The sequence below is a fragment of the Azoarcus sp. L1K30 genome (assembly GCF_018122735.1).
Classification (GTDB): Bacteria; Pseudomonadota; Gammaproteobacteria; order Burkholderiales; family Rhodocyclaceae; genus Parazoarcus.
In genome coordinates, this window is sequence record NZ_JAGRRD010000001.1 from 491,209 (window position 1) to 605,121 (window position 113,913).

General features: G+C 63.1%; 101 protein-coding genes and 1 pseudogene (1 of these 102 only partly in view). 49 read left to right on the plus strand and 53 right to left on the minus strand.

All coding sequences use genetic code 11. The features are described 5' to 3' along the window. Positions 1-199 precede the first annotated feature (199 nt). The gene (locus tag J5J83_RS22885) at positions 200-1,156 is read left to right on the plus strand and encodes a M23 family metallopeptidase (protein WP_249115587.1); all 957 of its coding nucleotides are present in this window, start codon (positions 200-202) and stop codon (positions 1,154-1,156) included. Between the two features lie 12 nt (positions 1,157-1,168). Further along, entirely contained in the window at positions 1,169-1,534 is a 366-nt protein-coding gene (locus J5J83_RS02235) for a hypothetical protein (RefSeq protein ID WP_212344807.1), read from the plus strand. Between the two features lie 52 nt (positions 1,535-1,586). Here the strand turns inward: J5J83_RS02235 and J5J83_RS02240 are convergent, their stop codons facing one another. The 4 genes from J5J83_RS02240 to J5J83_RS02255 are packed head-to-tail and all read right to left on the minus strand — an operon-like array spanning position 1,587 to position 5,870. Beyond that, on the minus strand, positions 1,587-2,342 hold the full coding sequence (locus J5J83_RS02240; RefSeq protein WP_212344809.1) for a phosphatase PAP2 family protein: 756 nt from the start codon (positions 2,340-2,342) through the stop codon (positions 1,587-1,589). Between the two features lie 2 nt (positions 2,343-2,344). Next, positions 2,345-3,886 carry a glycosyltransferase family 39 protein gene (locus J5J83_RS02245; protein WP_212344811.1) on the minus strand — a complete coding sequence of 514 codons (1,542 nt, stop codon included), beginning with the start codon at positions 3,884-3,886 and terminating at the stop codon, positions 2,345-2,347. 2 nt (positions 3,887-3,888) lie between these two features. Next, on the minus strand, positions 3,889-4,935 hold the full coding sequence (locus J5J83_RS02250; protein ID WP_212344813.1) for a glycosyltransferase family 2 protein: 1,047 nt from the start codon (positions 4,933-4,935) through the stop codon (positions 3,889-3,891). Further along, a complete protein-coding gene (locus J5J83_RS02255; RefSeq protein ID WP_212344815.1) occupies positions 4,932-5,870 on the minus strand; it encodes a lysylphosphatidylglycerol synthase domain-containing protein in 939 nt (312 codons plus the stop codon). The genes J5J83_RS02250 and J5J83_RS02255 overlap by 4 nt, the downstream gene beginning before the upstream one ends. Before the next feature lie 301 nt (positions 5,871-6,171). Between J5J83_RS02255 and purL the strand changes: the two genes are divergently transcribed. The 13 genes from purL (at position 6,172) to J5J83_RS02320 (ending at position 23,752) form a co-directional block, all read left to right on the plus strand. Continuing rightward, on the plus strand, positions 6,172-10,107 hold the full coding sequence (purL, locus tag J5J83_RS02260) for a phosphoribosylformylglycinamidine synthase (RefSeq protein ID WP_212344817.1): 3,936 nt from the start codon (positions 6,172-6,174) through the stop codon (positions 10,105-10,107). A gap of 103 nt (positions 10,108-10,210) precedes the next feature. Beyond that, complete coding sequence (locus J5J83_RS02265; RefSeq protein ID WP_249115588.1) at positions 10,211-10,795, plus strand: DUF2946 domain-containing protein; 585 nt, start codon at positions 10,211-10,213, stop codon at positions 10,793-10,795. 76 nt (positions 10,796-10,871) lie between these two features. Next, complete coding sequence (locus tag J5J83_RS02270; protein WP_212344820.1) at positions 10,872-11,492, plus strand: SCO family protein; 621 nt, start codon at positions 10,872-10,874, stop codon at positions 11,490-11,492. A 10-nt stretch (positions 11,493-11,502) separates the two neighbouring features. Next, positions 11,503-11,967: a copper chaperone PCu(A)C gene (locus J5J83_RS02275; RefSeq protein ID WP_212344822.1), complete on the plus strand. Its 465-nt coding sequence runs from the start codon at positions 11,503-11,505 to the stop codon at positions 11,965-11,967. Positions 11,968-12,062: 95 nt separating this feature from the next. Continuing rightward, on the plus strand, positions 12,063-12,455 hold the full coding sequence (locus tag J5J83_RS02280) for a DUF2946 domain-containing protein (protein ID WP_212344823.1): 393 nt from the start codon (positions 12,063-12,065) through the stop codon (positions 12,453-12,455). Positions 12,456-12,618: 163 nt separating this feature from the next. Beyond that, positions 12,619-14,730 carry a TonB-dependent receptor gene (locus tag J5J83_RS02285; RefSeq protein ID WP_349251853.1) on the plus strand — a complete coding sequence of 704 codons (2,112 nt, stop codon included), beginning with the start codon at positions 12,619-12,621 and terminating at the stop codon, positions 14,728-14,730. Between the two features lie 13 nt (positions 14,731-14,743). Beyond that, on the plus strand, positions 14,744-15,625 hold the full coding sequence (locus tag J5J83_RS02290; RefSeq protein ID WP_212344824.1) for a hypothetical protein: 882 nt from the start codon (positions 14,744-14,746) through the stop codon (positions 15,623-15,625). Next, entirely contained in the window at positions 15,618-16,673 is a 1,056-nt protein-coding gene (locus tag J5J83_RS02295; RefSeq protein WP_249115589.1) for a 4Fe-4S binding protein, read from the plus strand. Before J5J83_RS02290 ends, J5J83_RS02295 begins: the two co-directional genes overlap by 8 nt. Then, positions 16,673-17,500: a sulfite exporter TauE/SafE family protein gene (locus J5J83_RS02300; RefSeq protein WP_249115590.1), complete on the plus strand. Its 828-nt coding sequence runs from the start codon at positions 16,673-16,675 to the stop codon at positions 17,498-17,500. Before J5J83_RS02295 ends, J5J83_RS02300 begins: the two co-directional genes overlap by 1 nt. Next, positions 17,422-19,557, plus strand: a complete 2,136-nt coding sequence (locus J5J83_RS02305; protein ID WP_212344825.1) for a TonB-dependent receptor — start codon at positions 17,422-17,424, stop codon at positions 19,555-19,557. The genes J5J83_RS02300 and J5J83_RS02305 overlap by 79 nt, the downstream gene beginning before the upstream one ends. Before the next feature lie 55 nt (positions 19,558-19,612). Beyond that, positions 19,613-21,886, plus strand: coding sequence for a TonB-dependent receptor (locus J5J83_RS02310; RefSeq protein WP_249115591.1), 2,274 nt, complete (start codon positions 19,613-19,615; stop codon positions 21,884-21,886). A 95-nt stretch (positions 21,887-21,981) separates the two neighbouring features. Then, positions 21,982-22,590, plus strand: coding sequence for a Crp/Fnr family transcriptional regulator (locus tag J5J83_RS02315; RefSeq protein WP_212344826.1), 609 nt, complete (start codon positions 21,982-21,984; stop codon positions 22,588-22,590). A 121-nt stretch (positions 22,591-22,711) separates the two neighbouring features. Beyond that, the gene (locus J5J83_RS02320) at positions 22,712-23,752 is read left to right on the plus strand and encodes a DUF481 domain-containing protein (protein ID WP_212344827.1); all 1,041 of its coding nucleotides are present in this window, start codon (positions 22,712-22,714) and stop codon (positions 23,750-23,752) included. Positions 23,753-23,831: 79 nt separating this feature from the next. On the opposite strand, the gene J5J83_RS02325 is transcribed toward J5J83_RS02320, so the two are convergent. From J5J83_RS02325 to J5J83_RS02375, 11 genes are all read right to left on the minus strand, one after another. After that, on the minus strand, positions 23,832-23,948 hold the full coding sequence (locus J5J83_RS02325; protein ID WP_212344830.1) for a 4Fe-4S dicluster domain-containing protein: 117 nt from the start codon (positions 23,946-23,948) through the stop codon (positions 23,832-23,834). Then, complete coding sequence (locus J5J83_RS02330) at positions 23,948-25,333, minus strand: efflux transporter outer membrane subunit (protein WP_212344832.1); 1,386 nt, start codon at positions 25,331-25,333, stop codon at positions 23,948-23,950. Before J5J83_RS02330 ends, J5J83_RS02325 begins: the two co-directional genes overlap by 1 nt. 4 nt (positions 25,334-25,337) lie before the next feature. After that, positions 25,338-27,275 (minus strand): MacB family efflux pump subunit, encoded by a 1,938-nt coding sequence (locus tag J5J83_RS02335; protein ID WP_349251854.1) that lies wholly within the window; start codon positions 27,273-27,275, stop codon positions 25,338-25,340. After that, complete coding sequence (locus J5J83_RS02340; protein WP_249115592.1) at positions 27,272-28,417, minus strand: efflux RND transporter periplasmic adaptor subunit; 1,146 nt, start codon at positions 28,415-28,417, stop codon at positions 27,272-27,274. The genes J5J83_RS02335 and J5J83_RS02340 overlap by 4 nt, the downstream gene beginning before the upstream one ends. 26 nt (positions 28,418-28,443) lie before the next feature. Next, positions 28,444-29,067, minus strand: a complete 624-nt coding sequence (locus J5J83_RS02345) for a hypothetical protein (RefSeq protein ID WP_212344836.1) — start codon at positions 29,065-29,067, stop codon at positions 28,444-28,446. Positions 29,068-29,084: 17 nt separating this feature from the next. Continuing rightward, positions 29,085-29,423 (minus strand): DUF3325 domain-containing protein, encoded by a 339-nt coding sequence (locus J5J83_RS02350; protein WP_212344839.1) that lies wholly within the window; start codon positions 29,421-29,423, stop codon positions 29,085-29,087. 1 nt (position 29,424) lies between these two features. Continuing rightward, a complete protein-coding gene (locus tag J5J83_RS02355; protein ID WP_212344841.1) occupies positions 29,425-31,032 on the minus strand; it encodes a PepSY-associated TM helix domain-containing protein in 1,608 nt (535 codons plus the stop codon). Then, positions 31,029-31,331, minus strand: a complete 303-nt coding sequence (locus J5J83_RS02360) for a DUF3649 domain-containing protein (protein ID WP_212344843.1) — start codon at positions 31,329-31,331, stop codon at positions 31,029-31,031. Before J5J83_RS02360 ends, J5J83_RS02355 begins: the two co-directional genes overlap by 4 nt. A gap of 193 nt (positions 31,332-31,524) precedes the next feature. Beyond that, positions 31,525-34,005, minus strand: a complete 2,481-nt coding sequence (locus J5J83_RS02365) for a TonB-dependent receptor (RefSeq protein ID WP_212344846.1) — start codon at positions 34,003-34,005, stop codon at positions 31,525-31,527. Positions 34,006-34,085: 80 nt separating this feature from the next. After that, positions 34,086-35,072, minus strand: coding sequence for a FecR family protein (locus J5J83_RS02370; RefSeq protein WP_212344849.1), 987 nt, complete (start codon positions 35,070-35,072; stop codon positions 34,086-34,088). Then, positions 35,069-35,581, minus strand: a complete 513-nt coding sequence (locus J5J83_RS02375) for a sigma-70 family RNA polymerase sigma factor (RefSeq protein ID WP_212344852.1) — start codon at positions 35,579-35,581, stop codon at positions 35,069-35,071. The genes J5J83_RS02370 and J5J83_RS02375 overlap by 4 nt, the downstream gene beginning before the upstream one ends. A gap of 391 nt (positions 35,582-35,972) precedes the next feature. On the opposite strand from J5J83_RS02375, the pseudogene J5J83_RS02380 reads away from it, so the two are divergent. Further along, positions 35,973-36,491 (plus strand): annotated as a pseudogene (locus tag J5J83_RS02380) (transposase). A 241-nt stretch (positions 36,492-36,732) separates the two neighbouring features. Here J5J83_RS02380 and J5J83_RS02385 read toward each other — a convergent pair. Then, the gene (locus J5J83_RS02385; RefSeq protein ID WP_212344855.1) at positions 36,733-38,376 is read right to left on the minus strand and encodes an electron transfer flavoprotein-ubiquinone oxidoreductase; all 1,644 of its coding nucleotides are present in this window, start codon (positions 38,374-38,376) and stop codon (positions 36,733-36,735) included. Positions 38,377-38,552: 176 nt separating this feature from the next. On the opposite strand from J5J83_RS02385, the gene J5J83_RS02390 reads away from it, so the two are divergent. The 4 genes from J5J83_RS02390 (at position 38,553) to J5J83_RS02405 (ending at position 42,344) form a co-directional block, all read left to right on the plus strand. Next, the gene (locus J5J83_RS02390) at positions 38,553-38,960 is read left to right on the plus strand and encodes a thioesterase family protein (RefSeq protein ID WP_212344858.1); all 408 of its coding nucleotides are present in this window, start codon (positions 38,553-38,555) and stop codon (positions 38,958-38,960) included. Between the two features lie 39 nt (positions 38,961-38,999). Further along, on the plus strand, positions 39,000-40,976 hold the full coding sequence (locus J5J83_RS02395) for an acetoacetate--CoA ligase (protein ID WP_212344861.1): 1,977 nt from the start codon (positions 39,000-39,002) through the stop codon (positions 40,974-40,976). An 8-nt stretch (positions 40,977-40,984) separates the two neighbouring features. Then, positions 40,985-41,527, plus strand: a complete 543-nt coding sequence (locus J5J83_RS02400) for a hydrolase (protein WP_212344875.1) — start codon at positions 40,985-40,987, stop codon at positions 41,525-41,527. 64 nt (positions 41,528-41,591) lie between these two features. Continuing rightward, positions 41,592-42,344 carry a TIGR04283 family arsenosugar biosynthesis glycosyltransferase gene (locus J5J83_RS02405; RefSeq protein ID WP_212344878.1) on the plus strand — a complete coding sequence of 251 codons (753 nt, stop codon included), beginning with the start codon at positions 41,592-41,594 and terminating at the stop codon, positions 42,342-42,344. A 51-nt stretch (positions 42,345-42,395) separates the two neighbouring features. On the opposite strand, the gene J5J83_RS02410 is transcribed toward J5J83_RS02405, so the two are convergent. Next, positions 42,396-44,051: an NYN domain-containing protein gene (locus tag J5J83_RS02410; protein WP_212344880.1), complete on the minus strand. Its 1,656-nt coding sequence runs from the start codon at positions 44,049-44,051 to the stop codon at positions 42,396-42,398. Between the two features lie 317 nt (positions 44,052-44,368). Then, entirely contained in the window at positions 44,369-47,227 is a 2,859-nt protein-coding gene (locus J5J83_RS02415; RefSeq protein WP_212344882.1) for an adenosylcobalamin-dependent ribonucleoside-diphosphate reductase, read from the minus strand. Positions 47,228-47,491: 264 nt separating this feature from the next. Between J5J83_RS02415 and J5J83_RS02420 the strand changes: the two genes are divergently transcribed. The 5 genes from J5J83_RS02420 to J5J83_RS02440 are packed head-to-tail and all read left to right on the plus strand — an operon-like array spanning position 47,492 to position 52,583. Next, on the plus strand, positions 47,492-49,303 hold the full coding sequence (locus J5J83_RS02420; RefSeq protein ID WP_212352747.1) for an NAD(P)H-dependent oxidoreductase subunit E: 1,812 nt from the start codon (positions 47,492-47,494) through the stop codon (positions 49,301-49,303). A gap of 17 nt (positions 49,304-49,320) precedes the next feature. Beyond that, positions 49,321-50,025 (plus strand): 2Fe-2S iron-sulfur cluster-binding protein, encoded by a 705-nt coding sequence (locus J5J83_RS02425; protein WP_212344883.1) that lies wholly within the window; start codon positions 49,321-49,323, stop codon positions 50,023-50,025. Next, entirely contained in the window at positions 50,022-50,570 is a 549-nt protein-coding gene (locus tag J5J83_RS02430) for an NADP oxidoreductase (RefSeq protein WP_212344884.1), read from the plus strand. The genes J5J83_RS02425 and J5J83_RS02430 overlap by 4 nt, the downstream gene beginning before the upstream one ends. Before the next feature lie 7 nt (positions 50,571-50,577). Next, positions 50,578-52,041, plus strand: a complete 1,464-nt coding sequence (locus J5J83_RS02435; protein ID WP_212344885.1) for a Ni/Fe hydrogenase subunit alpha — start codon at positions 50,578-50,580, stop codon at positions 52,039-52,041. Beyond that, entirely contained in the window at positions 52,038-52,583 is a 546-nt protein-coding gene (locus J5J83_RS02440) for a hydrogenase maturation protease (protein WP_249115593.1), read from the plus strand. Before J5J83_RS02435 ends, J5J83_RS02440 begins: the two co-directional genes overlap by 4 nt. Here J5J83_RS02440 and J5J83_RS02445 read toward each other — a convergent pair. Both J5J83_RS02445 and J5J83_RS02450 read right to left on the minus strand, forming a co-directional pair. Further along, positions 52,482-53,657, minus strand: a complete 1,176-nt coding sequence (locus J5J83_RS02445) for a benzoate/H(+) symporter BenE family transporter (RefSeq protein WP_212344886.1) — start codon at positions 53,655-53,657, stop codon at positions 52,482-52,484. The two genes, J5J83_RS02440 and J5J83_RS02445, sit on opposite strands and share 102 nt — an antisense overlap. 37 nt (positions 53,658-53,694) lie before the next feature. Beyond that, positions 53,695-54,552 (minus strand): HDOD domain-containing protein, encoded by an 858-nt coding sequence (locus tag J5J83_RS02450; RefSeq protein ID WP_212344887.1) that lies wholly within the window; start codon positions 54,550-54,552, stop codon positions 53,695-53,697. 182 nt (positions 54,553-54,734) lie between these two features. Here J5J83_RS02450 and J5J83_RS02455 point away from each other — a divergent pair, with 182 nt between their 5' ends. Next, entirely contained in the window at positions 54,735-55,583 is an 849-nt protein-coding gene (locus J5J83_RS02455; RefSeq protein WP_212344888.1) for an endonuclease/exonuclease/phosphatase family protein, read from the plus strand. A gap of 4 nt (positions 55,584-55,587) precedes the next feature. On the opposite strand, the gene J5J83_RS02460 is transcribed toward J5J83_RS02455, so the two are convergent. The 4 genes from J5J83_RS02460 to J5J83_RS02475 form a co-directional block, all read right to left on the minus strand. After that, positions 55,588-56,382 (minus strand): DUF2189 domain-containing protein, encoded by a 795-nt coding sequence (locus J5J83_RS02460; RefSeq protein ID WP_212344891.1) that lies wholly within the window; start codon positions 56,380-56,382, stop codon positions 55,588-55,590. Positions 56,383-56,489: 107 nt separating this feature from the next. Next, complete coding sequence (locus J5J83_RS02465; RefSeq protein ID WP_212344894.1) at positions 56,490-57,296, minus strand: alpha/beta hydrolase; 807 nt, start codon at positions 57,294-57,296, stop codon at positions 56,490-56,492. Between the two features lie 4 nt (positions 57,297-57,300). Further along, the gene (locus J5J83_RS02470) at positions 57,301-58,605 is read right to left on the minus strand and encodes an O-acetylhomoserine aminocarboxypropyltransferase (protein WP_212344896.1); all 1,305 of its coding nucleotides are present in this window, start codon (positions 58,603-58,605) and stop codon (positions 57,301-57,303) included. 46 nt (positions 58,606-58,651) lie between these two features. Then, positions 58,652-58,867 (minus strand): YdcH family protein, encoded by a 216-nt coding sequence (locus tag J5J83_RS02475; RefSeq protein WP_212344898.1) that lies wholly within the window; start codon positions 58,865-58,867, stop codon positions 58,652-58,654. 298 nt (positions 58,868-59,165) lie between these two features. Between J5J83_RS02475 and greB the strand changes: the two genes are divergently transcribed. The 8 genes from greB (at position 59,166) to J5J83_RS02515 (ending at position 67,682) form a co-directional block, all read left to right on the plus strand. Then, on the plus strand, positions 59,166-59,726 hold the full coding sequence (gene greB, locus J5J83_RS02480; RefSeq protein WP_212344900.1) for a transcription elongation factor GreB: 561 nt from the start codon (positions 59,166-59,168) through the stop codon (positions 59,724-59,726). Positions 59,727-59,814: 88 nt separating this feature from the next. After that, entirely contained in the window at positions 59,815-61,746 is a 1,932-nt protein-coding gene (gene htpG / locus J5J83_RS02485) for a molecular chaperone HtpG (RefSeq protein ID WP_212344902.1), read from the plus strand. Positions 61,747-61,988: 242 nt separating this feature from the next. Continuing rightward, positions 61,989-62,756 carry an ABC transporter ATP-binding protein gene (locus J5J83_RS02490; protein ID WP_212344903.1) on the plus strand — a complete coding sequence of 256 codons (768 nt, stop codon included), beginning with the start codon at positions 61,989-61,991 and terminating at the stop codon, positions 62,754-62,756. Positions 62,757-62,774: 18 nt separating this feature from the next. Beyond that, the gene (locus J5J83_RS02495; protein ID WP_212344904.1) at positions 62,775-63,497 is read left to right on the plus strand and encodes an ABC transporter ATP-binding protein; all 723 of its coding nucleotides are present in this window, start codon (positions 62,775-62,777) and stop codon (positions 63,495-63,497) included. A gap of 35 nt (positions 63,498-63,532) precedes the next feature. Further along, on the plus strand, positions 63,533-64,747 hold the full coding sequence (locus tag J5J83_RS02500) for an ABC transporter substrate-binding protein (RefSeq protein ID WP_212344905.1): 1,215 nt from the start codon (positions 63,533-63,535) through the stop codon (positions 64,745-64,747). A gap of 71 nt (positions 64,748-64,818) precedes the next feature. Next, complete coding sequence (locus J5J83_RS02505) at positions 64,819-65,700, plus strand: branched-chain amino acid ABC transporter permease (protein ID WP_212344906.1); 882 nt, start codon at positions 64,819-64,821, stop codon at positions 65,698-65,700. 22 nt (positions 65,701-65,722) lie between these two features. Next, the gene (locus tag J5J83_RS02510; RefSeq protein WP_212344907.1) at positions 65,723-66,676 is read left to right on the plus strand and encodes a branched-chain amino acid ABC transporter permease; all 954 of its coding nucleotides are present in this window, start codon (positions 65,723-65,725) and stop codon (positions 66,674-66,676) included. 88 nt (positions 66,677-66,764) lie between these two features. After that, positions 66,765-67,682: a fused MFS/spermidine synthase gene (locus tag J5J83_RS02515; RefSeq protein WP_249115594.1), complete on the plus strand. Its 918-nt coding sequence runs from the start codon at positions 66,765-66,767 to the stop codon at positions 67,680-67,682. A gap of 1 nt (position 67,683) precedes the next feature. Here J5J83_RS02515 and J5J83_RS02520 read toward each other — a convergent pair whose 3' ends face one another. Beyond that, complete coding sequence (locus J5J83_RS02520; RefSeq protein ID WP_212344908.1) at positions 67,684-69,114, minus strand: chloride channel protein; 1,431 nt, start codon at positions 69,112-69,114, stop codon at positions 67,684-67,686. A gap of 210 nt (positions 69,115-69,324) precedes the next feature. Here J5J83_RS02520 and J5J83_RS02525 point away from each other — a divergent pair, with 210 nt between their 5' ends. Together J5J83_RS02525 and J5J83_RS02530 are read left to right on the plus strand one after the other, a co-directional pair. Next, positions 69,325-69,837: a MarR family transcriptional regulator gene (locus tag J5J83_RS02525; RefSeq protein ID WP_212344910.1), complete on the plus strand. Its 513-nt coding sequence runs from the start codon at positions 69,325-69,327 to the stop codon at positions 69,835-69,837. 237 nt (positions 69,838-70,074) lie between these two features. Then, the gene (locus J5J83_RS02530) at positions 70,075-70,845 is read left to right on the plus strand and encodes an MBL fold metallo-hydrolase (RefSeq protein ID WP_212344912.1); all 771 of its coding nucleotides are present in this window, start codon (positions 70,075-70,077) and stop codon (positions 70,843-70,845) included. Between the two features lie 47 nt (positions 70,846-70,892). Here J5J83_RS02530 and J5J83_RS02535 read toward each other — a convergent pair whose 3' ends face one another. From J5J83_RS02535 to J5J83_RS02545, 3 genes are read right to left on the minus strand one after another with little or no spacing between them, the layout of a single operon-like run. After that, positions 70,893-72,071 (minus strand): VWA domain-containing protein, encoded by a 1,179-nt coding sequence (locus tag J5J83_RS02535; RefSeq protein ID WP_212344914.1) that lies wholly within the window; start codon positions 72,069-72,071, stop codon positions 70,893-70,895. Positions 72,072-72,076: 5 nt separating this feature from the next. Then, positions 72,077-73,459 carry an HDOD domain-containing protein gene (locus tag J5J83_RS02540; protein ID WP_212344916.1) on the minus strand — a complete coding sequence of 461 codons (1,383 nt, stop codon included), beginning with the start codon at positions 73,457-73,459 and terminating at the stop codon, positions 72,077-72,079. Positions 73,460-73,469: 10 nt separating this feature from the next. Next, a complete protein-coding gene (locus tag J5J83_RS02545; protein ID WP_212344919.1) occupies positions 73,470-74,321 on the minus strand; it encodes a MoxR family ATPase in 852 nt (283 codons plus the stop codon). Between the two features lie 154 nt (positions 74,322-74,475). Here J5J83_RS02545 and J5J83_RS02550 point away from each other — a divergent pair, with 154 nt between their 5' ends. Both J5J83_RS02550 and J5J83_RS02555 read left to right on the plus strand, forming a co-directional pair. Continuing rightward, a complete protein-coding gene (locus J5J83_RS02550; RefSeq protein ID WP_212344920.1) occupies positions 74,476-74,796 on the plus strand; it encodes a cytochrome c in 321 nt (106 codons plus the stop codon). After that, entirely contained in the window at positions 74,793-75,125 is a 333-nt protein-coding gene (locus J5J83_RS02555; protein WP_212344922.1) for a cytochrome c, read from the plus strand. The genes J5J83_RS02550 and J5J83_RS02555 overlap by 4 nt, the downstream gene beginning before the upstream one ends. A 31-nt stretch (positions 75,126-75,156) precedes the next feature. On the opposite strand, the gene J5J83_RS02560 is transcribed toward J5J83_RS02555, so the two are convergent. The 12 genes from J5J83_RS02560 to J5J83_RS02615 all read right to left on the minus strand — a co-directional run bounded on the left by J5J83_RS02560 (position 75,157) and on the right by J5J83_RS02615 (position 85,340). Then, positions 75,157-75,588, minus strand: coding sequence for a DUF1841 family protein (locus J5J83_RS02560; protein WP_212344924.1), 432 nt, complete (start codon positions 75,586-75,588; stop codon positions 75,157-75,159). A 43-nt stretch (positions 75,589-75,631) separates the two neighbouring features. Then, on the minus strand, positions 75,632-76,264 hold the full coding sequence (gene nth, locus J5J83_RS02565; RefSeq protein ID WP_212352753.1) for an endonuclease III: 633 nt from the start codon (positions 76,262-76,264) through the stop codon (positions 75,632-75,634). Between the two features lie 11 nt (positions 76,265-76,275). Further along, on the minus strand, positions 76,276-76,998 hold the full coding sequence (locus J5J83_RS02570; RefSeq protein ID WP_212344926.1) for an electron transport complex subunit E: 723 nt from the start codon (positions 76,996-76,998) through the stop codon (positions 76,276-76,278). Positions 76,999-77,010: 12 nt separating this feature from the next. Continuing rightward, complete coding sequence (rsxG, locus tag J5J83_RS02575; protein WP_212344928.1) at positions 77,011-77,673, minus strand: electron transport complex subunit RsxG; 663 nt, start codon at positions 77,671-77,673, stop codon at positions 77,011-77,013. Beyond that, positions 77,670-78,674, minus strand: a complete 1,005-nt coding sequence (locus J5J83_RS02580; protein ID WP_212344939.1) for an RnfABCDGE type electron transport complex subunit D — start codon at positions 78,672-78,674, stop codon at positions 77,670-77,672. The genes rsxG and J5J83_RS02580 overlap by 4 nt, the downstream gene beginning before the upstream one ends. Before the next feature lie 4 nt (positions 78,675-78,678). After that, a complete protein-coding gene (gene rsxC, locus J5J83_RS02585; RefSeq protein WP_212344941.1) occupies positions 78,679-80,367 on the minus strand; it encodes an electron transport complex subunit RsxC in 1,689 nt (562 codons plus the stop codon). Continuing rightward, positions 80,364-80,915 (minus strand): electron transport complex subunit RsxB, encoded by a 552-nt coding sequence (rsxB, locus tag J5J83_RS02590; RefSeq protein WP_212344943.1) that lies wholly within the window; start codon positions 80,913-80,915, stop codon positions 80,364-80,366. The genes rsxC and rsxB overlap by 4 nt, the downstream gene beginning before the upstream one ends. Positions 80,916-81,020: 105 nt before the next feature. Continuing rightward, positions 81,021-81,605, minus strand: a complete 585-nt coding sequence (gene rsxA, locus J5J83_RS02595; protein WP_212344946.1) for an electron transport complex subunit RsxA — start codon at positions 81,603-81,605, stop codon at positions 81,021-81,023. 102 nt (positions 81,606-81,707) lie between these two features. Beyond that, positions 81,708-82,712 (minus strand): quinone-dependent dihydroorotate dehydrogenase, encoded by a 1,005-nt coding sequence (locus J5J83_RS02600; RefSeq protein WP_212344949.1) that lies wholly within the window; start codon positions 82,710-82,712, stop codon positions 81,708-81,710. A 56-nt stretch (positions 82,713-82,768) separates the two neighbouring features. Next, positions 82,769-83,506: an arginyltransferase gene (locus J5J83_RS02605; protein WP_212344952.1), complete on the minus strand. Its 738-nt coding sequence runs from the start codon at positions 83,504-83,506 to the stop codon at positions 82,769-82,771. Beyond that, positions 83,503-84,237, minus strand: coding sequence for a leucyl/phenylalanyl-tRNA--protein transferase (gene aat, locus J5J83_RS02610; RefSeq protein ID WP_212344955.1), 735 nt, complete (start codon positions 84,235-84,237; stop codon positions 83,503-83,505). Before aat ends, J5J83_RS02605 begins: the two co-directional genes overlap by 4 nt. Further along, on the minus strand, positions 84,234-85,340 hold the full coding sequence (locus J5J83_RS02615; protein WP_212344957.1) for an ABC transporter ATP-binding protein: 1,107 nt from the start codon (positions 85,338-85,340) through the stop codon (positions 84,234-84,236). Before J5J83_RS02615 ends, aat begins: the two co-directional genes overlap by 4 nt. 191 nt (positions 85,341-85,531) lie before the next feature. Here J5J83_RS02615 and J5J83_RS02620 point away from each other — a divergent pair, with 191 nt between their 5' ends. Next, positions 85,532-87,121, plus strand: a complete 1,590-nt coding sequence (locus tag J5J83_RS02620; RefSeq protein WP_249115595.1) for an iron ABC transporter permease — start codon at positions 85,532-85,534, stop codon at positions 87,119-87,121. Positions 87,122-87,292: 171 nt separating this feature from the next. Here J5J83_RS02620 and J5J83_RS02625 read toward each other — a convergent pair whose 3' ends face one another. Further along, entirely contained in the window at positions 87,293-88,315 is a 1,023-nt protein-coding gene (locus J5J83_RS02625) for a Fe(3+) ABC transporter substrate-binding protein (protein WP_212344969.1), read from the minus strand. 118 nt (positions 88,316-88,433) lie between these two features. Between J5J83_RS02625 and J5J83_RS02630 the strand changes: the two genes are divergently transcribed. Next, positions 88,434-88,790 carry a DUF2325 domain-containing protein gene (locus J5J83_RS02630; protein ID WP_212344972.1) on the plus strand — a complete coding sequence of 119 codons (357 nt, stop codon included), beginning with the start codon at positions 88,434-88,436 and terminating at the stop codon, positions 88,788-88,790. 73 nt (positions 88,791-88,863) lie between these two features. Here the strand turns inward: J5J83_RS02630 and J5J83_RS02635 are convergent, their stop codons facing one another. The 7 genes from J5J83_RS02635 to J5J83_RS02665 all read right to left on the minus strand — a co-directional run bounded on the left by J5J83_RS02635 (position 88,864) and on the right by J5J83_RS02665 (position 96,379). Further along, positions 88,864-89,367: a C40 family peptidase gene (locus J5J83_RS02635; RefSeq protein ID WP_249115596.1), complete on the minus strand. Its 504-nt coding sequence runs from the start codon at positions 89,365-89,367 to the stop codon at positions 88,864-88,866. A gap of 141 nt (positions 89,368-89,508) precedes the next feature. Continuing rightward, positions 89,509-90,153, minus strand: a complete 645-nt coding sequence (locus J5J83_RS02640) for a 3'-5' exonuclease (protein ID WP_212344977.1) — start codon at positions 90,151-90,153, stop codon at positions 89,509-89,511. Next, positions 90,150-92,048 carry a DUF294 nucleotidyltransferase-like domain-containing protein gene (locus J5J83_RS02645; protein ID WP_212344980.1) on the minus strand — a complete coding sequence of 633 codons (1,899 nt, stop codon included), beginning with the start codon at positions 92,046-92,048 and terminating at the stop codon, positions 90,150-90,152. Before J5J83_RS02645 ends, J5J83_RS02640 begins: the two co-directional genes overlap by 4 nt. Positions 92,049-92,142: 94 nt before the next feature. Further along, the gene (locus tag J5J83_RS02650; protein WP_212344989.1) at positions 92,143-93,732 is read right to left on the minus strand and encodes a PAS domain-containing methyl-accepting chemotaxis protein; all 1,590 of its coding nucleotides are present in this window, start codon (positions 93,730-93,732) and stop codon (positions 92,143-92,145) included. A 257-nt stretch (positions 93,733-93,989) separates the two neighbouring features. Continuing rightward, positions 93,990-95,417 (minus strand): PhoH family protein, encoded by a 1,428-nt coding sequence (locus J5J83_RS02655; RefSeq protein WP_212344992.1) that lies wholly within the window; start codon positions 95,415-95,417, stop codon positions 93,990-93,992. 22 nt (positions 95,418-95,439) lie between these two features. After that, the gene (locus tag J5J83_RS02660; protein ID WP_212344994.1) at positions 95,440-95,895 is read right to left on the minus strand and encodes a peroxiredoxin; all 456 of its coding nucleotides are present in this window, start codon (positions 95,893-95,895) and stop codon (positions 95,440-95,442) included. A 103-nt stretch (positions 95,896-95,998) separates the two neighbouring features. After that, a complete protein-coding gene (locus J5J83_RS02665; RefSeq protein WP_212344996.1) occupies positions 95,999-96,379 on the minus strand; it encodes an Mth938-like domain-containing protein in 381 nt (126 codons plus the stop codon). A gap of 162 nt (positions 96,380-96,541) precedes the next feature. On the opposite strand from J5J83_RS02665, the gene J5J83_RS02670 reads away from it, so the two are divergent. The 3 genes from J5J83_RS02670 to J5J83_RS02680 all read left to right on the plus strand — a co-directional run bounded on the left by J5J83_RS02670 (position 96,542) and on the right by J5J83_RS02680 (position 99,978). Continuing rightward, positions 96,542-97,840, plus strand: a complete 1,299-nt coding sequence (locus J5J83_RS02670) for a pyridoxal phosphate-dependent aminotransferase (protein WP_249115597.1) — start codon at positions 96,542-96,544, stop codon at positions 97,838-97,840. A 45-nt stretch (positions 97,841-97,885) separates the two neighbouring features. Further along, positions 97,886-99,193, plus strand: a complete 1,308-nt coding sequence (locus J5J83_RS02675) for a homoserine dehydrogenase (RefSeq protein WP_212344998.1) — start codon at positions 97,886-97,888, stop codon at positions 99,191-99,193. Between the two features lie 95 nt (positions 99,194-99,288). Beyond that, positions 99,289-99,978, plus strand: coding sequence for a VIT family protein (locus tag J5J83_RS02680; RefSeq protein ID WP_212345001.1), 690 nt, complete (start codon positions 99,289-99,291; stop codon positions 99,976-99,978). Positions 99,979-100,012: 34 nt separating this feature from the next. Here J5J83_RS02680 and J5J83_RS02685 read toward each other — a convergent pair whose 3' ends face one another. After that, on the minus strand, positions 100,013-100,306 hold the full coding sequence (locus tag J5J83_RS02685; protein WP_212345003.1) for a hypothetical protein: 294 nt from the start codon (positions 100,304-100,306) through the stop codon (positions 100,013-100,015). Positions 100,307-100,628: 322 nt separating this feature from the next. On the opposite strand from J5J83_RS02685, the gene J5J83_RS02690 reads away from it, so the two are divergent. The 3 genes from J5J83_RS02690 (at position 100,629) to J5J83_RS02700 (ending at position 104,029) form a co-directional block, all read left to right on the plus strand. Beyond that, positions 100,629-101,084 (plus strand): hypothetical protein, encoded by a 456-nt coding sequence (locus J5J83_RS02690; RefSeq protein WP_212345005.1) that lies wholly within the window; start codon positions 100,629-100,631, stop codon positions 101,082-101,084. 103 nt (positions 101,085-101,187) lie between these two features. Next, the gene (locus tag J5J83_RS02695) at positions 101,188-103,260 is read left to right on the plus strand and encodes a TonB-dependent receptor (RefSeq protein WP_212345019.1); all 2,073 of its coding nucleotides are present in this window, start codon (positions 101,188-101,190) and stop codon (positions 103,258-103,260) included. A gap of 67 nt (positions 103,261-103,327) precedes the next feature. Continuing rightward, on the plus strand, positions 103,328-104,029 hold the full coding sequence (locus tag J5J83_RS02700; RefSeq protein WP_212345022.1) for a DUF1826 domain-containing protein: 702 nt from the start codon (positions 103,328-103,330) through the stop codon (positions 104,027-104,029). Positions 104,030-104,078: 49 nt separating this feature from the next. Here the strand turns inward: J5J83_RS02700 and J5J83_RS02705 are convergent, their stop codons facing one another. After that, complete coding sequence (locus J5J83_RS02705; RefSeq protein ID WP_212345025.1) at positions 104,079-104,972, minus strand: LysR family transcriptional regulator ArgP; 894 nt, start codon at positions 104,970-104,972, stop codon at positions 104,079-104,081. A gap of 129 nt (positions 104,973-105,101) precedes the next feature. On the opposite strand from J5J83_RS02705, the gene J5J83_RS02710 reads away from it, so the two are divergent. Then, the gene (locus J5J83_RS02710) at positions 105,102-105,716 is read left to right on the plus strand and encodes a LysE/ArgO family amino acid transporter (RefSeq protein WP_212345028.1); all 615 of its coding nucleotides are present in this window, start codon (positions 105,102-105,104) and stop codon (positions 105,714-105,716) included. A 108-nt stretch (positions 105,717-105,824) separates the two neighbouring features. On the opposite strand, the gene J5J83_RS02715 is transcribed toward J5J83_RS02710, so the two are convergent. Then, on the minus strand, positions 105,825-109,004 hold the full coding sequence (locus J5J83_RS02715) for an error-prone DNA polymerase (RefSeq protein WP_212345031.1): 3,180 nt from the start codon (positions 109,002-109,004) through the stop codon (positions 105,825-105,827). A 471-nt stretch (positions 109,005-109,475) separates the two neighbouring features. Here J5J83_RS02715 and J5J83_RS02720 point away from each other — a divergent pair, with 471 nt between their 5' ends. Then, a complete protein-coding gene (locus tag J5J83_RS02720; protein WP_212345034.1) occupies positions 109,476-111,278 on the plus strand; it encodes a M61 family metallopeptidase in 1,803 nt (600 codons plus the stop codon). Between the two features lie 120 nt (positions 111,279-111,398). On the opposite strand, the gene J5J83_RS02725 is transcribed toward J5J83_RS02720, so the two are convergent. Then, the gene (locus J5J83_RS02725) at positions 111,399-111,950 is read right to left on the minus strand and encodes a hypothetical protein (protein ID WP_212345037.1); all 552 of its coding nucleotides are present in this window, start codon (positions 111,948-111,950) and stop codon (positions 111,399-111,401) included. Positions 111,951-112,063: 113 nt separating this feature from the next. Continuing rightward, on the minus strand, positions 112,064-113,335 hold the full coding sequence (locus J5J83_RS02730) for a bifunctional O-acetylhomoserine aminocarboxypropyltransferase/cysteine synthase (RefSeq protein ID WP_212345040.1): 1,272 nt from the start codon (positions 113,333-113,335) through the stop codon (positions 112,064-112,066). A gap of 198 nt (positions 113,336-113,533) precedes the next feature. On the opposite strand from J5J83_RS02730, the gene parA reads away from it, so the two are divergent. Continuing rightward, positions 113,534-113,913: the 5' portion of a ParA family partition ATPase gene (parA, locus tag J5J83_RS02735; protein ID WP_212345043.1), read on the plus strand. 286 nt of this gene lie beyond the right edge of the window; the window shows 380 of its 666 coding nt (coding positions 1-380); its start codon is at positions 113,534-113,536; the stop codon falls past the right edge of the window.

Genomic DNA, 113,913 nt, shown 5'->3' on the forward strand with positions numbered 1-113,913 from the left:
GCTTCGGCCGCCGTCCTGCGTTCACGGCAAAGCATGCCGTGGGGCTTCCTTGTTAGGAGGATGGTGATAGACTCCGTCTGTTTTGTGTTTGACCAAATTGATTGTGTGCGGATGTTTCCACCAAACTGGTCGGCACGGTCTCACTGTCAGGCTGCCTGTTCATTGCTCCGGAACGGTCGGTCGCTTTCGGAGGAAGGGCATGGCGTTGGTCATACTTTCCATGGGTCGGCAGGGTCGGTCCAGGGTGCGTACGCTGAGTTCACGGGCGATGGTCGTCATCGCGTCGAGCGCGTTGCTCGCGGTTGCCGCGGGCGCGTTTGCGCTCGGGGTCGGCGTCGGTCGGGGTGAGGCGCCGGAAGGGCAGGTGTCTCCGCTGAGCGTCGATCATCCGGAAGGACGTTTCCTGGTCGATCGTCTCGGCGAGATTTCCGCAAAACTCGCTCGCCTGGAGGGCGAGGCGCTGAGTCTGGCAAAGCGCGTTGGCGTGCTCAAGGGCGGCGGCGCACGGAATGAAAATGTGCGTACGGCGCCACCGTCGGATGTGCCGCCGGGCAAGAAAGGCGACGGAGCGTCGATGGCTGCGGCGAGCGGGGGACCGATGATTCCGCTGTCTGGCACGCGCATGGATGCCGACCAGGCGATTGCCGTCTTCGATGATCAGGGCGCAGGCTTGACCGATCTCGAGTACGAGCTCGATCGCCTCGGTGCAGTGCTGTTCGAAGTAGAGCAGGTTACGACCGAACTCGACGTGGCGCAGATGGCTTTCCCCAGCCGCAATCCGGTGCCCGGTGCGCGCCGCAGTTCGTCTTTCGGAAAACGCTTCGATCCGATAAATGGGCGTGTGGCCTTCCACTCCGGTCTCGATTTTCAGGCAGGTACGGGTACGCCGATTGTGGCCAGTGCAGGTGGCAAGGTCGTCTTCTCCGGCTATCACCGTGAATATGGCTACATGATCGAGATCGATCATGGCAATGGCCTGACGACGCGCTATGCGCACTGCTCACGGTTGTTCGTCAAGGTCGGCGATGTGGTCACGCCGTTGCAGCGTATTGCGGCGGTCGGTTCGACTGGGCGCTCCACCGGGGCGCACCTGCATTTCGAGGTCTTGCGCAAGGGCGCATTCGTCAATCCTGTCGCCTATCTTGCGCGTCACTGATCCGGGAAGACGGTGAATCGATTTGGCGGTTTCAGACCGCGTTGTCTGGGCGAGGATGCCGCACGCGAACGTCTGGCAGCCCGAAGCCGGATGCGCGTACTGGTGTCTGGCGCGATCGGTGCGGTATTGGCATGCATCGTTGTGCTTGCCGTTGAGCATCTGGCGGGCGATGACGACAGGGCGCGGATCGACACGCTGGAGCAGGAAAACCGGCGGCTTGGAGACGAACTCGGTGTTGGCCGGCTGGCGCTTGAAATGGAGCGCGCCACTCGGGCCGAACTCGAGCGCCAGCTCGCCGAGATGAACGAGGCCCTCAAAAAGCGTCAGTCGGAGCTCGTGTTTCTGAAATCTCAGCTGGCGAAGCATCCGCCGCGTTAGTGCGCTTCATGGTGTGCTCCTTGTCCGGCCGCACTTAGGCCGACGCCGTCGCTCATGTATCGAAGGTGACTTTGAGTTCAGGTGGATGGTCCGGGTGGCCAAGCCAGCCGACCTTCCTGAACGCGAGCCAGACGAGCCAGGCGACAAACCAGGTCGCGTAGAAGCTGAACACCACGTCGCTGAGAAAATGGGCGCCCTGTGCGATGCGACCATAACCGAACAAACCGCCCAGCCCCAGCCCGATCAAGGTCCAGCGCCGTCGCGCAACGGCGCCGCCGAGAAAGCCCAGGCTGACGAAATAGAACCCGGCCGAGGCGTGACCACTGACGAAAGAGCAATTCTTTGCGCACTGGTCAGAGATGACGAGGGCTGGCGAAAACCGCGCGGTGCCGCCGAACTCGGTGATCCTCGCGGGACGCGCGCGGCCCCAGTGATCCTTGAGCACGACGTCGATCATCAGGCCGGGGCCGAGCATCAACACAATGATCAGATAACCGACCTGAATGCGCCGGCGGGCCCCGTGCGCACCACGCTGAAAGGTGTAGGCGAAGAGGGCGATGAACAAGCCGATGATGATCGCCTTGGACATCATCGGGATGCCCCGGTAAAGCGCCATCACGAATGCACTGCGTTCACCGGAGAATTCGCCGTCCGCGTCGAAGAAGGCCGCGCTGACGTGCAGGTCGATTTCCGGCCACAGCAGGAAGACTGCGCCACTGGCGATCATGCTGAGGAGCATGACCAGCGGCAGGCCGACCTCCGGCCTGCGGTACTGCGGCGAATCCTCTTGCAGGCGCGGGGACGCCATGCCTACTCCTTGGCCGTGACTTCGCGTACGACCGCAACACCGCCCTTGCGGAACAGTGTTTCGTAGCCGGTCTCCGGAATCCGGTCGATGCGGGTAATGGCCAGTTCCCCGGGGCCGGGTGCGCCCGAGGGGGTCACTGCTTCACGATAGACGCTGACGCTCGGCGCGTCGAAGCGCCACAGCACCACTGGCTCGTCCCGTTCGCGGACGAAGGCCGCCGCCGCCTTCTGCGGCCCCTGCAGCACGGCACCGGCCCATGGCACCACGACGGTGGTCAGTGCCACGATCTGCAGCGTCGCGCCGATCATCATCTTCATCCAGATCCCCGCCTGGAGCCGCCAGATGACGGCGAGCCAGAGCAGCAGGCAGCCCAGCGTCACGGCGTAATACTGCCAGCCCGCAAGATGCAGGGACTCGGCGAGTTGGGCGCGGTAGTAGGCATTGCCCGCGCTGCTGGCTGACAGCAGGTTGAAGACCAGGGGCAGCACGAAGAGCAGGGCGAGCAGCGCGGTTGGCGGGGCGTAGTGCACCCAGCTGCGACGCAGCTCGTCGCGATGGGCTGCGACGAGCAGAAACAGCGGGGTGGCGCCATAGAGCACGTAGTGCGGCAGTTTGGTGCCCGAAAGCGAGAAGAAGACTACGACGAAGCCAGCCCAGATCCACAGGAAACGACGCACACTGGTGTGCGTGTCGGCACGGATGTTGCGCAGCGATGCGATCAGCGGCGAGGTCCATGGCAGCAGCAGTAGCGGTACCGCGATCACATAGTAGAACAGGCTGCCGGCGTGGCCTTCGAGCGTGCCGGTAAAGCGCTGAACGTTGTGCTTGAGAATGAAACCATCGATGAATTTGTGCCCGTGGATGAGCAATGCAGCGGCATACCAGGGCACCACCAGCACGGCGAGGATCGTCCAGCCGACAGGGTCGAACACCGAGCGAACCCAGCGCCGCCACTCGCCGCGGCTTGCGCAATAGAGCAGCGTGACCGTGCCGGGGACGATCAGGGCGATCGGCCCTTTGGTGAGCACGCCGAGGCCGATCCAAACGTAGCTTCGCAGCAGCGGCGTACGCTGGCCGGATTCGAGATGGCGCCAGGCATCGAACAGCGCCAGCGCGAGCAGCATGTTGAGCAGGGCGTCCGCGGTGGCGGCGCGGCCGATGGCGAAGGGGCCGATCGCGGTGGCCGCCACCGCGAGTGCGGCGAGGGCGGTGTCGGGGCCGAAGCGCTGGCGCGCGAAATGCCAGGTCGCGTAGCTCCACACCGTCGCTGCGAGCGCCGATGGCAGACGGAAGGCCCATTCGCTGGCCCCGAAGATCAGATAGCCGAGCGCCTGCAGCCAGTAGACCAGGATGGGTTTGTCGAAGCGATGTTCGCCGTTGAGGTAGGTCGACAGGAAGTCGCCGCGCTCGAACATCTCGCGTGTGGCCTCGGAGAAGGCGCCTTCATCGACATCGAACAGCGGCGAGCCACCCAGGCGCAGGAAATAGCTGAGCAGGGGCAGCAGCAGGATCAGCGTGACGACGACCCGGTTGCGGGACAGCATCCTCACGCCCCGGCGGGCTGGCGCCAGCCCTCATCGGCCGCAAGTTCGGTCGCCGGGCGGACGATGTAGGGCCGGGAAGTGCCGGATTCGTAGTAGACCCGTGCCAGCAATTCCGCCAGCACGCCGGAGGTGACCATCTGCACGCCGGCAATGACCAGGAAGAAGCCGCCGAAAAGCAGCGGGCGGGTGCCGATTGAGTCGCCGAGGAAGAGTTTCACGCCGACCAGGTAGGCAAGAATCAGGCTGCCGAGCGCACCGAGGGCGATGCCGATGCCGCCGAAGAAGTGCCCGGGCCGGGTACGGAAACGCATGAAGAAGTAAACGAACACGAGATCGAGCACAACCCGGAAGGTGCGCGAAATGCCGTACTTGGACTGTCCGAACATGCGTGCGTGGTGGGTGACCACCTCCTGCGCGATGCGCCGCGGCGTCGTGACCGTGGCCAGCCACGCGGGGATGAAGCGATGCATCTCGCCATACAGGCGCACGCTCTTGATCGCCGAGCCACGGAAGACCTTGAGGCTGCAGCCATAGTCGCGCAGATGAACCCCGGTCATGCGCGCGATCAGCCGGTTGGCGATGCGCGACGGGATCTTGCGCAGCAACAGGCCGTCCTGGCGGTTCTTGCGCCAGCCGGCGACGAGGTCGAGGTCCTCCACCAGCAGGCGATGGACCATGCGCGGGATGTCGATCGGATCGTTCTGCAGGTCGCCGTCCATGGTCACGATGACACTGCCGCGTGCAGCGTCGAGACCGGCCTGCATGGCCGCGGTCTGCTTGAAGTTGCGCATCAGTTCTACCACCCGAACATGCGGACCGAACTGTCTGGCGCAGCGGGCGAGTTCTGCCGGCGTCGCGTCCGAGCTGCCATCGTCGACGAGGACGACTTCCCACGGCCACGGATAGGGGCCGAGGGCGAGGTGAATGCGGTCGAGCAGCGGCTCCACGTTTTCCGCTTCGTTATACATCGGTACCACGACCGACAGCGTATGCTCGGGCAGCCCCTCGGGGATTTGCGGTTCGGCGTGGGGGAGGGGAGATTTGTTCATGAACGGGATGCACTCTCGGAAGATGATCGGGGGTGTGCCGCGTTGGCGGCGGGGCTTGGGCCGGCATTGGGAAACAGCCATGCGATCGCCCCTGCGCCAAGCGCGCAGGCAATGACAAAAAGATGAAGCGCGAGCGCGGCCTGCAGACCGTCGCCGAAGGCAATGCCGGCGGGCAGCAAGGCGGCTGCGGCACCGGCCTCGTAGGTGCCGAAGCCGGCCACGCCCTGAATCGGCAGGATGGCGGCGAGTTCGGCACCGAGGGCGCCGGCAGCGCCCTGAGGCATGCCGGTGGAGAGCAGTGCGGCCAGCAGCCAGGCTTGCGCGGCAAGCTTCACCGACCAATTGGAAACCGTCCATAGCCAGCCGAAGCGCGCATGCCGGGTCGATTCGCCGAAGGCGTCGCGCAGCTTCGCGAGCTTGCCGGCGAGTTTGCCGCGCGCTGCCCAGTCGTGCGGCGTGCGCGCCCAGCGCGGGAGACCCCAGGCGAAAACGGCGAGGCCCAACAGCCCCGCCGCGCGGAGCGGGACGGGCAAGCCGGGCCACACGCCGACGGCAACGGTACCTACGACCAGCGCATCCTGCAGCCGGAACCAGAACAGGGATGCCACCGCACGCGGCAGCGGGGTGCCGAAAGTGCGCTGCAGCAGCACGGGAAAGGCCGCCTCGCCACCTCGAAAAGGAACGATGTTGACCATCGCGTTGTGCATCAGCACGATGCGCAGGCAGGCACCGAAGCGGCCGCGCGCGTCGGCGCGAAACTCATCGAAGACCCGCAGCGCCCGCAGCAGGTAGCTTGCGGCGAAACCTGCCACTGCAACCAGGACGATGCTTGGCGTCAGGCGTGCCAATGCGGCGCCAAGCGTGTGCCACCGCGCGTCGGCGAGAAACCAGCCGAGCAGGCCAAGGCTCAGGAGGATGGCGAGGGCCCGCTTCATGTGCGGTACCACGTGCACAGGGTGACGCACACCGGCGCCGCACGACGGCGCGCGCAGGCGATTGCGGGGCGGATGGCGCGCGTCCGTGCATGAGCTGGATCGTCTGCGAGGCGCACAACGGCAACGGTCATCAGGTTCAGGGGCAATGGCAAAGCGGCATTTTAGCCGATCCCCCGCCCTTGCATCGGTGTCGCTGCGTTTTGAGCGCTTCATGCGCGACGGTCGAGTGGGCGGCTCGGGTATAATTCCGCGCTTCCGATTGCCGTAGTCCGGTGTCCCTCTTTTCCGCGTTTCGACAGACATGACCCAAATCCTCAAGCTCCGTGGCGCAGCCGCGCTCTCCCGGTCCCGCCTGGATCGCCTTTCCCGCAGCGTGGCCGAGGTCCTGCCGAAACTGCAGGGACTGGTCGCCGAGCACTGGTATTTCGTTGAACTGAACGCCGCACTGGATGCCGACGAGACCGTCCGCCTGACCGATCTGCTCGGTGCCACCCCGGAAACGCCGACGGCGCCGGCCGGCACCATGATGCTGGTCGTGCCCCGACTGGGCACGATTTCGCCGTGGTCGTCGAAGGCCACCGACATCGCGCACCAGTGCGGATTCGACAAGGTCGTGCGCATCGAGCGCGGAACCGTCTATACGCTGGCGGGCAAGGGCGTCGATTTCCGTGCCGAGGTGCTGGCGAAGCTGCACGACCGCATGACCGAATCGGTGCTGGCGAAGATGGACGAGGCCGACGCGCTGTTTCACCACTATGCGCCGCAGCCGCTGACCTCGGTGGACATCCTCGGTGGCGGCCGTGCCGCGCTGGTCGAGGCAAATGCTGCGCTGGGCCTGGCGCTGTCGGACGACGAAGTCGATTACCTGGTCGAGAACTTCGCCCGCATCGAACGCAATCCGACCGATGTCGAACTGATGATGTTCGCCCAGGCGAACTCCGAACACTGCCGCCACAAGATCTTCAACGCCGACTGGGTGATCGATGCGCGGCCGATGGAAAAGACCCTGTTCGGCATGATCAAGGACACGCACAAGGCGCATCCGCAAGGCACGGTGGTGGCCTATTCGGACAACGCCTCGGTGATCGAGGGCGCGACCATCGAGCGCCTTTACCCGGATGCGAATGGCCGCTTCACCTATCACAGCGAGGAAACCCACATCCTCGCCAAGGTCGAGACCCACAACCACCCGACCGCGATTTCGCCCTTCCCGGGCGCTGCCACCGGCGCCGGCGGCGAGATCCGCGACGAAGGTGCGACCGGTCGCGGTTCGCGACCCAAGGCGGGGCTGGCCGGCTTCTCGGTCTCGAACCTGAACATCCCCGGCTACACGCAGCCGTGGGAAAAGCCTTACGGCAAGCCCGAGCGGATCGCCTCCGCGCTCGACATCATGATCGAAGGGCCGATCGGTGCCGCAGCCTTCAACAATGAATTCGGCCGTCCCAACCTGACCGGCTATTTCCGCGCCTTCGAACAGGAGGTGCAGGGCGAAGTGCGCGGCTTCCACAAGCCGATCATGATCGCCGGCGGCCTGGGCAGCATCCAGGCACAGCAGGCGCAGAAGCCGACCTTCCCGCAGGGCACGCTGCTGATCCAGCTGGGCGGACCGGGCATGCTCATCGGTCTGGGCGGCGGCGCCGCCTCGTCGATGGCGACCGGCACCAATGCGGCGGATCTCGACTTCGCCTCGGTGCAGCGCGGCAACCCCGAAATCCAGCGCCGCTGTCAGGAGGTGATCGACGCCTGCTGGCAGCAGGGCGAGGCCAATCCGATCATCGCCATTCACGACGTCGGTGCCGGCGGCCTGTCGAACGCGATGCCTGAGCTGGCCGACCACGCCAGCCTCGGCGCCCATTTCGAGCTGCGCGAAGTCCATATCGAAGAGCCGGGCATGAGCCCGCGCGAGATCTGGTCGAACGAATCGCAGGAGCGCTACGTGCTCGCGATCGCGCCGGAAAGCCTCGATCAGTTCCGCGCCTTCTGCGAGCGCGAGCGCTGCCCCTTCGCCGTGCTCGGCACGGCCACCGCAGATGGCCATCTCACCGTGAGCGACCGCCATTTCGGCAACAAGCCGGTCGACATGGAGATGCAGGTCCTGCTCGGCAAGCCGCCGAAGATGACGCGCAACGTGTCGCGCCGCGCCGTCCATCTGCCGCCCTTCGACGTGACCGGCATGGATCTGATGGACGCGGGTCTGCGCGTGCTGCGCAACCCGACGGTGGCGAGCAAGCGCTTTCTGATCACCATCGGCGACCGCTCGGTGGGCGGCCTGACCGCGCGTGACCAGATGGTCGGGCCGTGGCAGGTGCCGGTGGCAGACGTCGCGGTCACCGCGATGAGCTTCCAGGGCTATCGTGGCGAAGCCTTCGCCATGGGCGAGCGCACCACGCTGGCCTGCGTAGACGCGCCGGCCTCGGGCCGCATGGCGGTGGCCGAGGCCATCACCAATATCGCTGCGGCCGAAATTGCCGACCTGGGCGACGTCAAGCTGTCGGCCAACTGGATGGCGGCCGCCGGCCATCGCGGCGAGGATGCCAAGCTGTTCGACACGGTGAAGGCCGTATCGGACTTCTGTATCAAGGCCGGCCTCTCGATTCCGGTGGGCAAGGACTCGCTGTCGATGCGCACCGCGTGGGCCGACAACGGCGAGGACAAGCAGGTGGTGTCGCCGCTGTCGCTGATCGCCACCGCCTTCGCACCGGTGAACGACATCCGTCGTACGCTGACACCGCAACTGCAGCTGCACGAAGGCGTCGACACCGAGCTGATGCTGATCGACCTGGGCAATGGCCAGAATCGCCTCGGCGGCTCGGTGCTGGCGCAGGTGTTCAATTCGGTGGGTGAGCATGCGCCCGATGTCGACCCCGAGCAGCTTGCCGCGTTCTTTGCGGCGATCCAGCGTCTGCGCCGTGAAGGCCTGATCCTGGCCTATCACGACCGTTCCGACGGCGGCCTGTTCGCCGCCGTGTGCGAGATGGCCTTCGCCAGCAAGTGCGGCCTGTCGCTGGTGCTCGACACGGTGTGCTACGACCCTTACATGAACGACGTCGATGGCCTGGAGAAGAAACCCGACAGCCTCAAGGGCCGTTTCGACGACAAGCTGGTGGCCGGCCTGTTTGCCGAGGAACTCGGCGCGGTCATCCAGATCCGACGCGACGAGCGCGCGAAGATCACCGAGATCCTGCGTGAAGCCCGCCTGAGCTATCACTTCATCGGCGAGCCCAACGACAAGGACGAAATCCGTTTCTGGCGCAGTGCCAAGCGCGTGCTGGCCGCGCCCCGTGGCGAGTTGATGCAGGCGTGGTCGGAAACCAGCTACCAGATCGCACGCCTGCGCGACGACGCCGACTGCGTGCAGCAGGAATTCGACGGTCTGGCCGACGCGACCGACCCCGGCCTGTCCGTCTCACTGTCCTTCGACGTCACCGAGGATGTCGCCGCGCCTTTCATCGCCACCGGCGTGCGCCCCAAGGTCGCCGTGCTGCGCGAGCAAGGGGTGAACTCGCAGTTCGAGATGGCGGCGGCGTTCGAGCGTGCCGGCTTCGAGCCGGTCGATGTGCACATGTCCGACCTGCAGTCCGGCCGCAAGCAACTGGTCGACTTCCACGGTCTGGCTGCGTGCGGCGGCTTCTCCTATGGCGATGTGCTCGGCGCCGGTCAGGGCTGGGCCAAGTCCATCCTGTTCAACCCCAAGCTGCGCGCCGAATTCGAGGCCTTCTTCCGCCGCAGTGACAGTTTCGCGCTGGGCGTATGCAACGGTTGCCAGATGATGGCCCACCTTGCCCCGATCATCCCTGGTGCCGAAGCCTGGCCGACCTTCCATCGCAACCGCAGCGAGCAGTTCGAGGCCCGCTTCGTGATGGCCGAAGTCGTCGACAGCCCGTCCATCCTGCTTGCCGGTATGGCTGGCAGCCGCATGCCGATCGTGGTCAGTCATGGCGAGGGCAGGGCGGTGTTCGTTTCCGAGATGGACCGTGCCGCGGCGTTGATGGCGCTGCGCTACGTGGATAACCACGGCCAGCCCACCGAAACCTATCCGTTCAATCCCAATGGCTCGGCACAGGGCGCGACCGGTTTCACCACCGCGGATGGCCGCTTCACCATCATGATGCCGCACCCCGAGCGTACTGCCCGCACGCTGCAGATGTCGTGGGCACCGCAGTGGATGATCGAGCAAAGCCCGGACGCCTCACCCTGGCTGCGCATGTTCCGCAACGCGCGGAAATGGCTGGGTTGATCGGCAGGGCAAGCATGGGTTGATTCAACGCCCGGCATGATTGGGGCGCAACAGCGGGGTGTCCGGGAAACCGGCACCCGTTCGTACGGCACGCTTGGTTTGAATGGCAGAGGTGGTGCTTTCACCTTTGCGTTGTCCGCTTTCCATCGGCGCTGCTGCGGCACCGGCCGTTGCCCGCGGACAGCGCCTGCGCCGACCTTCGATTGCGACAGATGATCCTGATCAAGGACGAGACGGCATATGCGGCTATAATCGCGCTGTTCTGTTACCGGACGTGTCCTGTCTCAATCTGCTGATGCTGCGTCGTAAACGCCCTTTCCGCCTGACAGCCTGGCTTGCGATCTTCGCGATGCTGCTGGGTGCGCTCGCCCCTGCGGTGAGTCAGGCGATGACGGTTCTCGGCGACGGCAACCTGCGTTGGGTGGAGGTGTGCTCGGCGTCCGGCATGACCTGGGTGGCGGTCGACGCCAAGGATGTGCAGCAACAGGACGGCGAGCCTGCGAAGTCGACGGCGTCATGTGCCTATTGCTGCCCCCACGCCGGCTCGGTGGGCTTGCCGCCCGCGCCACTTCTTGATGTGGCGGCAGCGGGCGTGCCTGCGCTCGAGCCGTTGCTGTTCCTTTCTGCGCCGCGGCCGCTTTTTGCCTGGTCCGCTTCCAGCCCGCGGGCGCCCCCTTCTGCTTCCTGATCGCTGCTGACTGCGCGCAGCCGGTGTTTCGTGTGCCGGTTGCCGTTCCGCCAAAACCGATTCAGGGGGCACTTCCATGCCTTTTGCCGTACTGCGTTTGCGCAGCCTCGTGCTTCGCGCGCTGCTTGTCCTGTTCGCCGCACTCTCACTGGGTGCCTGCAACGACGATGAACTGAGGTTCAACAACACCGACATCACCGGTGCGAACTTCGGCCATGATTTCAGCCTGCTCGACCCCGAGGGCAACACGCGCACCCTCGCCGATTTTCGCGGCAAGGTGGTGATGATGTTCTTCGGCTTCACCCAGTGCCCGGATATCTGCCCGACGGCCCTGTCGCGTGCCGTCGAGGTACGCCGTCTGCTCGGCGTCGATGCCGAGCGCCTGCAGGTGATCTTCGTCAGCGTCGATCCCGAGCGTGACCGGCCCGAAGTGCTCAAGGCGTATACCGCAGCCTTCGATCCTGCTTTCCTCGGCCTTCATGCCAGCCTCGAAGACACGCGCAAGGTGGCCGACGCGTTCCGTGTTTTCTATCGCAAGGTGCCGACCGGAGCGTCGTACTCCATGGATCACACCGCCACCAGCTATGTCTTCGATCCGCAGGGCAGCTTGCGCCTTGCGGTGGCCTACCAGAGCCCGGCCGAATCGGTCGCGGCTGACGTTCGTACCCTTCTTCAAAGCGCTTCACCCCTTCCCTAAGGAGTTCACCATGAAAGTAAGACTCGTTGCCTCGCTGTGTGCTGCCTTGATTTCGTCCGCTGCCTTTGCCCAAGTCACGGTCAGCGAGCCGTGGGTGCGTGCCACCGTGCCGCAGCAGAAATCCACAGGCGCGTTCATGCAGATCACCTCGCCGGTCGATGGAAAACTGGTCGAGGCGAAGTCGCCCGCAGCCAAGGTCGTCGAGATCCATGAGATGGTCATGGAAGGCGACATCATGAAGATGCGCGCGGTAAAGGGCGTGGACCTGCCTGCGGGCAAGACGGTCGAGCTCAAGCCCGGCGGTTATCACGTGATGCTGATCGACCTTAACGCCCAGGTGAAGGTGGGCGACACGGTGCCGCTGACCATGGTTGTCGAGGGCAAGGACGGCAAGCGCGAAAATGTCGAGCTCAATGCGCCAGTGCGGCCATTGAACAATGCGGCCGGCGGCATGCAGATGCACAAGATGCACTGATGGCGCCCGACTGACCAAGTACCTTGCGCCTGTTTTGGTACGCACGGGCCTGGTCAGTCGACGTCGATAGCAAGATCGCCTATCCGTCACGCTTCATGAATCGAACCATCCGTCATCAGCTCCTGTTCGCTCGAATCGCAATCTTCGCGATTCTGATGAGCGCACTGATGCCCGTCATCGGGCAGGCACTGATGCGCGCGAACGATGCGTCGCAGTGGACGGAGATCTGTACCGCTGGGGGCGTGGTCCTTGTCGACCTTGGCGCCGACGAAGGGGCGGCTGTGCCGCGGCAGCAGGACGGACAACGCGTTGCCTGCCCATTCTGCCTTCCCCACGCGGTCCATGCCGCGCTGGCGCCCGAGCCGCCTCTTTCGGTCGTCGCCGTCGTGGTGGACCCGCGCACCGATTTCCCACCTCCGCCGCCACTGTCGGCGCGGCGGACGGCCTGGCTGACGGCTTTCTCCCGCGGCCCTCCGAATCGCTCCTGATTTCTCCCGATTGATCCTTCCGTCACGCGTCATGTGAAGGCAAGGGCATGTCCAGCTTATCCGAGCAGCCGCGTTTCGATACGCCTGCCGCGTGGGTGAGGGCGGCCGCTGCCATCGTCCGCATGCGTGATGACACGTCTACCGCGAAACAGGAAACAGGCACGTGAATAGTTATTGCACCTCGAAAATGAGCATCATCGGTCTGGCGCTTGCCATGGCCTTTCCGGCTGCTGCATCGGAGAGCGGTTATGCCGACACGAAGACGCTCGACGAAATCAGCGTCACCGCCACGCGTGAGGCGCGCGCCACGGCCGAGGTGCCGCAGGCGATTGCCGTGATCGGCAAGGAGGCGCTGGCCGAAAAGAAGATGTTCAACATGAAGGAGGCGCTGCAGGAGATTCCCGGCGTCCTAGTTGACAGCAAGAACGGTGGGTTCGACGCACGGCTGATCATCCGCGGTGCGGGTCTGAAGGCGGCTTACGGTATCCGCGAGATCATGGTCCTGCGCGACGGCGTGCCGCTGTCCGACCCCGACAGCTTCACCCGGCTGGACTTCGTGGACACGCAGGACATCGAGAGGATTGAGGTCGCCAAGGGGCCGGGCAATCTGTTCGCCGCCGGCAGCGCCGGTGGCGCGATCCAGGTGTTCTCGAAGTCCGTATTCGATACTTCGGCTAATTCGGCCAAGATCGGATTCGGCTCGGACGGTACGGAGAATTACCACCTGCGCTACGGTGTCGTCGGCGAACGTCACGCGCTGGCGGTGACGGCCACGCACCGCAAGATGGACAACGATTGGCGCAGCTGGAATACCTTCGACACCACCCAGACCTCGCTCAAGCACGGCTGGATGCTGACCGAGCACGATGTGCTCGAGAGCGAACTGTCCTACGCCGAAGCCAACATGCAACTGCCAGGCGCCATGGACGAGGCCTTGTTCAAGCGCTTCGAGCGCACCGGCGAGCAAAAGGACACGTCGGAGGCGTGGAAGAATTCCGGGCGCTATTCCAAGGTGTGGTTCTTCAACTCCCGTCTGGAGATGGAGCGCGGCGATTTCACCTTCAAGCCGCGCTTCTATTACAACACCTGGTATCACTACCACCCGGTGACCGGTGCGATCAATGAAACACGCGACTGGGTCTATAACCTGGGGGCCGACCTCGAACTGAATTGGCGTCACACCGACGGTACGCTGGTCGCCGGGGTCACAGCGCGGAGCGAGGAAGTTCCCGATTCGGCCAAGTATCAATACCGCGACGTTCTCACCACGCCTGCTGGGCGGATCCTCTCCACGCTGTCGGATGCCAAGGGGGCGCTGGCGTCCACCAGTACGAGTTCGAGCATGCTCAATGCGGTGTACGTGCAGGAGTCATGGCGACCGGCACCGCGCTGGATTATCGACGCCGGCTTGCGCTATGACGTGATCCGGATGGAGGACGAAACCAACGAGATCACCCGATACGACTACGCGAGCGGCAAGTATGTGGCCGGTGACGGGCTGACTCGCACCGAGAAGACCTTCCGGCTGCCCGCGCCCAAGCTTGCGGTGAGCTACAAGCTGAGCCAGGAGATCAATCTCTTCGGCATGGTGGCGCAGGCCGGCCAGATTCCGTCCTCGGGCGAGATTTCCAGCAATCCGGCGCTGGATGCGCCGGTGTCGCGCAATGTGGAGTTCGGCGTCAAGGGGCGCAGCCGTGACTGGCAGTTCGATGCCAGTGTGTATTCGACCAAGGTCGAGGACGAAATCGTCCAGATCAACACCGGTGGCACCACCGAGTACGCCAATGCGGGCAAGACCGACAAGAAGGGGCTGGAGCTCTCCGGCAGTGTCAACGTCGGAAATGGCTTTGACATCGGTGGCCACTATGCCTGGTCCGACTTCACCTACGACAGCTTCAGCGAACCGGTTCGCGTCGGCGCCAGCGTGGTCAATCAGGACCGTGCCGGCAATGCCTTGCCATTTGTGCCGCGCCATCAATACGGCGTGTTCGTGGGCTGGAAGTCCGCCGATGGATGGCGGGCGCGCCTGGCCGGGCTGAACTGGGGCGAGTACTGGCTGGACAACGCCAACACCGAGAAGTACCGCGGCTGGGACTGGGTCACCAACCTCTCGGTCGGCTACGAGCGCGACCAGCACTCGGTGATGCTCAATATCGACAACCTGTTCGACAAGCATTACGCCTTCGAAGTGAAAAAGGACACCAGCGGCAAGGTGACCTATACGGCGGCGTCACCACGTCAGCTGATGCTGACCTATCGCTATGCGTTCCGCTAAGGAGACCCGCTCGATGCCGAGGATTCATTGCGCGTTGCTGTGTGCCCTGCTGGCGGGGGCGGCTCAGGCTCACCAGGGCGCCCATGATGTTTCAGGCGCAGTGGCCGAAACCAACGGGCCTTCGTCGCCGCACGGCGATCACGGGGTCGCTGCGGCGTGGAGCGATCATCCGATGTTGCTGCTCGCGGGCGGAGATCGGGGAGAAGTCGCTTTTCGCCTGTCCGGATTCAATGCCGATCATGTGACCGTGTTCGCCCCCGGCGGCGCGCCTGATCGGCTCGAGGTGGATTATCCGGTAGAGAATGGCCAGGTTCGTATCCAACCGGCTGCGCCGATGATGGGCAACTATCATTGGGCGCAGGCGCGCGAAGAACAGGATGGTGCTGTTCGCGTGGCATCCACTGTGCAGTATTTCAGCAATCCCGGCGATGCACCGACCGCGCTCCTGACACGTTTGCGTAGCGAGTTGGAGATCGTTCCCCATCCATTGCCGCGCGAGCACTCGCAGTACCGGGAGAGCGAGAAGTGGGCGTTCCTGGTGCGCTGGAAGGGCGCACCGCTCGCAGCCCACGCGCTGAGGCTCGATACCGAGTACGGCAGCCATTCAACTGCATACACCGATGACCAGGGCATTGCTACGGTGGTGCTCCCGCGTGACTTCGGCGTACCGAAAGCCGCTCCCGGGAAAGCCGTCGCGCATGGTCGGGAGCGTGCGGGCTTCGTTCTCTCGACCTCTCACGTTGAAGAGGGGCGGACCTATCTGACCGCATTCAACTACACCTATGCGCCTGAATCCCAGCGTAGCCGCAGCATTGCCTGGGGCGCCGCCTTCGGTCTGCTTGGCATGGTCGCTGCTGTGCCGCTGCTGCGACGTAAGGAGAATGAAAATGGCTGAGGCAATGAAGTCCCTGTTTCCCACGATGTCCCGCGTACGTCTCTGGGTTCAGATCGTGATGCTGTTCGTCACGGTGTGGGGCGCCAGTGTGGTGGGGCATTACTCGGCGGAGAAGATCTCCGACGCACTGCCTGCGCTGTCATGTGCATATGACACGCAAAACGGCGGTTACTGTGTGCTGGTGCCCCTGCAGCACCAGGTGCACCACCGGGTGGGCACGGCGCTGGTAAAGGCTCAAGAGGTCACGTTGAAAGTGCTGCTGCCATTGGCAATGACCATGCTCACCTTTCTTGCGTTCTTTTTCGTTCTTGGCAAGGCATTCTGCGGATGGGTCTGTCCCTTGGGAACGCTGCAGGAACTCGTTCAGCGTGTCGGTCGCCGCTTTGGCTTGCCGCTGCATGCTGTGGCCGCGGACAAACTGGGCCGGGTGCGCCCGGTGAAGTGGTTGATGCTGCTCGGGCTTGTCCTGTTGTTGCCATTGCTGACCGGGATGGGGGTGACAGCGCACGAGTTTGGCAATCCCTATTGCGACGTGTGTCCGTCACGCCTCGCAACGACCTTGCTGACCGGCAATACCGAAGAGATCGCGCTCAAGACGCAGAGTCCGCTGGCGTTTGCCATCGGTGCGCTTGGCAACACTCTTTTCGGCTTCATCGCGGTGGGTGCGCTTGCGATTCGCCAACCCTTCTGTCGCATCTGTCCAATGCTTGCCCTGAATGCGGTCTTTCGTCATGCGTCGCTGGCGCGCCTGGTCAAACGTCAGCATGACAAGTGCGAGAAGTGCGGAATTTGCACCAAAGCCTGTCCGATGGACATCACCGAGATCCACACCGAGCACGGTCGCAAGGCCTACCACGACGATTGCACATTGTGTGGGCGCTGTGCCGAGTTTTGCCCGGATGACGATGTGATCCAGGTCAAGCTGGGGCCTTTCGCGCTGTTTCGCTCTTCACGCGACTATTACAAGAAGCGCATGACCGGCGAGATGCCAGACGGTACGGTGAAACCAGTCCGCATTGTGCGGAAATCGCCGCAGGGAGGGGCTTGATGACGCCGCCGGTGGCCGACTTTCCGCTCACGATGCTGGGTGGGCCCCAGGGCGAGCTCGGGCTGCTTGGTTCGTTCATGCTCGGACTGTCGATGGGGCTGACCGCGTGCACGGTGACCTGTTTGCCGTTCATGGGTGCCTGGGTGCTTGGGCGGGGCAAGGGGCAGGGTGCGGCGATGGTCGATACCTGGCTCTTCCTTGGGGGACGTGTTCTGGCGTATAGCGTGCTCGGAATGCTGGCGGGCTCTCTGGGAGCAGTCCTGTCACGCTGGCTCGCCAGTGGCATCGGCAACGCATCGATCGGGCTCGCAAGTTGCGTGGCCGGGCTCTGGCTTTTGCTCCCGGCCTTGAGGGCAGTGCCAGGGATTTATTCGACTATCTCGCCGGGTGCCCGCCAGCGCGATGCATGTGGTGTCGCAGGGGGGCGCTCCGATGCGCCTGTCGTCCAGCCACTGCGCTTTGTCCGCGACCCGGTGTCGCGTCCGGTGCCGCCCACCGAGCGCGGCGCATCCGGTTGCTCGGCGGCGCGCAGGGGTGTTGCCCTGCCGCCGTTCTTTCTCGGCGTTTCCCTCAGTCTGACACCCTGCGCGCCGTTGGGCTGGCTGCTGACTGTGTGCGCGCTCTCGGGGAATGCGCTGGCCGGCTTTGGTCATGGTCTTGCATTTGGCATGGGAGCGGCGGTGACCCCCTTACTGCTCTTCTTGCCCCTTTTCGGGCTCCTCGGCAGCCGTTTGCTCGAAGGCCGCTTGTGGCTTTCGCACTGGCTGGGCGGTGGCGCAGGAATGGTGCTGGTCGCGCTTGGCATCAAACGCCTGCTCCTCCTCTGACTTTCTGCGTGAGAGATTTAATGAATTCAAGTGTTCCTTGTATCCGCTTCAAGTTCTTGTTGAGACTCATCGTTGTCGCGCTTGCTTCGGGATCGACGTCTGCGATCGCCCAGCGAACTGAACTCGACGCCCCGCTGCTGGACGAACTTGTCGTCTCCGCGACCCGTACCAGTCAGAGCGTTCGGGAGTTGAGCGCAGCGGTCACGGTGATTGATCGTGAAACGATCGAGAAGTCCGGCGCGGTGACGGCGGATCAGTTGGTGCAGAGCGTGCCCGGTGTATATGCCGCGAGAATGGATGTGTCGGCGCCGAATCGGATCGCGCAGACCTATATGCGGGGCTTGTCAGGCAGCGGGCGTACCTTGGTGCTGATCGACGGGGTGCCGATGAATGTGCTCTACGACGGTCAGGTCGACTGGTCGCAACTGAGTACGCGGGACATCGAGCGCATCGAAGTTGTCCGTGGTGCGGCATCCAGTCTTTACGGCAGCAACGCAATGGGTGGGGTGATCAATATCATCTCGAGATTGCCCGGGGAGGGGGTAAAGGGGCGGGTCTCGTTCGACTCCGGGACCAACCAGACCCAGCGTGTCGCGGCCAGCGTAAGCGGTCGAAGCGGGGCGACGGGCTTCTTCGTGTCTGGCAGTCGCTTGCGCAGCGATGGCTATGACATGTGGACTGAAGCTCAAAAGTCTGCAGCCGGTGCCGCCAAGGACCAGCTCATTGCGATCGGAACCAAGAAGACGAACCTGGTGGCGAAACTCACCCATGAGATCAGCAGCAGCGATTTCATGGAGCTCAGCGTGTCGTCTCTCGATGACCTTTCCACCGATTTTTACGACATCCCCGATTATTTGCCCCAGCGCCGGAAGCAATTGCTGACCTCGGCGCGCTATCAGCATTTCGGCGACAACACGGATTCGTCGATTCTGATCTATCACCGCGATGGAAAGCAGTATGCAGACAGCGCTGCTCCGCCCCTGTACACGAGCATCGCATCGGAAGGTGAGTTCGATGATCGCACGCTCGGGCTCAATGCCCAGTCATCGGTACGACTCGGATCCGGGCATACGCTGACTTTTGGGGTGGATGCGATGGATGGGGAGATTGATGTGCTCTACGACCACTTCGCATCGACCCCTTCGCGGGCGATGCGGATCACCGGGGAGGTACAGCGGATGGGCTTATTCCTTCAGGATGAGCTGCGCCTGAACGAGGATTGGGGGCTCAATCTTGCCGGGCGGGTGGACCACTGGCGTACCTCGGGCAAGCAGACCGACACGCTCGACGGTCAGCCCGAGGGTGTCTACCCCGAAAGAGAGGGAACGGAGTTCTCCCCCAAGGTCGGCGTGCTGTATCGACTGCAGCCGGGTACCAGCGTTCGCGCGAATGTCGGCAAGGCGTTCAAGCTTCCCGAGCTGTGGGAAATGTATAGCTCGAACCGCCGCGGCGCGACGACCTATTGGGGCAATCCGGATCTGTCTCCGGAGCGCTTGAATGCTTACGACATCGGGATTGATCACTACTATTCGCGCCAGGGCTTCGTCAAGGCGACCTTTTATCGCAACGAAGCGGAAGATTTCGTTTACAGCGTGCGGCGCGATGCACTCAATAGCGACAAGATGAATATCGATCGCGTCGTAACCCGTGGCGTCGAACTGGAAGCGCGCTATCAGGTGTCGCCACTGCTCACGATTTCCGCATCGCATACCCGCAATCGCTCGTTCATCGTTGAAAGTCAACGCGACCCTGCACTTGAAGGCAAGCAATTGGTGTATGTGCCGCGCACACAGACGGCCGTCAATCTCAGCTTTTCGCTGCCCCAGCAAACGTCGCTACTCGTGTCTGCCATGCATGTGGGCAAGCGGTACGCGGACGACAGGAACACCACCACCTACCGCAAGTACACCACGTGGGACTTGATGCTCGACCGCCAGTTTACGCCGGCGATCAAGGGGCGTCTCAGTGTGATCAACGTCGCCGATCATCGCTATGACGGCGTCGGGTATCGCGCTCCCGGCCGCCTGGTCACGCTCGGTATCGATGCTGCTTTTTAAAGCATTGAAGTACCCGCCTCGGGACGAAACGCATTCATTCAAGGAGTCATAAAGGATGTACAGCTTGAAACCACATCGCCTGGCCTTTGCCCTGGCCATTGCATTTTCCACGTCGGCCTTCGCTGAAGGCGAAAGCAATGCCCAGCTTGACGATGTCGTGGTGTCAGCGCCGCTCTTCTCACCGCTGCCGCAGACCGGTGGGCGCCTCGGGCAAACGGAAGTCGAGCGCAAGGGCGCGGTGTTGAGTGATACCGCCAGCCTGCTCAAGGGCGTACACGGCTTGTCGCTGCAGGGAGCGGGCGGGGTATCGAGTCTGCCTGTTATTCGCGGGTTGGCCGACGACCGCTTGCGAATCAAGGTCGACGGCATGGATCTGGTCTCCGCGTGTGGCAATCACATGAATCCACCGCTCTCCTACATCGATCCGTCGAGCGTTTCCAGCGTGCAGGTGTTCGTCGGAATTTCGCCGGTGAGCCAGGGGGGCGATAGCATCGGTGGCACCATCCTCGCGGATTCCGCCGCGCCCGAGTTCGCATCCGTGGGCCAGGGACCGTTGGTCAAGGGTGAGTTGGGTGGCTTCTACCGCAGTAACGGCGATGCCGTTGGGGCGAATCTCTCGGCAAGCTTTGCCGGAGAACAGTTGAGTGTTCGCTATGACGGGGCGACGTCAAAGTCGAACAACTATCGGGCTGGCAAGGACTTCAAGGCGGCCGGGCCGGCAGCGGCCGGGCGTGGTTGGCTGGAGGCCGACGAGGTGGGCTCGTCCGCCTACGAAACGTCGAATCAGTCGCTCACGATGGCGCTGCGGCAGGAGAACCATCTGTTTGAATTCAAATACGGGGTGCAGGACATCCCGCAGCAGGGTTTTCCGAACCAGCGCATGGACATGACGGGCAATCACAGCGAACAGTTCAATGTGCGCTATCGGGGCATGTTCGACTGGGGCGTGCTGGAGGCGCGGGCCTACAACGAGCACACCCGCCACCGGATGCAGTTTGGCGATGACAAACTCTACTGGTATGGCCCGAGCAACGTACCGGGTTCGGATGGCATTCCCGGACCGATCCTCCCCGGCATGACCGGACGTGCCGCCGGGATGCCGATGGATACCGAAGGCGATAATACGGGCCTCGTCCTGAAGGCGGACCTGCCGCTGTCGGAGCGTGATCTGCTGCGGATCGGCGGAGAGTTTCAACAGTATCGGCTCGACGACTGGTGGGACGCCTCCGGCAAAGGCATGGCGCCGGACACCTTCTGGAACATCCGCGATGGTGAGCGCGACCGTGTCGCGGTCTTCGCCGAATGGGAGGCCGCGTGGAATCCGCAGTGGATGACGCAGTTCGGGCTTCGCCATGAAACCGTGCGCATGGATGCCGGCCCGGTACAGGGTTACAACCCCACTTTCAGCCCTGTGCCGGAGGCCGCGTTCAACGCCGCTGACCGTAGCAGCACCGATCAGAATCTGGATGTGACCGCGCTGGCCCGATTCACGCCTTCGACATCGCAGACCTACGAGTTCGGGTATGCGCAGAAAACCCGGTCGCCCAACCTGTATGAGCGCTTCGCCTGGTCCACCAACGGCATGGCGATGCGCATGGTCAATCTGGCGGGCGATGGCAACGGCTATGTCGGCAATCTTGCGCTCGATCCTGAACGTGCGCACACGCTTGGCATGACGGCTGACTGGCATGATGCCGACGCGCAGACGTGGGGGCTCAGGGTCTCCCCCTACCTGACCTACATCGAGAACTACATCGATGCCGAGCGCTGTGCCGATGGTGTCGGTGCGTGCACGACGGCGAACCAGACGCTCACGGAGGGCTTCGTCTATCTTCGTTTTGTAAATCAGTCCGCCCGGCTGCATGGCGTGGATGTGGCGGGGTTCGCCAGGCTGGGTGCTTCCGGGGTCCTGGGCACTTTCACCGGAAGAGGTAGTCTGAGCTACGTCAGAGGCAAGAACCCGACGACGGGCGACAACCTCTACAACATGATGCCGCTCAACGGAAAACTCGCCGTCGAGCAGTCATATGGGCAGTGGACCAATACGCTGGAAATGGAACTGGTCGCCAGCAAGGATCAGGTGTCGCGGACCCGGAACGAAGTGGGTACCGGTGGCTACGGTCTGCTTCACCTGCGCAGCAGCTTCGTCGCTGGAGAGGTTCGTGTCGATTTCGGCATCGAGAACGTGTTCGACCGCTTCTATCACCACCCCCTTGGCGGCGCCTACCTTGGTCAGGGCAAGACGATGTCCGGCACCGATGTGCCTTGGGGCGTGCTTGTGCCTGGTACCGGGCGCTCGCTCTATGCGGCGGTCAACGTGAAGTTCTGATTTTTTACCGGGTCCGCATGCCTGGCGCCGGCCGCAAAGTGCGTCGGCCACTGATGCACGGAGACCGGTCCCGGCATGCGACAAGGAGGCAGAAAATGAAGGGAGAAAGCAGCAAGCCGGATAAGGCCGGGCCGGCAAGGACGAAGGCCGGCACGATCGCCCGCGGCCAGACGATCTACAAGGCGGATGCGGAAGGCGGTGCATGGCGGGTGCTGTCAGGTACGGTGCGTCTCGATCAGCCCGGACCTGACGGGCTGCAGTTTGCCGGCATGGCGGTGACAGGCGATGTAATTGGTGCGGAAACGCTACTGTTCGGCCGCTACACGTTCACCGCGCGGGCGCTGTCGGCCTGCGTGCTCGAACCCTGGTGTGCGGACCGGGCCGAACCCAGCGGGCAATTGCTGCTCGGCATGCTTGCGGCGACCGAGGAGCGCATGGCGGAAGTGCTGGCCCTGCGTAGTGGCAAGGCCGGAGAGCGTGTACGCAGGTTGTTCGAGTTCATGACCGGCGGACTGACCCGCGGTGGTCGTGCCGCGAAGCTGGCGCTGCCGCGGCTCAAGGATATCGCCGAGATCACGGATCTTTCAGTGGAGACGGTTTCGCGGACGATCAGTCACCTGGGGGCGGAGGGGACGCTCGAGGTGTCCGGGCGTTACCGTGCGCGTCATGTGACTGCTGAATCGGTTTTTGGCGTACGCAGCTGACTGAGCGGCATACTTGGTAAGCGGGTGTTTTGCTGCATTGCAATGGTGGGGGATTCGTCATAGGCTGTTGCTCGCAGTGCGATTCGATGCTGCGCGATCTCCACGACCCATCCCTTGCCCCATGATTCCGGAAGCTCTGTTTCGTCATGCCCGTCGACTTCTGCCGACCGCGTTGTTCGCGTTTCTTGCGATGTCGGTCCACGCCGACGAGATCGTACTGACCAATGGCGACCGCCTCACCGGCACGGTGATCAGCAAGACGCCGGAAGGGCTCAAGTTCAAGACCCCGTATGCCGGCGTGTTGCGCATCGACTGGCGCATGGTGGAAACGCTGACGACTGACGAGCCGGTGGATGTCATGCTGCGCAGTAACGAGGGCCGGCTCGATACCCGGTTGCAGCGTTCGGAAGAGGCCCGCACCGTGCGCTTGGCCGAGGCGCCGGAAGTTCCGCCGCTCAAGCTCGATCGCATCAGTTACCTGAATCCCACACCGAGCCAGTCGGGTGAGGGCTTTGAATACAAATGGCGTGCGAACGTCGCGGGCAATTCGGTCAGTGGCAATAGTGAGACCACCCAGCTGGCCGTTGAAACCGAGATGAATGCGGTGGGCAAGACCTCCCGTTACTCGCTGAGGATAAAGGCCGAGGAGCGCACCGATCACGGTGTCGAGAGCGCGTCGAACTACCTCGCCAGTGCCGACCGCGACTGGTTCGTGACCAAGAAGAATTTCATCTACGCGCGCACCACGGTGGAGCGCGACCCGTATCGCGACCTGTCCACGCGTGCGTCTGCAGGCTCGGGATATGGTCTGCAGCTGATCGACAACGACCAGACGGGGCTGTCGGTCAAGGGCGGCCTTGAGCTCGTGCGCGAGAACCGGGTCGAGACCGACGACCAGAACTATCCGGCAATCGGCTGGGGCGTGAATTACCGGCACTGGCTGATTGGCCGTTCGGCGGAGTTCTTTCATCAGCAGGACGGTTACATGAACGCCCGTGACAGCCGCGACGTGACGCTGAAGATGCGCACCGGCTTCCGGTTGCCTATCGTCGAGCGCCTGAGCGCACAGGTGCAGGGCGTGCTCGACTGGGAAGGCCTGCCGGCAGAGGGGCGCAAGTCGGCCGACATGAGCCTGCAGTTCGGGGTCGGTTACGAGTGGTGAGCTGCGACGCCTGCCGAAGCGGGCGCCGTTTGCCGCGACCCAGTGACGGAGCGCCCGAGCGCCCCGTCACTGACAGGGCTTACATGCCCTGGCAGATCGGCCCCTCGTCGCCTTGCGGCACCACCCAGTTGATGTTCTGGGTGGGATCCTTGATGTCGCAGGTCTTGCAGTGCACGCAGTTCGGCGCGTTGAGCATCAGGAGCTTGCCTCCCGAGCCGGATGCAGCCAGCCGCCGCCGAGGGCACGGAACAGCGCGACGGCGGCGCGTTGGCAGGCAAGGCGGTCGGCGAGTAGCTGATGGCGTGCGGCGTGCAGCGTGCGCTGGCTGTCGAGCAGATCGATCATCGCCAGGGCGCCGGCACGGTAGCGGGCGTCGGCGCGTTGCCAGGCGATTTCGGCCTGGCGCACGACTTCCGCTTGGGCGGCAAGTTGCGCGGCGCTACCGGCGCTGGTGTTGAGTGCCGTCTGGGTGTCGGCAAAGGCGGCGACGATGGCGGCGTGGTAGGCGTACAGTAGGCCTTCGCGGCGCGCCTGCTCGGCGTCGTGGCGGGCGGCCAGACGGCCGCCGTCGAATATCGGCCGGGCCAGTGCGGCGAACAGACTGTAGGCCGGGTTGGCGAATAGATCGGCGATCTGGCGGCCGCCAGCCAGGCCGCTGGCGCTGAGACTGACGGTCGGCAACAGGGCGGCGCGGGCGGCGGCGACGTCGGCGTCGGCGGCGAGCAGCGCGGCCTCGGCGCGGGCCAGATCGGGACGGCGGCGCAGCAGTTCGCTGGGCAGACCGGCATTGACCGCCGGCAGCGGCAGGCTGGCCAGATCGGCCGGCTGCGGTTCGACGCTGGCGCTGCGGCCGAGCAGGGCGCCCAGCGCCTGGCAGCCGTTATCGTATTCGAGGCGCAACGCCACCAGGCTGCGTTGGCGTTCGCCGAGCAGGCCACGCTGACGGGCAACGTCGAGCGTGTCGGCACTACCGGCACGCAGGCGGATTTCTGTCAGCGCCAGGGTGCGCTCGACGAGCAGCCAGTCGGCCTCGGCGATGGCGATCTGTTCGCGCAGTGCCTGTAAGCCCAGCCACAGGTTGGCGACGTTGGCCGCCAGACTCAGGCGAAGCGCCGTGCGGTCGTGGTGGCTGAATTCGACGCCGGCCTGGGCAGCGTCGCGCAGTGCCTGCTGGCGGCCCCATACGTCGATCTCGTAGCTGGCGGCCAGGCTGGCACTGTGGGCAATACGTTCGCCGCTGCTCGCACCGCCGTTACGGACGCCGCTCAGTTCTAAATCAAGCGCTGGCCAGCGGTCGGCGCCAGCGACGCGGGCGACGGCTTCTGCCTGTCGCTCTGCTGCCATGGCGACGGCAATGTCCGGCGCCTGGGCCAGGGCCTCGTCGATCAGTGCGGCCAGTTCGGCATTGCCGAAGGCCTGCCAGTCGAGGCTTTCCGGTGGCGTAACCGCGTCAGCAGGTTGGACGAGGCGCCACTGCATCGGCAGGGTGAAGGCGGCGGCCGGTGCGCCGGGTGGCGCATTCGCGCAGCCGGCGACTAAAGGTAGTAGCAACCAGGGAAGGCGGTAGATGTGCTCGGGCATTGATTCACTCTCCTGCCAGCGCGACCACGGGATCGAGGCGTGCGGCCTGGCGGGCCGGTAACCAGCCGAAGACCAAGCCAGTGGCGATGGCGCAGGTAAAGGCGCCGACGATGGCGGTCAGCGAGAAAACCACCGGAATGTTCCAGAGCAGCAGCGCGAAGCCGATGCCCAGCCCGCTGGCAACGCCGATCAGGCCGCCGGTCAGGGCGATGAGAACGGCTTCGCTGAGGAACTGGCGCTGGATATCGCGCTGGCGGGCGCCGGTGGCCATGCGGATGCCGATTTCCCGCGTCCGTTCGCGCACCGTCATCAGCATCACGTTCATTACGCCGATGCCGCCGACGACCAGCGAGACGGCGGCGATCAGGCTCAACATCATGGTCATCGCGTCGCGTGTCTGCATTTCCGCCTTGATCTTGGCGGCGGCATTGCCGATGGCGAAATCAAGGCGACCGTGGCGTTCGATCAACAAGCTGCCGACGGCGGCCTCGGCCTCGTCGACCACGGCCGGCGAGACGACATCGATGACGGTGTAGTCGGGCTGGGTCTGGGTCCGGTAGACGCGGGCACGGCCGGCACGGTAGGGAATGAAGACCATGTCGTCGTAGTTCTGGCCCCAGCCGTCGGTACCGCGGCCGCTCATGACACCGATCACCTCGAATGGCGCATTGCCGATCAGCAGGTGGCGGCCGAGCGGATTGTCCGCACCGGGGAAAAAGTGTTGGTAGGCCTTGTTGCCGACCACGACGACCGGTGCCAATCCGTTGTTTTCGCGGGGCGTGAAAAAGCGGCCGTGGGCGACCGGCCAGCGAAAGATCTCCGGCATCGTCTCGCCGCCGGCGAAGACATAGATGGTACGTTCGACGTTGCCGTGGCGAACCAGGGTGGGGTCGCCGATCACCGGCATGATGCGATGCACTTCCGGCAGCTTCTGCACGGCAGCCAGATCGTCGTCGGTGATCATGCCCACCGGGCCGCCGGTATCCGGCGCCTTGCTGCCCAGATACATGATCGTCGTGCCCATGCTGCCCATCTGCTCGATGACGCGCTGGCGGGCGCCTTCGCCGATGGCCAGCATGAGGATCACCGAGGCGACGCCGATGACGATGCCGAGCAGGGTCAGGCCGGTGCGCCCGCGATTGACGCGCATCGCCCGCCAGGCGGTACGGATGGCTTCGCCGAGTTCATCGCGCAGGCTGGCGGTGCTTTCCCGGGTGGCATCGAGGACCGGCAGGGGGAGTGCGGTCGGCGGGCTGGTCGGGCCGGAATCGCGGATGATCCGGCCATCGTGGATTTCGACGACGCGCTCGGCCTGGGCTGCCACCTCGCGGTCGTGGGTGATCAGGATCACCGTGTGGCCGGCGCTGGCCAGTTCACGCAGCAGCGTCATGACCTCGGCACCGCTGCGGGAATCCAGGGCGCCGGTCGGCTCGTCGGCCAGGATGATGCGCCCGCCGTTCATCAGCGCCCGGGCGATCGAAACGCGCTGCTGCTGCCCGCCGGACAACTGGTTCGGCCGGTTGTCGAGGTGGCTGCCCAAGCCCAGGCGTTCGAGCAGCGCGGCGGCGCGTGTTCGTCGTTCGGCTTCCGGCAAGCCGGCGTAGAGGGCCGGGACTTCCACATTTTCGCGGGCCGTTTCACTGGCGATCAGGTGATAGCCCTGGAAGACGAAGCCGAAGGCCTCACGGCGCAGCCAGGCCAGCTGGTCGGCGGCGAAGCCGGCGACATCCTGGCCGGCAAAGCGGTAGCAACCGGCGCTCGGGTAATCCAGGCAGCCGATGAGGTTCATCAGCGTGGACTTGCCGGAACCGGAGGTGCCGACGATGGCGACGAACTCGCCGCTGTAGATGGCCAGGTCGATGCCGTGCAACACCTCGACTTCGGGCCGGTCGCCGCCGCCGTAGCGCTTCTTGATGGCGGACAGTTCGATCAGTGGCGTCACCAGCTGAATCTCCGCGGGCCCTTGTCCACGGTCTTCTCGCCAAGGATCAGCCGTTCGCCCTCGTGCAGGCCGCTGCGTACCTCGGCCGCGTGGCGGCTGTGCACACCCAGGACAAGCGGCCGGATTTCGATGTCGCCGTCTTCACGCATCACACGAACGGTGGGCTTTTCCTCGGTCAGCCCATTTACGGCGGAAAGCGGTACGTGGAGAACCTGTTTTGCGCTGGCGGTGATGATGCCGACCTGCGCCGTCATCTGCGGCATCAATGCGCCGTCCGGGTTTTCGACGTCGAACAGCACCGTGTAGCTGACGGCCTTCATGCCCTGCGGCTGACCGCTGCCGGTTTGCGCGCCGCTTGCGGCAATCGTCGTCGGCGGAGCGGGTAGTACCTGGCGGATGCGGCTTTCCCAGCGGCGCGGCCGGCTTTCCCCATGGCCGCCCAAAGTGGTGAAATAAGCGGGCAACTTGGGCTTGACCTGACTGATGTCGGCTTCCGAAACCTCGGTCCACACGGTCATGCCGGTGAGATCGGCGATGCGCAGGATGTTGGGCGTCTGGTAGGTGGCGTTCAGCGTCTGCCCTTCGCGCGCCTCCACCGCGACCACGGTTCCGGCCATCGGCGCGAAGATGCGGGTATAGCCAAGGCGCGCCTCATCGGCCTTGAGTGTCGCCTGGGTCTGGTCGATCTGGGCTTTCAGGTGGTCGATGCGGGCGAAGGCGACGGCCAGGTTGGCTTCGGCGGTTTGTACGTCCTCGCGTTTGGTGGCGTCGGCCAGCGCCAGTTCCCGTTGGCGTTCGTTCCGCTGCCGGGCCAGGCGCTGTTGCGCCTGCTGTTCGGCCAGCTGGGCGCGCAGGCCGGCCAATGCGGCACGACCAGCATCGACGGTGGCACCCTGCACGCTGGGGTCGATTTCCACCAGCAGTTCGCCCTTGGCAACGCGGCTACCGGGCTGGACGTGCAACTTGAGGATCTGCCCCGACACCTGGGCTCCCACATCCACGTAATGGCGCGGTTGCAGCGTGCCGATGGCGCTTACCGTGACTTCGATATCGCCACGGCTGACCGCGGCGATTTCATATTCCACGGGCGAGCGGGTCAGCCACCAGACTAGGCCCGCCAGCAGGGCGATGCCGCCGGCCAATAGCTGAAATCGACGTGGCACTGGCATCAGCGATCCACGCGGAAGGAGAGGGTGGCGGTGTGGCGCACATCTTCATACTTCCTGCCGTCGACGGTAACCGTGCCGTTGACCTTGGCCGATACCTCGAGGACATAGAGTGCGGGGAAGGATGGATCGAAACTGACGGTACCATCCACAGCCGGACGCAACACCTGCAACCAGCCTTCGGAAGTGACCACATTCACCTGGGAGGCGCTGACCGCATTGCCTTTCCAGAACAGGCGAAAGCTGTTGCCGCCCGGTGTCGTCGGGACCAGTTCAAGATCGCTGGATGCCATGGTGTCCTGGCGGCCGAAGCGGGCGTGATAGATGACCAGGGCCTTGTCATTGGCATGACTGGCGGTGAAGCGCAGGTCGCCACCGATTTGGGCTGCCTTGTAGCCGCCGTCGACGGCATTCAGGGCGACGGCCTTGCCGTCTGCCGCTGTGGCTAGGGCGCCTTGAACGGTCAAGGGGGTGTTCTGCGGCTTGGCGAGTTCGCCAAACTGGATACGCTTGCCATCCACGTCGGTATCGATCCAGAAGTACTCGGCGTGGGCGGCGGTCGCGGCGAACAGGGCGAGTACGGGCAGATAGCGGCGGAGCAAGCCGCTTGGGGAATCGTGTTGCATGGGCAATCCTCGTGAAATCAGAGAAAGAAAGGGGGCAGGGCCAGCAGCGGACCGAGGACGACCAGCCAGGCGGCGAAACGCGGGGCGTAGGGCAGCAGGAAGACCAGGCCGAGCGCCGCCGCCGAGAGCAGGCCGAACCAGGCAACCGGACCGATGGCCCAGCCCCAGGCCTGGCTGCACAGCCACAGGGCAAGGGCGAGCAAGGCCCAGCCTGTCAGGCGCAAGATCAGTCGCCGGCCGCTGCCGGGTTTGCCGTGCAGAACCTGGGCGTGATGCCGATCCATGGCCAGGCTCAGGGCCAGGAAAGCGGCGTAGCCGACGAAGAAGACGAGATAGGTGGCGAAATGCTTGTCCATTTCAGGCGCCTTCGATGGCTGTGGCCAGGGACTTTTCCCGGTTCTGCTGATTGGGTTGGCGCTGCCGCAGATGGCGGAGAATGGCCATGAAGATCAGGCCAAAGACCATGGCCGTCAGTTCGACCCCGGCCGTTTCGCTGTCGCCACGAGCCAAGGCCGAAAACAGCCAGTCGCCGGTGGTCAGCAGGTTGATCAGCGGCAAGCCGAGGCACAGGGCTGCGCTGACCGCGAGTTGCTCGATCCAGGCCCGCATGGGCGGCCGCAGCCCGGCGTGGAGCAGGGTGAGCAACCAGAGGATGAAGAACAACTGGATCTCGCGAACGGCACGGTCGGCAATGTCGAGCGGCAGTAGCCGGTTGATCCAGAAGTAAGCAATGCAGGCCAGCGACAAACCGGCGATGGCAGTCACGTTGAGGACTTCGATGAGGCGATAGACGCGTGGCGTCGCGGTGCCGAATTCATCCGCCGACTTCTTGCGCCGCTTGACCATGAACAGGATGGCGCCGGTTGCCAGCATGGCCGTGCCGGCCATGCCGCAAATGAAGTACAGCCATTTCATCGGGTAGCCGCCGAAGCGGACGAAATGCAGTGCGTTCATCGTCCGCTGTATCGCCAGCACGTTGCCCCCGCGTACGGTGTTTGGTTTCTGCACGTCGATCGTCTCGCCGTTGATGGCATCGAACAGTGCGTTGCCGCTGCTGCGACCGACCAGACGGTCGGATTCGGCATCCGGATCGAAGCGCCCGAAGATGCGCACCGAGGCGCTGCGGTCGCCGACGTGCTCGACCACGACAAAACTGGCTTCGCGCTCGATGGCGGCCTCGCCGCGCAGCATCAGTGGCGAAAGTTCGTGCAGCAGTGCGTCGATGTGCTGCATCGGACGCGGTGCCGGGCCTTCGTTCAGGGCGGCGAAGAAACTCTCCTCGTCGCCGTCATGGCGGGCCATGATGCCGGCCGGCATGTACAGCGCCCAGAAGATGATCAGGCCGGTATAGGAAATCATGAACAGGAAGGGCAGCGTCAGCACGCCAAGCGCGTTGTGGCCGTCCAGCCAAGAGCGCTGACCCTTGCGGGGGCGGAAAGTGAAGAAGTCGGTGAAGATCTTCTTGTGTACGACGATGCCGGAAACCAGGGCGACCAGCATCGCCACCGTGGCCGCGCCGACGATCCAGATGCCGGCGGTGCCTGCATGCAGTTCGAAGTGCATATGCACGAAGTGGTGGCCGCCCTCGGTATCGCGCTGGCTTGCGCCGGATTCCCTTCCGTTGGCCGGGTCAAGCAGGCGCTGCTCGAACGGGCTCTCTTCCTGCTCACGCCAGAAAACGCGCAAGGCCGCTTGCGCTTCGTCGGGCAGGCCGATGCCCCAGAATTCGGCGCGCGGCGCCTTGCCGGCCAGGTAATGCTGCGCGACCTTGACTGACTCGGCGCGCTGTTCTGCGGTCAACGGTTTGATGTCGCCGATTTTTCCCTGCTCGCGCATCCAGTGCGAAATCGGATCGTCAAAGACCCCGAGTGTGCCGGTCAGGAAAATGGCGAACAGGATCCAGGTAAACCACAGGCCGCCCCAGGTATGCAGCCAGGACATCGATTGGCGAAAGCGCTGCTTCATGTCGCGCTCCCGGCAAACTGCATCGCGCAGGACAGCAGGCCCATGAGCGCGCCGGGAATGAGCAGGCCGAGCCAGGCGCGGGCAGCGCTGGCCGCGGCAAAGACCCAGATGATCGCGGCGGTGTAGATGGCGAAGCTGAACAAGGTCGCGCCCAGCACCGCCTCGGGCAACTCGGACGGTAGCAAATGGCTGAGAAAGATGGAAAAGACGGAAGCCAGCGCGTAGCCGCCGATGAGCGCAGCGACGATGCGCGAAATCAGGGCAAGGCGGGGGCGTGTTTGGGTCGGGTGGGGGCTCATGGCAAACCTCGGCAATCGGGTGTGTCGGGGTGAGGGCTTGCTCGGCTTAAGCAGCCTTTGGCACCATTTATTCGGTGCTCTCAATGGACATGTCGTTCGAGAGTGGAAAAGAGCTCGCTTTGGTTGCAGAGCGTTACAAAAAGCATTGGCGCGCCTCTCTTGTGACAGTAAGGCGCGCAGCGCGAAACCGGGATCAGAAGCGATAGGTGAGGCTCAGGCGGAAACTGCGCGGTTCGCCGTAGTAGGCCGATGAGGAGCTGGTCTGATAGGTCTTGTCGAACAGGTTGTAGGCGTTGAAGCTCGCGCTCAGTTGCCTGCTGAGTTCGTAGCGGGCCATCAGGTCAATCAGCGAGTAGGCTTCCTGGGTGACACGCGGCGACCCGGCCATCCACGTGAAGTCCGACCAGGTCTGATTCTGCCAGCGCACACCGCCGCCAACGGTCAGTCCGTTGCCAACCCAGGGCATGCGATAGCTCGAGAACAGCTTGAGCGTGTTCTGCGGCACCTCGGTATTGAGCAAACTGCCGCTGGCATCCTGCGACAGGTTGCGGGCGAAGGCCGCCGAGGCTTGCCAGTTGCGGCTGAGCTGCCCCCCGAGTTCAACTTCGAAACCACGGGTCTTGGTGCCGGCCGCGGCACGATAGGCCTGGGAGCCATCCGGTGCCATGACGCCGGGAATGGCAACGGCCAGGTTGTCCTGTTCAATCTGGTAGATCGCGGCAGCCAGATTGAGTTTGCCATCGAACAACTCGACTTTGCTACCGATCTCGTAGGCCGTGCCGAGCAACGGATCGAGGTAATCACCGCTGGCGTTCTTGTTGCTCTGCGGCTTGAAGATATCCGTGTAGCTTGCGTACACCGACCACTGTGAGGACAGATCGAAAACAATGCCGGCGTAAGGAGTGATTTGATTGTTCCACTCACGTTTGACGGTCGAGATAACACCGGTGGCGTAGTTTCGATTGTAGGTTTCGTCTTCCCAACTCGTCGTGCGCGTGCCGATGATCAGCGACAGCGGATCGAACGGCTTGAAGCGCGCCGTCACGTAGGCGCTCTTCGTCTTTTCCGTGTAATTGAAATCTCCCTTCACCGAGTTGTCCGGCCGGCTCGGTGTATGACCATCCCAAGTGTAAATGTCGGGAATGGCGAGGATATGCCAGAGATGGTGGGACTCGGCATCCTGCTTGGTGCGCGACAGGGTGGTGCCGAGTACCAAGTCGTGCTGGCGGTCGAGGAAGGTGAACGGGCCGCTCGCGTAGATATCGAGGCTATGCTGGATCGGTGGCCCTGACCAGCGGCCGGCATACATCACCACCCCGGCGCCAGTCGCCGGGTTCGGACTGCCGCCGGTGGCATAGCCGAGTTGTTCGTCGAACTCGGTTCGGTCATAGGAGTAGGTGCCCTTCACCTTCCAGTCGTTGGCAAATCGATGTTCCAGGGCGGCAAAGGCGGCCAGGTTTTCGCGCTCGGAGTATGCCCATGAGGCAGCGGCTGAGTCCGATCGCTTCCAGTTGGTTCGCGTGCCGTCGCTATTGAACAGCGGCAAGCCGCCCCGTGAGTGACCCGTTGCATAGTGACGCTGCCAGCTCAGCCCTGCGGTTAGCAGCGTATCCGGCGACAAATCCGCTTCGACGATGCCATAGACGACCTTCTTGCTTTCTTCGAGGCGGTCGATGTAGGAATCATTTTCCTGCCAGGCGATGACACCTCGGCCGCGCAGCGTGCCCGCTGCGTTGAGTGACGATGAAACGTCCGCCTCCAGCCGATATTGATCCCAGGAGCCGGTTTCCACCTTGGCATAGCCCTGGAATTCGGCCGTCGGTTTTTTGCGGATCAGGTTGATCGTGGCGCTCGGCGTACCGATGCCGTTCATCAGCCCGGTGGCGCCGCGCACGACTTCGACCCGGTCGTAGAGCACCATGTCGTTGCTCTGGAAAATCTCGGCATAGTTGCTGTGCAGGTGGCTGACGCCATCCACTTGGTAGTTTTCCACGGCGAAGCCGCGCGAATAGATCTGCGAGGAATCGGAACCCTGGTTGCCCGACTGGTTCATGGTCAGGCCGGCGACCTGCTGGATGATTTCGGGCAATTGCGTCAGACCCTGGTCTTCCATGCGCTGGCGGGTGATGACGCTGACCGATTGAGGTGTCTCGCGGATCGACATCGGCAGGCGGGTAGCGGTCTGCATGCTGCCCGTGGTGTAGGAGCCACTGTTTTCGGTGGTCCCGCCCAAGCCGCCGGCGCTTACCGTCACCGGTGCCAGGGTCGCCTCGCCGGCGGCGGCCGTTGGCAGGCGGCGAAGGGTGTAGCCGCCGTTGGTCTGAGGGATGGCTTCCAGGTCGGTACCGCTGAGCAGTCGTTCCAGTGCGGCGTCGGTACTGTAGTGGCCGTTAACGCCGTGGCTCTGGCGACCGCTGGCGAGTTTCGGCGGATAGCTGAGCAGAGCGCCGGAAATCTGCCCGAAACGGGCCAGGGCCTCGTCGAGTGGACCTGCAGGAATGGCGTAGTGCATTGTGGCGTCGTTGCTGGCGTGGCTGTCGGCAGCCAGGACGGTGTGGCCGAGGGTTGCCGTCAGTGCCAGGCAGCCGAGACTGAGCAGGGCGACTTGTACGGCGCGGGCGCAGGTTTTCAGGCTCTTGCCGTGGTTCAAGGCGGGATGGCCGTGGGGGGGCATCGAAGGTTTCTCCTGTAGACGATGGCTGTCATGACGTCTGTCGCACGAGAAACCAAAACGGCTCAGGGCTGCGAATATTTTTAAGCGCTACTCGGCAGGGGCTGGATTGCCGTCCAGTAGCGGGTGCGCTGCACAATCTGCACGGGGAGCGTGTTGACCAGTGCTTCCAATACACGCTCGGTGTTGTCGAGGGGAAAGGAACCAGAAACCTCGAGGCTGGCCACCCGTGGATCGCAAATCAGCCAGCCCGGACGATAGCGATCGAGTTCGGCGGCGAAATCGTCGAGGCGCATGGCATTAACGATCAGCATGCCTTGTTGCCAGGCGGCGTCGGTGCTGACTGTGGCGCTGGGCGCATCACAGGCGCCGGCATCGAAACTGGCACGCTGGCCGGCGTTGATGATCAGCGGATGTGCCGGGTTGCGAAGTGGCCGCAGGGCGACGGCCCCGGCAAAGACGGCGACTTCGCTGCTGCCCGGGTGCTGGCGTACGGTGAACCGGGTGCCGAGGGCCTGGGCACTGCCTTCGGCCGTGCTCACCAGGAACGGGCGTCGTCTATCGTCGGTTGCAGTAGCGATGTGGATACGCCCGCTGCGCAGATGGAGTTGCCGCTGTCGGCTGTCGAAGTTGACGTCGACGACGCTGCCTGTGTCGAGGGTAAGCTGGCTGCCGTCGGCCAGCGTCACCAGGCGCCGTTCGCCCGTGTCGGTCTGGTAATCGGCGATCCAGCTGCCGGTTTGGTATTGCCGATGCAAGGTCAACCCGCCAGCGCCAGCAAAAACCAGCACGGCCAGCGCCTTGATCGCCTGGCGTCGGGCTGGGCCGGGTGGCGTAGTCAGGGAGGCATGGGCAAGGGCGGTAGGCAGGCCGGTGGCTCGCAGACGCTGCTGGCCGCCAGCGATGATCTGCCAGGCATGCTCGTGTTCCGGACTGGCGGCCCGCCAGCGCTGACAGGCCATTCGAACCTCGGCGGCGACCGGCTCGGATTGCAGTTCGACCCACCAGGCCATTGCGGCTTCGGCGACATTGGGGGAGATCGGATACTTGCCGATGGACGCGAGATTCATGGGGCCATGGCAAGGTCGGCGAAGTAGAAGAGTGTGCCGGCCTTGACGATATGGCGTTTGACGGTGGCGACGGAAATGTCCAGTTCGGAGGCGATCTGGGCATGACTCAGTCCGTCAAGTTGGGACAGCAGGAAGGCGCGGCGGACTACAGACGGCAACGTGCCGAGCAGGCGGTCGATCTCGTGCAGGGCTTCCAGCCACAGGGCGCGGGTTTCCTCCGAGGGTGCGGCGAGTTCCGGTTGCCGGGCGAGAGCTTCGAGCCAGGCTTGTTCCAGATAATGGCGCCGGAAATGACTAGCCAGGACCCGCTGGGCGATGGTGGTCAGGAATGCTCGCGGTTTTTCCGGCGTAGCCTGTTCAGCCTGGGTGAGCAGGCGCAGGAAGGTATCGTGCGCCAGGTCGGCGGCCAGGTCGCTGCTGGACAGACGCCGTCGCAGCCAGTCCCGTAACCAGCCGTGGTGCTCGCGATAGAGCGAGGCCAGCGAATCGAGTGATGAGGCAGTGTGCAAGGGGGCCTCCGGCAAACAAAATGCTGGCTGGCCCAGGGGGGGCTTGGCTTGCGTTGTTTTTGAGAATGGTTCTCATTGTTTCGGATTTGCCGGGCGGCGTCAAATGGCTGGGAGGAATGGCTGGAGTTTGCGGTCGATCGCAATATTCCACGAAAAACGGAACCTGCCGGAAGTGCCGTTGCGGATTGCCGATCGCGGTGGTTCAGAAGCTGTATTTCGCAGTTATTAACCCGGCCTTATATAGGCTGTTTTATATATGTTGTGTGCATGAATAAGATCGGTGCACGTGAGCTGGGTCCCGAAGGGCGCGAGACGGTGCGCAAGATGGTGCTGCGCCTGAATACGCAGTCGGGAATGAACGGCGTGGAGTTGGCGACGATCGCCGGCGTCCATGCGCGCGGTGCAGGCTTGGCTGCGCGAGCGCTACCCGGCCATTGCCGCGCAGGCCAAGACCGAAGGCGCGGTCATTTACTGGGCCAACGAAACGGCGGTGAAGGAAGATACGAGATGGATTCGAGGCTTTGCGCCGGCCGGCCGCACGCCTGTGCTCGAGGCACCGGCCCTCTGGGCCAAGCTGTCGATGATCTCGGCCATCACCAACCGGGGCGAGATCGCTTTCCAGATCGTCGAGGACACGATCAACGCCGAACGCTTCATCGAGTGACTGATCGCCAGTGCGGCGAGCAAGGTGTTCCTGATTGTCGATAACCTGCGGGTGCATCACGCCAAGCTCGTCCAGGCCTGGGTCGAGCCGCGTCGCGCGCAGATCGAGCTGTTCTACTTGCCGCCCTATGTTCCCGAATCCAATCCGGACGTATGCTACGTAGTGAGCGTATTTAAGGGCCGGGTCAATAGCAGGGCCCAAGTCCACAATAATCGGGATTGTGGAAAATTTTACTTATCAACGTGATGGGAAATCGGTGACGTTTCCATCGCCAGAACGATCCGGCAATCGGCTGGGGCGTGAAATACCGGCATTGGCTGACCGGCCGTTAGGCGGAGTTCTTTCATCAGCAGGACGGCTACATGAACGCCCGTGACAGCCGCGACGTGACGCTGAAGATGCGCACCGGTTTCCGGCTGCCTATCATCGAGCGCCGTTTGCGGCGACCCAGTGACGGAGCGCCGGAGCGCCCCGTCACTGACAGGGCTTACATGCCCTGGTAGATCGGCCCCTCGCCGCCTTGCGGCACCACCCAGTTGATGTTCTGGGTGGGATCCTTGATGTCGCAGGTCTTGCAGTGCACGCAGTTCTGCGCGTTGATCTGCAGGCGCGGCGCATTGCCATCACCGTCGCGCACGATCTCGTACACGCCGGCCGGGCAGTAGCGCTGCTCGGGGGCGTCGTAGAGCGCCAGATTGACCGAGATCGGTACCGAAGCATCCTTGAGGCGCAGGTGACAGGGCTGCTCTTCCTCATGGTTGGTGTTGGACAGGAAGACCGACGACAGGCGGTCGAAGGTCAGCGTGCCGTCCGGCTTCGGGTAGTCGATCTTCGGGCACTCCGCAGCGGGCTTGAGCGTGACATGGTCGGCACTGTTGTGCAGCGTCCACGGCACCTTGCCGCCGAACAGCTTCTGATCGATGCCGAACAGCAGCGAACCCATCCACAGACCCTTCTTCATGTAAGGCTTGAAGTTGCGTGTCTTGTGCAGTTCGGCATGCAGCCAGGAGTCCTGGAAGGCCGACGGGTAGGCGGTAAGGGCATCGCGCTGACGGTTGCCGGCGAGGGCATCGAGTGCCGCGTCGGCGGCGAGCATGCCGGACTTGATCGCGGCATGACTGCCCTTGATGCGCGCCGCGTTGAGGAAGCCTGCATCGTCGCCGATCAGTGCGCCACCGGGGAAGATCAGGCGGGGCTGGCTCTGCAGTCCGCCTGCCGCGATGGCGCGTGCGCCGTAGGCCAGGCGCTTGCCGCCCTCGAGAAACTTGCGGATGTCGGGATGGGTCTTGTAGCGCTGGAACTCTTCGAACGGCGACAGATGCGGATTGCTGTAGTTGAGCCCGACGACGTAGCCCACCGCTACCAGATTGTCTTCCAGGTGATAGACGAAGCCGCCGCCGTAGGTGTCGGCGGGCAGTGGCCAGCCCGCCGTGTGTACCACCAGCCCAGGGCGGTGATTCTCGACCGGCACTTCCCACAGTTCCTTGATACCGATGCCGTAGGTCTGCGGGTCGACGCCATCTCGAAGTTTGTATCTGGCTTCGAGTTGCTTGCCCAGGTGGCCGCGGCATCCCTCGGCGAACAGCGTGTACTTGGCATGCAGCTCCATGCCCGGTTGGTGGTTGGGGCCGGGCTCGCCCTCGCGGGTGAGGCCCATGTCGCCGGTTGCGACGCCCTTGACCGCACCGTTTTCGTCGAACAGGATCTCGGCACCGGCAAAGCCCGGATAGACCTCGACGCCGAGTGCCTCTGCCTGCTCGCCCATCCACTTGGCGACGTTGCCGAGGCGCACGATGTAGTTGCCGTGATTGACGAAGCAGTCCGGCAGCAGACCGTTGGGGATCGTGCGTCCGCCGGTTTCGTTGAGGAAGATCACGCGGTCTTCGGTCACCGCGGTGTTGAGCGGCGCGCCACGCGCCTTCCAGTCGGGAAAGAGTTCGGTGATCGCACGCGGGTCCATGACCGCGCCGGACAGGATATGGGCGCCGATCTCTGCGCCTTTCTCGATCAGGCATACCGAGATGTCCTGTCCCCTGGCCTCGGCCTGCTGCTTGAGCCGGATCGCCGCCGCCAGCCCGGCCGGGCCGCCACCGACGATCAGGACGTCAAATTCCATGGATTCGCGTTCCATCCCGTTCTCCTTTTACCTTAAGCTTTATTGGTATGCGTTCTCGTCGCCGCACAGTGTAATACGGGCCTGCGGCCTTCAGACCGGCGCGAAGCACTTTTCGAGCCGGGCCATTCTAAAACATACGCCTTCGTATGGTAAATTGCTTTGCACGCGAACTACCGCCCTGGAGAAGATGGATGTCGACCGAACGCAAGCTGATCCTGACCACGCGCATACCCGTCCGCTGGGGCGATATGGATGCCTACGGGCATGTGAACAACACCGTCTATTTCAGGTATTTCGAGCAGGCGCGCGTTGAATGGCTGGAGATGCAGGGCTCACGCGTGAGTCCGGACGAGACGGTCGGACCGGTCATCATCAATGCCAGTTGCACCTTCTACCTGCCGGTCAATTACCCGGCAACCGTGGTGGTGAAGATGTATGGGGGCGAACCGGGGCGGACCAGTCTGATGACCTGGTACGAACTATTCGTCGAAGGCGACGATCGGCTCTTTGCCGATGGCGCGGCGAAAACAGTGTGGATGGACACGCGCAGTGGCAAGTCCTCACCCTTGCCGGATACAATCCGCGAGATGTTTGTTTGATAAAATAAAACTAATTAAACACTAACAAAGGAGACGGAGATGAGTGCAGGACTGGATCAGCCCTTGTGGACGCCATCGGCGGCGCGTGTCGAGGCGGCCAACGTAACCGCCTTCCGGCGCGAAGCCGAGCGCCGCTGGCATGTTTCGCTGCCGGACTACGATGCTTTGTACGACTGGTCGGTAGCGAAGCCGGAGCAGTTCTGGACCAGTGTGTGGGAAGATGGCGGCGTAGTCGGCGAGCGCGGTGAGCGCGTGCTGGTCGACGGTGACCGCATGTCGGGCGCAAGGTGGTTCCCCGATGCGCGCCTGAATTTTGCCCAGAACCTGTTGCGCAGCCGTGAAGGCCATGATGCACTCGTGTTCTGGGGCGAGGATCAGGTCAAGAATCGCCTGTCGCACGGCGAGTTGTACCGGGCCGTTGCGCATTTTGCCGCGGCCTTGCGTGAACAGGGGGTGGAGAAGGGGGATCGGGTTGCCGCATTCATGCCCAACATGCCCGAGACCATCATCGCCATGCTGGCGGCCGCAAGCATCGGCGCGATCTTTACCTCGGCCTCGCCCGACTTCGGCGTGCAGGGCGTGCTCGACCGCTTCGGACAGAGCGCACCGAAGGTCCTGATCGCCTGCGATGGCTACTTTTACGCTGGCAAGACCATCGATTGTCTCGAGAAACTGGGCGATATCGCGCGCCAGCTGCCATCGCTGCGACGCGTGGTGGTGGTGCCCTATGTGCACACCGCGCACGATCTGGGCAACGTGCCCCACGCCCGCATGTATGCCGACTTCGTGGCCGATCATCATCACGTCACCGAGATCGAGTTTGCGCAACTGCCCTTCGATCATCCGCTCTACATCATGTATTCGTCGGGTACGACGGGTGTGCCCAAGTGCATCGTGCACTGCGCCGGTGGTGCGTTGCTGCAGCATCTGAAGGAGCACCGCCTGCACAGTGACGTCAAGCCGAAGGACCGCGTGTTCTATTTCACCACCTGCGGCTGGATGATGTGGAACTGGCTGGTCTCAGGCCTGGCGGCTGGAGCGACGCTGCTGCTGTACGACGGATCGCCGTTTGCCAGCGACAATGCCATCCTGTTCGACTATGCCGACGCCGAGGGCATGACCCATTTCGGCACCTCGGCCAAGTTCATCGATGCCGCTGCCAAGTTCGGTCTGAAGCCGCGCGAGACGCACGGCCTCGACACGGTACGGGCCATGATGAGCACCGGCAGTCCGCTGGTGGCCGAAGGTTTCGAATACGTCTATCGCGAGATCAAGGCCGACCTTCAATTGTCGTCGATCTCGGGTGGCACCGATATCATTTCCTGCTTCGTGCTCGGCTCGCCGGTGCTGCCGGTGTGGCGTGGCGAGATCCAGTGCCGCGGCCTGGGAATGGCGGTGGACGTGTGGGACGACGACGGCCACCCGGTGCGCGGGGAGAAGGGCGAACTGGTGTGCTCCAAGCCTTTCCCGGTGATGCCGCTGGGGTTCTGGGGGGATGACGACGGCAGCAAGTATCACGCCGCCTACTTCGATCGCTTCCCCAACGTGTGGTGCCATGGTGACTTCTGCGAGATCACCGCGCACGGTGGATTGGTGATCTACGGCCGTTCGGACGCCACGCTCAATCCGGGTGGCGTGCGCATCGGCACTGCGGAGATCTACCGTCAGGTGGAGAAACTCGACGAGGTGGTGGAGTCGCTGGTGATCGGTCAGGACTGGCCGCCGCAGAACCCGAGCGATGTGCGCGTGGTGCTGTTCGTGAAGTTGCGTGAAGGCCTGACGCTCGACGAAGCGCTGACCAAGCGCATCAAGCAGACCATCCGCGACAACACCACGCCGCGCCATGTGCCTGCCAAAGTCCTGCAAGTGGCCGACATTCCGCGCACCAAGAGTGGCAAGATCGTGGAACTGGCGGTCCGGCATGTCGTGCATGGCCGTGCGGTGAAGAACCAGGAGGCGCTGGCCAATCCGGAAGTGTTGGCGCTGTTCCGCGACCGGCCCGAACTGATGAGCTAGGAGCTGCCATGCTGATGAATCGCGACAAGTCGGTGCTGTTGATCATCGACGTGCAGACCGGGCTCGCGCCGGCCATTCACAACGCCGACCACCTTGTCGGCCACTGTGTGTGGCTGGCGGAGGTGGCGACACGGCTCAAGGTGCCGACCGTCGTGACCGAGCATTTTCCGCAGAAGCTCGGCTCCACCGTGCCGCGTCTCAAGGCCGCGACGGAAGGCGCGCAATACGTGGGCAAACAGCACTTCTCGGCCGTGGCAGATGGTTGCCTGAAGGGCACGGCAGTTGACGAATGCCGTCAGGTTGTCATTTGCGGCGCTGAGGCTCATGTGTGCGTGCTGCAAACTGCGCTCGAGTTGCGCTGGGCGGGCAAGGAGGTTTTCGTGGTCGCCGAAGCGGTCGGGTCGCGCGATCCGGCCAACCGCGATCTGGCCATTGCACGCATGCGCAGCCACGGCATCGAGATCGTGTCGCGTGAAATGCTCGCGTTCGAGTGGCTCAAGTGCGGGGGCACCGACCTGTTTCGCGAGATCAATCGGGATTTCATTCGTTAAACGGCTGAGGCGGGGCGTGCATGGCATCTGCGCCCACGTGGATGTGCCGGTTCGGAGAGGGGCGATGAGCGAGGAGCGAATCTCGATCATCGTTCCGGTGCTCGACGAGGCCGCTACGCTGACGGCCTGCCTGATGACACTCGAGTCGCTGTGTGATCCCGATGTTGAGATCATTGTCGCTGACGGCGGCAGCGCCGATGCGACGCCGGAGATCGCGCGCGGCCGGGCTCACACGTTCGTGCACGCGCCACGGGGACGTGGCAGCCAGATGAATGCGGGGGCGGCACTCGCCACGGGCGATATCCTTCTGTTTCTGCATGCCGATACCCGACTTCCCAGCGGCGCGCTGGATGTCATCCGGCGCGCAATCAGCGCTGGGGCACAGTGGGGACGCTTCGATGTGCGAATCGAGGGGCGCTCCCGTGCGCTGCGACTGGTCGGCGCGATGATGAACCTGCGTTCGCGTCTGAGCGGCATCGCCACCGGCGATCAGGCCATCTTCGTGCGGCGAACCGTGTTCGACGCCGCTGGCGGCTACCCCGACATCGCCCTGATGGAAGACGTCGCACTGTCTGGCGCATTGCGCGCGTTGGCGCATCCGGCCTGCCTGCGCCCGCCGGTGGCGACCTCGGGGCGGCGTTGGGAAAAGCATGGGGTGCTGCGCACCATCGTGCTCATGTGGCGCCTTCGTGCCGCCTACTGGCTGGGCGCCGATCCCGACGAACTCGCGCGGCGCTACGGCTATCAGCCGCGCAATGGTCCACAGGCTCGGCTTGCCGGGGTGCGCACGGAAGAAAAAAGGCCTCCCGACGCCTGAGCGTGGGGAGGCGCTTCGCTGCGCTGCTCGCCGTCCCGGCGGCTGGCGGCATCAGGCCGAGGTGTCGTCCGTCGTCGCGTCCTTCTTGGGGGCGGTCTTGCGTTTCGCCGCCGTCTTGCGTTCGGGCTTGACCGGCTTTTCGCTGTCGTCTTCCGCGGGTTTGGCGCGAGGTTTCGCCGCCCTTTTCGCTTTGACGGCCTTGGCGGCCTGGGCGGGCGCGGCACTGGCCTCCGTTGTTGCGGGTACGGTGGTCAGCGGTGTTGGCGCAGCAGGAGCGGGCGCAGCAGGAGCGGGTGCAGCAGGAGCGGGTGCAGCAGGAGCGGGTGCAGCAGCGGGCGCTGTTGTGCGTGCGGGGGCTGCCGATTGTGCCGCTCTTGCCGCCGCGGCTGCGGCGATGGCGGCATCTGCAGCCTTCATTTTTTCGCTGGTACGAATTGCCGCAGGACTGACGAGGCTTGGAGCGCGCGGTGTTGGTGCTGCTTCGCCGCCGCCTGGCGCGTTCTCCGCCACCGGCGCTGGGGCAGCTGGCACGGCGTCCTGTGCCGCGCGGGCAGGCGGGGGCTCGGCGGCCGCAGTATGGGTGTTTGCAGGCGGGGCCGTCTTTTCGGCCGGTGTCGCGTTGCCGGCATTCGTACGACGTGGGCCCCGACGTGACGGTCTTTCCTGACGCGCAGGCGCGGCCTCGGGCGCTGCCTGCTCGGCCTGCTTTTCCGGCTGTTTTTCGGTCTGGCTTTCGACAGCGGATTCCGCTGCGGTGTCGAGCTGCGGCGCATGGACCGGTTCGGTCGGGGTGTTGTCACGCCGTCCCCCGCGTCTGGAGCGGTCGCGGCGCGTGGAGTCGGCCTCACGTGGCGGACGTTCGGCCGCCGTTTCGGTGTCTGACGTGGTGCTGCTTCGATAAACGTAGGCGCCCGATTTTTCGTCGCGACCGAATTCCAGCAGACCTCTCGATTGCGCCTCTTCGAGCAGGTTTCCGAAGGCGCGGAAGCCGTAGTAAGACTCGCTGAAGTCTGGCTTGCGGCGCTTGATTGCTTCCTTGAGCATCGACGCCCAGATCTTGCCGCTGTCGCCGCGTTCGGCAAGCAAGGCCTCGAAGGTTTCGACCGCGATATCGATCGCCTGCGTGCGCCGGACTTCAATGTCGTCCTTACGCCCCTTGTCCTCGGTCTGGGGGCGGCGATTGCCGCCGCTGTCCTGACGCGATTCGCGTTTGCGCGCCATGCGTTCGCCCTCGCGCACGAGATCGTCATAGAAGATGAACTCGTCGCAATTGGCGATCAGCAGGTCGGACGTGGATTGCTTGACGCCGACGCCGATCACCTGCTTGGCGTTTTCGCGCAGCTTGGAGACGAGCGGCGAGAAGTCGGAGTCGCCACTGATGATGACGAAGGTATTGACGTGGGCCTTGGTGTAGCACAGGTCCAGTGCATCGACGACAAGGCGGATGTCGGCCGAGTTCTTTCCGGACTGGCGGACATGTGGAATCTCGATGAGCTCGAAGTTGGCTTCGTGCATCGTGGCCTTGAAGCCCTTGTAACGCTCCCAGTCGCAATAGGCCTTCTTGACTACGATGCTGCCCTTGAGCAGCAGGCGCTCAAGCACGCGTTTGATGTCGAATTTGTCGTAGTTGGCGTCGCGTACGCCCAGTGCGACGTTCTCGAAATCACAGAACAGCGCCATGCTGATGTTTTCGGTGGGTGAAGCCATGTATTTCTCCAGATGGGCCCGACCGGCCCCATGTCGTGTGCACACAGCAACATTACGCGGCGGCGGTCGAAGGTCTGTCGTCGCCCTGCGCGATTTTGCTGATTTTCGACATATTAGACCGTCGGGGGCTCATTGGGCCTGCTATTGCCTCAATTGGCTGCGTTTGCCGTCGTGCGGGAAAAGAGAAAAGGCGTGTGCCGGAGTTTCCGGCACACGCCTTCCAGATTCCGAGTCCTCACCTTGCCGGGCTCAGGTCATCACGCCCTTTGCCCAAACGAGTGGATACGGATGATCCGTCGAGGACTCCCCGTTCGGTGTCAGCCGCAGGTGCCTACCGCGCCACAAGCGGTGCAGAAGTCGCAGCCGTCCTTGCGGATCACGGTGTGGTTGCCGCATTCCTTGCACAGCGCGCCCTGCATCAGCTTGGCATCGCTGGTGTCGCGCGGTGCCTCTAGGATGCCCATTTCGCGGGTCGGATAACCCTTCTCGTCGAGCACGCCGAGCATGGCGTAGCGGTGGATCATCAGCTGCGCGATGTAAGCCACGGTGCTGGGGTAGTTCTGCTGGCGCTTGGTGCCGGGCACGAAAGCCATGAAGTCGCCCAGCGGCTCGGGGTAGTCGAGGAGCTTGCGCAGCTTCATGCCGATCCAGGCCGGATCCATCACGCGCATGTCGAGCGACAGAATTCGGGTGAGGCCGTCCAGTGCGCGCGGGTAGTTGCCCGACAGCCACACCGAGTATGGGCGGGTGACGCCGTCGGGCAGCGTGATCTCCTTCAGACCAAGAACGAAGTCCTCGCCGGTGGCCGGGTTGTAGATATCCACCGTCCACGACAGCGTGCCGTCGGTACCGGTCTTGGGCTCCTCGAGGCTGAACAGGGTGTCGAGCACCGGGGTCGCACCCTCGGTGTTGAATGCACCGAGCTGCTCGCAACGGTAATTGACGATCTGCGAGAATGCGGCCACCACGCCCGGCACCAGCTTCTTCTCGCCATGCGGCGGGAACGGCATTTCGAAGGACTTCTCGCCCACGGTGCGCGACAGGGTTTCGAGCTTGAGTTTGAGCCAGCCGCGATCGTTTGCACGCATGTCCATCGACAGGGTCTTGGCGACTGCGCCGAGGCCGCGCGGCTGGTCGGCGCCATTGACCCACACTTCGAAGGGGAAGGTGCCGCCGTTGGTGCCGAACTGACCGACGAAGAGCGCAAAGCCGCCCTGCGGGGTGTTGAGCATGTAGGTCCAGGCGAGGTTGCCATCAGGCATGCCCGGACGACCCGGCCAGCGCAGACTGGCCAGTACCGGCGCCGGCAGGCTCTTGATCGACAGGCGCTTGTTGGCGTCGGAGATCTCGACGTCGTGCGGCTGCTTCTGCTCGGTCGACGGGGTGACGGACAGTACCGAGCCGAGCACGTTGTTCGGACGGTAGGTCGCCAGGCCCTTGAGGCCGGCCTTCCACGCCGTGAGGTAGAGATCCTCGAATTCGGTGTAGGGGTAGTCGGCGGGGACGTTAACCGTCTTCGAGATTGAGGTGTCGACATAGGGGGCGACGACGGCGACCATGTCCTTGTGGGCCTGGGCCGAGATCTCGAGTGCGGTGACGAAGTAGGGCGGCAGCTTGTCGACGTTGCCACCCATGTGCTTGTACAGACGCCACGCGTAGTCCTCGACGGCGTATTCCTTGAACGTGCCGTCGGCCATGCGCTTGCGCCGCGTGTAGGTGTAGGAGAACGGTGGCTCGATACCGTTCGACGCGTTGTCGGCGAAGGCCAGCGAGATGGTGCCGGTGGGCGCGATCGACAGCAGGTGCGAGTTGCGGATGCCGTGCTTGCGGATCTTGTCCTTGACCTCGGCCGGCAGGCGCGAGGCGAAGTTGCCGCCCGACAGGTACATGTCGGCGTTGAACAGCGGGAAGGCGCCGCGCTCGCGCGCCAATTCGGCCGAGGCGAGATAGGCGCGATTGCGCATGTATTCGGAGATCTTGCGCGCCTCCTCGCGTGCTTCCGTGGTGTCGTAGCGCTTCTGCAGCATGATCAGGGCATCGCCCAGACCGGTGAAGCCCAGACCGACGCGGCGCTTGGAGTCGGCTTCGGCACGCTGCTGGTCGAGCGGCCAGTGGGTGGCTTCGAGCACGTTGTCGAGCATGCGGATGGAAACATCCACGACCTTGCCGAAACCGGCATAGTCGAACTCGGCCTTGTCGGTGAACGGGTGCTTGACGAAGGGGGTGAGGTTGATCGAGCCCAGGCAGCAGCAGCCATACGGCGGCAGCGGCTGCTCTGCGCAGGGGTTGGTCGCCTCGATGGTTTCGCAGTAGTACAGGTTGTTATCCTGGTTCATGCGGTCGAGAAAGAGGATGCCCGGCTCGGCGTGATCGTAGGTCGAGCGCATGATCTGGTCCCACAGACTGCGTGCACGCACCTTGCGATACACCCAGTTGCCCTCGTCGAGCTGGTATGCGCCCGCGTCCTTGAGCTCCTGCGTCGGCTCGGCTTTGTGTGCCAGCTCGATGTCGCCGTCGCTTTCAACCGCCTTCATGAAGGCGTCGGTCACGCCGACCGAGATGTTGAAGTTGGTGAGGTCGCCCTTGTCCTTGGCGTGGATGAACTCTTCGATGTCGGGATGATCGCAGCGCAGCACGCCCATCTGGGCGCCGCGGCGGGCGCCGGCGGATTCGACGGTTTCGCACGAGCGGTCGAACACACGCATGTACGACACCGGGCCGGAGGCGTTCGATGCCGTGCCCTTGACCAGCGCGCCCTTGGGACGGATGGAGGAGAAATCGTAGCCCACACCGCCGCCGCGGCGCATGGTTTCGGCAGCTTGCGCAAGGGCGGTGTAGATGCCGGGGCGGCCGTCGACAGATTCGGTGACGGAGTCACCGACCGGTTGCACGAAGCAGTTGATCAGCGTGGCGGCGAGCGTGGTGCCTGCGGCGCTGTTGATGCGACCTGCGGGCACGAAGCCTTTCTCCTGGGCTTCGAGGAACTTCGCCTCCCAGTGGATGCGTTTGTCTTCGGCCTCGATCGCGGCGAGTGCACGGGCAACGCGCTGACGGACCGCATGAACGCTCTGTTCATCGCCCTTGGCATATTTTTCGATCAGGACTTCGCCCGAAATTTCCTGCATCGCAAGTGTGCTGGCATCGGCTTTGACAGTGTTCTGAGTGGTCGCGCTCATGATCTTCTTGGTCTGCCTTGATGTGGATTGGAACAAACCGAAGCATAGCGCCTAAATACGGATTTCGCAAAAAAATAAAAACAAATAAAAACAAATCGTTATAATTTTTGCTTGTGCGTCAAGGGTTAAATTGACACTACATATAGTGGCTCAATTTTCGCTGTTTATTCATTGAAAACCCAGTGTTTTCGGGGCGTTTCGGGCGGTATGGCGCCCCGCGACAGGCCTATAATGGGCCATCGTTTGCAGTGGAGAATGGCGGTCATGATCCCCGAGGACGTTCCCGCGGCACTGGTTCGGCGCATTGTTGGCAGGCATGGTGGAGATGCCACCCGACTGCTGCAGATTCTCATCGATGTGCAGGACGAAACCGGGTGGCTTGCCCCGGGTGTGATCACCGCCGTTGCCAGCGCGTTGTCGATTCCGCGTTCAAGGGTGGAAGGCGTCGCGGGTTTCTATCAATTCCTGCACAAGCAGCCGGTCGGTCGTTTCCACCTGCTGTTCGCCGACAACATTACCGAGCGCATGCAGGGCTCGGTCGAACTCATGGCCTCACTGTGCAGCAAGCTGTGGGTCGAACCCGGCAGGTTGTCGGAAGACGGTCTGGTCAGTGTCGGCACCACTTCATGCATCGGCATGGGCGATCAGGGGCCTTCGCTGCTGGTCAATGGACAGCCGCTGACCCGCCTGTCCCACCAGCGTATCAACCAGGTTGCCGAACTGATTCGACGCGAGGTCCCGCTGCCGGGCTGGCCGGCCGAGCTCTTCCGCGTGGATGACAATATCCATCGCCGCGATGCACTGTTGTCGCTCGACATGGCGCCCGGTGCGGCGCTGCGTGCGGCGGTCGCACTCGGGCGCGATGGCTGGATGGAGCAGATGCGTGCGTCCAATCTGCGCGGGCGCGGCGGTGCCGGCTTCACCACGGCGGTCAAGTGGATGGCGTGTCGCGACGCGCCAGGCGCAGAGAAGGTCGTGGTATGCAATGCGGACGAGGGCGAGCCTGGAACATTCAAGGATCGGGTGCTGCTGACGCGTATGGCCGACATGCTGTTCGAGGGCATGACGCTCGCCGCGTGGGCAGTGGGTGCGCGCCGGGGCTTCCTCTATCTGCGCGGAGAATATCGCTACCTGCTGGCGCCCTTGCTCGAGGCGATCGATCTGCGAAGGGCCGAGAATCTGCTGGGACGCGGCATCCTGGGCGCCCCCGGGTTCGATTTCGATATCGAGATCCATCTCGGGGCTGGCGCCTATGTGTGCGGCGAGGAAACGGCCCTGCTGGAATCGCTCGAGGGCAAACGCGGCACGCCGCGCATCCGGCCGCCGTTTCCCGTGTCGCACGGTTATCTTGGGCGGCCGACGGTGGTCAACAATGTCGAGACTCTGGCCAAGACCTGCCTGATCGCATTGCATGGCGGTGAGGCATTTGCCGCCACCGGTACTGCGCAGTCCGCCGGCACCAAGCTGCTGTCGATCTCGGGCGACTGTGCGCAGCCGGGCATTTATGAGTATCCCTTCGGGGTGCCGATCGAGCGTGTGCTCGAAGACTGCGGTGCCTCGGACATCCAGGCGGTGCAGGTCGGGGGCGCATCCGGGATCACCCTGGCGAGTTATGAGTTCCATCGTCGCATCGCGTTCGAGGATGTGCCCACCGCCGGGGCGTTCATGGTGTTCGATTCCAGCCGTGATCTGTTCGATGTGGCACGCAATTTCGTCGATTTCTTCGCGCATGAGAGTTGCGGTTTCTGCACGCCGTGCAGGGTGGGCACGGCGCTGCTGAAAAAGGCGATGAAGAAGCTTGCCGAGGGGCGGGGCGCGAAGACCGATCTGGCAGACATCGAGTGGATCGACCGCCTGCTCAAGAACGCGAGTCACTGCGGACTGGGGTCGGCCGCGCCGAATCCGGTGGTCGATACGCTGCTGAAGTTCCGTCCGGCATACGAACGGCGCCTGCAATCGCTCGACTTCGAACCCGCGTTCGATCTCGACGCGGCCTTGGCGGCGGCGCGGCGGGCCAGCGGACGTGACGACCCGGCTGCGCACATCGGTGCCGAAGAGGCGGATCAGAAGGGTTGAACATTGAGGACTGTGCGATGAGCAAGCAATTTCTGTTCGACGGTCGTCCGGTTGCGTTCGAGGACGGCCAGACCATCCTGCAGGCAGCGCGCGTGGCGGGACATTACATCCCGCATTTGTGCTGGCATCCGGATTTTCCGCCGCATGGTTCCTGCAAGCTGTGCATCGTGAAGGTGGCGGGACGCCATGTGTCGTCCTGTGCGATGCCGGCCAAGGAGGGGATGGAGGTCGAGAGCAACACGCCGGAGATCAACGGCGAGCGCCGTGCCCTGCTGCAGATGCTGTTCGTCGAGGGCAACCACTTCTGTCCGTCGTGCGAGAAGAGCGGCAACTGCCAGTTGCAGGCGCTCGCCTACGATCTGGAGATGACCGGTGAGCGATTCGCCCATTTCTTTCCAGAGCGACCGGTCGATGCCTCGCACCCCGACGTACTGCTCGACTTCAACCGCTGCATTTTCTGCGAGCTGTGCGTGCGCGCCAGCCGCGACGTCGATGGAAAGAACGTGTTCGCGCTCACCGAGCGCGGCATCAACAAGCATCTGGTGGTCAACGCGGAGTCGGGCAGGCTGGCCGACACCGATCTGGCGGCGGACGACCTGGCGGCCAACATCTGCCCGGTCGGCGTGATCCTGAAGAAGCGCGTGGGCTTCGCCAAGCCGATCGGCGAGCGCACCTACGACGTCAAACCCATCCACCTCGTGGCCATGGAGGATGGAAAATGAGCGCCCCGCGCCCCAAGGTCCGCATTGCGACGACCTCGCTCGCAGGCTGTTTCGGCTGCCACATGTCGTTTCTGGACATTGACGAGCACCTGTTCGATCTGGTCGAACTGGCCGAGTTCGACCGTTCGCCACTGACGGACATCAAGCACTGCGGACCATGCGATATCGGCCTGATCGAAGGGGGGGTATGCAATGCCGAGAATGTGCACGTCCTGCGTGAATTCAGGCGCAACTGCAAGACGCTGATCGCCGTGGGTGCGTGCGCGATCAACGGTGGCCTGCCGGCCCAGCGCAATCATCTCGATCTCGAATCCTGCCTGCGCGAAGTGTACATGTCGCGCGACGGGCTGGGTGCGGGAGGGGTGCCGAACGACCCGGAGCTGCCCTTGCTGCTCGACAAGGTGAGGCCGATTCACGAACTGGTGCGGATCGACTATTTCATTCCCGGTTGCCCGCCCTCGGGCGAGGCAATCTGGAAATTCCTGACCGATCTGATTGCCGGGCGCACGCCGCGGCTGTCGTATCCGATGATGCATTTCGACTGAGGTTGCAATGACTGCCGAACTGGAAACGGCCGAGGGGCGCGAGACGCTGCGCAAGGTGGCGATCGATCCGGTGTCGCGGATAGAGGGGCACGGACGGGTCACGCTGCTGATCGACGATGATGATCAGGTGTGCGAAGCGAGGCTGCACATCGTCGAGTTTCGCGGCTTCGAAGTCTTCATACAGGGGCGGCCCTACTGGGAGGTGCCGGTCATGGTGCAGCGCCTGTGCGGCATCTGCCCGGTCAGCCATCACCTGGCTGCATCGAAGGCGCTCGATCGGGTGGTCGGCGCGGTGCCGCCGAGCCCTGCCGCGATTCAGCTCCGACGGCTGATGCACTATGGTCAGATCCTGCAGTCGCATGCGCTGCACTTCTTTCACCTGTCGTCGCCGGACATGCTGTTCGGTTTCGAGGCCGAGCTCGGCAAGCGCAATATCGTTGGCGTGGCCGAGGCCTATCCGGACGTTGCGCGCCAGGGCGTGCTGTTGCGCAAGTTCGGCCAGGAGGTTATCCGCGCCACGGCCGGCAAACGCATTCACGGCACTGGTGCTGTGCCGGGCGGCATGAACCGCCATCTGTCGCTGGCCGACCGCGATGCACTGCGTGCCGATGCAGACCAGATGGTGGCGTGGAGCCAGGCGGCGGTGGAATTGGTCAAGCGCCTGCACCGCGCCGATCCCGGTCTCTACGATGTGTTCGGCGTGTTCCGCTCCGGCCTTGCCAGCCTGGTGCGGGCTGACGGTGCAATGGATCTCTACGATGGCGTGCTGCGTTTCCGCGACGGTGACGGCGGAATCATCCTCGATCAGGTGCCGGATCAGAACTATCGCCAGGTGCTGCAGGAGGATGTGAAGTCCTGGAGCTACATGAAGTTTCCCTATCTCATGGAGCGCGGGCCCGACTTGGGCTGGTACAAGGTAGGACCACTGGCGCGGGTGCAGAACTGCGATTTCATTCCCTCACCACTGGCGGAGATCGAGCGGCGCGAGTTCATCGATCATGGCAAGGGCGACGTCATCCATGCGCCGCTGGCCTACCACTGGGCCCGGATGATCGAAATGCTGCATGCGGCAGAAGTGATCCGTGACCTGCTCGACGACCCGGCCTGCACTGCGGGTGAGCTGATGGCCCAGGGCACGCGCGGGAAGGAAGGCGTGGGCATCATCGAAGCGCCGCGCGGTACGCTGATCCACCATTATCAGGTGGGTGACGACGACCTGGTGACGATGTGCAACCTCATCGTGTCGACCACCCACAACAACCAGGCCATGAACACCGCGGTGCGGGAGGTCGCCAAGCGTTACCTGTCCGGGCGCAAGCTCACCGAAGGTCTGCTCAATCACATCGAGGTGGCGATCCGCGCCTTTGATCCCTGTCTGTCGTGTGCCACCCACGCACTGGGGCAGATGCCACTGGTGGTCGAACTGGCGGCTGCCAATGGGGAGGTGATCGACCGCGTGGTGCGCGATTGAGCGCCGCCGGTGGATTGGTGGTGTTCGCGATCGGCAATGATGCCCGTGGCGACGACGCGCTCGGCCCGCAACTGGCCGTACGTATCGAACAGGCGTCGCCGCCTGGCCTGAAGCTGTTTGCCGAGTATCAGCTGCAGATCGAGCATGCGCTGGATCTGCGCGGGGCGGCGGCGGTGCTTTTCATCGATGCAGCCGTTGGCCTCGAGCAGGCATTCGAATTCCACCGCACCGTGCCCGACCCCGCTGCACCGCTGCTGAGTCATGCGCTGTCGCCTGGCGCCTTGCTTGCGGTGTTCGAGCGCATCGAGGGCAGGGCGCCGCCCCCGGCCTTCGTCCTTGCGCTGCGGGGAAAGTCCTTCGAGCTGGGCGAGTCCTTGTCTGCGCCGGCTGCAAGTGCGCTGGAGGCGGGCTGGACCTGGCTGTGTTCGCGCCTGTCGGTGTCAGGCCTGCTTGCCGCTGCGACTGGTGCCCCCCCTGAGCACCAGCAGCGCAATCGTGCCGGCCACGATGCCCCAGAAGGCCGACCCCACGCCGAGCAGTGACACGCCCGACGCCGTGACCAGAAAGGTCACCAGCGCCGGTTCGCGCTCGTGCTCGTCGCGCAGTGCCATCGCCATGCCGTTGCCGATGGTGCCGAACAGCGCCAGGCCGGCAATCCCGAGCACCAATTCCCTGGGAAAGGCGGTAAATAGCGCGCCCACGGTTGCGCCGAAAACGCCCAGGATCACATAGACCACGCCCGCCGACAGTGCGGCAACATAGCGTTTGTCAGGGGCGGGATGGGCTTCGCGTCCCATGCAGATCGCGGCGGTGATGGCCGCAAGGTTGAGCGCGAAGGCGCCGAAGGGGGCGAGCACGAGCGTGGCGACACCCGTCCAGCCGATCACCGGGGATACCGGAATGCTGTAACCGGATGCCCGGATCACGGTGACCCCTGGAACGTTCTGCGACGCCATGGTCACGACGAACAGCGGCAGGGCGATGCCGACCAGAGCGCTGAGCGAAAAGCCCGGCATGGTGAATACCGGGCGAGCCAGCGCGAGTTCGAGCGCGTCGACATGCAGCAGTCCCCGCGTCGATGCGATACCGATGCCGACCAGCAGCGCGAGGGGCACGGCGTAGCGGGCAAAGAAACGGCGCCCCGCGAGATAGACGCAGAACATCGGAAACACCAGCGCGAACTGGGATTTCATCGCCACGAATACATCGAGGCCGAAGCGCAGCAGCACACCGGCCAGCATCCCCGCCGCAAGTGAGATCGGGATGCGTCCCATCAGACGTTCGAACACGCCACTGAAGCCGGCCACGGTGATGAGCGCGGCACAGACGAGGAAGGCGCCGATCGCTTCATTCATCGGCACGCCGGCTGCAGCCGTAATCAGCATCGCTGCGCCTGGCGTGCTCCAGGCCGTCAGGACCGGCACCCGGTAACGCAGGGTGAGTGCGATCGAGCTCAGCCCCATGCCGACACCCAGTGCGCCCATCCACGAGCCGATTTCGGCCTGCGAGGCGCCGAGGGCATCTGCTGCCTGAAAGATCAGGACCGCGGAACTGGTGTAGCCGACGAGCACGGCAACGAAGCCGGCGATCACGGCCGAAAGCGAAAAATCACGCATTGTCTGTTGGGGGGTACGCAGGTAGTGGTCGGTGGTGTCAGCGCGGGTGCTTGCGGGGGAAGAAACTCGCAATGCAGGAGGCCAGGTTGAGTTCGGCTTCGTCCCTGGCTGCGATGAAGCCGGCGCTGTCGAGTTCGGCATCGAGCCATACTACGGGTTCGATGCGCGCAGCGGCCACTTCGCTGGACTCGCCGTAACGGTCCGCATGTGAAATGGCGCGGGCGATATGGAGCACGCTGGCGTCGCTCGTGCGTTCGCCGGCGAGTCGCGGCATCAACTGTGCACCGATGACATCGGCAAAACAGCTCGGAAGCTTCCAGCCCTCCATCAGAGCCGCACCAATTTCGGCATGGTTGCAGCCGATCAGCCGGCACTCTGCCGCCGGCAGCGATTCTGCGCCGGCATCCGCGGCAAGCTGTGCCGCCGAAGCCTGTTCCGGAACCACCTGGTACATCACGAGATGGCCGACATCGGCCAGCAGGCCGATCACGAACATGCGCTCAACACCGGGATGCCCGGCCACGCGCGCGAGACTGCGTGCGGCCAAGGCACACATCATGCTGCCATGCCAGAACCGGCTCATGTCCATGTGCTCGGGGCGGATGCCGTCGAATACGGCCTTGACCGACATCGCGAGCACCAGATCATGCACCTGCTGTAGCCCGAGAATGGGTACCGCGCGCTCAACGCTGTCGATCTTGCCGCCAAAGCCGAAGAAGGCACTGTTGACCAGCCGCAGCACACCGGCAGCGAGTGCCGGGTCGGCGGACACCAGGCGCGCAACTTCGATCAGCGATCCGTCGTCCGAGTCGAGTTGCTCGCGGATGCGGTGGTATACCGTCGGCAAGGTGGACAGCGCCTCGACGTGACTGACAATTTCCTGGGCCGAGTACATGGTCTGATTCCGTGATGAACGGCTCCATTATCGACGATCTGGGGGGGCAGGTGAATGGCGCGATCAAAACAGGCGGGTGGGGAGCCCCTTGTGTCTCGATGTCATGTGCGTGGCTTGCGGTGACGGCGATGTCGCGTGCGGCGTAGGATAATGCCATTACTGCCACTGAACAGAGTATTTCGATGCGTATCGTAAGCTGGAACATCCAATGGGGAAGAGGTGCCGATGGCCGTGTTGATCTCGAGCGCACGGCGAGCGTGATCCGCGACATCGGCAATGTTGACGTCATCTGCCTGCAGGAGGTGGCGCAGAATTTTCCGGGCTTGGCGGGTGGGCATGGCGAAGACGGTGTCGGTGTGCTGAGCGCCGCCTTCCCCGGCTACGAGGCAATATTCGGTGCGGCGCTCGATGTGCCCGACGGCAAGGGGGGGCGTGCGCGCTTCGGCAATCTGACGCTGTCGCGCATCGCGGTGGGGCAGGTCTTCCGTCACATGCTGCCATCGCCGCCCGATCCGTCGGTGCCGAACATGCAAAGGATGTGCGTCGAGGTGGTGCTGGCGTCGGGTGGTGGCAGTGTGCGGATCATGAACACCCATCTGGAGTATTACTCCGATCTGCAGCGTGGGGCGCAGATTGAACGCTTGCTTGCGCTTCATCGCGAGTCGGCACTGCGGGCGGGTGTTCGAGTGCCGGACAAGGACGCCAACCCCGGGTTCAGGGCGTGGCCGCGACCGGCATCTGCCGTATTGTGCGGCGATTTCAACTGCGAACCGGGCTCGCCCGGGCACATCGCCCTGCAATCGGATCCAGGGCCGGAGGTGCCGCGGCTGTGTGACGCTTGGCTGGCACTCAACGGCACCCAAGCGCACCCGCCGACGGTGGGGCTGCATGGCGCGGAGTGGCCCGACCACGCCTTCTGCTGCGATTTTGCCTTTGTCAGTGCGGATCTCGTGCCGCGGATCAGTGCTTTGCGTGTTGTCGCGGGCACTGCCGCATCCGACCATCAGCCGCTGGTGCTCGATCTGGCCTGAGACGCTATTTGGCGGGCAGGGGCTCGACCAAGTCGCGGTAGGCATACCAGGTCGCGTGTCCGATGAGCGGCATCAGCACGACCAGTCCAAGGTGAAAGGTCAGAAAGCCGATGACGGTGAGCGAGGCGATCAGCAGCGCCCAGATGAGCATGGCCGCAGGATTCCGAATCAGTGCGGAAATGCTCGCCAGCATGGAGCTGATGGCATCCTGGTTGCGATCGAGCATCAGCGGGATCGACACCACACTGACGGCAAAAGTGAGGGTCGCGAAGATCAGGCCGACGCCGAAGTACACCAGCAGGAACTCGAGGTTCTCGAAGGCCAGCAGCTGGCCGAGAAAGCCTGACAGGTTGGGGAGTTCGTCGGTGTAGAAGAGCGCGAAAACGACCAGCGATGCGCGCGCCCACACCAGGAATACGACGCCGAGCACGACCGCAAACACGCCGATGTTACCGGCGTTGCGCTTCCAGACCGTCAGCGTCGGGGTCAGCGCACACTGCTCGCCGCGTTCATGACGGCGGCTGATTTCGTACAAGCCCATGGCGAAGAAGGGGCCCAGCAGCAGGAAGCCCGAGGTCAGCGCAGAGGTGTACTCGTAGGCATGCTCGAATACGAAGGTGATGAGCAGGCCCATGCCGGCGAAGCAGAATCCATAGAACAGACTGGGTATCGGGCAGGCCTTGAGATCGCCCAGCGCGCGCGTCACCCAGCTGATGGGGGCGGTGAATGGAACATCCCTCACCGTCGGGAAGGGCAGTGCGGCGGCGGCTTCAAGCTCCGAATCGTTCGGCTGCGACATGTCTCTCTCCGTTCGTCCTGATGGTTCGCTTCAGCAAAACGGGGCGGGGCAGATCGGTGCCCAATTCACGGCGCCATGGGCGCCGATCTGCCCGATCGATGTATGTGTTATGTGTTCAGAAATCCCCGGATTGCGTTGTTCAATGCCTGTGGCGCTTCGGCCATCATGGCATGGCCGGCGCCCTGCAACGTCATCATACGCGCACCGCCCGCTACGTTGACCAGTGCATCGAATAGGGGTTTTACCGCACGCGGCGGCGTCATCTGGTCGCGCTGGCCGCTAATCAGCAGTGTGGGGCAGGACACCTGCGCCGCGCACGACAGGCCATCCTGCCAGGCGTCGCATGCCCTGAGGTCGGTCGCGAGCACGCCTGCAGCCTGACGCGCCATCAGGCGCTGATTGATGCCCAGAAGCGAGGTGCCGGGACTGGCGCTGGCGCCAAGCTGAGCCGTTGCGCTGTAGGACCATTGATTGATCATGGCATGGGCACGCCCGGGCGCGCTGCAGGCCGCATCGATCAGGGCAGGGGCAACGGGCATGGGCGCGACGCTGCCGATCAGGATCAGCTTGCGGGTGCGTTCGCGGGCACGGGCGGCGGTGGCAAGGGCAATCAGCGAACCCATGCTGTGACCGGCAAGGACGGCGTGTTCGACACCGCAGGCGTCGAGCATGTCCAGCAGCCAGTCGGCCATGGCGTCGATGCTCTCCAGCGGCGCCCCCGCGGATGCGCCGTGGCCGGGCAGATCGGGGGCGAGCACACCGAAGCCGTGATGCGCCAGATGTCTGGCCTGGTAATGCCATACGCTGTGATCGTGACCCGCGCCGTGGATCAGCACCACGCTCGGCAAACGTGGGTCGAAGTCTCGGCCGCCGGTATAGATGCGGCATGTCTGCTGTCTGATCAGTCGGTCCATTGTTTCAGGCCTTGAGCAACTTGCCGACGGCGTAGAGGCCGCGATCCAGGTCCGCGAGAAGGTCGCCGCAGCTTTCCAGTCCGACCGACAGGCGTACCGTGCCCTCGCCGATTCCGCTGGCGGCGAGGTCAGGCGCCGACATGCGGAAGTGCGTGGTACTGGCAGGGTGAATCACCAATGACTTGGCATCGCCCACGTTTGCCAGATGCGAAAACAGTCGCAGTGCGCCAATGAACGCGCGCCCGGCTTCGCGACCGCCCTTCAGGTCGAAGGCGAGCACCGCACCGCAGCCGTCTGGCAGCAGCCGTTCGGCGAGCGCATGGTCGGGATGGGTCGCAAGGCCCGGATAGGCGATTCTGTCCACCAGCGGGCTGGCGGCGAGGTGGTCGGCGACGCGGCGGGCGTTGTCGACATGCGCGCGCATCCGCAACGGCAGGGTTTCCAGTCCCTGCAGGATCTGAAAAGCATTCATCGGCGACAGACAGGCACCGAAATCGCGCAGTCCTTCGCGCCGCGCGCGCAACAGGAAGGCGGCGACCGGGGACTCCTCGGCAAAGTCCATCCCGTGAAAACCGTCATAGGGCTCGGTCAGGGTTGGATAGAGGCCGGAGGCCTCCCAGTCGAAACGTCCGCCTTCGACGAGCACGCCACCTACCGCGACGCCATGGCCGCCGATGAATTTCGTCGCCGAATGCATGACCAGGTCTGCGCCGAGGTCGAACGGCCGCTGCAGCGCCGGGCTGACCAGGGTCGCGTCGACCAGCAGCGGCAGCTTTGCCGCATGGGCAATGGCGGCGACGGTGGGGATATCGAGCACGTCGAGGCCGGGATTGCCGAGGGATTCACCGAACAGCAGGCGGGTCTCGGGGCGAATCGCACTGCGCCAGGCATCGGGGTCGCGTGGATCGACGAAGGTGGTTTCGATGCCGAACCGCGGCAGGGTATAGGCGAAAAGGTTGTGCGAACCGCCGTACAGCGAGCGTGAAGCCACGATATGTCCGCCGCAACCCATCAGCGTGGTGACGGCGAGGTGCAGCGCGGCCTGCCCGCTGGCGACGGCAATCGCGCCGACGCCTCCCTCGAGTGCGGCGGTGCGCTCTTCGAGTACGGCGTTAGTCGGATTCGAAATGCGCGAATAGACATGGCCGGGCTGCTCGAGATTGAACAGGGCCGCGGCCTGATCGGCATCGGCAAAGACATAGCTGGTGGTGAAGTGGATCGGCGTCGCGCGAGAGCCATGCATGGCATCGGGCGATTGCCCCGCATGCAGAGCGAGCGTCTCCGCGCCGAAAAGTCCGGTATCGGTCATGGGCTGGGGGAGTCAGTTGGCGTGGGGCTGTGCGCGGAAAACCGGCTCAGGCGAGATCATCGGGTTCGATCAGGCGTTCGATGACGGCGATGCGGTCCTTGAGTGCGAGTTTGCGCTTCTTCATGCGTCGGATCAGCAGTTGATCGTCGGTGGGGGCGGCAATCAGCTTGTTGATGGCCTCATCGAGGTCGCGATGCTCGTCGCGCAATTGCAGCAGACGCGATTGCAGGCTGGTTACGTCTTCGAAGTTATCGTCGTTCATTGCGAACCCACAGGGGTGTGCTGGCACCTGTCTTGTGCCATGGTTTGGACCGTCATTGTGTCAATGGTATGCGGCAGGCGCGCCGATGACAATGTCGGCGCAGCCGCTATGGGGCCAGCACAAGCGCAACTGCCGGGGGTAGGGCAATGCCGGACGTTCGCGCCATCGGCGCAGGGCAAGCCATACCGACGGGGCGGTCCCGAACAGTGTCACCGCGTCGGTGTACTTGGCCTCGTGCTGCGGAGCGCGGTGCGATCCATTACCATCAAGGGTTTCCGCCAGTCTTCCGGAGTTTTTGATGAACAAGGCGTTCGTAAAGGAAAGCGATGGCGATGAGGATGAAGATGCGCTTTCGCCCTCGCTTCGCCTGCCGCCGGGCAGCAAGAATTACATGACCCGGCGTGGCAACCTTGCACTGCGCGAGGAACTCGACCAGCTGCTGCGTGTGGAGCGGCCGAAGATGGTCGAAACGGTGGCGTGGGCGGCCGGAAACGGAGATCGCTCGGAGAACGGAGATTACATCTATGGCAAGAAGCGTCTGCGCGAGATCGACCGCCGTATCCGGTTCCTGATCAAGCGTATCGAAAATGCCGAGGTGGTCGATCCTGCGGAGCAGGAGAACGTCGATCAGGTTTTTTTTGGTGCAACCGTCACCATCTGCGATGTCGACGACGCCGATGGCACGGAGCAGACATGGCAGATCGTGGGCGTGGACGAAGCCAATGCTTCGGCGGGAATGATCAGCTGGATCTCGCCGCTGGCGCGTGCGCTGATCAAGGCACGAGCGGGCGATGTGGTGCGTTTCATGAGTCCGGCGGGTGTGCGCGAGATCGAAATCGTCAACGTGCAATACATCTGAGCGAGTTGCGCGCGGGCCAGGGCTTGAAAATCAGGGCAGAGGCCCCAATCTCCGACGCACGACTTTTCATCATCGGAGACGCATCAAGATGTCCAGCGCCCAGACCGCCACCGAAACCCTGAATTTCCAGGCGGAAGTGAAGCAGCTGCTTCACCTCATGATCCACTCCCTGTATTCGAATCGCGAGATCTTTCTGCGCGAACTGATTTCCAACGCCTCGGATGCGTCGGACAAGCTGCGCTTCGAGGCTATCGACCAACCGGCGCTTTTCGAGGGCGACAGCGACCTCAAGATCCGCGTGTCCTTCGATGCCGAGGCCAGGACGATTACCATCAGTGACAACGGTATCGGCATGAGCCGTGAGGAGGTCGTCGCCCACCTCGGTACCATCGCCAAGTCGGGCACCAAGGAATTCTTCGGCAAACTCACCGGCGATCAGAAGAAGGACGCTCACCTGATCGGCCAGTTCGGCGTCGGCTTCTACTCGGCCTTCATCGTCGCGGACAAGGTGACGGTGCTGACGCGTCGTGCCGGCCTGCCGATCAGCGAAGGCGTGCGGTGGGAGTGCAGCATGACCGGCGAAACCGCTGGCGAGTACACCGTGGCCGCGATCGAGAAGGCGGGCCGCGGGACCGAGATCACGCTTCATCTGCGCGATGACCAGGACGATCTGCTGTCGTCGTGGAAGCTCAAGAGCCTGATCCGCAAGTACTCCGATCACATCGTGCAGCCGATCGTGATGAAGAAGGAAGAGTGGAACGAGGAAAAGAAAGCGCAGGTCCTGACCGACGAAGACGAGACCGTCAACCAGGCCAATGCGCTGTGGGCACGCTCGCGCAACGACATCAGCGAAGAGGAATACAAGGCCTTCTACAAGCACGTCGGACACGACTACGACGAGCCGCTGGCGTGGACCCATGCCCGCGTCGAGGGCCGGCAGGAATATACCCAGCTGCTCTACATCCCCTCGCACGCACCTTTCGATCTGTGGGATCGCAATGCGCGCCATGGCGTCAAGTTGTACGTGAAGCGCGTGTTCATCATGGATGACGCCGAAAAACTGATGCCGACCTATCTGCGTTTCGTGCGCGGCGTGGTCGACTCGGCCGATCTGCCGCTCAACGTGTCGCGCGAGATCCTGCAGGAGTCCAAGGACATCGACACCATCCGCGCCGGTTGTACGAAGAAGGTGCTGGGCCTGCTCGAGGATCTCGCCACCAGCGACGAGGCTGGCGACAAGGAAAAATACGCCACTTTCTGGAAAGAGTTCGGCAAGGTGCTCAAGGAAGGCGTGGGCGAGGATTTCGCCAACAAGGACAAGATTGCCGGCCTGCTGCGGTTCGCGTCGACGCATGCCGATACGCCGGACGAGGTGGTGTCGCTCAAGGACTACATCGGTCGCATGAAGGAAGGTCAGGACAAGGTCTACTATGTGACCGCCGAGTCGTTCAATGCCGCGAAGAACAGCCCGCATCTCGAGATCTTCCGCAAGAAGGGCATCGAAGTGCTGTTGCTGTCGGATCGCGTCGACGAATGGGCGCTGGGCAACCTTACCGAGTTCGATGGCAAGCAGCTGCAGTCGGTGGCGAAGGGCGGGCTCGATCTCGGCTCGCTGGAAGACGAAGCCGAGAAGAAGGAAGCCGAGCAGGCGGCCGACGAGTACAAGGAGCTGATCGAGAAGATGAAGGCCAGTCTCGGCGAGCGGGTGAAGGACGTCAAGGTCACGCTGCGTCTGACCGATTCGCCCGCCTGCCTGGTAGCGGACGAGCACGATCTCGGCATGAACCTGACCCGCATCCTGAAGGCGGCGGGTCAGAGCGCACCGATGTCCAAGCCGATCCTCGAGATCAATCCGAAGCATCCGGCTGTGCTGCGGCTGAAATACGAAGACAAGAACTTCGATGACTGGGCCGCGGTGCTGTTCGATCAGGCCTTGCTGGCCGAAGGCGGCGCTCTCGATGATCCGGCGACCTTCGTCAAGCGCATCAACCAGTTGATGCTGGCCATGAGCGGTCATTGAGCGCAAGCCCGCGCGCGCGGGTAATGCGTTGAATCGGAGCCGGGGCTGCCCACACGCGATGTGGGCAGCCCCGGCTTGCTTTTGGGCGGGTTGGTTCCGGCGCGTAATCGCGCCTGGATGCGGGTTAACGATACTTGTTGCTGCCGGTCGATGACGGAAGACTAGGCAGTGAGGATTACAGACGCACACGCAGCTACTGCGCGCAGTTCGACGCGATTTCCGCATCAATGCCGGGATGGAGCATGAGCGAGTTCATTCTCGAAACGAACGGGCTGACCAAGGAATTCAAGGGCTTTGCCGCCGTATCGGATGTCAATCTCAAGGTGCAGCGTGGTCACATCCACGCGCTGATTGGCCCCAACGGTGCAGGCAAGACCACTGTCTTCAACCTTCTGACCAAATTCCTGCCGCCAACCGCGGGGACGATCCGGTTCGATGGCCGCGACGTGACCCACGAGGCGCCTGCCGCCACCGCCCGCCGCGGCTTGGTGCGTTCCTTTCAGATATCGGCGACGTTTCCACATCTCACGGTCATGGAGAACGTCCGTATCGGGCTGCAGCGCAAGTTGGGCACCGAATATCATTTCTGGCGGTCGGAGAAGTCGCTCGACGTCCTCAACGACAAGGCGATGGCGTTGCTCGAAGCGGTCGATCTGGCGTCGTTTGCCGATACGGTGACGGCGGAAATGCCATACGGGCGCAAACGGGCGCTGGAGATCGCCACCACGCTGGCACTGGAGCCCAAGATGATGCTGCTCGACGAGCCGACGCAGGGGATGGGCAACGAGGACATCAGTCGTGTCGTGGACCTGATTCGCAAGGTTTCGGCCAATCGCAGCATCCTGATGGTCGAGCACAACCTGTCGGTGGTTGCCAATCTGTGCGACCGCATCACGGTGCTCACCCGTGGCAGCGTGCTCGCCGAGGGGTCGTATGACGAGGTGTCGAAGGATCCCAGCGTGCTCGAAGCGTATGTCGGCTCCGACGACATGAATGATGCCCACCACTGACATCAGCCAGCCAATTCCATGACCAGCGCCTTCCAGCCCCGACCCGAGATGTTGCGGATCAGCGATCTGCATTCCTTTTACGGCGAGTCCCACATCCTGCATGGTATCGATCTGAAGGTGGCACGCGGCGAATGTGTCACGCTGCTCGGGCGCAATGGGTCCGGCCGATCCACCACGCTTAAATCCGTCCTTGGCCTGGTGGGACGGCGGAGCGGGTCGATCATGGTCAACGGCAAGGAAGTGATCGGCGAGCCGACCCACCGCATGGCGCGTTACGGCATCGGCTATGTTCCGGAAGAACGTGCCATCTTCGCCTCGCTCAGCACGGAAGAGAACCTGATGCTGCCGCCGCAGGTGGCCAGTGGCGGCATGTCGGTGGGCGAAATCTACGAGATGTTTCCCAATCTGCTCGAGCGCAGGGCCAGTCCGGGCAGCAAGCTGTCCGGCGGAGAGCAACAGATGCTGGCAATGGCGCGCGTGTTGCGCACGGGTGCCAAACTCCTGTTGCTGGACGAGATTACCGAAGGTCTTGCGCCCGTCATCGTCAAGAAGCTCGGCGAAGTCATCACCGAGTTGAAGAAGCGCAGTTTCACCATCGTCATGGTGGAGCAGAATTTCCGCTTTGCCGCACCACTCGCCGATCGGCACTACGTGCTCGAGCATGGCGAGGTCATCGCCACCATCCCCGCGGCGGATTTGCCGCAGAAGATGGATTGGCTGCATCAGACGCTCGGGGTTTGACCCGCGCGAACAATAACCGGGACGGAGACATGACAATGCAGATGAAGAAACTGATTACCCTGGCCTGTAGTGCAGCGATCGCAGGCCTCTCGGGCACCGCGAGTGCCCAGATTTCGGGGGATACGGTCAAGATCGGCGTGCTGACCGACTTGTCCGGGACCTATTCCGACCTTGCCGGCTCGGGTGCGGTGCTGGCCACGCAGATGGCGATCGACGACTTCATCGCCGAGGCCAAGCCTTCGTTCAAGGTCGAGATGGTGTCGGCAGATCACCAGAACAAGGCCGACATCGCGTCGAACAAGGCACGCGAGTGGTTTGAGCGCGAGGGTGTCGATGCCGCGACCGAACTGGTGACCACCTCCACCGCCCTGGCCGTGATGAAGATTGCCAAGGAAATGAACAAGATCGCGTTGATGAGTGGGCCGGCGTCGACTCCGATCACCAACGAACAGTGCAACGATGTCAGCGTGCACTACACCTACGATACCTATGCGCTGGCAAATGGCACGGCCAAGGCCGTGACCAAGCAGGGCGGCAAGACGTGGTTCTTCCTCACGGCCGACTATGCCTTCGGTCAGGCGCTCGAGAAGGATTCCTCCGCGGTCGTCGTCGCCAATGGCGGCAAGGTGCTGGGTTCGGTGCGCCATCCCTTCCCGGCATCGGATTTCTCCTCATTCCTCTTGCAGGCGCAGGCCTCGGGGGCTCAGATCATCGGTCTTGCCAATGCTGGTGCGGACACCACCAATGCGATCAAGCAGGCCTCCGAATTCGGGATTACACCGAAGCAGTCGCTTGCCGGCCTGCTGATGTTCATCACCGATGTCCATTCACTCGGGCTCAAGAGCACGCAGGGGATGTACCTGACGACCGGCTTCTACTGGGATCTCAATGATGCCACCCGGGCCTGGTCGAAGCGTTTCTTCGACAAGCAGAAACGAATGCCCTCCATGGTCCAGGCCGGACAGTATTCTTCGGTGCTCCATTACCTGAGAGCGGTGAAGGCGGCCGGCACGGACGATACGGCCAAGGTCATGGCGCAGATGAAGAAGACGCCGATCAACGACTTCTTCGCCAAGAACGGCAAGATCCGCGACGATGGCCGGATGATCCACGACATGTATCTGGTGCAGGTGAAGAAGCCCGAGGAATCCAAGTACCCGTGGGACTACTACCATGTCCGTCAGACGATTCCTGCGGCTGAGGCTTTCCAGCCTTTGTCGGAATCGCGCTGCCCGCTGATCAAGAAGTAGGTCTCTGGCGCTGATCCGTATCTCACGTCGCACCTCGGGGCGCCCGGCGCGCCCCGCTGCGGGAGTTGCAAATGGAAATTTTCGGTGTTCCGAGTGCCTTGCTCGGCAGCCAGTTGCTGGTGGGACTGATCAATGGCTCCTTTTACGCCATCCTCAGTCTGGGCCTGGCAATCATCTTTGGTCTGCTCAACATCATCAACTTCGCCCATGGTGCGCAATACATGATGGGCGCCTTCGTGGCGTGGATCGCGCTGACGAAGTTCGGCGTCAATTACTGGGTGGCCCTGCTGCTGGCGCCAATCGTCATCGGCGCCCTCGGTGTGCTCCTGGAGCGCACGATGCTGTGCAAGTTGTACAAACTCGACCACCTGTATGGCTTGCTGCTGACCTTTGGCCTGGCGCTGATCTTCGAGGGGGTCTTTCGCGACCAGTACGGCATTTCCGGGCAATCCTACCCGGTGCCGGCGCTGCTCGAGGGCGGCGTGAATCTCGGCTTCATGTATTTGCCGATCTATCGCGGCTGGATCGTCGTTGCTGCGCTTACGGTGTGTTTCGGCACCTGGTTCATGATCGAGAAGACCAAGCTCGGGGCCTATCTGCGTGCGGGTACCGAGAACCCCCAGATGGTGCAGGCGCTGGGCATCAATGTGCCCTTGCTGATTACATTCACCTACGGCTACGGCGTCGCGCTGGCTGCATTTGCAGGCGTATTGGCGGCGCCCGTGTACCAGGTGAATCCGCTGATGGGCTCAAACCTGATCATCGTGGTGTTCGCTGTCGTCGTCATCGGCGGGATGGGGTCGATCATGGGGGCGATCGTGACCGGACTCGGACTCGGGCTGATCGAGGGCCTGACACGGGTGTTCTATCCGGAGGGTTCGGCGGTGGTGGTCTTCATCATCATGGTGATCGTCCTGCTGGTCAGACCTGCAGGCCTGTTTGGCAAATCCTGATGTGGAACAGAGGATCAGATACATGAAGACCAATGACTCCATGTTTGACCGCGCCACCCCCTATCTGTTTGCGCTGTTGTTTCTCATCGGTCTGGTGGCGCCGTTTGCCGTCTATCCGACCTTCTTGATGAAGATCCTGTGCTTCGGACTGTTCGCCTGTGCATTCAATCTGCTGCTGGGATTCGCCGGTTTGCTGTCCTTCGGGCATGCGGCGTTTCTCGGCACTGCAGGCTATGTCTGCGGCATGCTGGTGCGCGATGTGGGACTTACGCCGGAGTTCGGCCTGATTGGCGGTACGGTGGCCGCCGGCGTGCTGGGATGGGTGTTCGGTGTCGTCGCGATCCGGCGTACGGGTATCTACTTTGCGATGATCACGCTGGCGCTGGCGCAGATGGTGTATTTCGTCGTGTTGCAGGTGCGCGCCACCGGTGGCGAGGATGGTTTCCAGGGGGTGCCGCGCGGGAATCTCTTCGGCGTGATCGACCTGTCCGACAATATCGCCATGTACTACTTGGTGCTTTTCGTGTTCTGCCTGGGTTTCTTCGTCATCTACCGGACGGTGCATTCGCCATTCGGCCAGATTCTCAAGGCCATCCGCGAGAACGAACCGCGGGCGATCTCACTCGGCTATGACGTGGATAGATTCAAGCTGATGGCCTTCGTGATTTCGGCATCGCTTGCCGGTCTCGCCGGCGCGACCAAGACGCTCGTGTTCCAGCTCGCATCGCTGACCGATGTCCATTGGCACACCTCTGGCGAGGTGGTGTTGATGACACTGCTCGGCGGGCTGGGAACGATCCTGGGGCCGCTGGTCGGGGCGGCGACCGTGGTGTCGCTGCAGTCCGAGCTCGCCGATTCGGTGGGCTCGTGGGTCACGGTGATCATGGGTGGAATCTTCGTCGTGTGCGTGATGCTGTTCCGGCGTGGCATTGTCGGCGAATTGCAGGCGCTCATTCAGCGCGCCGGCATTCGTTAATTCGGGGCGCCGCCTGCCGTCGACGTCGCGGGATCGTTCCGGCTTGCACTAGAATGCAGCCGGTGATGAATCATCTCTGGATGAACTCTTGAGTATCCGTAAGCGCAGGGCAGGCGACGACGGGCGTGACTGTGGTACGCGGATCGACGAGCTGTTCGAGATGCCAAGTCCGTTCCCCGACGAGCCCGGCATTGTCAGGCTGATGGAGCCGGCCTGGCGCAGTGAGGATGAGCTGGCGGCGGCGCTCGTGTCCGGGGCCTACCCGAAACCCTTCGTGTTCGAACACGATGGGTTGCGTTCCATCTATTTCGGCTCGTTCCGCTTTCAGCAAAGCGAAATGCGGATTGCTGCGCCACATGCGCTCGAGCTTGCCTACACTCAGGGCATGATGGCCTTCCTGTTGTTCAACCCGCGCCCACGCTCGGTGAGCCTGCTCGGGCTCGGCGGCGGGTCGCTGGCGAAATTCTGCTATCGGCACCTGCCGGGTGCGACGATTACCGTGCTGGAACTCGATCCGGATGTAATCGCCTTGCGTGAGGCGTTTCTCGTGCCCCCGGACGACGCGCGCTTTCGCATCGTATGCGGCGATGCGATCGAGCATCTCGCTCGTCGCGAGCAGCGCGCCGATGTCCTGATCGTCGATCTGTTCGACGAGCATGGCCTTGCGACTGCCTTGACGACATCCGGCTTCTATCACGATGCACACGCGACGCTGACCGGAAACGGCGTCATGGTGATGAATATTGCAGGCGACAAGGCCATGTATGCGGCGCACGTCGCACGCATCCGGGAGGTCTTCGACGATGGCGTGATCGCCATGTCGGTTCGCGAGGACGGAAATTTCCTGTTGTTCGCGTTCAGGGATTCGTCATTCGCGCCGCGATGGAAATGGATGAAAGCGATCGCGTCCGAGCTGCAGGGGCGAATGGGGCTGGATTTTCCCCGTTTCGCCCAGCTGCTCGAACGCGGTCATCACATGCGGCTGGCGCAGCGAATGTCCGCTTGAGTCAGGATGCGGAGGCTTTCTCGGCAATCGGCTGAGCCGGTTGCTCGTCGGGCACGTGCTTGTGATGGACTTCATGATCGGCGCGCCGCAGCATGGCATGTGCAATGGTGTGGTAGATCGGCAGCGGAGCGACCGATTTCGACACTGCGTTCGCCACCACTGCAGTGGCCATGATCGGCAGCAGCATCTGATGGTTGGCCGTCATTTCCATGACGATCACCAGCGAGGTGATGGGGGCCTGCGTCATCGCAGCCAGGAACGCGACCATGCCCAGGACAAGGATGGCAGCGTGCTGTTCTTCAGCGAAAAATGGCGCCAGGTCCGCGCCCAGCCCCGCACCCACTGCGAGCGCAGGTGCGAAGATCCCGCCGGGTATGCGTGCAACGAACGCCAGCCAGATCACCAGCAGCTTGGCAAGCATGAAGTAAAGCGGCAATTGCTCGACGCCTTCCAGCGCTGCCTTGGATTCGCCATAACCGGTGCCATAGGTCAGGCCACCTGTGGCCAGGCCGATAATGGCTGTCGCGAGCCCGCAGGCTGCGGCGAATGCCACCGGTCTCGAGTCCGAGAATGCGCCCAGACGCCCGGGCAGTTGTCGCGAAGAGGCAATCAGCAGGCGTGAAAAACCGCCGCCCAGCAGTCCGCCAAGAATGCCGCAGACCAGGATCAGCCAGGTGCCGTCGGGCCAGCTGATGGCGGCCGGCGTGCGGCCGAAATAGGTGTAGTTGCCCAGTACCGCGAGCGACATCAGACCGGCGAAAATGACTGCAATCAAGGTCGTGCTGTTGGCGCGGAAGGGATGATGACGGCAGATCTCCTCGATCGCGAACATGATCCCGCCCAATGGCGTGTTGAATGCGGCTGCGATGCCCGCGCCACTTCCGGCGATGATGAGATCGCGGCTGTTGGCGATCTTGCCGAATCGCTTTCCGGCCAGCATGTGCATGGCCGACGCGCCGACCTGCACGGAAGGACCCTCACGACCGATCGATGCACCGGAAAGCAGGCCGCCGAGGGTGAGGAACACTTTGGCAATGGCGATCTTGAACGACAGGAAGCGGCGCCGTAACAGCGGGTCGTCGGTCAGCGAGGCGGCAATGGCCTGCGGAATGCCGCTGCCCTCCGTGCCGGGGAAGAACCGGATCGTCAGCCACGCCATGGCGGCAAACCCGCTCGGTGCGATGAGCAGGCTCAGCCAGGGACTTCGATCCATCAGCGACTGGTGGGTGGCGATCGCGAGTTCGGCGCCGATGGCGAAAGCGATGGCGATGGCGCCGGCGAGCAGTGCGGCACCGACGAGCAGGAGGCGCTTACGCCAGCGCCGGATGGAGAGCCAGGGGAGCGCGTAGCGGCGGCCGCCGCGGGCAATATGTCGAAACGCGCGTTTATGGATGTGCTGTTGGTTTTCCGTTGCGGAGTCGGGGGGCTGCATTTTTCGATTGAATTGATTGCCGCAGGGGCGGCGAGCACGAATTTGAAAGGACGAAGAGCACCTCTTGGTCACGAAAACGCTGTTTTTGGACAAACCCGAGGCCAATATCACGCGCTTTCGACCCAAGATGGTTACGATACGCGAGACCGCTTCTGTCGGCGAATTTTTTGACAATCATTGTTTGAGAAAATATAGTCGGAGCCAATCGTAATGCCCCAAACACAAAATCCTGTGACGAAGCCCGCAGACAAGCACCGACAGGTCAGTCCCTTGTCCGTTCTCCAACGGTTCAGGGTGCTGATCAGAACCGCGCAGCGGCATTCCCAGTGGATCGAGCGCCAGAGTGGTGTGACAGGGGCGCAGTTGTGGGCGCTGCAGGAATTGAGCGAGGCACCGGGGCTGCGCGTAGGAGAACTGGCCAACCGGATGGCGCTTCACCAATCGACCGCGTCGAACATGATCGATCGCCTCGAGACCGGTGGCCTGATCCGCAAGGAACGCACCAGTGCGGACCAGCGTGTGGTGAGGCTGTATCTGAACGACGAGGGGGTAGCGCTGCTGGCGCGGGCGCCGTCCCCGGCGCGTGGCATCCTGCCTGAAGCATTGCGCCTGCTCGACGTCGAGGATCTGACCAGACTGCAGACCGAGCTGGACGGGTTGCTCAAGCAGATCAAGGTACTCGACGATGGCTTTGGCATGCAGCCATTGCCATTTACCGAGTGATGGAAACCCGGACCGGCGGGCATTCCGGTCAACCGTTTCGCACTTGTGCGGACAGCAGCTTGAGGGCGACTCCGACGGGGTCGCCCTTTTTTTCACAACGTCTTCTTGCGTTTGCATGAAGTGCTTTGATCAACATCAAGGCCAATGCGCTTAGGCAAGACGCATGAGCGGGACTGATGTACAGTCGCTGCTTCTGTCCCGCGCGTGCGGGCTGTTTATTTGCGGGGCGTCCGAACGATGGCAGTCGAGTTATACAACGATGGAAAGCATGTGTGCCTGGCCTTCTATGACCTTGTCGATGAAGCGTCCGATCATGCCGTGCAATGCAACCAGTTCCTCATCGTCGATGGCGATCATGGCGCACTGATCGATCCGGGTGGCAACATGACTTACAACGGGTTGCTGATGGGAATGCAACGCTACTTTCCGTCGCGCAACCTGGACTACATTCTTGCCTCGCACGCCGATCCGGACATCATCGCATCGCTCAACAAGTGGATGGTGACGACCAATTGCCGGGTTCTCATTTCGAAGCTGTGGTCGAGGTTCCTGCCGCACTTCACCACCGGCAGGGATTATTCCGACCGGATTATCGGCATTCCCGACGAAGGCATGCTGGTTCCCCTGGGTGCGAGCAAGGTCAAGGCCTTGCCTGCTCACTTCATGCACTCGGAAGGCAATTTCCAGTTTTATGATCCGGTGTCCAGGATTCTGTTCAGCGGCGACATGGGCGCTTCGCTCATCGATCACGACGTGGCGCTCAAGCCCGTGACGAATTTCGACGATCATATTCCGTTCATGATCGGTTTTCACCGCCGCTACATGATCTCGAACAAGATCTGTCGATTCTGGGTCAATATGGTACGGGCCCTCGATGTCGACATGATCGTACCGCAGCACGGTGCACGCTTCGAAGGAAAGGTGATGGTCAATCGCTTTCTGGACTGGATCGAGAACCTGCAGTGTGGTGTCGATCTGATGACCCAGGACAACTACCGTGCGCCTTGAGCGCACGTGCTGGTTTCGGCCGTTCGCGGCGCGCGTCCGGCTTCGGGTCAATGCTTCTTCGAAAGTGACTGCATCGTCCGGCTCAGTCCGTCGAGCGTCATCGGGAACATGCGGCCGCCAACGATCTGATGTATCAGGTCAATCGACTTGCGGTATTCCCACAGGCGTTCAGGTTCCGGATTGAGCCAGGCAGCAGCAGGGTAAGTATCGAGCAGGCGCCGCAGCCATGTGGCGCCGGGTTCGGCGTTCATGTGTTCGATCGATCCGTGCTGGTGGACGATCTCGTACGGACTCATGGTGGCGTCGCCGACGAAGATCAGCTTGTAGTCCGGGCCGAAGCGATGAATGACCTCCATCAGCGGAATGCGTTCGTGATGGCGCCGGGTACTGTCCTTCCATACGGTTTCGTACACACAGTTGTGGAAGTAGAAGTACTCCAGGTGCTTGAATTCGCTCCTGCAGGCCGAAAAGAGTTCTTCGCAGACCTTGACGTGATCGTCCATTGATCCGCCGACATCCAGAAACAGCAACACCTTGACCGCGTTGTGCCGCTCGGGCCGCATCATCAGATCGAGCCAGCCTGCATTGCGTGCCGTTGCCGAGATGGTACCGTCCAGGTCCAGCTCTTCGGCGGCGCCTTCGCGGGCAAAACGACGCAGCCGGCGCAAGGCGACCTTGATGTTGCGCGTGCCGAGTTCGACGCCGTCGTCCAGGTTGCGAAATTCGCGCCGGTCCCACACCTTTACGGCGGTGCGATTGCCGGCGGACTCGCCGCCGACACGAATGCCCTCGGGGTGGGTTCCGTTGTTGCCGAATGGCGAACTGCCGCCGGTGCCGATCCATTTCGATCCACCCTGATGGCGATCCGCCTGTTCCTCGAGGCGCTTGCGGAAGGTGTCCATCAGCGCTTCCCAGCCGAGTTTTTCGAGGCGAGCCTGCTCTTCGGGTGTCAGGTGCTTCTTCATCGCTGCGCGCAACCAGTCCTCGGGCAAGTCGACATCGAGCCCCGGGAGTGAGGAAACGTCGTTGAAATAGGTGCCAAAGGCCTGATCAAAACGATCGTAGAGGCTCTCGTCCTTGATCAGGCAGGTTCGGGACCAGAGGTAGAAGTCGTCGAGCGAGTGGTTGCACAGGCCTGCGCGCAGGCCTTCGAGCAGGCTGAGAAACTCGCGTGTGGACACCGGCAGGCGATGTGCCTTGAGATGCAGGAAGAAGTCGATGAGCATTTGTCTCAGGCCCTCTGCATATCCAGTGCCCAGGCCAAGGCTTCCATTTGGCAGCGTGCGGCATCCTCGGGCGCAATGCCGCACGCCTCGGCCGCGGTCCGCAAAGCGTCCGGATCGCTCCCTTCGCTCGCCTGCGCCAGCTTTAGCCGCGCACCGAGCGCACCCTCGCCACGCAGGATGGCCGCCTCGATGTCCGATGTCACGCCGAGCGTGTTCATTGCACGCGCCATCGGCACCTTGAGAATGACGTCGATGAGTGACAGCAATCCCGTCAGGAAGAGGGTTTCGCGTTCGGCCGCCTGCTGATTCGTGCCGGTGAGTTCCATCATGCGGGCGCGCACGAGGGCAGTCTCGAGCACGGCAGAGGCGCGGCCTTCCTGGGCATCGCTGCTGCACATCAGCAGCATCACCCAGCGATAGAGCCTGTCGCGCCCGAGCAGGATCAGCGCGCGCTCGATCGACGAAACATGCTCGGGCAGGCCGTTTGCAGCGGAGTTGATGTAGCGCAGCAGGCGGACGGTGAGTGCTGCGTCCTGCTTCAGCATGGCGACCACATCGCCGGTGTCGGCCTGACTGCGGAGTTTCCCGGCGAGTACCGCAAGGCGGGTGAAGTTGGGGCCGAGCTGGTGATCCCGCCAGTCTTCGCGGCTGGTGATGAATGGGCCCTGAAAGAGACCGCAACCCATCTTGTAACAGAAGCTGAAATCCTCCAGTCCGGGCAGGTCCCGCGCCAACAGGACGGCCTGGGGCGCCTTGTCGGCAATTTCCGCCGTGAGTGCCAGCGCCTGGTCGGCGCTCAGCCGGGACGCCCGGATGAAGACGACATTCGCCAGCGCAAGCAGATGGGCATATTCAGGCTCGGATCGTGGGTCGGGCAGACCGATGTTGTAGCCCTGCGAACGCAGGCGCCGTATCGTCGCTGCCAGTGCCTCGGGCGACGGGGCGCCGGCGTCCGACAGTCGGACGGGAACGAGCACCATGTTTGCCGGGGGCAATCGCGAAATGCATTCGTGATCGAGAAAGGAGTCCGGCACGTCGATGAAGGCGGCTCTTGGCCCGAGCAAGCTGCCGATGTTGGCATGCACCAGGCTGTTGACCAGCACTTCGGCGTACAGGTGATGAACGCGACGGGAGCTGTTGCGGATGTGGTGGAGCGCGGCGGCCTGCAGTAGAAACTGGTAGCCGGCAATCTTTTGCTGCCGGTTCAGGATAGCTTCGCGGCAGATGTAGGTGGCGCCGATCTCATGCGGCGCACCCTGCGGCTCGGTGCTCGCAGCTTGCGCCTTGCGCAGTGGCGCCTGCCGATTGAGTGTCTCGAATCCGGAGGGCGCCGGCGCCGGCATCGCAGGCTTGCGGCCAAAAAGCCAGTTCAGGAGCTTCTTGAACATGATGACGATCTCAGCGGTTCTGTCTGGCCATATGCACAAGCCGCTCGAAAAGATGAGTGTCCTGCTCGTTCTTCAGCAGCGCACCCGCCAGCGGAGGAATGACTATTGCATTGTCGCGCGACCGCAGTGCCTCGGGCGGGATGTCCTCGGCCACCAGCAACTTCAACCAGTCGATGAGCTCCGATGTCGATGGTTTCTTCTTGAGTCCGGAAATCGCGCGCAGACCGAAGAAGACTTCGAGCGCCTCCGTGAGCAAGGCCTTGCGGATGTCAGGGAAATGCACGTCCACGATCTGCTGCATGGTGTCGCGGTCAGGAAAGCGGATGTAGTGAAAGAAGCAGCGACGCAGAAATGCGTCAGGCAACTCCTTTTCGTTGTTGGAGGTGATGAAGACGATGGGGCGATGGCGGGCGCGAACGGTCTCGCGGGTCTCATAGACGTGAAACTCCATGCGATCGAGTTCGCGCAGGAGATCGTTCGGGAACTCGATGTCGGCCTTGTCAACCTCGTCGATCAGGACGACGGTCGGGGTGTCGGCCTCGAATGCCTGCCAAAGCACGCCCTTGACGATGTAATTGGCGATGTTCTTGACCCGGTCGTCACCCAGTTGCGAATCCCGCAGGCGGGATACCGCGTCGTATTCGTAGAGCCCCTGCTGGGCCTTGGTGGTCGATTTGACGTGCCATTGCAGCAGTGGAAGGCCGAGTGCCGTGGCAACTTCCTCGGCGAGCAAGGTCTTGCCTGTCCCCGGCTCGCCCTTTATCAGCAAGGGGCGTTGCAGGCAGATAGCCGCGTTTACCGCAAGCATGAGGTCTGGTGTCGCCACATAGTGCTTGCTTCCTTCGAAGCGAAGTTGGGGCATGCGGGAATCCTCTGATTAATTTTTGCTGATTATAGGACTAGGGTTCGCGCTGGACGACCGATGACATGAAATTGCTTGCCACCTTGCGTCACGCCGGTGCCCGAGGTGGGGAGCGCATTCGCTTTTCGTCAGGTTCCAACAGAGAGGAGACACCATGCAGGGACGACATCTGCTACTGGCGGCAATGGTTACGGCGGCTGCATTTGCGGCACATGCTGCCGAAGGGAGCGCCGAAGCCGGAAAGGCGAAGAATTCAGCCTGCATTGGCTGTCATGGAATCCCGGGATATCGGACGAGTTTCCCCGACGTCTATTCGGTACCCAAACTCGGCGGTCAGCACCCGGACTACATCGTGCGCGCGCTCGAGGCGTACAAGGCGGGCGAACGAAGTCACCCCAGCATGCAGGGCATTGCCGGCTCACTCTCCGAGCAGGATATGGCCGATCTGGCGGCCTATTACGGAGGTGCGCAATGAGCAGAACGGTCTTGAAAGGCGCGGTTTGCACCTTTGTCCTTGCGCTGCTCGGAAGCGGTATCGCCCATGCCGGCGACCCGATGAAAGGCAAGGAAAAATCCACCGTATGCGCTGCATGCCATGGCGCCGACGGCAACAGTGCGTCGTCCGCATTTCCGCGGATTGCCGGACAGTATGAAGATTACCTGTTTCGCGCGCTGCTCGATTACAAGGCGGGAAAACGCAAGAACCCGATCATGGCCGCTCAGGTCGAGAATCTGGGTAAGGGAGACCTCGCCGATCTGGCGGCCTGGTTCTCCAGCCAGGAAGGTCTCGTGTTCAAACGTTAGCCTAGCGCGCTAAAGTGCGCGGCGTGTGGGCTCAGAGCAATCCCGCGCGCCGCCGCACGCAGTCCAGGTAGGCCATGCCGTCGGGCGCCGTATTGTTACGCTGCGCGTTGAAGATGGTCTCGCCCAGGCATTCGAGTACATCGTGCAATGCGTCATGGCGGTTGCCGCGTTTGGCGCAGGCTGCGTCGAAGGCGCTGCGCAGGCCAGGCGGTTGATCGATCGACAATTGTTCTTCGATGGCGAGATGCAAGGACAGGTGAAGAAACGGGTTCACCTGACCATCTTCCGGGGAAAAGTCGCGATCGACGGCTTCGGGGTCTGTCACCAGGGCATGGTATTCGGGGTGGTTCTCGAGGATGTCGGCCGCAATGGTTTCAAGCGGGGTCAGCAACTCACGGGCGCCGTGCTTGCGCCAAGCGTCGATAAAGAAGCTGCGGACCTGTTCGCGGGAAGGATTGAACATATTGCTCTCGGCGTGATGGAGGGGAGTCGAGCCCAACGACGGTTCAGGCGGTCTTGTCGCGAAAGTTGCACAAGTCGCGCACGCAGCAGGCAACACAGTCCGGCTTGCGCGCGGTGCAGGTGTAGCGACCATGCAGGATCAGCCAGTGATGCGCGTCGAGCAGATAGGTTTTCGGCACGCGTTTCATCAGGGCATGTTCGACTTCGAGCACGTCCTTGCCAGGGGCGAGGCCGGTCCGGTTCGAGACGCGGAAGATGTGGGTATCCACCGCCATGACGGGTTGCCGAAAAACCGTATTGAGCACGACATTGGCGGTCTTGCGGCCCACACCAGGAAGCGCCTCGAGTGCATCGCGATTTGCAGGCACCTCGCCGCCATGGCGTTCGAGCAGCATGCGCGAGAGGGCGACCGTGTTCTTCGCCTTGTTGCGGAACAAGCCTATGGTCTTGATATGCTCGGCTACGCCGTCCTCGCCCAGCGTGATCATAGCTTCGGGTGTGGGGGCGGCTGCGAACAGACGACGGGTGGCGATATTGACACTCTTGTCGGTGGCTTGTGCCGAAAGCACGACCGCGACCAGCAACTGATACGGCGTGTCGTATTCGAGTTCGGTCTGCGGTGCGGGATTGGCTGCGGCAAGACGACGGAAGAACTCGTCGATCGCCTCGCGCTTCATCTTCGTCATGTTCAGCCGGCAGCCGGCGTCGCGTCGGGTTCGGCGTCATGGCCGGACGCGGTATTCGTCGCCGTGGATTGTGGGCGGGCGCGCGCACGTGCCGCGAGACGCGCATTGATGGCGTTGTAAAGGGCAATCAGGCACCCGAGGGCAAAGAATGCGCCCGGTGGCAGAATGGTGATCAGGAAGCCCGGATAGTCGTCACCGAAGACGACCAGCGGCGAGGCCCCGGGAAAAATCATGTCGATGCCTGCGAACAAGGTGCCCGATCCGATCAACTCGCGCAAACCGCCCAGAAGCGCGAGCACCCAGAGCAGGCCGAAACCCATCATCACGCCATCGACGGTGGACGACAGCGCATCGTTCTTGGCGGCGAAGGCCTCGACCCGCGCAAGCACGATGCAATTGGTGACGATCAGCGGAATGAAGATGCCGAGCACGAGATAGAGGCTGTGCAACCAGGCATTGAAAGCGAGATCCACCACGGTGACTAGCGCGGCGATGATCAGGATGAAGACCGGAATACGGATCTCGTAAGGAATGAGGTTGCGCAGGCTCGCAACGGCGAGATTGGCCAGTGCCATCACCAGGATGGTCGCCAGACCGAGGCTGACTGCGTTCACCATGTTGGTGCTGATGGCAAGAATCGGGCACAGGCCGAGCAACTGGGCGAGGCCGGTATTCTGCTTCCACAGTCCGTTGTAGGCGCTTTCGCGCAAGGTCTGCATGTTCATTTCAAGCGCTCCTTACAGCGTACTGCCCGGTGCTGCGACAAAGAGGGCATCGGCGTGCGCCACGCCGAAGGCCGCCGCGCGACCGACTGCGCGCACCAGCGCGCGCGGGCTGACGGTTGCGCCAGTGCGATAGTCGAAGGCACCGCCATCCTTGCGCACGGCCCATTTTTCCTGTTCCAGCGTCGACCAGGTGACGCCTTCGAACTGGCTGATCCAGGGGTGCTTCTTGTTGCGATCCTTCTTCGGATCAATGTAGTCGCCGAGCCCCGGTGTTTCCTTGTGGTTTGTTACCCGCACCCCGATGACCGTTCCATCGGCGCGCAGTGCCAGCACGAAACCGATGCGGCCGGCGTAGCCGTCTCCCGCGGCCGCTTCGATGACCAGTGCCGCCGGCATGCCTTCTTTGCGCGCGCGCCACACGCGCACGCTGCCATCCGGACCCAGTGCAGCTTCGCCATGGATCGAGATCATGTCGGCCAGCAGGTCGTTGTCGTAGCTCGCGGGCGGCAGGACCTCGTTGATGAGGCGCATCTGTTCCTCCTGCACCGAGGCGTCGATGGCAGGGCGGGTGACGTCGTGGGTGTAGGCCATGATCGCGGTGAACGCGAGGGTGAACACCGTCATGATCGCTGCCGTGCGCAGCGAGGTGCGGGCGGCGGAATACTTGGTACTCACGGTTGACGTCCTCCGCGGTGGCCAAACACCGCTGGCTGGGTCTTCATGTCGATCAGCGGCACGCAGATATTCATCAGCAAGACCCCGAAGGCGATCCCTTCGGGATAGGCGCCGAAGGCACGGATCAGGTAGGCAATGAGGCCGACGCCAGCGGCAAAAATGAGTTTGCCGCGCGGTGTGGTGGCACCCGATACCGGATCGGTGACGATGAAAAAGGCGGCCAGCATGGCGCCGCCGCTGGCAAGGTGGAACAGCGGCGATGCGAATTGCTCGGGATGAATAAGCCAGAAGATGCCCGACGTGACACCCAGGCCGACGAGGAAGCCTGTTGGCAAATGCCAGGTGATGGTGCGCGACGCCAGCAGGAACAGGCCGCCCAGCAGATAGCCTGCCGCGATCCATTCCCAGCCGCGGCCACCGACGGCGCCATACGTATTTGACTGCAGCAGCGTGGCGACGCTCCCATTGGCCCGTAATCCGGTTCGCAGCGCATCGAGCGCAGTGGCGCCGGTGACGGCGTCGAGTTCGCGCGCGCCGCCTAGAATGAGATGGAGCTGGGTGGCGAAGTCAACGGTGCCGGCGGCCGGCCATTGCGACATCAGTGCGGGGTAGGCCACGATCATGGTGCAATACGCAGCCATGGCCGGATTGAACGGATTCTGTCCAAGCCCGCCATACAGATGCTTGACGGCGACGATGGCCACGAGTACTGCGAGCACGGTCAGCCACCATGGCACGATGGGCGGAAACGCGAGCGCCACCAGCCATGCCGTGACCACAGCCGAGAGATCGGTGGCAGCGAGCATGACCGGACGCTTGCGCAATGACAGCATGATCACTTCTGCCGCGACGGCGGTGAGCGTGGCGATTGCGATATTGACTAGGATGCCTGCGCCGATCTGCCAGACGTATGCTGCGATTCCGGGCACGAGGGCGAGCAGCACGTTGAACATGACGCGCTGCACGCTGGCCGGCTTGCGGATGTAGGGAGAATGGATCATCGGCTCAGGGGGTGGATTCGGGCGAGCGGTCGGGTGAGGGGGGATTACCGGATGCTGCAGGATCTTCAAGCGATGCCTTGATCCGGCGGGCGTCAATCTCGGCGATTTCAGCTTCGGTGTCCGCGCTGAGCTGGTCCGTGTTGCGTGGCTGCACGGCTTCCTTCTGTGCCTTGGCGCGCGCAAGCGCGGCGGCAATCAGCGCTTTCTTGGGGTCTTCGTCGGCTTTGGCGGCAGTGCTTGGCGCAGGCGTGTCGCCGAGTTTTGCCCGTGTTTCCGCCGCCTTCGCAGCCAGCTTGGCGGCTTTCTCTTCTTTTTCGCGTTCCTGGCGGAAATTGCGGAACTCGAAGCGATCGCGGGCCTGATCCGCAGCGGACTTTTCGCGTTCGCGTGCCCAGATCTCGCTCTTGGCGAAACGGTAATAGTCCACCAGCGGGATGTGCGACGGGCAGACGTAGCTGCAGCAGCCGCATTCGATGCAGTCGAACAGGTTGTATTCCTGTGCCTTGCCGAAATTGTGTGCGCGGCTGAACCAATAGAGCTCGAACGGCTGGAGCTCGGCGGGGCAGGCACGTGCGCATTCGCCGCAGCGGATGCATGGCTGTTCGGGCAGCGGCGGCGGAAACAGGGCAGGGGACGCGGAGATGATGCAATTGGTGCCCTTCACAACCGGTACATCGAGGCGCGGCAGCGCGAAGCCCATCATCGGGCCACCCATCAGGGTGCGGTCGGTATCGGGTTTAGGGCCGCAAAGCGTCAACAGGTGTGAGATCGGCGTGCCGATCAACACTTCGTAGTTGCCCGCGCGGGCGACGTTGCCGGTCAGGGTGACGATGCGGGACAGCAGCGGTTCGCCATGCGCGAGTGCCCGATAGACGGCGTGTGCGGTGCCGACGTTGAAACACTGCACGCCGAATTCTGCTCCCAGCTTGCCGTAGGGGATCTCGATGCCGGTGAGGACCCGGATCAGCTGCTTTTCACCGCCAGCGGGATAAAGTGAAGGCACGGCCACGACAGAAGTCTCGCCGTCGATATTCGAGGCGGCAGCCTGCATCGCTGCGATGGCCTCCGGCTTGTTGTCCTCGATACCGATCACGAGGCGGCGGGCGCCGATGAGATCGCGCAGAATCGATGCGCCTGCGAGGATGTCCCGCGCGCGTTCGCGCATCAGGCGATCATCGCAGGTGATCCAGGGTTCGCATTCGGCGCCGTTCAGGATCAGGGTTTCGATTCCGGTGCCGCGCCCGAGCTTGACGTGGCTGGGAAAGGTGGCGCCACCGAGGCCGACAATGCCGCAATCACGCAACTGCGCTAGCGCCTGTTCGCGCGAGGCGGTGTGGTAGTCGAACACCTGGCGCTCGATCCAGCGATCGGCACCGTCGGGCTCGATGACCACGCAACGGGTATTCAGATCGGAAGGGTGGGCAAGCGGATGCAGGCCGAACTCGATGACCTTGCCTGAAGTCGGCGCATGTACCGCGGTACCGAGTGTGCCCTCGGGTTCGCCGATACGCTGCCCCTTGAGTACAAGGTCGCCGACCTGCACGATGCAACGTGCGGTGGCGCGCGTGCTCTGTCGCAGCGGCACGATCAGGCGCTCGGGCATCGGCGCCATGGCGATCGGCGCATGGGCGGATTCGCTCTTGTGGGCGTCGGGCTTGACCCCGCCACGGAAACTGAAAAGACGCGTGATCATGCAGATTTCCTGAGCTCGAAGACGGGGTATTTCCATTTCCACGTCTGGACCGTTTCAGGGACTTCCACCATCGTGATGCAGTCGACCGGGCACGGCGCCAGGCACAGCTCGCAACCGGTGCAGAGCGGCTCGACCACGGTGTGCATCTGCTTGGCGGCGCCGACGATGGCATCCACTGGACAGGCCTGGATGCACAGCGTGCAGCCGATACAGGTCTGTTCGTCGATGAGCGCGACCGACTTGGGCTTTTCCACGCCGTGCTCTTCGGAGAGCGGCTTGAACTCACGCCCGAGCAGGTCCGCCAGTTTGCGGATGCCTTCTTCGCCACCGGGCGGGCACTGGTTGATGTCGGCCTCGCCCTTGGCAATGGCCTCGGCATACGGCTTGCAGCCCGGATAGCTGCACTGGCCGCACTGAGTCTGCGGCAGGATGGCGTCGATTTTTTCGACCAGGGGATCGCCTTCCACGCGGAAGCGAATGGCGGCATACCCCAGCGCTGCGCCGAGCACCAGGGCGATCCCGGTCATGATGAGGAGGGCTGTAAGCATTCGTGGTTCAGTCGTGCGGATTGCGCAATGATGGACAGCAACAGGCTGTGGAGGTTTGCGCCAGATCAGGGATTGCGGTCGAAGGCCCCGGGCGGCATTGGCGCATCAGTGAAAACGATCCAGGCTGGCAAAGCCCATGAAGGCGAGGCTCATGAACCCGGCCGTGATCATCGCAATGGCCGTCCCCTTGAATGGAAGGGGGACGTCGGCGCCGTCCAGCCGTTCGCGGATGCCAGCGAACAGTACCAGCGCGAGCGTGAATCCGATTGAAGAGCCGAAACCGAACAGCAGCGATTCGAGTAGATCATGACGCAGCCCTACGTTGAGCAGCGGTACGCCAAGAACCGCACAGTTCGTCGTGATCAGCGGCAGGTAGATGCCGAGGACCTGATGCAGCAGTGGACTGGTTTTCTGAATGACGAGTTCGGTCAACTGCACGATCGCAGCAATGACCACGATGAAGGACAAAGTGCGCAGATAGGCAAGATCGAACGGTACCAGCAGGTAATGATCGATCAGATAGCTGGAGCCTGAGCCCAGTGTCAGGACGAAGGTGGTTGCCGCGCCCATGCCGATCGCAGTCTCGAGCTTCTTCGACACGCCCATGAAGGGGCACAGGCCGAGAATGCGGACGAAGACGACGTTGTTGACCAGGACTGCGCCGATGACAACGAAAATATAACTGCTCATGATCCGAGGGCCGGGATTAACCGCGCGATTATCCCCTTCCGCTCCGGGTCGCTCAAGCCCGGTGCGGTTATAGCGATATATATTCGCGCGCTGATTCGTGTGTCAGGCGGTGGCGCGTACGCACTCGCCCACGAGGGTCGGGCCGCGGTAGATCAGTCCGCTGTAGAGCTGGACCAGATCGGCGCCCGCATCGAGCTTCGCCCGTGCGCCGCGCCCGTCGAGTACGCCGCCGGCAGCAATGATCGGCAATTCACCGCCGAGGGCCTGCTTCAGTTGGCGCACCACACCGGTCGACGCTTCGAACACCGGGGCGCCCGATAGTCCGCCCTGCTGCTCGCCGTAGCGAACACCCTGGACCTTGTCGCGTGCGATCGTGGTATTGGTGGCAATGACACCGTCGATCCGGTGGCGGCGCAGGGCGTCGGCAATGTTGATGACTTGCTCGGGCTCGAGGTCGGGGGCGATTTTCAGCGTCAGCGGCACGTAGCGACCGTGGGCGTCGGCCAGACGGGTCTGCGCGGCCTTGAGCTTGCCGAGCAGGTCGTCGAGTTCGGATTCGCCCTGAAGCTGGCGCAGGTTCTTGGTGTTGGGTGAGGAGATGTTGACGGTGACGTAGCTTGCGTACGGATATACCTTGTCCAGGCAGGCGAGGTAGTCGCTGGCTGCATCTTCCATCGGCGTGTCGAAGTTCTTGCCGATATTGATGCCCAGAATGCCCTTGAATCTTGCCGCCTTGACGTTGGCAACCAGCACGTCAACGCCATGATTGTTGAATCCCATGCGGTTGATGATGCCGCGCACTTCGGGCAGGCGGAACATGCGCGGGCGCGGATTACCCGGCTGAGGACGCGGCGTGACGGTGCCGATTTCGATGAAACCGAAGCCCATCAGCGCCAGGCCATCGATGGCTTCGCCATTCTTGTCGAGACCGGCGGCAAGACCGATGCGATTGGGGAAACTCAGGCCCATGACCTCGACCGGCTCCGAGGGCGCGGGCTTTCCCCTGGGAAAGATGCGGCCGGCAAGGCTTAGGGAGGCAAGGGTGAATTCGTGAGCAGTTTCTGCGTCGAGCGAAAACAGGACGGGGCGGGCGATGTTATAGAGCATGGGGCAGGATTGTAGCGATTCGGCGGACCCGGCGCGATGCGGCGATCCACAGTGGATCAGGCGGGCGGGTCGGCTGGCGCGTGCAGTTCGACCCATTCGCCCTTGCGATAGGCTTCGATCTGGCGGAATTGGGCCTTGTAGGCCATCTTGCGGCTCTCTGCGATCCAGTAGCCGAGGTAGAGATAGGGCAAGCGCAGGCGTCGGCAGACCTCGATCTGCCACAGGATGCCAAAGGTGCCGAAGGCGCTGCGCTCGACATCCGGGTCGTAGAACGTGTACACGCTTGACAGGCCGTCGGTCAGGCGGTCAACCACGCTGACCATGCGCAGTTCGCCCTGCTCCCGGAACGCCACGATACGGGTGTCGACATGGCTTTGCAGCAGGAAGTGCGTGTATTGCTCGCGGTTGTCCAGATCCATGCCGCCACCGGCGTGGCGCGAGGCCTGGTAACGTTGATACAGGCGGTAATGCTCCTCGGAGAACTCGAGTCCACATTCGTGTGCTTCGAGTGCGGCGTGGCGCTTCCAGGCGCGGCGCTGGCTGCGGTCGGGCGTGAATCGATTGACCGCGATACGAACCGGTACACAGGCCTGGCAATGGTCGCAGTGCGGGCGGTAGGTGAACAGGCCGCTGCGGCGAAAGCCCCTGCGGACGAGGTCGCTGTAGATCTGCGGATCGATCAGGTGCCCGGGGGTGGCCACCTGCGAGCGTGCGGTGCGATCCGGCAGGTAGGAACAGGCATACGGCGCCGTGGCGTAGAACTGGATCAGTGCGTAAGGATAGTCCTGCTTCATGCTTGCTTGCCTGTCGCCGCGCTGCTGCCCCAGTGGATGTCGTCGATCAACGCCTGTTGCCAACGCCCGGGCTGCGGGCCCGAACGTGTCCATGACTCAAGCCCGGCTGCAAAGTCGCTGCGTGCAATCTCGCGGGCACCCATCGAGAGCAGGTGAGGCGTCGTCATCTGGCAATCTATCACGGCAAAATCCAGCGCTTCAAGGAGTCGTGCCAAGTGAGCGAGCGCGACCTTGGATGCGTCCGTCTCGCGCGAGAACATGGACTCGCCAAAGAACGCTCGCCCCAGGGCCATGCCGTAGAGCCCCCCGACCAGATTGCCTTCGCGCCAGCACTCGACGCTATGGGCAAAACCGAGTTCGTGCATGCGGATGTACGCGTTGCGGATGTCTGTTGTGATCCATGTGCCGCCACCGGGTTCCCTTGGCGCTGCGCATTCCGACACGACTCTGGCAAAGACCGAGTCGACACGCACTTCGAATCGCCCCTGACGCAAGACCTTGCGCAACGAGCGCCTGATGCGGATGTCGCCCGGTACCAGGATCAATCTTGGGTCCGGACTCCACCACAGGATGGGTTCGCCCGCGCTGAACCACGGGAAGATGCCGCGCTCATAGGCAGCGCAAAGCCAGTCCGGTGTCAATTCGCCGCCGGCGGCCAGCAATCCGTTGGGTTCGGCAAGGGCCCGCGTCAAGGGCGGAAACGCGGGTTTGCCGCTGAGCCAGGGAATCATCCCGGCAACTGCACCAGTTGCAGGGCGCCGGCACCGGCCTCTCTGCCCTGGAAGGTGACGACATGGTCGACATCGAGGCGGATGCCGATGCGTTCGCCAAGCGCATGGTTATGGTGGCTGGGCACCAACGACAGTACGCGCGCGCCGCTTGCCAGCTTGAGCGTGTACAGGATGTCCGCGCCCCTGAAGGCCTTGTGCACGACTTCGGCGCGCATCGGGCTGCTATCGTCATGCACGATGTCGTCCGGACGCAGCAGGACATCCACGCTGCAACTTTTTTCACAGGTACTGCAGCCTGTAATGCATTCAATCGGTACCTCGCTGCTCAGCGTACCGATCTCGACCTGCACCTTGCCGTTTTCCAGCACCATGCCGGGCAGGAACACGCCCTGGCCGATGAAGTCGGCGACAAAGCGGTTTCGCGGGCGATGGTAAAGGTTGTATGGCGAGTCCCACTGCTGGATCAGACCCTCATGCATGATGCCGATCTCGTCGGCGACCGCGAACGCCTCGTGCTGGTCGTGGGTGACCAGGATGGCCGTGGTGCCGGTCGCCTTGATGATGTCGCGAACTTCGTAGGACAACCGCTCGCGCAACTCGACGTCGAGATTGGAGAACGGCTCGTCGAGCAACAGCAGATTGGGGGCGGGGGCGAGGGCGCGCGCGAGGGCTACCCGCTGTTGTTGCCCGCCCGATAGCTCATGCGGATATTTGCGTTGCTGGGCGCCAAGGCCAACCAGGTCGAGGAACTCGGCTACGCGGGCCTGCCTGCGCTCGCGCGTGTCTTCGTGCAGGCCGAAAGCGACGTTCTCCGCGATCGTCAGGTGAGGAAAAAGTGCGTAATCCTGAAAAACCATGCCGATGCGACGTCGCTCGGGTGGCAGGTGAACGCCCTTGGCACTGACGACGCGGCTGTCGAGCTGGATCTGTCCGCCCGATACCGGCTCGAATCCGGCGATGCAGCGTAGCACGGTGGTCTTGCCGCAGCCCGACGGGCCGAGCAGGCAGCCGATGCTGCCCTTTTCGAGGCTCAGCGACAGCCCCCTGATGACACGGTTTCCCGTGTATGCCATTTCGATGTCTACAAGTTGCAGGAGGGGCATGGAGGAACGATCCGATGCGGTTTGTGAGATTATTGCATTGCAGCGAGGGAAATGCGATCAATTATAATTCGCGACGATTGGACCCGCAGGGGGTCAAAAAACGATGCCGGAGGAACATGAAAGCTAGTCGGTGGCAAAGGCATCCAGGTCAGTATCTGTCCTTGTTGACGCTCAGCGCGGCGGGAATCGCAATGCTGATTGCCGCACCGGTGCTGTCGGTGTTTTCGAACGTGTTCGTAGGCGGCACTGCAGCGACCTGGTCTCACCTGGCGGACACCGTGCTGGGTGAGTTTCTACGCAATACGGTCATTCTTTGCCTCGGCGTCGGTCTCGGTGTGTCGTCGATCGGCATTACGACCGCGTGGCTGACGACCATGCATGATTTTCCGGGGCGACGCTTCTTCGAGTGGGCCCTGGTCCTGCCGCTGGCCATGCCGGCATATGTCATGGCCTACATGTACACGGACTTCCTGCAGTTCGTCGGTCCTGTTCAGAGTTGGTTGCGCGAGACATTCGGGTGGACGCGCGCCGACTACTGGTTTCCCGATGTCCGTACCGTCGGCGGGGCGGTTGCGATGTTCATGTTCGTACTCTACCCCTATGTCTACATGATCTCGCGTACGGCCTTTATGGAACGCGCGGGCGGCATGCTCGAAGCCGGCCGTTCGCTCGGCCTGGGGCCATGGGGATGCTTCTTCAGGGTGTCGCTGCCGCTTGCCCGCCCGGCGGTGATTGCCGGTACGGCGCTGGCATTGATGGAGACTCTGGCCGATTTCGGCACCGTTGCCTATTTCGGGGTGCAGACCTTCACCACCGGGATCTATCGCGCATGGTTCTCGCTCGGCGATCGGATCGCAGCGGCGCAGCTGTCGGCGGCCTTGCTGGTGTTCGTGGTCGTTGTGCTGGGGCTTGAACGGGCGAGTCGGGGGCGGGCGCGGTTCAATAACACTTCGCGCAGTCTCGGTACGGCCGCGCGTCACCGCCTTTCGCCCGTGGCGGGGGGCGTTGCTGCAATTGCATGCTTCATGCCGCTGTTTCTGGGCTTTCTGCTCCCTGCCGGCTTGTTGCTGCGCATGGCTTTCGGTGAGGGCGATGCGCAGTTCGGCGCGCGCTTCGTGCAACTGGCGGGCAACAGTTTTACGTTGGCGGCGGTCACTGCGTCGATCGCGGTCATGCTTGCCGTGGTGCTTGCCTACGCGGCCCGTCTGGCACGTACGCGCGTGCCGCAGATGTTGAACAGGATTGTCGGCCTGGGCTATGCCGTACCGGGCTCGGTGATCGCGGTGGGCGTATTGATTCCGGTGACCCGGCTCGACAACTGGCTTGTGGCGTGGTGGACATCGGCCTTCGGATTCAATCCAGGCTTATTGCTGACGGGCGGGATCGCGGCCCTCGTGTATGCCTATCTCGCACGCTTTCTTGCGGTCTCGCTGCAGGCGGTGGAGTCGTCGCTGGGCAAGATCACGCTGAGCATGGACGATGCGTCCCGCAGTCTGGGGCATGGCAAGTGGCAAACCCTGCGGCGGGTGCATGTGCCGATCCTGCGCGGTAGCCTGCTCACGGCAGCTTTGCTGGTGTTCGTCGATGTGATGAAGGAGTTGCCGGCGACGCTGGTGATCCGGCCTTTCAATTTCGACACACTGGCGACGCAGGCATACACGCTTGCATCGGACGAACGGCTGGCCGAGGCATCCACATCGGCGCTGACCATCGTTGCGGTAGGCCTGCTGCCGATGTTCCTGATCTCACGACAGATTCTGAAGGGGCGACGGGCGGATTGAGAGGGGGCACGGCTGGCAGCATGGCGCTACCGCCTGGCCCCGGCCTGTCATCGCTGCGCGCTGCGAAGCGTGCCGGAAATGCACGCCGTCTGCAGCGGCAAGAATAAGGCCCACGTGCCCGGGTGGGCATCGTGGGCCAAGGTTGTCTCGAGTGGCTGAAACTCGAGACGCTTACCGATAGCCGGCGCGGTCGAAGATTTTCTGTGCTTCACCCACGGTGTCTGCCAGCTTCTGGATCGGCAGCGTGTCGGCCTTGAACGGGCCGAGCTTTTCCAGTGCCGGATTGCTCAGTTTCACGCCCTCGACCACCGGCCACTCATTGTTGCCGTCAGCGAAATAGACCTGGGCTTCGTCGGATGCGAGGTACTCGAGGAACTTGACCGCCGCTTCCTTGTTGGGCGAATGCTTCAGCATGCCGGCGCCGGAAACGTTGATGTGCGTGCCCCAACTCTTCTGGTTCGGCCATACCGCGACGATATTGGCCACCACTGCCTGATCCTCCGCCTTGCTCGAATTCATCAGGCGTGCGAGATAGTAGCTGTTGGCAATCGCCACGCCGCACTCCCCTGCGGCCACCGCCTTGATCTGGTCCGTGTCGCCGCCCTTGGGGGCTCGGGCGAAGTTGGAAACGATGCCCTTTGCCCATTCTTCGGTTTTGGCCGCGCCGTCATGCTGAATCAGGGCTGCACCGAGCGAAAGGTTGTACGGGTGGCTGCCCGAGCGGGTGCATACCTGGCCCTTCAGTCCCGGGTCTGCCAGACCTTCGTAGGTCTGCACCTGCTCGGGTTTCACCATGGTCTTGTTGTAGACGATGATGCGCGCACGGGTGGAATAGGAGAACCAGTTCGACGCGCGCAGATGAGCGGGGATCCGCGCCTCCAGCACTTTCGACTTCACCGGGCTGAAAATGCCCTGTTGATCGGCAAACGCGAGGCGTGAGGCATCGACTGCGATGAAGACGTCGCCCGGGCTGTTTGCGCCTTCGTTGCGGATGCGTTCGAGCAACTCGTCTTCCTTGGCTTCGATCCGGTTGACCTTGATGCCCGTCTTCTTGGTGAAGGTCTCGTACAACGCTTCGTCGGTCTGATAGTGGCGAGCGGAGTAGATGTTGATCTCCTTGTCCGCAGCGAACGCAGTGGCGCCGGACATGCACAGGGCGGCGAGGAGGGCTGTGGCGAGGGGCTTTCTGAGCATGGAATTGAGCCTTCGGTGTGGTTGCAAGTGAGAAGATACTAACGAGAATAATTCGCAGTTGCAAATGGTTTGAAATACCTGCACTATTGTTGCGAATCGTTCTCAATAGGAGATGGGCATGAACGCCTTATTAGTAGGTGCCGACCGACTCGGCAATATTCCCGATGTGCTCCATCAATTCGGTATTCGCATCAAAGCGCATGTTAGCGGCCGGGACTGCACGCATCAGCGACGCAGTGCGCCCTTGCCCGCGGGTATCGAGATCGTGATCCTGTTCACCGACTTTCTTGGTCACAACGTCATGCAGCGGTTTCGGGAGGCCGCCGGTCGAGAGGGGGTGCGACTGGTATGTTGTCGGCGCTCGGTGTGCGCACTGCAGCAGGCGCTCGGTGCCCGGCTGGAAAGGGAGGATTGCGAGCGCTGCGACGGGTGTCCGGTATCGAAGCAGAAAGGCGGAAACAGGCAGCGTCACTGATCTCGGCGCGCATCTGAGTCAATGCTGGCGCAGACGGGGTCGCAGTACGCGTACGACGTGCGCGAGCATGCCCTCAGCGCGTGATGGCTGCGTTCGTTTCGCCGCCGCCGTCTTCATCCAGCAGACGGCGCGCACCGTTGAAGCGCTTGGCCCAGTAGGCGGAGGCCATGTTTTCCACACGGACACTGCCACCCTTGGAGGGCGAGTGCACAAAGCGCCCCTCTCCCAGGTAAATGCCTACATGAGAAAAGGCACGGCGCATGGTATTGAAGAATACGAGGTCGCCGGGCTTGAGTTCCTGCCGCTGAACCTTGTCGCCCTGGGTCGCCATCTCGTGTGCCGTGCGTGGCAGGTTGAGTCCAAGCGCGTTGCGGAATACGGCCTGAACGAGGCCACTGCAATCAAGACCTGTTTCGGGCGAGCTGCCGCCGAAACGATAGCGAATGCCGAGATAGCCCATGCTCTCATTGACCAACTCCTGTGCAGCGTTGGTGTAACGATCGACCAGGCCTGGTGTGTCTGCCGCTTCCTGTTCTGTCGTGGTCTGCGCCGAGGCACTGACGGGCAACATCAGCATCGCGCACAGCAACAGGGGAAGGATAGGGGCGGAAATTCGCATCGCCGCGACTATACGCATGGTGGAAGGCGCTGTAAACCAGAGGCGTTAACGCTTCGGGTCGGCACCGGAGTCCGCGTGCATTCGTGCGTGTGGCGGACTTCAGGTCTGACGCTGCAACTGGCGCCTCGAACGTTCGATGTCCGCGAGCAGGCGCGCGTTGAAGGCGCCTTGCGGAAGGGCCCTCGCCTGAATCGCGAGCATCAGCTGGGCGATGACCCAGGCGTCGCCCAGCGCATGGTGGCGCTGAAAGGTTTCGATACCGAACACTTCCATCCATTCGGCAAGGCGTGCCGGACGCGCCAGGCGATCGGGAAACAGGGCGGGAAGCAGAACATAGAGGTCGAGCCAGATCAATTCGGGCGTAAATCCAAGATGGGCTTCGAAGGCACGCTCGATCAGGGTCCGATTGAACTCAGCACTGAAGACCACCAACGGGCTTTTTCCGGCAAACTCGACCAAGCCGCCAAGCGCTGCGGCAGCGTGATCGCCAAGCGTGGCGTAATAGCTGTCGGACGGAAGAATCTGCCCTTCGACGATGGCAATGGCTGCCACCGAGAGCAGCGTGTCGCGTTCGAGGTCGAGGCCGCTGGCCTCCGTGTTGACCACGACATAGCGCGTCTCGAAATGAGGCTTGTTCGGGTCGACATCCGGTATCGCCGCCCACTGCTCGATGAGCGCCCGCGTTGCGGTGTTCGATGGGCGCGCCTCATCGCGGCCCGGCAGGAGTCTGCTGAGCCAATTCACAGTTGATAATCCAGTTTCAGTCGCAGCTGCAGCTTGCGGGCCTGACGAAAGGCCTCCTTCAGGATGCGACGGTCAAGTTCGTTCAATGTCTCAGGATTGACCTTGTTGTCGTTGGCGTCGTCGTGTTCGGTATCGAGGTGCTGCGAGCGCAGTCGCAATAGCTGGATGAAATGAAAGCCGTCGATGATGGCCGCCACCTCCTCGTTCGGTACGCCCATCTTGGTGGCCGCGCGACGAAGGCGCTGCACCGTGCTGCTGGACTCCACGCCGGTGCGCAACGCCAGGATGCGTGCGACATCAACAAAGAGACGGGCGCCGGATTTCTTCAGATCGACGGTGCCGTCGTCATCGACGACGAAATCGCGAATGCGGCCCAGCGGGGGCGCCACCTGAAGCGCGTTGCTCGCCATCATGCGCTGGAAGGCCGAATTCGACTTGGCGCTCTTGTTGAGCCAAGCTCGGAGGTGGTCTCCAAGGCGTTCATTACCGTACAACACCCTGAAATCGAAGAAGATGGAGGCATTGAGCAAGGCCTGTGGGTCGGGCTCGCGTATCCAGCTGCCGAAGCGTCCGCGCCATTCGTCGAGAGTGAGGCAGAGATCGGGGTTGCTGGCCATGATGTTGCCTTTGCACAGCGGGAAGCCGCAGGCGGCGAGATTGTCGTTGACCTCACGCGCAAAGGTAATGAGGCGCAGGCGCAAGGGCTGCGCATCCTGCAGTTCCGGGCAGGTCCAGATGATGCCATTGTCCTGATCCGTGGACAGGGTCTGTTCGTGCCGGCCTTCCGAACCGAATGCCACCCAGGCGAAGTCTATTCCGTAAAGTTCGTGATGTTCGAGCGCAAGCCCGATGATGCGTCGGGTCAGCGCGTCGTTGAGCGCCGAAATGAACTGTGTGAGCTGCTCCGCGCCAATGCCCTGGGCGATCAGATTGAGTGCGAGCTGGCGGATATCCTGACTCGCCCGGCGCAAGGACTCGATGTCCGCCGCGCTCTCGATGCCTGCCCGAATCTGGCGCAGGCTGATCCGCTGCAAGGAGAAAAGGTCGCGCTCGGATACCACCCCCTGGAGTTGTCCGTCGCTATCGACCACCAGCAGGTGTCTGATCGCATGAGTGGCCATTTCCAGCGCAGCATCGTATGCCGATGCCGAGCAGGGCAGCTGATGCGGGTTTGCGGTCATGACCTCGCTGATCGGAAGTGACAGATCGACGCCGGGGAGCAAAAGTCTCCGCAACAGGTCGCTCTGGGTCAGTATCCCGAGTGGTCGTTGCGCGTCGTCGGCAATCACCATGCAGCCGATACCCGATTCGGCCATTTTCTCGAGTGCCATTCTCGCGCTGCAGTCGGGTCCCACGAAAATGGGTTCGCGCTTGATCAGCTGCGCCAGCGGGGTGGTCATCGTTTGCTGTTCGGCGGCGCGCTGCGAGAAAGTGGATTGCAACTGCTGGCGCGATTGATTGAGCAGGCTCGCAATGTACTGGGTGCAGAAGAGATGGAAGACGGGGCTCATCTGCATCAACTGCATGAAGTCGTCGGCAGTGATCTGAAAGCAGAAGCTGTCTTCGACCGCCACGTAGGCGTTGGTCGACGGGCGGCTCGCCGACACGGCGCCGATCGGAAAACACTCGCCCGGCCCCATCGTCATGCTCGAATATTCGGTCACCGAGGCAGGGCCTGTCTGGCGCGATTGCACCTTGCCGCGCTGGATGATGAAGAAGTGCCGTGCCTGACCCATCTCCGGGGTCAGGATCTCGCTTCCACGCGGGTGAAAGGCCAGCGCTGCGCGATGCGCCAGGAAATGCAGCGCGTCGGGTTCCATCCGGTTGAAGGGTGAGAAGCGTTTCAGGAAATCGGTGCTGGCGCCCACCAGCATCTCGGGAGCGGTAACAGTCATGGCTCGGCTGTTCAGTGGGAATCGAGCAATTATAGGCCCGCGTACGCGCAGGGCACTGATCCTGGACAAATCTGCCTTCGAGCGACGGACTTGTTCAGGACCTTTGCTCGAAGTGGGCGACCAGCAGCTTCAATTCGCGTGCCGTTTGCTCGAGTGCCGCGGCGGCGCTCTCGACTTCGCCGACCGAGCCCAGGTTGCTTTCGGTAATGCCGTTCATCCGCTCCATGATGTTGGCGACGTCGACCGAGGCCTGTTGTTGCTGTAGCAACATGTGCCGCACGTCCTCCGCGTTGGTGGATACCGCATTGTTTGCAATCGAGATTCGCTCGAGCTCGTCGGTCAGCGTTTGAATCGCCGCGACGCTTGCTGCCACGCCGGACTGAAGGTCGAGCATGCTTTGGCTGACAAGGGCTTCGCGTTCGGCTATTTCGGTAACGAGGCGGGCGATGTCTTCGGTGCTGCGCTGTGTCTGGGATGCCAGTTCGGTGACTTCACCCGCGACGACGGCGAAACCACGGCCCTGCTCGCCGGCACGGGCTGCTTCAATGGCGGCGTTCAATGCCAGCAGGTTGGTACGCTTGGCGATGCCGCTGATGGCTTCCGCCACGGTACCGATCTTCTGCACTGAGGTCCCCAGCGACGCCATCATGCGCTGGTTCTCCGCCACCGCCGCCACCACCGTTCGGGTGTTCTCGGTGGCGACCGACATGTTGTGCTGACCGGCATGGGCGATGTCAAGTGCGCGTTTCGCCTGCGCAGCACTGTCGTCCGTGGCGGACGCAATTTCGCTGACGGACACCGCCAGTTCCTGCATTGCGGCAGCCGAGGCCGAGACCTGACTGGACTGGTCGGAAGAGCCTTGCTGCAGAATGCGTGCATTCTGATGCAGCACGCTGGCTTCGGTGGCGGTATCGCTTGCAGAGGCGACGACGTCGGCGATCAGCGCGCGCAGACTGACCTGCATCGAACGCAGGGCAGTGCTCAGTTGCTGCGTCTCCCGGCAACCGGTATCCGGATAGGCGGTCCGCAGATTTCCCTCGGAAATCTGTTCGAACAGTCCCAGCATGCCGCTCAGTGGCGCGCAGACGGCTCGGCGCAGCCAGATCCAGGCACCCACGGCGACCGCGGCCTGAAGACCGAGCATCGCGAGCGCCGGCACGCCGCTGGCAAAATACTGTGCCGTGCCTAGCGTCAGCTCCAGGCCAAATACACCTGCGGCCACGGCAGCCAAGGGGGCGCCGCCGCTTCCCGGCGTGGGGCGGAGGAGTTGCCTTCCTTCGCGAACCGCTCTGTAAAGCGCTTCCGTCTCGCGTTTGGCTTTGTCGTCGGGTGCTGTGCGGACAGACATGTAGCCAATGCGTTTTCCACCTTCGGTGAGCGGCGTGACGTAGGCCTCGACCCAATAATAGCCGCCACTCCTGGTTTTGTTCTTGACCAAACCGCGCCATGGCCGACCGGCTTTGACGGTTTTCCACAGGTCGGCGAACGCAGCCGCGGGCATGTCCGGATGGCGAACGATGTTATGCGGTTTTCCGATCAGTTCGTCACGGGAAAATTCGCTGATGTCGACGAAGGCCTGGTTGGCGTAGGTAATGACGCCTTTGAGATCAGTCTTGGTAACGATTGGCCGCTTCGGGTTCAGGAAGGATTCCCGTGCCGTTGTGTTGCCGCTCACTGAGTCCATGCGTCGCCCCATATCCGCTGTCGGAAGAAGAATTCCCGCGTGTGGGCGGCCTCTCCCGGGATCCGCGTGCAGGTATATGTCTCGCTAATGCGCGGATGATAGCGTGAGTGCAGCGATATTGAATACTTGCGCCATGACGAATGGCAAGAAGTGGGGGCGCATCAGCCGCAAGGCTCGTGGGAGGGCGCGTATATCGACCGCTTTGGTGATCCGCGTCGACATTGCCGTGAAACGTCGACGCGGAGCCCTGCTGCGGTTTAAAGCACCTCGGCGGCGTGATCGGCAAGCCGCGAACGCTCGCCACGTTGCAAGGTGATGTGACCCGAATGCAGCCAGCCCTTGAAGCGGTCCACCGCGAAGGTGAGGCCCGACGACCCCTCGGTGAGATAAGGGGTATCGATCTGTGCGATGTTGCCCAGGCAAACCACCTTGGTGCCCGGCCCGGCACGCGTGATCAGGGTCTTCATCTGCTTGGGCGTGAGGTTTTGCGCCTCGTCGATGATCAGGAACTTGTTGATGAAGGTGCGCCCGCGCATGAAATTGAGACTCTTGATCTTGATCCGGCTGCGGATCAGGTCGCGGGTTGCCGCACGCCCCCAGTCACCGCCCTCGCCGGTGGTGCCGTTGAGTACGTCGAGGTTGTCCTCGAGCGCACCCATCCACGGTGCCATCTTCTCTTCCTCGGTGCCGGGCAGAAAGCCGATATCCTCGCCCACCGGCACTGTGACGCGGGTCATGATGATCTCGGAATAGCGCTTGGTTTCGAGCACTTGCGTGAGGCCCGCTGCCAGTGTCAGCAGGGTCTTGCCGGTGCCGGCCTGACCGAGCAGAGTGACGAAATCGATTTCCGGATTCATCAGCAGGTTCAGTGCGAAATTCTGCTCGCGGTTGCGGGAGGTGATGCCCCAGACGTTGTTCTTCTGGTGGCTGTAGTCGGTCAGCGTTTCGAGCACGACCACGCGCCCGCTCTGTTCCTTGACCAGCGCTTCGAGCGGTGTTTCGCCATCCTGGTAGAGGAACTCGTTGACCTGCATGTCTGCTGTCAGCGGACCCTTGAGGCGATAGTAGGTATGGCCTTCGTTCTTCCACGACTCCATGCCCTTGGCGTGAGTCTCCCAGAAGTCGGCGGGCAATTCGCGGGTGCCGGTGTAGAGGAGGTCGGTATCCTCGAGCACCTTGTCGTTGAAGTAGTCCTGCGCCTCGAGCCCGAGGGCACGGGCCTTGATGCGCATGTTGATGTCCTTCGACACCAGGATCACCGAGCGACCGGGCTCCTTTTCGGCGAGGAACATCAAGACGGCGAGGATCTGGTTGTCACCTTTTGCGGTGGGCAGTGCCGCTGGCAGGGTGATGTTGATCGCTTCCGTCTGCAGGAACAGCTTGCCGGTCGCCAGTTCGCGCGAGGCTTCGCGAAGATCGATGCCGGAGGCGATGCCGTCGGGCGATGCCGATACGATCTCGTCCATCATCCGGCTTGCCTGACGGGCGTTGCGCGCGACTTCGGACATGCCCTTCTTGTTGTTGTCGAGCTCCTCGAGGGTCATGATCGGCACGTAGATATCGTGCTCTTCGAAGCGGTACAGGCTGGTCGGGTCGTGCATCAGCACGTTGGTGTCGAGCACGAAGAGTTTGGTCTTCGGGGTGGCGCGGCGGCGTGTTGTTTTCTTTGCGGTGGCAGCGGGCATGGGCGAGGACCTTTGAACGGGATCAGAGCGACTGGACGAAAGCAAGAACTTCCTCTGCATGGCCCGGGACCTTCACCCCGCGCCATTCGCGCGCCACCGATCCATCGGCGGCAATCACGAAGGTGCTGCGTTCGATGCCGCGCACCTGCTTTCCGTACATGTTCTTCATTTTCATCACGTTGAAGGCTGCACAGGCGGTCTCGTCCGCATCCGAAATCAATTCGAACGGCAATGCCAGCTTGGCTTTGAAGTTTTCATGCGATTTCAGGCTGTCGCGGGAGACGCCGAATACCTCGCAGCCGGCGGCAACGAAGGCTGCGTAGTGTGTGCCGAAGTCGCGGGTTTCATTGGTGCAGCCTGGCGTGCTGTCCTTGGGGTAGAAATACAGAACGACCTTTTTACCGCGCAGGGCCGACAGACTCACGGTCTGGCCATTGGTGGCGGGTAGACTGAAATCGGCAGGGGTGAAGGCTGTCATTGCGTCTCCTGTTGTAGGCGTTGACACTCAGCGTACCGGACAGAGGGCCGGGCTGACAATTACCGGGGCATGACAACTTCGGCGGGCAGGACGTGCCCGCGATTCAATCGGCGGGATCGAACAGCAGCGCCGCCAGCACGGCGCGGCCCTCGCCGACGAGCACATTGTAGGTGCGGCAGGCCGCGGCGAGATCCATGACTTCGAATCCGATCCGCGCCTCCATCAGCGGCCTCAACAGGGCAGGAGAGGGAAAGCGCTGGCGGCTGCCGGTGCCGATGAGCACGATCTCGGCCCCCAGCGTGCACGCCTGCGCGAGGTCGTCGGCGCGCAGGTTCGCCAGGCCACCCGGCGCCCAGCCCGTGACGATGCGGTCGGCGGTCAGGAGCAGGTTGCCGTCGTGGCGGATCTTGTTGATCAGGACATGATCGGCGCCGTAGCCGGTCACCGTATTGATGCTGTCAATCTTGTCTTGATGAAGCTTCATGGCGGTTCAATCGCAAAGTGGGTCAGGGCAAATTGCCGCGCCGGGGCGGCGGGGCTAAGATAGCAACCTTTTCCCCATTTGCGCGAGCAGGACATTTGCGAGCCGCCAATGGAGAACCGCGACCCGGCGGTCCTGACGGGCAACCCATAGAGGATGAAGCACATGAAAGCGGTCACGACTTTGAATCTGACAACGGCACCCACGGAACCTGTACACAGGGCCGAGGCCGCGGCCGCGCGTCCGATTCGCAAGTCGGCCAAGCTCGCCGACGTGTGCTACGACATCCGCGGGCCGGTGCTGGTGCGCGCGAAGCAGATGGAAGACGAAGGGCACAAGATCATCAAGCTCAATATCGGCAACCTTGCCGCGTTCGGCTTCGACTCGCCCGAAGAGATCCAGATGGACATGATCCGCAACCTGCCCAATTCTGCGGGCTATTCGGATTCCAAGGGGATCTTTGCTGCGCGCAAGGCGGTGATGCACTACACCCAGCAGAAGAACATCAAGGGTGTGGATATCGAGGATATCTACATCGGCAATGGCGTGTCCGAACTCATCGTGATGGCGATGAATGCATTGCTCAATGCCGGTGACGAGGTGCTGGTGCCCGCGCCGGACTACCCGTTGTGGACGGCGGCGGTGAGCCTGTCGGGCGGCAGGCCGGTGCATTACCTGTGCGATGAAGGCAGCGGCTGGCTGCCCGATATCGAAGACATGCGCGCCCGCATCACGCCGAATACGCGTGCAATCGTCGTCATCAATCCGAACAACCCGACCGGGGCGGTCTATCCGGATTCGGTACTCAGGCAGATCGTCGAGCTCGCGCGCGAGCACGACCTCATCCTGTATGCGGACGAAGTCTACGACAAGGTGCTGTACGAAGGCGTCGAACACACCTCGCTGGCGGCATTGTCCGAGGATGTGCTGACCATCATCTTCAACGGGCTGTCGAAGAATTACCGCTCCTGCGGCTACCGCGCCGGCTGGATGATCGTATGCGGCGACAAGCGCCATGCGCAGGACTACATCGAAGGCCTGAACATGCTCGCCTCGATGCGCCTGTGCGCGAACGTGCCCGGGCAGTACGCCATCCAGACCGCGCTGGGCGGCTATCAGAGCATCGACGATCTGGTGGCTGAAGGCGGGCGCATGCGCCGGCAGCGCGATCTTGCCTGGGAGCTGATCAACGCCATTCCCGGGGTCAGTTGCGTCAAGCCCCAGGCGACGCTGTACATGTTTCCCAAGCTCGATCCGAAGATCTATCCGATCGTGGACGACCAGGCCTTCATTGCCGAGCTGCTCGAGGAAGAGCGGGTGTTGCTGGTGCAGGGCACGGGCTTCAACTGGCCGCAGCCCGACCATTTCCGCCTCGTCTTCCTGCCGCATGAGGACGACCTGCGCGATGCCATCGGGCGCATCGCGCGATTCCTCGAGACCTATCGCAAACGCCACGGCACCTGAGCCGTGGCCATAGATTTCTTCAACGACCAACACGGAATGCACTGAATGAAACCGATCAACGTGGGCCTGCTTGGCATCGGTACCGTCGGCGGCGGCACCTTTACCGTCCTCAAACGCAACGAAGAGGAAATCACCCGTCGTGCGGGGCGGCCGATTCGCATTACCACGGTGGCGGACAAGAACCTCGCGCTCGCGCGCCAGATAGCGGGCGACGATGTCAAGCTGACCGACGACGCCTTCGCGGTGGTGACCGATCCCGAAATCGACATCGTCGTCGAACTGATCGGCGGCTATGGTGTGGCGCGCGAACTCGTGCTCAAGGCGATCGAAAACGGCAAGCACGTGGTCACCGCAAACAAGGCGCTGCTCGCGGTGCATGGCAACGAGATCTTCGCCGCTGCGCAGCAGAAGGGTGTGATGGTGGCATTCGAGGCCGCGGTGGCGGGGGGCATTCCCATCATCAAGGCGTTGCGCGAGGGGCTGTCGGCCAACCGCATCCAGTGGCTGGCCGGCATCATCAACGGCACCACCAACTTCATCCTGTCCGAGATGCGCGACCGTGGCCTGCCGTTTGCCGATGTGCTCAAGGAAGCGCAGGCGTTGGGCTATGCGGAAGCCGACCCCACCTTCGATATCGAAGGGGTCGATGCAGCCCACAAGGCGACCATCATGAGCGCGATTGCGTTCGGCATTCCGATGCAGTTCGACAAGGCGCATATCGAGGGCATCACCAGGCTCGAGTCGGTCGACATCGGCTATGCGGAACAGCTCGGCTATCGGATCAAGCTGCTCGGTATCGCCAAGAAGCGCGACGACGGCGTCGAGCTGCGTGTGCACCCGACCCTGATTCCGGCGAAGCGGCTGATCGCCAACGTGGAAGGTGCAATGAACGCGGTGCTGGTGCAGGGCGACGCAGTCGGTGCCACGCTCTATTACGGCAAGGGCGCCGGTGCCGAACCGACGGCCTCGGCCGTGATCGCGGACCTGGTCGATGTGACGCGCCTGCATACCGCCGACCCCGAGCATCGCGTGCCGCATCTGGCCTTCCAGCCGGATCAGGTGCAGGACCTTGCCGTGCTGCCGATCGAAGAGATCGTCACCTCGTACTACCTGCGCATGCGTGTGGAAGACCAGCCGGGCGTGCTGGCCGACATCACCCGCATCCTGGCCGACAGCGGCATTTCGATCGATGCGCTGATCCAGAAGGAGCCGGCGGAAGGTGAGACGCAGACCGACATCATCATGCTCACGCATCAGACGGTGGAAAAGAATGCCAACGCTGCCATCGCCCGCATCGAGGCGCTGGAGGTTGTTGAAGGCAAGGTCACACGACTTCGTCTCGAAACACTCTGATTCGAGCCGTCGAACCGCGCCCCTGGGCGCGGTTCTCCCATCTGGCACCACTTTTTCCGCGGCGTCCGGTTCGTGCCGTGCTTGGAGCGATCGGCATGAGACATGTGGAGCGGCACCGTACTCTGCGCATCGGCTGGCTTCGTGCGGCGGTGCTTGGTGCAAACGATGGCATCGTGTCCACCGCCAGCCTCATTCTCGGCGTGGCGGCCGCCGAGGCATCGTCGGCGAGCATTCTGCTGGCCGGCATGGCCGGGCTGGTGGCCGGCGCCATGTCGATGGCGGCGGGGGAGTATGTTTCGGTAAGTGCGCAGTCTGAAACCGAACGGGCCGACATCGAGCGCGAACGCAGGGAGCTCAGCGCCGACCCCGAGCACGAACTGCTGGAGCTGACGGCCATCTACATGCGGCGAGGGCTCGACCGCGCGCTTGCTGCCGAGGTCGCTACCCAGTTGATGGCGCATGATGCGCTTGGTGCGCATACGCGCGATGAACTGGGGATTACCGATACCGGGGCTGCACGGCCGATCCAGGCCGCAATGTCGTCGGCGGCGGCATTCTCCGTGGGCGCGCTGCTGCCACTCCTGCTCGTGATGCTGGTGCCGCTTTCCGCGTTGATGTGGTCCGTATCGCTCGGCTCGTTGTGTTTTCTCGCACTGCTTGGGTTCATCGCGGCGAGGGCGGGTGGCGCACCAGTGCTCGTATCCGTGATCCGGGTCAGTTTCTGGGGCGCACTGGCCATGGCACTGACGGCAGGCGTCGGCGCCCTGTTCGGTATTTCAGGCTGAGCCGGGACGCCTTGTCCGAGCGGCAGGCTTCGCGTCAGCGCACTGGTGCTTGCGGGGGTAGATGGCTTGTCACCCGCTCCATCTCGTTTGGCGCGAGTCCGACACTGGTTGTGGCATTGCCTTCGCCCGTACTCCACCACATCGACACCCAGGCCCGACCCTCTGCATCGAAGCGCTCGATCTCGCAGATCGATCCGCGCATGAATTCGAACATCTCGCGCTCATCGTCATCGATGTCCGGGTCCATGCGGATACTGAGAATGCGCACTTCGTCGCCGATCGCGACCGCATGGCCATGTTTGTCGGTGTGGCTGGCAAGCTCCGGCATGGTGATCTCCATAGAGTGGATCGGCGGCAGACGAGGCCCGCCATGACAGGCGTTCAAAGCACGATCGATGCCAGGTCTGGCGTGTGGCGGACGTGGAGGAGTGCGGTTCTCGGGATCGTGCGGACCGGTGCGCAGCAGGATCCGGAGGCCGCTTGACGGCACCGGGCGGCAAGCGGCGTGGCTGAATCTTCGAGCCGGTGCTTGCTGAGCGGGTGCGTGTGCACCGACTGACGGCAGTCCGCGGGCGATGGCGATCGCTTTCAGGTCGTCTTAAACGCAACTACGTTGCAATAGTGTGCATGACGACGCTATACTCAGCCGCATGATCGAGCGCGCGCTGACCCTGATGATTGAGCCGCTGCGGCGTCGCTTGCGACCACCGCACCTGTGGCCATGTATTCCTTCCGGGCGCCGATCCTTTGCTGCAGCGTGCAGAGGTGGCGGTGTCCGGACGCGCATTGCCGGCACGGGGCTGTTGATCCTCGCGCTGATGGTGGTGCAAACCGGCATGCTCGTGCACGTCATCGGGCATGCGCACGATGTTCCACACGCGCGGACCGGCCACGGACAACTGACTGAGCTGGGCGGCAGCACCGGAACGGATGATGACTGCCTCGAATGCGTGGCGCTGTGTGGTCTGGATTGCCCGATTACCGTCACCGCGACCGTCAAACCCGCAGCGCAGCCCGACTCATCCTGCATTGCGTCTTGCGCCGGCAAAATCGTTGTTGGCGGCACGTTGCGTCCGCGCTGCCGCGCGCCTCCTTTCGGGGTCTGACCCAGCGTCCCCATTCACTTCGCATTGATGCTCGCGACCTATGCTGCCGTCTGCCGACATGGCACGGCGCGGTCGTACGCCCACGTCTTGCCTAGGATATGTCATGCCCATTCGCCTTAAGTCGGTTTCGCTCGCCATGTTGGCTGCGATCATGTTTCCCTGCAGGTTCTCTGTTGCCGAAGAATCAGGTCGGACGTCGGTTCAGGCGCCGGAGGCCGAGAAACAGCTCTCCGCGGTTGTGGTCTCCTCGAGTGCGCTCGCCCTCAGCGAAGCGACGATGAGTACGCCCGTGACCGTTCTTACGGGCATCGATCTACTGACACGCAGTGTCGCGACGCTCGGCGAGACCCTCGAAGGGACGCCCGGCATGACGAGCACCCATTTTGGTGCCGGGGCGAGTCGCCCGATCATTCGTGGCATGGATGGCGCGCGTGTCAAGGTTCTGGTTGACGGTTCAGAAATCATGGACGCCTCGACTATCAGTCCCGATCATGCCGTTGCTGTCGAGCCGATGTCTGCTTCCCAGATCGAAGTGCTGCGTGGACCGTCTGCCCTCGCCTACGGGGGAGGTGCGATAGGCGGTGTCGTCAATATCCTGGATGACAGGATTCCCACTGCTATGCCGCGTAATGGGCTTGAGGGGCGTATCGACCTGCAAGCCGATACGGCGGCCAATCAAACCGCGATGGGTGTTGGTGTGACCGCCGGCGGCCGCAATGTCGCGATCCATGCAGAGGGACTGACGCGGGACGCGAGTGACTATCGGGTCGGAAACGGCTGGACATCCGGAAGCCGGGTTGAAGGCGCCTACAATCAAACGCAGAGTGGAAGTCTGGGCGTCTCCTGGGTCGCCGATCGCGGTTACTTGGGTCTGGCTTATTCGAGCCAGCGCAACGAGTACGGTTTGCCGGGACACAGTCACGAACTCGAAGCGTGCCACACGCATGGAGATCACCTGCATTGCGGCTCGCATGATGGCGATGACGGTCACGCGCATGAGGGCGTTGCCGACGAAGGGGTGCCGTACGTCAGGCTCGAGAGCGACCGCTGGGACTTGCGCGGTGAATATCTGGCGCCCATCGCGGGCATTGCCAGCGTGCGCATGCGCGCGAATCTGACGGACTATGCACACGACGAACTCGAAGACGGCGAAGTGGCGACGCGCTTCCGCAACAAGGCGCATGATGCACGGCTCGAACTCACGCACGAACCCTTCGGTGGTTTGAAGGGGGTGGTCGGGGTGCAGAGTTCGGAGCGGGATTTCAGCGCGCTGGGCGAGGAGGCCTACATACAGCCGACCCTGACGCGTCGGCGGGCGATCTTCCTGATCGAGGAGCACACCAGTGGCCCATGGCGCTTCGAAGCAGGGCTGCGGCGCGAATGGCAGACGGTCGAGACGGATACCTCTGCAGACCGGCGCGAAGATGGAATGTCGGCGTCGCTGGGTACCGTGTGGCGTTTCGCTCCCCAGTACGCGCTGGGCTTGACGTTTTCCCGCGCCCAGCGCCTGCCGACTGCAGAGGAACTCTATGCTGACGGACTGCATGCGGCAACCCGCACCATCGAGCGTGGCAATGCCAGTCTCGAGCCGGAAACGTCGCGCAATATCGACCTGACACTGAAGAAGCTCGAGGGTGACACGACCTTCACCCTGGGGGTTTTTCGTAACCGTATTTCCGACTACATCCACGCCCACACCCTGGATGCAATCGACGATGTGCAGTTGATCGAGTACGCCCAGCGCGACGCCACCTTTGCCGGGGTGGAAGGCGAAATCCGGCAGCGCGTGAACAGGGTGCTGGGAGTGGCGGTATTTGGCGACTATGTGCGGGCACGCCTGGCGGCGGGCGAAGGAGACCGGGACTTGGCGCGCATTCCTGCCCATCGCGTCGGCGTCCGGGTCGATGGGCGCTGGCAGGGCTGGGGCGGCGAGCTCGAGTGGTATCGCGTCGGCCGCCAGAATGACATCGCAGCCTTCGAGGCTGCCACGCCCGGCTACAACATGCTCAACCTGAGCGCGAATTACAGCTTCAGGTCAGGGGAGATCGCGTATGCGTTCTACGTCAGGGCCAGCAACCTGGGCGATGTGCTTGCGTACAGCCATACGTCCTTCATCAAGGATATGGCGCCGCTGACGGGGCGCAATCTGACGATCGGTGTCAGGGCTTCGTTCTGAGGCAGTTCAGCGCGCAGATCCGGGGGGGCGACCCGCGACCTGGGGGATACATGATCGGATTGGATCAATGAACATGAAGACCTGTCATATGGAGTACGGGAGTGAGCATTCGCCCGTGGGCCTTCCGCCTTTATCCGGCAGCGAGATCGGACACACGGTGAGCAGCACGAACGTTGCTGATCTTGCGCAAATTCTCGTGCCGGAGGTTCAACTTGCAGTGTGGCAGCGTGGTGCGATTGCTTCTGTCGTCAATGATCTTATTGCGCGGCAGACCACGTCAGTATCCGGCTTTCGCACCGTGATCGACGCCGGGGCGGTGCGCGACCTCGCCCCGCCTGATTCATGGTCGGACTGCGATGGTCTGATCGAGGATCTGGGCCTCCTGTCCGAGTTGCTCGTCGAATTGACCGGCTGCGAGCGCGTCGGACTGCGGGTCGAGACCATCGATCGTGCGATGTGCCCTCGCTTTCACGTTGATCATCTCAGTGTGCGGCTCCTGTGTACCTATCGGGGGCCGGGTACGGAGTGGATTGACGACAGTGCAGTTGACCGCGGCAGACTCGGGGCTGGCGCGGCGGGCAATCCGGACGAGCTGTCCGGATTGCTTGGTCCCGGAGCCCGCATTGAGCGGATACCTACGTTCAGTGTCGCGCTGTTGAAGGGGGCACGCTGGCCGGGCAATGACGCACGCGGCCTCATCCACCGCTCGCCCGCAATCGAGGCCGCATGCAGTCCTCGCGTGCTCGTGGCGATGGACCCGTTGTGGTAATGGATATGTCGGTGCCCTCAAGGTCATCGAACCCCGGGGCGGGAGGCGCTCATGCATCCTGCTCAAGTGCGCTCGAGGCCCCTGCGGCGAGGTCGTGAGAGAAATGCGCCATCGCAGTCGACTGGACCTGCCAGTGATGCCAGTACAACTCGACGCGTTCGTGCTGGTCGGGTGCCAGGTCCACGAGGCGACTGGCGGTCATGGCGCTGCGGGCCTGAATTTCAGGCACGAAACCATAGCCCAGCCCGGATTCGGCAAAGGCCATGAAACCCTCTGACGACGGCACGACGTGGTAGGGGTAATGACCGCTGTCGAGGCCGAACTGCTTGCGCAGGAATAGCTCGTGCATGTCGTCGTGGCGGCCGAACACGATTGCCGGCGCGATGGCCAGCGCGCTTCGACTCAGCCCGTTCGGGAAGTGACGTGCCCGAAAGGCGGGAGACGCGACGCACAGATATCGCATCACGCCGAGTTTGAGCACGGCGCAACCACGCATCGGGTTTGCACGGGTGCTCACGCAACCCAGCACCTCGCCATTGGCGAGCAGGGCGTGCGTGTGGTCCTGATCATCGACGACACAATCGAGCACCAGCCGTTCTTCCTGCACCACCCGCTCGATCGCGGGCAGGAACCAGGTGGCCAGGCTGTCGGCATTGACGCCGACGGGCAGGCGCAGGGGGGCACCTTCGGCTCCCGGGTACAGTGCCCGCTGCGCCTCGGCTTCGACCAGTCGCAGCTGGGTGAGGTAGGGCAGCAGGCGGCGACCGGCCGGTGTCGGCTGTACCGGCTTGCTGCGTACCAGCAAAGCCTGCCCGAACTCCGATTCGAGGAGTTTCACCCGCTGCGACACGGCCGACTGGGTGAGTTTGAGGCGGCGCGCCGCGCGTTCGAATCCGCCTTCCTTCAGTACGGCCTCAAAGGCCAGCAAGCGCGCATCTAACATTAGAAAAATGAATGTATATGAAAATTTAACGATATTACTTATTTCATGGCCGGTTCGCAGCTAGATTGCGTTCATCAAGGGCGGTCCCGCAGCGTGGCGTGGGCGTCCCTTCATCTGTCGGAGCGGAACATGAATGGCGTTTTTCTGAACGGGTTTGCGCTGACCCTAGGGCTGACAATCGCGATCGGTGCGCAGAATGCGCATGTATTGCGCCAGGGTTTGCGTGGGGAACATGTGCTGCTCACGGTGGTGGTGTCGGCGTTGTGCGACATCAGCCTGATCCTGCTGGGCATGGCCGGTCTGGGCAGTGTTTTTTCCGCCAATCCGGACTGGATGGACGGCGCGCGTTATGCGGGTGCGGCCTTCCTCGGCTGGTACGGGCTGCGCTCACTGCGCGCGGCGCTGCAGGCAAGCCGTCTGCAGATCGAGGGCCGGCAGCGGCGGGCATTGTCGTGGCGTCAGGCCTTAGTGACGGCCGCCGGTTTCAGTCTGCTCAATCCGCATGCCTATCTCGACACCGTGGTACTGCTGGGGTCGATCGGCAGCAGTCAGGCGGCCGAACTGCGGCCGCTGTTTACCGCGGGCGCCGTGACCGGGTCGGTGTGCTGGTTCGTACTGCTGGGCTATGGTGCGCGGCTGCTCGCGCCGCTCTTCGAACGTCCGCGTGCCTGGCAGTTTCTGGACGGTGGCGTGGCCTTGATGTTGTGGGGGATTGCCGGGTGGCTGCTGCTGGCCTCCCATTGACCCCGTCATTGAGGGCGTGAAGCGGGTGTGGAAGGCATGGCGTCGGTGCAGGCGCCTTGTCCCTCTCTCTTGATGGCTGGGTGTCGCCGTGCCGCCTGCTGGGGGACGTCAGTGAAAGTCCCGGCTGTGGGTGTCGAGCTGGCCGAGAAGCGACGAATGATCGACGACGTGCCCGGCGATGAGGTGCACCACCTGGCCCTGTCGGCTGATCTGCCCATACACCCCCAGCAGCCTGGCGCCCAGCAGTTGCCGCCGTTGGCGCTCGACCAGTTCGGGACGCACGATGATGTTGATGAGGCCGGCTTCGTCTTCCAGCGTGATGAACATCGTGCCTTTTGCCGTGCCGGGGCGCTGCCGACAGGTGACGATGCCGGCGGCGCGGGCGAGCATGCGGTCGGGGCAGTGCATGATTTCGGCCGCATCCAGAAAGCGCATCTGACGCAAGGTCGCGCGCAACAGGCTCAGCGGGTGGCGACCGAGGGTGAAGCCGAGCTTGTTGTAGTCGCTGCACAGATCTTCTGCCGCTGACGGCGGGGCGAAGCGAAGGGCCGTTTCGCTGCCGGCGGCGCCGTTGAGCATCCCCGGCAAGGGGGCGTTGCCGGTGGCCTGCCACAGGGCCTGGCGCCGGTTGCCGGCCAGTGATTGCAGGGCGCCTGCGGCGGCCAGGCGCTGCAGGGTGGTGGTATCGAGGCGGGCGCGTGTGGCGAGGTCGGTCACGTCGGCAAAGGGCCGCGCTGCGCGGGCGGTGACGATGCCTTCGGCAAGGTCGGCACCCAGTCCGCGGATCATGCACAGCCCGAGGCGCACGGCAGGATTCGAGCGTGCGGGATCGTGAGCGGAAGCCTCATTGCCCAGCGCCTCCAGCGTGCAATCGCGGGCGCTGGCATTGACGTCAGGGCTACGTACCGTGACCTGATGGCGGCGCGCATCCTGAATCAGTTGTGAGGGTGAATAAAAGCCCATGGGCTGGCTGTTGAGCAATGCACACAGGAAGATGGCGGGCTCGAAGCATTTGAGCCAGGCTGAGGCGTAGACCAGCAAGGCGAAGCTGGCTGCATGGGACTCGGGAAAACCGTAGCTGCCGAAGCCCTCGATCTGCCGGCACAGGCGCTCGGCGAACTCGGCTGCATAGCCCCGCTCCGCCATGCCCTGCAACAGTTTGTCGCGGTAGCGTTCGAGCTCGCCCTTGCGCCGCCATGCCCCCATGGCCCGGCGCAACTGGTCGGCCTCGCCGCCGGTGAAACCGGCTGCCACCACCGCGAGTTGCATCACCTGTTCCTGGAAGATCGGGATGCCCAGCGTGCGCTCGAGTACTTCACGGATCTCCATCCGCAGATCGGCCATCGGGTCTTCGTCACGGGCCTTGCGCGCGCGTGCCTCGAGATAGGGATGGACCATGCCGCCCTGGATCGGACCCGGCCGCACGATGGCGACTTCAACTACCAGGTCGTAGAAGCGCTCGGGCCGGAGGCGCGGCAGCATGGTCATCTGCGCCCGCGATTCGATCTGGAACACCCCGATGGTGTCGGCGCGCGACAGCATGGCGTACACCGCCTTTTCCTCGCGCGGAATGTTGGCCAGGGTCAGTGCGGTGCCGCGCCACCTGGACGCCATTTCGAGCGCCCGGCGCAGTGCCGAGAGCATGCCCAGCGCGAGCACGTCGACCTTGAGCAGGCCGAGGGTGTCGAGGTCGTCCTTGTCCCACTGCAGCACGGTGCGGTCGGGCATCGCGGCGTTCTCGATCGGTACCAGTTCGTCGAGCCGGCCGCGTGCAATGACGAAGCCGCCCACGTGTTGCGACAGATGACGCGGAAAGCCGATCAGCGTCCGGGTGAGCGTGAGCAGATGGGCGACTTGCGGGCTGTCGGGGTCGAAACCGGCCTCACGCACCCGTTCGGGAATGACCTCGCTGCCGTCGAACCAGAAGCGGTCGCGCGTCAGGCGCTCGATCTGTGCGGTCTCGAAGCCCAGCGCACGACCGACATCGCGCAGCGCGCTGCGCGAACGGTAGCTGATGACGGTGGCGGCCAGTGCGGCGCGTTCGCGACCGTACTTGCGATAGATGTACTGAATGACTTCTTCGCGGCGCGAGTGCTCGAAATCGACATCGATGTCCGGCGGCTCCCTGCGCTCGCGCGAGATGAAACGCTCGACCAGCATGATGCCGAGCGACGGGTCGACCTCGGTAATGCCCAGTGCCCAGCACACCACCGAATTGGCGGCGGAACCGCGTCCCTGGCACAGGATGCCGGCGCTGCGGGCAAAACGGACGATGTCGTGCACGGTGAGGAAGTAGGCCTCGTAGGCAAGCTCGCCGATGAGCGTCAGTTCGGTCTCCACCTGGTGGCGGACCCGTGGCGGCGCGGGGTCGTCGTCCGTATTGTCACCGTACGCCAGCGCGGCGTCGGCCGAGGCGGTCCTGCGATAGCGCCAGCGCAGGCCGGCCTCGACCAGTCTGCGTAGCCAGGACGCGGGGGATTCGGTCGCAGGGACGAGTTCTTCCGGGTATTCGTAGCGCAGTTCGTCGAGGTTGAAGCTGCAGCGTTCGGCCGCGACCAGGGTTTCGGCCAGCAGATCGGGCGGAAAACGGCGCCCGAGCGCTTCGCGTGCCTGCAGGCGGCGCTCGGCGTTGCCGGCGAGCGCAAGTCCGGCATCGGCCACGGTCGTGAGCAGACGGGTGGCGGTCAGGACGTCGGCCAGCGGACGGCGGCTGGCGTCATGCATCAATGCGCCGGTGCTGGCGATCAGGCGCAGCCCTGCGCGTTCGCCGATCAGGCGAAGCTTCTCCAGGCGAGTGGCATCGTGGCCATCGAGCGTCTGCGTGAAGGCCAGCCAGGCCGCACCGGGGAAGCGGCTGGCCACCCAGTGTGCCGTCGCCTGGGTGTCGGCGTCGGGTTGGCTGGGCGGCAGCAACACGACCACGCAATTGTCCAGCCCGTCCTCGAGGTCACTGCGCAGTAACCGGTAATGGCCCTTGCCGGCTGCCCGCCGGCCACGGGTGACCAGGCGCGAGAGTTGGCCGTAACCCATGCGGTTGCAGGCCAGTACCACCAGCGCGGGGCCATCCTCGAGTCGAATCTCGCTGCCGATGATGAGCCGGACTGGCAGCGCCTGCTCGCGAATGCAGCGGTGTGCGCGAACCACACCCGCCAGCGAGCATTCATCGGTGATGGCGAGCGCTTCATAACCGAAGGCCGCCGCCTGTGTGGCCAGCTCTTCGGGGTGCGAAGCGCCACGCTGGAAGCTGAAGTTCGACAGGCAATGGAGTTCGGCAAAGCGGGGGATCATTTGTTGACTGTAAATAAATACAGACTCTGCAGCAATGGCTGTTTTTCTGACCTTTTCGGCGCCGATTCTCAATCAGTAATCTTTATCCACGACCGTCGTGGGTGAAGCTGTGGACAAGATGTGGGGCACGCCCGGACGTCCTTGAATCGATGCGGGATTCGATGGCTGCTCAAAAAACAGGCAAGCACGCAGAATGCGGTGTTCAGCCCGTCCTTTCGTGTAGAAACGGCATTTGTCCAGTGATTTTCCGTTGCGGTTATTACGTATTCGAAGCGCGATTGTGGATAGAAAATGCGATCAAGCCGGTTTATCCACGTACGGGGTGAACGAAGCTGTGGACAAGGTGTGGGAGGGTGGGCGAACCGCTTGACGCAGTTGGCTTTTTCCGTGCTGCACAAAAAATGGGCAGTGCCGCGCAAAGCGCCTAAAATCGAGCTTCCGTCTCATACTCCGCCATCTTCAACATCGCTCATGACCGCTCCGATCCGCTATTCAATCCGCCCCTCGCGTCCCGAAGCCCATGTGTTCGAGGTCTGCTGCACGGTCAGCGATCCTGACGTCGCAGGCCAGCGCTTCAGCATGCCGGCCTGGATTCCGGGGAGCTACATGATTCGCGAATTCGCACGCCACATCGTCAGTTTGCGAGCCGAGTCGGGCAACAAGGCCGCGAAAGTCGAAAAGCTCGACAAGCACACCTGGCTTGTCACCGGGCTGGTCGCGGGAAAGCCGCTGACACTGCACTACGAGGTGTATGCATGGGATCTGTCGGTTCGCGCGGCCCATCTCGACCAGACCCATGGTTTTTTCAATGGCACCAGCGTGTTTCTGGCGGTGGAGGGGCGCACCGACCGACCTTGTCTGGTCGAGATCGAGAGCCCGCAAGACGTGTCCTGTCGTGACTGGAAGGTGGCGACCGCCCTGCCGCGTGCCAGCGGCGAAATCGGTGCTGCACGCGCTTACGGGTTCGGCCTGTACCGGGCGGAGAATTACGACGAGCTGGTCGATCATCCGGTCGAGATGGGCACCTTCACGCTTGTCGACTTCGAGGCCGGTGGGGTGCGCCACGACATCGCGCTGACCGGTCGCCACGACTGCGACACCGAACGCCTCGCCCGCGATCTCGCGCGCATCTGCCAGTGCCAGATCGAGCTCTTTGGCGCACCGCCGCCGATGGATTACTACGTCTTCCTCACCCAGCTCGTCGGCGACGGCTACGGCGGACTGGAACATCGGGCCTCCACCGCGCTGCTTGCCAGTCGCGCCGACCTGCCATGGAAAGGCATGAACGGGCTGCCCGACGGTTACAAGACCTTTCTCGGCTTGTGCAGCCACGAGTACTTCCATACCTGGAACGTCAAGCGAATCAAGCCTGCCGCCTTCGTGCCCTACGACCTTGCGGTGGAGAATTACACCCGGCTGCTGTGGGCCTTCGAGGGGTTTACCTCCTACTACGACGACCTCATGCTGGTGCGCGCAGGGGTGATCCCGGCCGCCGATTATCTCGCGCTGGTCGGGAAGACCGTTTCCAGCGTCCTGCGCGGACCGGGGCGGCTGCGTCAGAGCGTGGCGGAGTCCTCTTTCGAGGCCTGGAGCAAGTATTACCGGCAGGACGAGAACTCGCCAAACGCGATCGTCAGCTACTACGCCAAGGGGTCGCTGATCGCCCTTGCGCTCGATCTGCAGCTACGCGCCGACACCGGCGGCAAGCGCAGTCTGGACGACGTGATGCGGCTGCTGTGGCAGCGCCATGGACAGACCGGCGTCGGCGTTGCCGAGGACGGTATCTTTGCCATCGTCGAGGAAGTCGGTGGCAAGGATTGCGGCGCTCGGCTGGCGCGCTGGCTGCGCAAGGCGGTGGAGGGCACGGACGACCTGCCGCTGGCCCGCCTGCTCAAACCCTTCGGCGTGGCGTATCAGCCCGAGGCACCGGGCGCGAAGCCGACGCTGGGCGTCAAGCTCGCGGGTGGCAACGGCAAGGGCGAAGCGAAGATTGCCACAGCGTATGACGGCGGCGCCGCCCAGCGCGCAGGGCTGTCGGCAGGCGATGTGCTGCTTGCCATCGACGGCATCAAGGTGACTGCCGCCAATATCGACGGCATGCTCGAGCGTCATCGGGCGGGCGACTCGATCGAGGTGCATGCCTTCCGCCGCGACGAGCTGATGAAGTTCGATGTCGAACTCGCCGCAGCTGCCGGAGATACGGTCAAACTGGCGCTCGACGACAAGGCGGCAGCGTCGGTGCGCCGACTGCGAAAGGGTTGGCTGGGGCATTGAGCCCTGCGCAGGGCGCGGTCGTGCGGGAAGACTGCTGCACGAACTCAAAGGGCCGGTACCTGGGAGGGGATGGCCCTGATCGATCGGGCGCCTTGACGATGTCGTCAGCGACGCCCGTGCTTATGCCGCTTGTTTCTTCAGCAGCTTGTTGCGCCAGTAACGCCAGGCCAGCATGCCGAACAGCGTGCCCATGATGAGCCAGAAGCCGATGCCTTGCCAGAACGCGATCGGGTCGGTCGCCATGAAGTAGTCCCGTGGCGGGCGGGTGAAGTGCAGGCGGCCCTGGATCAGCCCCATGACGATCGAGGCTGCCGCCGCGAGCGCAGGCGCGAACCATACCAGCAGACCGCCGGCGACAATGCCCTTGTCGAGCAGCGGAGAACGGCCGCGCCGAGGCAGATAGACGCTTTCCACGCCATACCAGACCGAAAGCAGGAATCCGATGCCGGCCGCCAGCGGCGTCAGCGCCAGCACGGTGCCCAGTACCGTGGCGCCGATCATGAACGTTGCGCCTTCGAGCACCATGATCTTCGGCCAGATCGTGTCGAGATTGAGGAAGAGCCAGATCGAGGCCGGTGTGGCCAGTAGCGAGAGGACAAGACAGCGCCCCGCGCGGCGACGCGCAAGATCGCCTGCGAGTGCGGAGTCCTGAGCCTGGGGAATGAGCGGCATGTCGGCGTGCCCGTGCTAGGGGGCTGAATGGAACAGTGCGCGAGTCTACTACGACGGCCGCCGTCGTGGCGTCCGGTTGCACCGAAATGCAGCCGGACGTCATCGTGCTTGAATCAGACTGCGGCCAGCGCCTGTTCGAGGTCGGCAATGATATCGTCGATATGCTCGATGCCGATGGACAGGCGAACCATGTCGGGCGAGACCCCGGCTTTGGCCATTTCAGCAGGTGTGAGCTGGCGGTGCGTGGTGGATGCCGGATGGCACGCAAGCGACTTGGCGTCGCCGATGTTCACCAGACGCGTCACCAGCTTGAGCGCATCCTGGAAACGTCCGCCGCCCTCGAGTCCGCCCTGGACGCCGAAGGAAAGGATGCCCGACGCGCGTCCGCCCATGTACTTCTGCACCAGGCCGTGATCGGCGTGATCGGGCAGACCGGCATAGTTGACCCACGACACTTTCGGCTGTGTCTTCAGATAGCGGGCGACGGCCAGCGCGTTCTCGCAGATGCGATCCATGCGCAGCGCGATGGTCTCAATGCCCTGCAGGATCAGGAAGGCGTTGAATGGCGACAGGGCCGCGCCCATGTTGCGCAGCGGGACAACACGCGCACGACCGATGTAGGCGGCGGCACCGAGTGCTTCGGTGTATACGACGCCGTGATAGGACACATCGGGCTCATTCAGACGGCGGAAGCGCGCCTTGTGCTCGGCCCAGGGGAATTTCCCCGAATCGACGATGATGCCGCCGATGGAATTGCCATGGCCACCCAGGTACTTGGTGAGCGAGTGCACGACGATGTCTGCACCGTGCTCGATCGGGCGGCACAGGTAGGGTGAGGGCACGGTATTGTCGACGATCAGCGGCACGCCCGCCTTGTGCGCGATCTCGGCCAGGCGCTCGAAGTCGGTAATGTTGCCCAGCGGATTGCCAACCGACTCGCAGAAGATCGCCTTGGTTCGGTCGTCGATCAGTTTCGCGAACGCCTCGGGATCCCGGTAGTCGGCAAAGCGCACGTCGATTCCGAGTTGCGGGAAGGTATGGGCGAACAGGTTGTAGGTCCCGCCATACAGGGTCGCCGCCGAAATGATGTTGTCACCGGCTTCGGCGATGGTTTGAATGGCATAGGTGATCGCAGACATGCCCGACGCCACGGCCAGGCCGGCAATGCCGCCTTCCATTTCTGCAACGCGCTGTTCCAGCACGGCCGTCGTTGGGTTCATGATACGGGTGTAGATGTTGCCGGCCACTTTCAGGTCGAAGAGGTCGGCGCCATGCTGGGTGTCGTCGAATGCATAGGAGGTCGTCTGGTAGATCGGTACCGCGACAGCCTTGGTGGTCGGGTCGGGCGAATAGCCACCGTGTACGGCGATGGTTTCGAGTTTCATTGTCGGGGTCTCCTCGGAAATGGTCGGGCGAGTATATCCAGAGCCGCATCGATATCGAAATAACTTGAAATGATGAGCTTTGCGCAATGCTTGCCATCCGCCACGCCGAAGGAGAAAATAATAAAGTATTACCGAATGCAGATCGGGAAGATGCCATGCTGGGGCCCGCATCTGGATTGGGATGTCGAGGAGAAGAAGATGAAACAATGCAGGGTCATTGCCCTGTTGTCGCAGAAGGGAGGCGTCGGCAAGACAACGGTGACGATGCAGTTGGCGGAAGGTCTTGCCGGGGCCGGTTACCGGATCGCCATATGCGATTTCGATCCGCAGGAGAGCGCGGCACGGTGGGCGGCAGCAGCCAGTGCGTCGGAGCCATTTCCGGCGTCCGTGCACAGCATGCGGGGTGATCTCGCAACCTTGACCAGGGAGGTCAATGGCCATGCGCGCCGCGCAGACATGTTGCTGCTTGACTGTCCCCCCTCGATCGAACATCCGCATACGCTTGCGGCGCTCGAATTAGCCGATGTGATCCTGATCCCCGTTGTTCCGAGTCCGACCGATTTGTGGTCAACGCGTGC

Excerpts from the sequence above, each read along its gene's own strand:
- J5J83_RS02580 (WP_212344939.1), bottom strand. The coding sequence starts at position 78,674 with ATGATCCATTCTCCCTACATCCGCAAGCCGGCCAGCGTGCAGCGCGTC.
- J5J83_RS22885 (WP_249115587.1), top strand. The coding sequence starts at position 200 with ATGGCGTTGGTCATACTTTCCATGGGTCGGCAGGGTCGGTCCAGGGTG.
- J5J83_RS02365 (WP_212344846.1), bottom strand. The coding sequence starts at position 34,005 with ATGCCCCCCCACGGCCATCCCGCCTTGAACCACGGCAAGAGCCTGAAA.
- J5J83_RS02250 (WP_212344813.1), bottom strand. The coding sequence starts at position 4,935 with ATGAACAAATCTCCCCTCCCCCACGCCGAACCGCAAATCCCCGAGGGG.
- htpG (WP_212344902.1), top strand. The coding sequence starts at position 59,815 with ATGTCCAGCGCCCAGACCGCCACCGAAACCCTGAATTTCCAGGCGGAA.
- J5J83_RS02500 (WP_212344905.1), top strand. The coding sequence starts at position 63,533 with ATGCAGATGAAGAAACTGATTACCCTGGCCTGTAGTGCAGCGATCGCA.
- J5J83_RS02330 (WP_212344832.1), bottom strand. The coding sequence starts at position 25,333 with ATGCCCGAGCACATCTACCGCCTTCCCTGGTTGCTACTACCTTTAGTC.
- nth (WP_212352753.1), bottom strand. The coding sequence starts at position 76,264 with ATGAAGCGCGAGGCGATCGACGAGTTCTTCCGTCGTCTTGCCGCAGCC.
- J5J83_RS02625 (WP_212344969.1), bottom strand. The coding sequence starts at position 88,315 with ATGCTCAGAAAGCCCCTCGCCACAGCCCTCCTCGCCGCCCTGTGCATG.
- J5J83_RS02555 (WP_212344922.1), top strand. The coding sequence starts at position 74,793 with ATGAGCAGAACGGTCTTGAAAGGCGCGGTTTGCACCTTTGTCCTTGCG.
- J5J83_RS02415 (WP_212344882.1), bottom strand. The coding sequence starts at position 47,227 with ATGAGCGCGACCACTCAGAACACTGTCAAAGCCGATGCCAGCACACTT.
- J5J83_RS02310 (WP_249115591.1), top strand. The coding sequence starts at position 19,613 with ATGTACAGCTTGAAACCACATCGCCTGGCCTTTGCCCTGGCCATTGCA.
- J5J83_RS02605 (WP_212344952.1), bottom strand. The coding sequence starts at position 83,506 with ATGAAGCAGGACTATCCTTACGCACTGATCCAGTTCTACGCCACGGCG.
- J5J83_RS02410 (WP_212344880.1), bottom strand. The coding sequence starts at position 44,051 with ATGGCTTCACCCACCGAAAACATCAGCATGGCGCTGTTCTGTGATTTC.
- J5J83_RS02655 (WP_212344992.1), bottom strand. The coding sequence starts at position 95,417 with ATGCCCGCTGCCACCGCAAAGAAAACAACACGCCGCCGCGCCACCCCG.
- J5J83_RS02455 (WP_212344888.1), top strand. The coding sequence starts at position 54,735 with ATGCGTATCGTAAGCTGGAACATCCAATGGGGAAGAGGTGCCGATGGC.
- J5J83_RS02685 (WP_212345003.1), bottom strand. The coding sequence starts at position 100,306 with ATGCCGGAGCTTGCCAGCCACACCGACAAACATGGCCATGCGGTCGCG.
- J5J83_RS02280 (WP_212344823.1), top strand. The coding sequence starts at position 12,063 with ATGAATCGAACCATCCGTCATCAGCTCCTGTTCGCTCGAATCGCAATC.
- J5J83_RS02695 (WP_212345019.1), top strand. The coding sequence starts at position 101,188 with ATGCCCATTCGCCTTAAGTCGGTTTCGCTCGCCATGTTGGCTGCGATC.
- J5J83_RS02275 (WP_212344822.1), top strand. The coding sequence starts at position 11,503 with ATGAAAGTAAGACTCGTTGCCTCGCTGTGTGCTGCCTTGATTTCGTCC.
- J5J83_RS02670 (WP_249115597.1), top strand. The coding sequence starts at position 96,542 with ATGAAAGCGGTCACGACTTTGAATCTGACAACGGCACCCACGGAACCT.
- purL (WP_212344817.1), top strand. The coding sequence starts at position 6,172 with ATGACCCAAATCCTCAAGCTCCGTGGCGCAGCCGCGCTCTCCCGGTCC.
- J5J83_RS02445 (WP_212344886.1), bottom strand. The coding sequence starts at position 53,657 with ATGCGTGATTTTTCGCTTTCGGCCGTGATCGCCGGCTTCGTTGCCGTG.
- J5J83_RS02465 (WP_212344894.1), bottom strand. The coding sequence starts at position 57,296 with ATGGACCGACTGATCAGACAGCAGACATGCCGCATCTATACCGGCGGC.
- J5J83_RS02315 (WP_212344826.1), top strand. The coding sequence starts at position 21,982 with ATGAAGGGAGAAAGCAGCAAGCCGGATAAGGCCGGGCCGGCAAGGACG.
- J5J83_RS02470 (WP_212344896.1), bottom strand. The coding sequence starts at position 58,605 with ATGACCGATACCGGACTTTTCGGCGCGGAGACGCTCGCTCTGCATGCG.
- J5J83_RS02400 (WP_212344875.1), top strand. The coding sequence starts at position 40,985 with ATGCTGATGAATCGCGACAAGTCGGTGCTGTTGATCATCGACGTGCAG.
- J5J83_RS02570 (WP_212344926.1), bottom strand. The coding sequence starts at position 76,998 with ATGAACATGCAGACCTTGCGCGAAAGCGCCTACAACGGACTGTGGAAG.
- J5J83_RS02525 (WP_212344910.1), top strand. The coding sequence starts at position 69,325 with ATGCCCCAAACACAAAATCCTGTGACGAAGCCCGCAGACAAGCACCGA.
- J5J83_RS02345 (WP_212344836.1), bottom strand. The coding sequence starts at position 29,067 with ATGCAACACGATTCCCCAAGCGGCTTGCTCCGCCGCTATCTGCCCGTA.
- J5J83_RS02550 (WP_212344920.1), top strand. The coding sequence starts at position 74,476 with ATGCAGGGACGACATCTGCTACTGGCGGCAATGGTTACGGCGGCTGCA.
- J5J83_RS02700 (WP_212345022.1), top strand. The coding sequence starts at position 103,328 with ATGAACATGAAGACCTGTCATATGGAGTACGGGAGTGAGCATTCGCCC.
- J5J83_RS02425 (WP_212344883.1), top strand. The coding sequence starts at position 49,321 with ATGAGCAAGCAATTTCTGTTCGACGGTCGTCCGGTTGCGTTCGAGGAC.
- J5J83_RS02435 (WP_212344885.1), top strand. The coding sequence starts at position 50,578 with ATGACTGCCGAACTGGAAACGGCCGAGGGGCGCGAGACGCTGCGCAAG.
- J5J83_RS02660 (WP_212344994.1), bottom strand. The coding sequence starts at position 95,895 with ATGACAGCCTTCACCCCTGCCGATTTCAGTCTACCCGCCACCAATGGC.
- J5J83_RS02560 (WP_212344924.1), bottom strand. The coding sequence starts at position 75,588 with ATGTTCAATCCTTCCCGCGAACAGGTCCGCAGCTTCTTTATCGACGCT.
- J5J83_RS02265 (WP_249115588.1), top strand. The coding sequence starts at position 10,211 with ATGGCAGAGGTGGTGCTTTCACCTTTGCGTTGTCCGCTTTCCATCGGC.
- J5J83_RS02490 (WP_212344903.1), top strand. The coding sequence starts at position 61,989 with ATGAGCGAGTTCATTCTCGAAACGAACGGGCTGACCAAGGAATTCAAG.
- aat (WP_212344955.1), bottom strand. The coding sequence starts at position 84,237 with ATGATTCCCTGGCTCAGCGGCAAACCCGCGTTTCCGCCCTTGACGCGG.
- J5J83_RS02300 (WP_249115590.1), top strand. The coding sequence starts at position 16,673 with ATGACGCCGCCGGTGGCCGACTTTCCGCTCACGATGCTGGGTGGGCCC.
- J5J83_RS02505 (WP_212344906.1), top strand. The coding sequence starts at position 64,819 with ATGGAAATTTTCGGTGTTCCGAGTGCCTTGCTCGGCAGCCAGTTGCTG.
- J5J83_RS02620 (WP_249115595.1), top strand. The coding sequence starts at position 85,532 with ATGCTGATTGCCGCACCGGTGCTGTCGGTGTTTTCGAACGTGTTCGTA.
- J5J83_RS02600 (WP_212344949.1), bottom strand. The coding sequence starts at position 82,712 with ATGCTCTATAACATCGCCCGCCCCGTCCTGTTTTCGCTCGACGCAGAA.
- J5J83_RS02240 (WP_212344809.1), bottom strand. The coding sequence starts at position 2,342 with ATGGCGTCCCCGCGCCTGCAAGAGGATTCGCCGCAGTACCGCAGGCCG.
- J5J83_RS02255 (WP_212344815.1), bottom strand. The coding sequence starts at position 5,870 with ATGAAGCGGGCCCTCGCCATCCTCCTGAGCCTTGGCCTGCTCGGCTGG.
- J5J83_RS02495 (WP_212344904.1), top strand. The coding sequence starts at position 62,775 with ATGACCAGCGCCTTCCAGCCCCGACCCGAGATGTTGCGGATCAGCGAT.
- J5J83_RS02405 (WP_212344878.1), top strand. The coding sequence starts at position 41,592 with ATGAGCGAGGAGCGAATCTCGATCATCGTTCCGGTGCTCGACGAGGCC.
- J5J83_RS02420 (WP_212352747.1), top strand. The coding sequence starts at position 47,492 with ATGATCCCCGAGGACGTTCCCGCGGCACTGGTTCGGCGCATTGTTGGC.
- J5J83_RS02355 (WP_212344841.1), bottom strand. The coding sequence starts at position 31,032 with ATGAAGCAGCGCTTTCGCCAATCGATGTCCTGGCTGCATACCTGGGGC.
- rsxB (WP_212344943.1), bottom strand. The coding sequence starts at position 80,915 with ATGCTTACAGCCCTCCTCATCATGACCGGGATCGCCCTGGTGCTCGGC.
- J5J83_RS02530 (WP_212344912.1), top strand. The coding sequence starts at position 70,075 with ATGGCAGTCGAGTTATACAACGATGGAAAGCATGTGTGCCTGGCCTTC.
- J5J83_RS02680 (WP_212345001.1), top strand. The coding sequence starts at position 99,289 with ATGAGACATGTGGAGCGGCACCGTACTCTGCGCATCGGCTGGCTTCGT.
- J5J83_RS02475 (WP_212344898.1), bottom strand. The coding sequence starts at position 58,867 with ATGAACGACGATAACTTCGAAGACGTAACCAGCCTGCAATCGCGTCTG.
- J5J83_RS02665 (WP_212344996.1), bottom strand. The coding sequence starts at position 96,379 with ATGAAGCTTCATCAAGACAAGATTGACAGCATCAATACGGTGACCGGC.
- J5J83_RS02615 (WP_212344957.1), bottom strand. The coding sequence starts at position 85,340 with ATGCCCCTCCTGCAACTTGTAGACATCGAAATGGCATACACGGGAAAC.
- J5J83_RS02295 (WP_249115589.1), top strand. The coding sequence starts at position 15,618 with ATGGCTGAGGCAATGAAGTCCCTGTTTCCCACGATGTCCCGCGTACGT.
- J5J83_RS02645 (WP_212344980.1), bottom strand. The coding sequence starts at position 92,048 with ATGACTGTTACCGCTCCCGAGATGCTGGTGGGCGCCAGCACCGATTTC.
- J5J83_RS02720 (WP_212345034.1), top strand. The coding sequence starts at position 109,476 with ATGACCGCTCCGATCCGCTATTCAATCCGCCCCTCGCGTCCCGAAGCC.
- rsxC (WP_212344941.1), bottom strand. The coding sequence starts at position 80,367 with ATGATCACGCGTCTTTTCAGTTTCCGTGGCGGGGTCAAGCCCGACGCC.
- J5J83_RS02510 (WP_212344907.1), top strand. The coding sequence starts at position 65,723 with ATGAAGACCAATGACTCCATGTTTGACCGCGCCACCCCCTATCTGTTT.
- J5J83_RS02290 (WP_212344824.1), top strand. The coding sequence starts at position 14,744 with ATGCCGAGGATTCATTGCGCGTTGCTGTGTGCCCTGCTGGCGGGGGCG.
- greB (WP_212344900.1), top strand. The coding sequence starts at position 59,166 with ATGAACAAGGCGTTCGTAAAGGAAAGCGATGGCGATGAGGATGAAGAT.
- J5J83_RS02245 (WP_212344811.1), bottom strand. The coding sequence starts at position 3,886 with ATGCTGTCCCGCAACCGGGTCGTCGTCACGCTGATCCTGCTGCTGCCC.
- J5J83_RS02715 (WP_212345031.1), bottom strand. The coding sequence starts at position 109,004 with ATGATCCCCCGCTTTGCCGAACTCCATTGCCTGTCGAACTTCAGCTTC.
- J5J83_RS02350 (WP_212344839.1), bottom strand. The coding sequence starts at position 29,423 with ATGGACAAGCATTTCGCCACCTATCTCGTCTTCTTCGTCGGCTACGCC.
- J5J83_RS02430 (WP_212344884.1), top strand. The coding sequence starts at position 50,022 with ATGAGCGCCCCGCGCCCCAAGGTCCGCATTGCGACGACCTCGCTCGCA.
- J5J83_RS02635 (WP_249115596.1), bottom strand. The coding sequence starts at position 89,367 with ATGCTGATGTTGCCCGTCAGTGCCTCGGCGCAGACCACGACAGAACAG.
- J5J83_RS02545 (WP_212344919.1), bottom strand. The coding sequence starts at position 74,321 with ATGCCCCAACTTCGCTTCGAAGGAAGCAAGCACTATGTGGCGACACCA.
- J5J83_RS02705 (WP_212345025.1), bottom strand. The coding sequence starts at position 104,972 with ATGTTAGATGCGCGCTTGCTGGCCTTTGAGGCCGTACTGAAGGAAGGC.
- J5J83_RS02690 (WP_212345005.1), top strand. The coding sequence starts at position 100,629 with ATGATCGAGCGCGCGCTGACCCTGATGATTGAGCCGCTGCGGCGTCGC.
- J5J83_RS02540 (WP_212344916.1), bottom strand. The coding sequence starts at position 73,459 with ATGTTCAAGAAGCTCCTGAACTGGCTTTTTGGCCGCAAGCCTGCGATG.
- J5J83_RS02320 (WP_212344827.1), top strand. The coding sequence starts at position 22,712 with ATGATTCCGGAAGCTCTGTTTCGTCATGCCCGTCGACTTCTGCCGACC.
- J5J83_RS02325 (WP_212344830.1), bottom strand. The coding sequence starts at position 23,948 with ATGCTCAACGCGCCGAACTGCGTGCACTGCAAGACCTGCGACATCAAG.
- J5J83_RS02270 (WP_212344820.1), top strand. The coding sequence starts at position 10,872 with ATGCCTTTTGCCGTACTGCGTTTGCGCAGCCTCGTGCTTCGCGCGCTG.
- J5J83_RS02370 (WP_212344849.1), bottom strand. The coding sequence starts at position 35,072 with ATGAATCTCGCGTCCATCGGCAAGTATCCGATCTCCCCCAATGTCGCC.
- J5J83_RS02630 (WP_212344972.1), top strand. The coding sequence starts at position 88,434 with ATGAACGCCTTATTAGTAGGTGCCGACCGACTCGGCAATATTCCCGAT.
- J5J83_RS02710 (WP_212345028.1), top strand. The coding sequence starts at position 105,102 with ATGAATGGCGTTTTTCTGAACGGGTTTGCGCTGACCCTAGGGCTGACA.
- J5J83_RS02460 (WP_212344891.1), bottom strand. The coding sequence starts at position 56,382 with ATGTCGCAGCCGAACGATTCGGAGCTTGAAGCCGCCGCCGCACTGCCC.
- J5J83_RS02520 (WP_212344908.1), bottom strand. The coding sequence starts at position 69,114 with ATGCAGCCCCCCGACTCCGCAACGGAAAACCAACAGCACATCCATAAA.
- J5J83_RS02360 (WP_212344843.1), bottom strand. The coding sequence starts at position 31,331 with ATGAGCCCCCACCCGACCCAAACACGCCCCCGCCTTGCCCTGATTTCG.
- J5J83_RS02450 (WP_212344887.1), bottom strand. The coding sequence starts at position 54,552 with ATGTACTCGGCCCAGGAAATTGTCAGTCACGTCGAGGCGCTGTCCACC.
- J5J83_RS02725 (WP_212345037.1), bottom strand. The coding sequence starts at position 111,950 with ATGCCGCTCATTCCCCAGGCTCAGGACTCCGCACTCGCAGGCGATCTT.
- J5J83_RS02385 (WP_212344855.1), bottom strand. The coding sequence starts at position 38,376 with ATGGAACGCGAATCCATGGAATTTGACGTCCTGATCGTCGGTGGCGGC.
- J5J83_RS02650 (WP_212344989.1), bottom strand. The coding sequence starts at position 93,732 with ATGGACTCAGTGAGCGGCAACACAACGGCACGGGAATCCTTCCTGAAC.
- J5J83_RS02395 (WP_212344861.1), top strand. The coding sequence starts at position 39,000 with ATGAGTGCAGGACTGGATCAGCCCTTGTGGACGCCATCGGCGGCGCGT.
- rsxA (WP_212344946.1), bottom strand. The coding sequence starts at position 81,605 with ATGAGCAGTTATATTTTCGTTGTCATCGGCGCAGTCCTGGTCAACAAC.
- J5J83_RS02675 (WP_212344998.1), top strand. The coding sequence starts at position 97,886 with ATGAAACCGATCAACGTGGGCCTGCTTGGCATCGGTACCGTCGGCGGC.
- J5J83_RS02535 (WP_212344914.1), bottom strand. The coding sequence starts at position 72,071 with ATGCTCATCGACTTCTTCCTGCATCTCAAGGCACATCGCCTGCCGGTG.
- J5J83_RS02390 (WP_212344858.1), top strand. The coding sequence starts at position 38,553 with ATGTCGACCGAACGCAAGCTGATCCTGACCACGCGCATACCCGTCCGC.
- J5J83_RS02730 (WP_212345040.1), bottom strand. The coding sequence starts at position 113,335 with ATGAAACTCGAAACCATCGCCGTACACGGTGGCTATTCGCCCGACCCG.